Genomic DNA, 113,791 nt, shown 5'->3' on the forward strand with positions numbered 1-113,791 from the left:
CTGGAGAGTTCGCATCGCGGCTGGGGCAAGTCGGTGATCATCGGGGTTGCCGGCGCCGGCCAGGAGATCTCCACCCGCCCCTTCCAGCTGGTCACCGGCCGCAACTGGATGGGCACCGCCTTCGGCGGCGCCCGCGGCCGCACCGACGTGCCGAAGATCGTCGAGTGGTACATGGACGGCAAGATCCAGATCGACCCGATGATCACCCACACCATGCCGCTCGAGGACATCAACAGGGGTTTCGACCTGATGCATGCGGGCGAAAGCATCCGCAGCGTGGTGATCTACTGAGGCCTGCCAATCGTCGCGTCGGATCAGTGACTTTCAATATTTAAGGGAGGGATACGTGCTAATAGGGTCGCCTCAAGAGAGGCTGGAAGGAGAGGCGCGCGTCGCGATGACGCCTGACAGCGCCACACAGCTTCAGAAACTCGGATATCAATGTGCCATCGAAACTGGCGCCGGCAATCTTGCGGGCTTCTCCGACGATGCGTACCGGGCCGCCGGGGTGACGGTGGTCGACAGCGCCGAAACACTCTTTGCAAGAGCCGACGTGATCGCCAAGGTGCGTCCGCCGGAGCCAAGCGAAGTGGCGAGGCTCTCGAGCGGCAAAACGCTGATCTCGTTCTTCTATCCGGCACAGAACAAAGACCTCCTGGACCAGGCGAAAGCGAGCGGCGCCAACGTGATTGCCATGGATATGGTGCCGCGCATCTCGCGTGCACAGAATCGTCTCTTCCTGGGCGGGATGCCTTGCCGTCATAGCGGCTTCCCTGCCCATAGGAGCGCAACGTACGGATTGCCTGAGCCTGGCGGCGTCCCAATACCTCGAGCAGCAGAACCGTAACGAAGCAAAATGCCACGACTTTTGTTCAGAGTTCTGATGGATTCAAACGCCCGTCCGCTGCGACCTTTCACCGGGTCGTGCTTGGCCGGTTCAAACCTCGACGAGGAGGTTAGTTGCTGCCACTATCGTCGACGGCCAAAAAAAGCAAAACCAAATCATGGACGCCGGTGTTCTGCCCCCGAGGCCGAGGAACGATACATGCTGAACGTGCCAGCCATAGCCGCATAAAACTTAAACCAAACGGTCTCCGGCACCCCGGTGCGGTTCAGATCGCGAACTCGGAGATATACTCAATTCCGGCTCAAGTTCCCCGGCGAATTCCCGTTTGGAAATACACGAGTGCAAAGCCACTTGTGATAGGAACCAACCGGATGAAAGATGTCAGCGTAATGCTGTCACAAATCATTCAAGCGGGTGGCGCGCAGATTGGCGACATCACGGACTTTGGCGCGGCGGAGAAGCCATTTCTCATCGTCTATGGGACGCCATCCAGGGGGAAATGTACTGGAGCTTGAGCAGACCTGGATTGTCTGGTCGGTTACCTGGGCGACTTTTCAGACGCCCGGGACGTTCGCGTGTTCACGTGTCACAAGTTCAGTCTACAAGGAATTCTAGGGCGTGAACTCATAAAAACGCAGCGATAGTCGGATGGAGGCGACGGGGGTCCGCTCGCCAATGGTTGCATCTCCTGATAAGATCAGCATCACACTTCAGCTTGAGCCCCGATCTGGAGGCCTCGCATGCCTGGCAGCAGCGCGCTCGCTCCGTTCGCCATCGCCGCTGTCGTGGCTCTCGGTCCGCTGCCGGCTGGAGCGCAGACCAATGCTGCGCCACCGCCGGCGGCAATCTCCCATAAGGCCAAGCTTTGCCAGATGTGTCACGGTAGGAAAGGTCTGCCGACTGTTAAGAACACGCCGATCATCGCCGGCCAGCACGAGTCCTCTTTGCTGATAGCTTTGCAGAAATATCGCAATGGAGAGCGCACCGACGACCTCATGGGCCGGATCGCGAAGAATCTTTCCGACGACGACATGAAGGCGCTTGCGGCCTACTTCTCCGCACTGCCCTGGCCCGCCTACCGCGAGCCGGCCGACGCAGCGAGCATTACCCGCCTCCAAGAGCTCGACGCCGGGAAGAAGTGCACCTCGTGCCACCGGGAGGGTTTCGTCGGATACGCCAACACTCCGCGCGTCGCAAATCAGAAGCTGGACTACCTGATCAAAACCCTCTCCGACTTTCACGATAACAAGCGCCCGAACATGCCCCGCATGACGGCCTTGGTGCGCAATTTTTCGGCCGACGACATCGCTGCCATGGCTCACTATCTTGCCGGCCTCTGACGATCACTTCGGGGTTGGCGATGCACCGAATAGGGCCGCCGAAATAGCGATCACTGCGTTACGGCGATTGGCACCTCTTTGCCCACGAACTAAGCTATTCGTGCGCTGGCCGTTTATGGGTTCACGGCCTAGTCTTCGGGCGCAATTCCGATAACAATGCCACTGAGCGTCTCATCGAATGGTATCTGACAGGAAAGCCGGGAATTCTCCCGGCGATAGTCGGATCCCTCCAGCAGTTCGGTCTCATCGATCGAGGATACCGGTAGATTTGCACTCGAAGGAAGCTGCTCGACATAGACGTGGCAGGTGGCGCAGGACAGACAGCCGCCGCACATCGCCAAAAGTTCATCAAAGCCAGCGTTCCGTATATTCTCCATGAGCGAGGCGCCTATCCGTCCGTCGAAGCTATGGAGCTCTCCGTTGCGGGTCCTTACTGATATCGTAGCCATTTTTCCTCCACCTTCTCTAGGCCTTGAAAGGTCTCACGACATGACGAGGTCGATTTCCTTGAGTTGTCTTGATGTGTCCGCCAAAGCGGCCGGATCGATCCTCGCCGCGCTTTCGACAAGCTTTCGCCCCTGCACGTAATCGCGTGGCGAGTTGATGCAATCTAGCGCCAGAACCGCCCCCTTCTTCAGATACATGACACAGAAGCTTCGAGTGGCGGGATCGCCTCTCGTGACGACGCTGTCGAAGCCGTAATTGAGGCCGACCGTCTGCATTTTCAGGTCGTACTGATTGGACCAGAACCACGGCGTTGCGTCGTAAGCCTTGAACTCCCCGCAGATGGCTTTGGCCGCGGTGATCGCTTGATCGGTCGCGTTCTGCACAGATTCAATGCGGATGCCCGGACCATTTTCAAGGCGGGCGCAGTCGCCGATGCAATAGATGTCGGCCAAGGACGTACGGCAAACCGCGTCGATATCGATTCCGTTTGTGCTTTTGGCTCCAGCAGTGACCAGCGGCCCGACTGACGGGATAATGCCAATCCCTACGACGACGACGTCGGCTGCAATTGCGTCGCCGGTTTCAAGAACCACACGCGAAACGCGGCCGTTCACCCCTTGCAAAGAGGCGACATTGCTGTTGAGGCGGATATCGACGCCGCGCGCCCGGTGCTCTTTTTCGTAAAACCGCGATACTGGTTCCCCCGCCACGCGCGCCAGCACACGGTCGAGAGCCTCGACCAGGGTTACGTCCTTGCCGATCTCCCGGAACACTGCCGCCGCTTCCAGGCCGACGTAACCACCGCCGATGATCACGATCCTTCGCGCGCCCGGAAGCACATCGATCAGTGCGTCACAATCCGCCTTGCTGCGGATGTAGAATATGCCTGCCAGGTCGCTGCCGGGACAGGAGAGCTTGCGCGGATCGCCGCCGGCGGCCCAAACCAACTGGCCGTAGGAGAACTGTTCGCCACGATCGGTCATTACGGTGTGCGTGGTGGGATCGACCGTTCTTACATGCCGGCCAAGCAATAATTCCACCTCACGCGCGCCCCAGAAATCCTGGGGCCGCAGATGCATCCTGTCGAACGTCTTCTTGCCCGCCAGATAGTCCTTCGAGAGCGAAGGGCGGTCGTAAGGGATCTCCGGTTCTGCACCGATCAGCGCGATGCTTCCCGTAAAGCCGCACTGCCTGAGTGCGGCCGCCGTCTGCGAACCGCCGTGTCCGCCGCCGACGATCACGCAGTCGAAAGATTGGGTGAGGTTGCCCGGCTTCATCTCACGCCCCTCTTTCGGCGCCGATGAGAACGAAGCACATGGTGGCGGGCTTGTCGCCCTTGTTGCGCCAGGCGTGGCGGGTTCCGCCCTGGACCACGACATCGCCCTGCTTCAGCAAGGTTTCAGCGCCGTCGTCGAGTTCGAGCCAGATCTCGCCGTTGAGCACAATGTCGTAATCGACGGTGTCGGTGGTGTGCATGCCCGGCGCGCCAGGCTCGAATGCCTGGATCAGGCCGGGGATGTGTACTGCCTGCTCCTCAAAGGCGGAGGCGGGATCGACGGCCGCGAACACCGAATCCGGCGGGAAAACGACGATCATGAGTTTCGTCGCTCCCGGTTCAGGCGTGATCAGGATTTGCGGCGGCGCCTGCTCAGCCTGGTCCTGCGGTAGGACAGGTTTGGCGGCGGTTGCGTAAAGAACCGAAGTCAAATGTCCCGGCACCGACTCGTAGGCATGAGCGTTGGGTGTCGGGCCATCGCTGACGAAGACGGACCTGCCGTCCCTGATGCCCGTGACGACGCGGCGAGGAATACGCACTTCAGCAGCCCTATTCATAGATCAGGCCTTTCGCTTCGAGTTGCGGACGCATGTTGTTGATGTCGAGGCTGAGCTTGCCGGCCTCGTAGAGGCCGCGCTTTTCGTCTTCCATTTGTTGCCGCTTGAGGGCCTTCTCGAGCACCTGAGCCGCCTCGCCGCGCTTGACGACGCAGACCCCGTCGTCATCGGCTACGATCACGTCGCCCGGCTCGATATAGGCGCGGGCACAAACGACGGGCGACTGGACGTTTGCCAATGTCTCCTTGACGGTGCCCTGGGCCGATATGGCCGTTGCCCAGACTGGAAAGTTCATCGCACGAAGGTCGGCGACGTCACGGACGCCGGCGTCGATCACCAGGCCGAGGATGCCTCGCGCCTTGCAAGAGGTGGCGAGCAGGTCGCCGAAATATCCGTCGGTGCAGGGCGAGGTCGGTGCGACAACCAGGATGTCTCCCGGTTGCGCCATCTCGAGCGCCACATGGATCATCCAGTTGTCGCCGGGCGGAACCTCGCAGGTCAGCGCCGTGCCACCGATGCGAGCGCCGTCGATTACGGGACGCAGGTGTGAGGCCAGTAACCCTTTCCGCCCCTGAGATTCATGAACCGTGGCAACGCCGAGCTTGCCCAGTGCCTCACATATGTCGCGGTCCGTCCGCGGGGTCTTCGTCATTACTTTCATCGAAAATCTCCTGGCGCGTCTGTGGAACGCGCCTCAACAGATCGTTCAGGCGGATGCAGCTTCGAGGAAACCGCGATCGAACACGTCCCCCGCTACAGCTCTGGCGGCTTCGTCAAGCAGGGTGGCGCGGATCATAAGGTCGATGGTGGTGTCCATCGCTGCCTGCGGAATAAATAGATCAGCCGGCCACATACCCATGTCGCGCATATAGCTAAGGCCACGTGCAGCAAGATCGACGTCGTCCTTGGTCGTGATCCGCTGAAAAATTGGAAGCGTGACATCTTCCCGACCGGGGTCGTTGGTGATCGCGTAGGCATCGATAAGCGCCCGCAGGAATCGGACAACGACATCGCGGTTGCCGTCGAGCCAGTTCTTGCGACCGATGACGGCGGCGAAGACGATCTCGGGGATGACCTCGTTGATCTCGCCGATCAGGTTGAAGCCTTCGCGTTCGGCGAGGAAATTCCATGGCGCGGGCTGCGGCGCGCAGTCAATCTCTCCTGCCAGAAGCGCTTCCCAGCGCTTGGTGTGGATGCCGGCGAGCTCGAATTCATAGTCACCTGGATACTGCAAGCCTTCCTTGGAAAGCAGCATCTGCGTGTAGATCGCGGTGCCCTCGGTGAGCGACGACGTGCCGACCTTCTTGCCCTTGAGGTCCTTGATCGACTTGATCGAAGGCTGGGCGACGAGCGACATCGGCAGGCGATTGGAGTTCGAGGCGATCACACGCAGTTCACCGCCTTTGACGAAATTGGAGACCGCACCTTCCGGCGGCGTGATGGCGAGGTCTGCTTCACCCTCCAGTACGGCGATGGTCGCCTTGTCGACGGTGCCCATCTTCTTGTATTCGATTGTCAGTCCATGCCTGGCGAAAATTCCATGCTCTTCGGCGATGAAGACCGGAAGCCAGTTGAACCCTTGCGCCCCGCCTGCGAGGCTCAGATGTTGGCTCGAAGCCATTTGATTTCTCCCTGGTGATTGCGGGCCTTCAAAGGCCGCGCTTGCGTAGTCTCTTGTCCAGCAACGGGTAGACTCGCCGTGCGTTTCCTTCGAAGACCGCATGTCTCTGGTCGTCGTGAAGCGCGAGCTGGTCGATGTATCTCTTGGTGTCGTCGAACGGGTGCCCGGTCTCTGGATCGATCGCCTTGACCGCGCCGAGCAGCTCGGAGCCAAACAAAATGTTCTTGGCGTCGACGACGCGGAACAGCGTGTCGATACCTGCCTGATGGTAGACGCAGGTGTCGAAGAACAGGTTGTTCATCAGGTGCGTGTCGAGGCTCGGCTTTTCGAGCATGATCGACAGGCCTCGGTAACGGCCCCAATGATACGGCGCAGCCCCGCCGCCATGCGGTATGATCAGCTTGAGCTCGGAGTGGCGCTCGAAGAGATCCCCCTGGATGAGCTGCATGAAAACCGCGGTGTCCGCATTGATGTAGTGCGCACCCGTCATGTGAAGGCAGCGCTCGCAGGAGCTCGACACATGGATCATCGCGGGAACCTGGAGGGCGACCATCGCCTCCCACATCGGGTCCCACCATGGATCGTAGATCGGCGGCGCGCTCCAGCGTCCACCCGAGGGATCGGGATTGAGGTTGCAGCCGACGAAGCCGTTCTCGACGCAGCGCTGCAACTCGTCGATAACCGCAGAAAGATCGCCGTCGACCGTCTGCGGAAGCTGGCAGACGGCGGCGAAATTGTCGGGGAACATATCAACGATCCGGCCGACATTGTCGTTGGACAGCTGCGACCACTCGTTGGCAACTGCCAGACCTGGAACGTGGTGGCCCATGCCCGAGGCACGCGGGCTGAGCAGAGTCACATGCGAACCACGTTCGCGCTGTATCCTCAGTTGGTTCGTTTCAATGATGTCGTACAGTTGCTTGTCAGGGATTCCCGGATAGAAGGGTGGCTGGGAAGACTTCCCTTCCGCATAGGCGACCTGCGCCGTCCGGAAGGCGTGATGCTCCGGTGGTTCTGTCGTGAAGTGACCGTGGCAGTCGATAATGAGCGACATCACGCATTCCACTTCGCGGGGAGGTCGGATATGCCGCGAAACCGCCAGCCCTTGCCCTTGACCTCCCGCGACGCATCGAGACGAAGATCGGGCAACTGCCGGAACACCTCGGCAAGCGCAATCTCGCCCATCGCACGGGACAGGAAGTGGCCGGAACAGAAGTGCGGACGGAAACCGAACGAAAGGTGTTGCTTCTTTTTACGGAACATGTCGAAGCGGTCGGCGTCTTCGAAACGCGTCTCGTCGCGGTTGGCCGATCCCATGACGATGGCGACAGACGATCCCTCAGGAATGACTGTGCCGGCGATCTCGAAATCTTCCTTGGCGATGCGCGGCGTCACGCCGATCGGAGCGATCCAGCGAAGTCCCTCGTCGAAGGCGCGCATGGCGTTTTCCTGCGGCTGCTCCGCCATGATCTTCGCTTGATCGGGAGTTAAAAGAAGACCCGTGCAGGCGTTCGCCGCGGCATGGCCCGGTTCCTGTAGACCGCCGAGGATGATGACGCGCATGGTGGGCGAAATCTCCTCCCAGCTGCGAACGTCGCCCTTCGGCATGCCGCCATACATGACGTGGCTCAGAAGCGAGTGGTTGGGCTTTGACAGGCAGGCCTGGTAAAGTTCGCCCATCTGCCGGTCGATGTCGGCAAGCGCGTCGTCCAGTCGCCTCCATATGGCCGGGTCATTGCTGACGTTCTGCAGGCCGAGCGCCATCGCGTGAAACCACTCGACGAGGGTCTCGTTCGGTGTTTCCGTCAGGCCGATGACGTCGCCTATGCACCGCACCGAGATCGGCTCGAAGAGTTCCGTCGTCAGGTTGGCTTCACCATTCCTCTTGATGGAGTCGATATAACGCTGCACGACCGGGCGTGTCAGGCCCTCAACAAACGAGCGCACGCGTTCCTGGGTTAGATTCTCGTCGATACCCTGACGGAGGCACTGATGATCCTCGCCAGACATTGTCAGGACGTTTGGCATCCCCATAACCCGGGCTTCCGGGCGGTCTTCCGAGCCCGACGGGCCGAACACCTTGTCGTTGCCGCCGACGGTGCGGCAATCGTCGAACCGTGTGATGAAATATTCCTTCGTTCCCTCGAAGAAGGCTACGGGCTGTTCTGAGCGCAGACGCGCGTAAACGGGATACGGATCCCGGTAGAGGTTTTCGCCCGTCAGTTCGGTGTGTGATCCCGTCATTGCTTCCTCCCAGTACTCCCGGTTCAGGGAGTTGTCACCAATCTCGCTGTCACGTTCTCCTGCGTGACAGCATGCACCTCTGGACGTTTCGGGGAAGCAATCGACTGCGATTGATGCTTGACATACCGAAACGTCTTCGGATACGGATAGGTATCCAAAGCGGGGTTATCTGTCAACAACAGAAATAGACAGACCGAGGAGAAGCCGCTTCAGGAGGGAGGAATAAAGTGAACGACAGCAGCATCGAAGAGGTGCGCCCGGTGCTCCAGGCGCGGGATGTTTCCGTGCAGTTTGGCGGCGTGAAGGCGCTGACAGACGTGTCGCTTTTCGTAAGACCGGGTGAAATCTGTGGCCTCATCGGGCCGAACGGCGCCGGAAAATCGACCTTTCTCAACGCGGCAACCCGTCTCGTGAACTACGCAACTGGATCGATCATGCTCGACGGCCAGCCGCTCGAAGGCGTTGAAACGCGCGACATGATTGGAAGGGGCGTTGCACGGACATTTCAGAATCTGGGCATCTATGCATCGATGACGGTCCTCGAGAACGTCATGTTGGGCGCCCATCATCGGCTTGGCGGAAGTTTCGCAAAGGCGATCTTCGCACCGCTCCGCGCAAGAGCATTGGAGCGGTCTAACCGTGAAAAGGCAATGGCGGTACTCGAGGAGGTCGGCATGGCAAACCTTGCCGCCCGGGCAGCCGGATCGCTTGCCTATCCGTTGCAGAAGCGGATGGAAATCGCCCGGGCGCTTGCTGCGGAGCCAAAGATACTCCTGCTCGACGAACCCGCCGGCGGGCTGACCCACGGCGAGGTTCACGAATTCGGCGCGCTCGTCGATGGAATAAGGCGCAGACGCAATCTCTCCATCCTTCTTATCGAGCACCACATGGGTCTGGTGATGAGCCTTTGCGACCGGATCGTCGTCTTCCACCTCGGCCGCAACCTGGCCGAGGGAACTCCTGCCGAAATCAAGTCAAACGATGCGGTGATCGCCGCGTACCTCGGGAAAGCGGCATGACCCTTTTGGATATCAGAGATCTGTCAGTCTTTTACGGCAAGACGCAGGCACTGTTCGACTGTTCGTTCTCAGTGGGCGAAGGCGAATTCGTCGCCCTGCTCGGCTCCAACGGTGCCGGCAAGACGACGCTACTGCGCGCGGTCTCAGGGCTCTTGCCGTTCAAGGGCTCGGTTTTCTATGCCGGCAAAGCGCTCGACAAGATCTCCGCCCAGACGCGCCTTGCCCTTGGTGTTGCGCACATACCGCAAGGGCGCGGCACGTTTACCGAGTTCACTGTGGAAGAAAACTTGTCGCTCGGCGCGACGATCGTGGCCAGCCGCTCCCAGGTGAGGGAAGACAAGGAACGCTGGTACGAGACGTTTCCAAGGCTGCGGGAACGGCGCAACCAACTCGCCGGAAACTTGAGTGGCGGTGAACAACAGATGCTCGCCGTGGCTCGCGCGCTGATGTCCAGGCCGAAACTGCTGATGTGCGATGAGCCATCTCTCGGATTGGCTCCGTCGATCACTCAGGAAATCCTGGCGATTTTCAAGTCCTTGAACAAGGAGAACGGCATGACGTTGCTCGTGGTCGAACAGAATGTCGACATCACTCTTCAATACGCCGACAGGGCTTTTGTCATCGAGGCTGGCCAGATCGTCGCAAGCGGTACAGCAAGCGACCTGATCGGCAACGAAGACATCAAGAAATCATATCTGGGAGTCGCCGGATGAGCCTCTTCTTTCAGCTCGTCACCAGCGGCCTGGCCACGGGCGCGATCTACGCGGCGCTCGCATTGGCGCTCGTCCTCATCTTCAGGGCGACCAACGTCGTCAACTTTGGCCAAGGCGAGATGGCGACATTCTCGGCCTATTGCACCTGGCAACTGATGCAGTGGGGCGTGCCGCTCTGGCTCGCCGTCCTCGCGAGCCTTGTGGGGGCATTCGCCATCGGAATCGTGACATTCCGGCTGATCATCCGACCCATGATGGATGCCCCCGTGGAAGCGACTGTCGTCATCACGCTGGGCATCCTCGTCCTATTCCAGGCCGCCTGCATGTGGATCTGGGGGGCGGAACAGCTCTCTTTCCCAAGCCTTTTTCCAGGCGGCGGCTTCGGCATCGGCGAGGTCCGCGTGCTTGCCTCCGCCGTCGGGACACTGGCGATCCTGCTGGCGATAGCGCTGGCGATGGGCTTCATCTTCCGCTTCACCAAGCTCGGACTGTCGATGCGCGCTGCCGCCTTCGATCGCACACGCAGCGTTCTCGTTGGCGTCGATGTCGAGCGGATGCTGATGCTCGGCTGGGGCTTCGCCTCCGTCATCGGGGCACTGGCCGCGATCCTCATCGCGCCACGCCTGTTCCTTAGCCCGACGATGATGACGCCGATCCTGTTCTATGCCCTCGCGGCGGCAACGCTCGGCGGCTGGGACAGCCCGCTCGGCGCCATCGTCGGTGGTCTCGCGGTCGGCGTCACCGAAAGTCTGGGGGCAAGCTACCTGCCGTTTGTCGGAGCCGACATGCGTATCGCAGTCCCGATCGCGCTGACGTTGATCATCCTGCTCGTGAAGCCCGTCGGCCTGTTCGGTTCCTATAAGGTGACAAAACTATGAGAGACCTTTCCCTCTCAACCGCGATCAAACTCAGTCTATTCGCAATCGTCGCGGCATCGATCTCGGTCTTTGCCCCGGCCTACGCCCTCCAGCAGGTGGCCATCGCCATCGCCTATGCCATCGCTATCCTCGGTCTGAACCTGTTGATGGGATATGCGGGGCAGATTTGCCTTGCCCAGGGAACGCTGTTCGGCGTCGGCGCCTATGTCACCGCGATCCTTAACGCCACCTACGGCGTCTCCCCGCTGGCTACGTTACCGGTCGCGGCTGCGGTCTCGGCCGCAGTCGGGCTGCTGATCGGCCTGCCGGCGCTCAGACTGCAGGGTCTGCAGCTAGCCATCGTTACTTTCGGTATAGCGGCTGCCTTCCCGCAGTTGCTCCTAAAGCTGGGAAGCCTGACCGGCGGCGTATCCGGGCTTCCCGTCGACGCTCCCGAAACGCCGGGTTTCATGACGGATGTTCCGGAGCTTTGGCTTTACCTCATCGCGCTCGCCTGCGCCGGCATCGGTGCATTGCTCGTCTCCCGAGTGCTGTTCGGCGACGCCGGCCGCGCTCTCAGGGCTCAGCGCGACAACCCTCAGATTGCCCAGGCGCTCGGCGTGAACCTGACGCGCACCCGTCTCTGGGCGTTCGCGACAAGCTCGGCACTCGCGGGACTGGGCGGCGGTGTGTTCGCAATCGTCAGCGGCTTCATCAGCCCTGAATCCTTCCTGGCGATCCTGTCGATCAACATCGTGATCGGCAGCATCGTCGGCGGCGTCACCAGCATGGCGGGCGCGTTCGTCGGCGGCCTGTTCATGGTGTTCGTTCCGAGCTGGGCATCCGACATCAATCTCAGCCTCGGCAACCTGATTTACGGCCTCGCGCTGATCCTCATCATGATGGTCGCACGCAACGGGATCACTGGCTTCATCGAAAAATGGATTTCGATGATTTTTCGCAGGGCGGCCGGCTGAAATGCCCGCCATCGACATGGGAGGAACTAAAATGAGATTGGTCACTGTTCTAAGGGGATGCGCGATACAACTGGCCGCGGCCGCGTTGCTCGCAGCCTCCCACGCCAGCGCAGCGGAACCGTCGCCGGGCATCACCGACGACACGATCAAGATTGGCGTGACGGGACCACTCACGGGTCCGGTCGCAGTCGTCGGTGGCGTCGCCGAGGGCATCAGGGCGCGTGTCGAACAAGCCAACGGCGAAGGGGGCGTCAAGATGGGTGACGGCAAGACCCGCAAGATCGAACTTGTCATCGAGGACGACGGCCTTGATCCGCAGCGCACGCTGGCCAATGTCCGGAAAATGGTGGAGAAGGACAAGGTCTTCGCGCTGGTCGGCACAGCCGCCACACCGAACAATCTCGCGATCGGACGTTACATTAGCCAGAAGAAGGTTCCGAACGTCTTCATGTATTCCGGGGTTGTGGCCCTGAACGCTCCGGAGTGGGAGGTTGGCTTCGTGCCGTCATTCTCGACGGAGGCGGACGCGTTCGCCGAATATCTCAAAATCAATAGACCTGACGCCAGGGTGGCCTTCCTGTATCTGAACACGGAAACGGGCCAGACCTTCATGACGGCCTTCGACGGCGCGATCGAAGGTACGGCAATCAGGGTGCTCGAACGTCAACCTGTGACATCACAGGACCCTACTGTGGAGACCCAGCTCAATACGCTGAAGGCTTCAGGCGCCGACACCTTGGTCATCATCGCCGCGCCCCGCCAGGGCGGCGAGGCTATCCGCTTCCAATCCGAAAGCGGCTGGAAGCCGTTGACCTTGGTGACCAATCTCTCTTCGGCATATCCGGTGCTGCAATCCGTCGGACTGGAAAACGCCAAAGGCATCATCACCTCGGATTTCCTGAAGCCGATCGTCAGCGACCAGAAGTCCGGTGATGAGGGTGTCGATCGCTATCTCGATGCCATCAAGTCGGCGAATGTAAACTTCGTCTTCGCCAATACGATCGGCCAAACCGGCTACGCGATCGGCGACGCACTCATTCAGTCTCTTGAAAAGCTCAAGCAGCCGACTCGCGAGGAACTGATGAAAGTCGTCCACAACATGGACGGCTGGAAAAACCCGCTGTTCTTCGACGGCATCAGCATGAACACCAAGGAAGGATCTGACATCTATCCGGTCGAAGCCCTTCAGCTTTACCAGTTCGACGGCCAGAAATACATTCCAATAGGCGGCGTTTTGGAATTTGAAGGAACGACACACGAGTAAACTACGAACTTCGCTAAGGGTGCCGTTTAACCTCGGCGCCCTCTCTTTTCGCGATGATAAGCGAGGGGGGCACGCCGGCTGCGACGTGCCGAGAATCGTGGAAGCGCCAGCGTGAACGGCGTTCTCGAGCCGAATGAACTGTGCACGCGACATTCCTGATCCAGCTACCAGGCCCAACATTCTCACCGACCCGGTATGGTCTTTTCGAGCCAGTCCTTTCCGTTGAATCGGCCCGGAGCAGTTCACCGTCCAGTATTCTGCATTGCTCATCGGATCTGTTCGGGAGCCAGTACGCCCTGACTAGAGAAACCGGGGATCGGACGAATACACGGGGAAGCCCTCTCCTATGCCTTCTTCGGGCGCGTCGGCGGAAAACCTGCGGTTCCTCGATTACCTGATCTACGAGCCTGGCCGCACGGTGGTTCTCTTCCGTGAAGGCGTGCACTTCCTTGTCCCGGCTCCCGAACGGTATGCCGTCAATAAGCTCAGCCTGTCCTTTCGAAGGCTCACGGACATGCTAGGACGCATGAAGGCGGTCAAAGACCTATTCCCGGCCGCCTTGGTCTTCGAAGCCCTCGTTGAGACGCGCCATGGCGACGAGCTGGTCGATGCTTGGGAGGAAGCATGGGAACGAGAGGGTGCGTGGAAAGAGGGCATAGCCAGCGGCCTATCGAAACTGCCCAAGAACGGGGTAAAAGCTCTCGAAAAGCTTCTCGGCCCCGAGGTGGTGGAACGCCTGCTGAAAAAGTCGTGACCTCCGCCACTGGTTGAGGTTTGAAGCGCTGCGCTTGAACCATAAAAGTCGTTTTGTTAGCGCTCATTAGCTGCGGTTGAAGAGGTCCGCGAAGTCGGAAGCTGTGTTCGCCTTTTGCCGATTACGGATATACTGTCTGACGACCTGCACACAGTAGTCCGTCGTCGAGACCAAATAGGCACATCTGGCATCAAATGACCTTCTTCGATCTGGCAGCCTTTATGTCGAGCCAAGCCGACGTAAGAGTTCACCCGACGGAAGGTGTCAATCTCGCACGAGCGCGCTAGCGCAGCTCCCCTCGCGCCTTTCGTTGTGCCGAAAAGAGCGCGGAATCTGAAGATAATTGATTGCACATCCAAGTGGTACAAGGCTCCGGGCAAGCTGTGGAACAGCTCTCATACTTGTCAGACAGGTTGTTTTGTGTTTTCGTTATCCGGGGTAGAATGAGGCAACGGTTTTGAAGCAGATTCTGGCATTTGGCGACAGTTTGACATGGGGCGCGGATCCGGCGACGGGCGAGAGACATCCGATCGAGCAGCGTTGGCCGACATCTCTCGAAAAAGAACTGAATGGCATAGCGCATGTTATTCCAGAAGGCTTGGGGGGCCGGACAACCTGTTTCGACGATCATGCAGCGCCCAACGAGCGTAACGCAGTCAAGGCGCTGCCAATGCTTCTGGGCAGTCACTATCCCCTTGATCTGGTTATTATTATGCTCGGGACAAACGATCTGAAGCCCCAGCTGTGCGGCTACGCCAACGGTGCGCAGGGCGGAATGCGCCGTCTTATCCAGCAGGTCCAGCTCTATCCGTGGAAGACCGGCGTTCAGGTGCCAAAAGTCCTGATCGTTGCGCCGCCATCCTGCCGCCTTACCCGCGACAATCAGCCCCCGGCGCAAAACCGCTCCATCGCGGAGTCGCAGAAATTGTCTTCACTTTATGCAGCGTTGGCAAGCGAATTGGGTACGGGCTATTTCGATGCAGGAACGGTTGCCGAAGCGTCGGCCGAGGATGGCGTACATCTCAGCGCCGATACGACCAGAACATTGGGAATTGCACTCGCAAACCCCGTGCGAGAACTGCTCGCGATCTAACTTGTCCTACAATTGACAGATGCCTATCATATATGCTTAGATTTATCTAACCGAGCGCTGTGGAGGTGAACGGGTTATCTGGGAGGTATCATGAACAAGTTTCTTTCGACCGTTGCGACCGTCGCCCTTGGCGTTGGCATCTTTAGCATTCAACCGCTGCCGTCTCATGCCGAGACACCGGCTAATCAACTCGTCGTCGCGATGTCGATGGCCAACATTCTTACACTCGATCCTGCGGGCATCACCGGCCGCGATGCGGTGCTTGTGCTTTCGAGTGTCTACGACAGTCTTCTCGTTGCCGACCCGGCCGACCGGACAAAGTTCATCCCGCGCCTTGCCGAGAGTTGGGAAGTGTCGCCCGATGGCACGTCGATCACGTTCAAGCTGCGCCCCGACGTGAACTTCGCATCCGGAAACAAGTTGACCGCCGAGGACGTGGCTTATTCGTTCAAGCGCCTGATGACGCTCAACCTCGCGCAGGCCTCGTTTCTGAAGACGCGCGGCTTCAGTGCCGATAATGCAGATGCCTCTTTCGAGGTCGTGGACGAACAGACGTTCAAGCTTAACCTCCCCAAGGCCGATGATCCGAATTTCGTAATGATGACGATCTCGCAGGCGGGCCCAGGTTCGATAGTCGACAGTGCGCTCGTTAAGCAGAACGAGAAGGATGGCGATTGGGGCGCGGCTTGGCTGAAGACCAACTCGGCGGGTTCCGGCGCCTATAATCTGCGCGAATGGCGCTCAAACGAATACGTCCTGCTGGATCGCAACGATGAGTACTGGGGCGAAGCGCCCGCGATGCGCCGGGTCATGATCCGCCATCTGCCCGAATCGCAGTCCCAGCGTCTCCAGCTGGAGCGCGGAGACATCGACGTGGCCTACGCACTGCTTGCAGCCGATCTGCAGGCGCTTGAGACGACAAAGGACGTGAAGGTCGAAACGACCCCGGGCGCCGGCTTCTATTACCTCGCGGCGTCGATGAAGGACGAGCGTTTTGCCAACAACAAGGTACGCGAGGCGCTCCGCTATCTCATCGATTACGAAGGCATCAACAAGTCGATCATGCCCTACTACGGTGTATCGCATCAACGTCCGTTGAGCACCGGCGTCATGGGCCTGTTGCCCGATCCGGGATACAAGCTCGACGTTCCCCGCGCCAAGAAGCTGCTGGAGGAGGCAGGTTATAAGGATGGGATGACTGTAACGTTGCGCGCGCTGTCGGATCCACCCTTCATCACGATCGCAACCGCGATCCAGGCCACGCTTGCGCAGGCGGGGATCAAAGCACAGGTTATCACTGGCTCCGGCGACCAGATTTACGGCGCGATGCGTGAGAGAAAGTTTGAGCTGATCGTCGGTCGAGGCGGCGGCGGGCAGCACCTGCATCCTGATTCCAACCTGCGCGCCATCGCGTATAATCCCGACAATTCCGACGAGGCGGGCCTTGCGAACTATCAGGCTTGGCGGACGAGCTTCTTCGACGAAAAGCTCAACGCTCTCATCATCGATGCGCTGCTTGAAAAGGACAAGCAAAAGCAGATCAAGGACTATGAGAACATTCAGGTATACTATGAAAAGATGATCCCGGCCATCCAGCCTTTCTCTGAAGTGGTCGATACTGCGGCTTTCCGTGCCGACGTCAAAGGACTGATTGTCAACCCTTGGATCACGCGCTTCGAGACGGTGACCAAAGACAGATAAGAAAAAGGCGGGCTTCGAAACCCGCCTTTTCTCTTTGTTTCATGACGGTGCGGGATCCTCATCCGGCATTTTTTTGCAAATCGGCCGGGATGTTCCGATAGCTGAACGGCCGCAGGAACCGGCGAATGGACATGGTTCCGACTGGTCGCACCGAAGTTGGTCGAAGCCGGATAAGGCCCACCATGCACCGTCAAATCGACAACTTCCACCCCAGTCCGAAAGCCGCTTGCCCTACCTGCTGAGCCCGTAGTCGTGCCACACAAAAAGCTCCCATGCCTGCTCTGTCGGATTTCGAACATATCATACATGTTGCTAAATTATGGTCAATCTGCATGCTTTGACGCGGGAACTTGACTTATGACGCGCCCGCGCGTTGTCTAATCTGGTTGGAAAATAGAAAGACGCCCGTGACAGTGCAACTCGACGACAAAACCTCTCGCCCGTCAGGCAATCTCGTGCTGCGAGTAAGTAAAATCCTCCGCCAGTCGATTCAGTCTGGAGAATTCAAGCCCGGCGAAAGACTGCCCAGCGAAGCGAAGCTCACGCAGGAATATGGTGTCAGCCGCACTGTGGTGCGCGAAGCCATCGCAGCGCTCCGCTCAGACGGATTGGTGGAAGCCAGGCAGGGCGCAGGTGTTTTCGTGTTGGATGCGCCGCAGCCGGAAATCATGCCTTTTCAGAACCTTAACTATGAACGCATCTCGTCGGTCATCGAACTTCTGGAACTGAGAACCGGGGTGGAAGTCGAAGCCGCAGGCCTGGCTGCCCTACGCCACTCGCCGCAGCAGGAAGAAAAGATCATCGACTGTCATCAGCAGATCCTGGCGTGCCTTGAACGGGGAGAGCCCACCACCGCTGCGGATTTCGCGCTGCATCTGGCCATTGCTGATGCAGCCAACAATCCACGTTTCCGGGAGTTTCTATCGATGATCGGCAGCGGCGTCATTCCGCGCGCTGCCCTGCAGACCGGACAGGATGCGAGTTCTGGCGATTACATAGCCAAGCTGCACGAAGAACATGGCGCCATTATCGACGCCATCTCGAACGGCGATGAAGATGGTGCGCGCGAAGCTATGCGCCGGCATCTGAAGGGAAGTCAGGCCCGCTATCGTGCGATTTTACGGCGTTCGCAGCAAAACATATAATACAACTTGTTGACAGACATATGCTAAGTCCAATATACCATTCGGAACGCCCCCGGATGAGGTCAGCAACGTGAACCCTTCAGATATAAAGCAGCGGCTCGGATCGGGCCTTCTTTCTTTCCCAGTTACCCACTTTGACGCTGAGGGCCGTTTTGCGCCCGAAAGCTACAAGGCGCACGTCGAGTGGCTGTCCGGGTTCGAAGCCCCGGTCCTCTTCGCAGCCGGCGGCACAGGCGAATTCTTTTCGCTTTCACCGTCCGAAATTCCGGCAATCGTTTCCGCAGCCAAGGAGGCTGCAGGCGACACTGCAATCGTATCCGGTTGCGGCTATGGCACCGATGTTGCCATCGACATCGCCAAGTCGGCTGAAAAGGCCGGTGCCGATGGAATTCTGCTTCTGCCGCACTATTTGATCGATGCGCCGCAGGAAGGGCTTTATCAGCATGTAAGGCGCGTCTGTCAGGCGACAGGCGTTGGTGTAATGGTCTACAACCGTGACAACTCCGTACTGCATGCCGATACTCTCGCGCGCTTGTGTGACGAGTGCCCCAATCTGGTCGCTTTCAAGGATGGTACGGGTGATATCGGTCTCGTGCGCCAGATAACCGCAAAGATGGGCGATCGCCTGATGTATCTGGGCGGCATGCCGACAGCGGAACTGTTTGCCGAGGCTTATCTCGGCGCCGGGTTCACGACTTACTCTTCGGCTGTGTTCAACTTCGTCCCTGGTCTTGCCGTCGAATTCTACAAGGCTTTGCGTGCCGGTGAGCGCGCCACATGCGAACGGATCCTGATCGACTTCTTCTATCCGTTCATGGCGATACGTAACCGCAGCAAGGGTTATGCCGTATCGGCGGTCAAGGCAGGCGTTCGCCTTCAGGGTTTCAATGCCGGCAAGGTCCGCAGCCCGCTGACGGATCTGACACGCGAGGAAGAAGCCTTGCTCGACGCGCTGATCCAGCCTTATGGTCGCAAGCAGGCAGCCTGATGGAAATTTCTGACGCCGATCAACATCGCCGGTTCATGCAATGGATCGGCATCGAGCGTGTCGTCATCACGCAGCGGAACGCAAATCGGTTCGACAATCGCAATCTCGTCGCCTGCCTCAAGAAGTTGGGCGAGGTTGCGAAGGGCATTGCGGTCATCAAGGCGGATGAACTGTTTGGTTTTCCCGCCTTGTAATCTGCCGGTGCCTCAACACGAAAGACGATACGATGATCATCACTGACGTTTCGGTTAAAACCTTCCTGACTACAACGCGCCGGCATTCCGATAGCGCAGGCCATGCGCATCCCGGGCCTGCGCACCAGGTGCAACAGGCAATGCTGATCATTCGCACCGAGGACGGTCATGAGGGCTACAGCTTTACCGCCCCTGAAATCGTGCGCCCGCATCTGATCGACAAGTTCGTCAAAAAGGTGCTGATCGGTCAGGACCATCGTGATCGCGAACGGCTTTGGCAGGATCTGGCACACTGGCAGCGCGGTTCGGCGGCACAGCTCACCGACCGTACGCTCGCGGCGGTGGATGTGGCGCTATGGGATTTGGCGGGACGCACGCTTAATCAACCGGTCCACAAGCTGATCGGTGCTTATCGCGACAAGGTCCGCGCATATGGTTCCGTCATGTGCGGCGACGAGTTGGAAGGTGGGCTGGCAACGCCGGAAGACTATGGCCGATTTGCCGAAAAGCTGGTCAAGCGCGGCTACAAGGGTATCAAGCTGCACACCTGGATGCCGCCCGTCAGCTGGGCACCCGACGTCAAGATGGATATCAAAGCCTGCGCTGCAGTCCGCGAAGCTGTCGGCCCCGATATTCATCTCATGATCGACGCGTTCCACTGGTACAGCCGCGTAGACTCTCTTGAACTCGGTCGTGGGCTGGAGAAGCTTGGTTTCGACTGGATCGAGGAGAGCATGGACGAGCAGTCGATGTCCTCCTACAAATGGCTGGCTGACAACCTCGACATTCCGGTCCTCGGGCCTGAAAGCGCGGCTGGCAAGCACTGGCACCGCGCGGAATGGATCACGTCCGGCGCGGTCGACATCCTGCGCACCGGTGTGAACGACGTCGGCGGCATTACGCCGGCTCTCAAGACCATGCGTCTTGCCGAATCTTTCGGCATGGATTGCGAAGTTCACGGCAACACGGCGATGAATTTACATGTGGTGGCTTCAGCCAAGAACTGCCGCTGGTACGAGCGGGGCCTGCTGCACCCGTTCCTCGAATATGACGATGGCTTCGACTACCTGAATTCGCTTTCCGATCCGATGGACGAAGACGGCTTCGTGCATGTCCCGGACCGTCCGGGAATCGGCGAAGATATCAATTTCGATTTCATAGACAATAATCTCGTCAAGAAGCCTGCCTGAGAAACTGCAGCTGGACGGATGAATATCGGGAAAGCTCATCCGTCGGTGGAGGGATTGTGATCATAATCGTTGAGGAAGACATGCGCCGGGAGGAGGCCACGCCGCATGGCAAGATCGGCATGTCCACGGCATTCCGACTGACGGCGGACATCCCGAACCGGACGCTCGAATTCAGGAAGCGCATTCTTCATCCTGGTTCGGCAATCGGCGCGCATCTGATCGATCATGACGAGGTCTACTACGTCATCTCCGGCGAAGGCGAAGTGTTTTCCAACGAGCAGGCGCAGTCCCTGGGTCCTGGCATGATGGCCTATCTTTACCGCGGCGATGCGGTCGGCATTCGCCAGATCGGCGATGCGCCCCTTGAGATGATCATTTCGTATCCGCTTGAAAACCGGTAGTTGATTGACAATTCGCAGCAATATATGACAAATAGGTAAATATGTATGATGACTTTACTAGGGCAAGCATCATGCGGGAGGAGCGAATGTCCAAAAATTCCAAGACAGCTGGCTGGGGCTCTGCTCTCGCTGTAAGCCCTGCTAAGAAGATCAGGCGCCCGTTCAACTGGCGTTCGCTGATGTCGCAGCTTTTCACCGTCGCGGTAACGCTTTTCGGCCTCCTTGTGCTGACGTTTGTCATCGGACGCATGATGCCGTCGGACCCGGTGCGCGCCATCGTCGGCGAAGACGCCACGCGCGAAACCTACGAAATGGTCTTTCGCCAGCTTGGGCTCGACCGTCCGCTGTGGGAGCAGTTTTTCATCTATCTGCGTGACGTGCTAACCGGCAATTTCGGGGTGTCGATCCGCACTGGACAGCCCGTCATCACCGATATTCTTCACGTGCTGCCCGCGACCATCGAGCTTGCTACCTTCGCTATCCTGATCGGCGCGACGCTCGGCGTGAGCCTGGGTGTTCTTGCTGCCGTCAACAAGGATCGGTGGCCGGATCACGTCGTCCGTGTGTTCAGCCTGATGGGTCATTCGATGCCGATCTTCTGGACCGGCATGATCGGCCTTCTGGTTTTCTATGCCGCACTGGGTTGGGTCGGAGGCAGCGGTCGGATGGCGGATTTCTATATCGGTCTTGTCGACGAGCGCACAGGATTCCTGCTCATCGATTCCGCGCTGGCTCAGGACTGGGAGGTTTTTCGCTCGGCGCTCAACCATCTTATCCTGCCTGCGAGCATTCTCGGCTACTCGTCTTCGGCCTATATAACCCGCATGACGCGCAGTTTCATGCTCGATCAGATCAACCAGGAATATATCACGACCGCCCGCGTCAAAGGCTTGTCCCGCCGCCAGACGATCTGGCGCCACGCCTTCCTCAACATTCGTGTCCAGCTCGTCACAATCGTCGCGCTGGCATATGGCTCGCTGCTTGAAGGCGCCGTCTTGATCGAGACGGTTTTCGCTTGGCCGGGTTTCGGGCAATATCTGACCAACAACATGCTGATCGGCGACATGAATGCCGTGATGACATGCGTGCTGATCGTAGGAGTGATCTTCATCACCCTCAACCTGATTTCCGACATGCTCTATCGTATTTTTGACCCGAGGACGCGCTGATGACGACCCAGGCCACAAAACTTGCTGTTCCCGGTCCCCTTCTGGCACTTGGCAACATCCTGCGTTTCCTGATGAAAAGCCCGACCTCGGCTTTCGGACTTCTGGTGATCTCGGTGCTGATCGTCGTTGCCGTTTTCGCGCCTTGGATCGCCCCATATGGACCGTATGCCCAGGATCTCAATAATACGCTGGCCGCGCCCGGCGGAGCGCATGTGTTCGGCACGGATGAACTGGGCCGCGATATTTTCAGCCGTTTGGTTTACGGCACGCGTATCACGCTGACGATCATATTCCTCGTTTCCATCGTCGTCGGTCCTATCGGCCTATTTGTCGGAACGACAGCCGGCTATCTCGGCGGAAAATACGATACCGTCATGATGCGCATCACCGATATTTTTCTGTCCTTCCCAAGCCTGATCCTTTCGCTTGCCTTTGTCGCTGCCCTCGGTCCCAGTCTCAACAATGCGATCATAGCAATCGCACTGACGTCCTGGCCGCCGATCGCGCGTCTGGCGCGCGCCGAAACGCTGACCTTCCGCAGCGCCGACTACGTGGCTGCGGCCCGTTTGCAGGGTGCTTCCACGTCACGCATTGTCATAAAGTCGATCGTGCCGATGTGTCTTCCCTCGGTCCTCATCCGCCTCACCCTCAACATGGCGACCGTCATCCTCACCGCCGCAGGGTTGGGCTTCCTGGGCCTCGGCGCCCAGCCGCCGGTGCCGGAATGGGGTGCCATGATTGCAATGGGGCGTCGTTACATGATCGACAGCTGGTGGCTCGTCACCTTCCCCGGTTTTGCTATTCTTCTCGTTGGCCTTGCTTTCAACCTTCTTGGAGATGGGCTGCGCGACGCGCTCGATCCCAAACAGATGAACCGGAGATAGACCTATGACCGGTGAACAGATTCTCGACGTAAGAAGGCTCAGCGTCAGCTATCGCAGCGACGGCGGCTATGTCGATGCGGTACGCAATGTTTCCTTTAAGCTCGGTCGTGAAAAGCTTGGCATCGTCGGCGAGAGCGGCTCTGGTAAGTCGACGATAGGACGCGCGCTCCTGCGGCTTTTGCCGACGGCACGCATCACGGCAGAAAGCATTCGTTTCGAAGAGCTCGATCTCCTCAATATTTCCGAGCGCGAAATGCTCAAGGTTCGCGGACGGCGCATGTCGATGATACTGCAGGACCCGAAATTCTCGCTCAATCCGATCCGGCGCGTCGGCGACCAGATCTCGGAGGCCTACCTGACGCATTTCAAGTGCTCCAAGGCGGAAGCGCGGGCAAAGACTATCGACATGCTTCAGGCGGTCCAGATCAGAGACCCCGAACGCGTCTACGATCTCTATCCCCACGAGGTTTCGGGCGGTATGGGTCAGCGCATCATGATCGCCATGATGCTTCTAACCGATCCTGACGTCGTTATCGCGGACGAGCCCACATCCGCGCTCGACGTGACCGTCCGTCTGCAGGTTCTCAACATTCTGGACAGGCTGGTCAGCGATCGCGGCATCGGTCTGATCATGATCAGCCACGATCTCAATCTCGTTCGGAATTTCTGCGATCGCGTCCTGATCATGTATGCCGGACAGGTGGTTGAAAGCCTGAAGGCTTCGGAGCTTTCGAACGCCCAGCACCCTTACACTCAGGGTCTTCTTGCCGCGCAACCGCGTATCGGCGGCGGACGGACGCCGCTCAAGGTGCTCGACCGCCGGCCGGAGTGGAAGGAACCTCTGGAGGTGCAGGCATGAAATCGATCAATGTTAAGAACCTGACGATCACATTGGGAGATGGTCCAAAAGCCGTGACTATCCTGCCCAATGTATCTTTTTCGGTAGAGCCGGGTGAATGTTTCGGCCTGGTCGGCGAAAGCGGCTCAGGTAAATCGACCATTCTTCGCTGCATGTCGCTGCTTTTCAAACAATGGAAAGGCGAGATATGGCTCGGCAACCAGTCGGTGCGCGATATGCCGCTGATCGAACGTTGTCGCACCGTCCAGATGGTTTTCCAGGACCCTTACGGTTCGCTCCATCCGCGCCAGTCGGTTCGCACGGTGCTTTGGGAGCCTCTCCGTATCCATAAGCTTGATCGCCAGAAGGAGCGCATGGAACGGGCGATCACCGAAGTCGGCCTGCCGGTAGAATTCCTCGATCGCTACCCGCATCAGCTTTCCGGTGGCCAGCGTCAGCGCGTGGCGATTGCCCGCGCGCTGATCCTAGAGCCTTCGATCCTGCTTCTGGACGAGCCCACCTCTGCGCTCGACGTTTCGGTGCAGGCCGAAATCCTGAATCTGCTTGCCGATCTCCGCGCAAGGAAGGGCTTCACCTACCTCATGGTAAGCCACGATCTGGCGGTGGTGGATTACATGTGCGATCGTTTTGCGGTCATGCAGGCTGGTGATATTGTCGAGATCCTGGGCCGGGATGCGCTTGAGGACAACAAGGCGACCCATCTGTATGCACGGCAACTCATTGATGCCTCTCTGGAATATGACAGCGCCATCTGAAGGGCTTCTTCCATTTCTGGCAGAGAGGATCGCCACAAACCGCTATCCGCTCGCCATTCGCGAGCCCTTTGGCGAATGGCAGAAAGAGTTGCGCGGCATCTGGCGCGGGGGCCTGCCTCCATCGAGCGCCATTCGCTCTGAAGTCCTCGAAGATCAAGGCACCCTCCGTCGTCTGCGTTTCCATTATCCGACCGGCGATTGCGGTGAAGCCGTACTGATGCTGCCGCAGTGGCATGCCCCGCATGCTGCTGTTCTCCTCATGCACGACCATGGCGGCGTCTTCGACATAGGCTGGCGGAAGATGGTGTCCTGCGAGGCCGGAAAGGCTCATGCCGAACGACATTACGACGGCCGGTTTCTGGCAGATGACCTCGTCAGACAGGGCTACGCCGTCCTCATCTGCGATGCGCTCGGATGGGGCTCGCGTTTTGCGGGCGGTTACGAAGAGCAGCAGGCTCTTGCCGCGCAGGTCATGCAGGCCGGATGGAGCTTGGCCGGGCTGGTAGCCGCGGACGATCTTGCCGCCTTCGACTGGTTGGGCCGGCAGCCGGAGATAGATCCGACACGCGTCGGCACCCTGGGGTTCTCGTTCGGCGGCTTTCGTGCGTGGCAACTGGCCGCGCTCGAACAACGGGTTCGAGCGTGTGCGGCGCTCTCCTGGGCGGGAACCAAACAGGATCTACTTGCCGCGGGTGCAACACTCCTGAAAGGTCAGTCGGCCTTCTATACGCTTCATCCGCACCTGGCTGTCCTCGCCGACTTTCCGAACATGGCCGCTCTCGCGGCCGACCGCCCGCTCTTTATGCGGACCGGTTCCGACGATCGCCATTTCCAGGCGAAAAGCGCACAACATTTTTTTGCCGTAGTCGAGAAAGCAGCTGGAACAATTGGTATGCAGCCGGACTTAGGCATTTTCCTGGGTGCCCATTCGTTTCCGAAAGACACGCAGAGACTGATGGCGAATTTCTTTAAGCGACACCTCGCTTAAGCCGATATGTAAGCCAATAGTGGAGCCGTCTTTCTCTCTCCATTAACCGTCGCCTTGCATCTCCACTTGTACAGGCCACGATCAGGGGCAAGCCTTCGCACGTGCTGATGACCTATGACGAGTTCAAACGATTGTCCGGCAAGCGCCGCAGCTTGGTCGAGACCCTGTCCATGCCCGGGAGTTCGATTTCTCCCCGAGCGTGTCGAGATTGTTTCGCGCGCGGTTGATCTGTCTTGAGCTATCTGCTCGATACCAATGTTGTCTCCGAACTGCGCAAGATTAGCGAGGCCAAGGCCGACGCCAATCTGGTCGAATGGGTCGGACGGCAAGATGCCGCCTCATCCCTCCTCTCGGCCCTCACCATGCTGGAACTGGAGCGCGGTATCCTTGGCGTGGAGCGGCGCGATGCCCGCCAAGGCGCACGGCTGCGGACCTGGCTCGACTGTCCGCCCTGAATTTGCCGGCGGAATTTATCGACGATGTCCTAATTGCTGCGACCGCTCTCATTCACGGGCTGACGGTAGTCACCCGCAATGTCAAGGGCCTCGAGGGCACCGGCGCGATCATCATCGATCCCTGGCTTGGATGATTTCGCTGCGTGCGTTTAGAGGCGAGAATCCGCGGGGTTATGTGCCAGTCGTTCGGGATGATGAGCACCCATCCGGCGAGGACCGCCCTGCCGAAATGAAAATTCTCGCAGAGTGCTTTGCCTCTATTCAGCCTGGAGACAGCACTGCCTTGCTTCCACACGCGCCGGCTGAGGTGGTGCAATTCTGCATTGCCTGGAAGGGCTATTCGCAGCGGGCCGCTTCAAACCCTGATCTCTGGGAATCGCATTCGTTGGCAGCCCAGCGACGCGCTCGCTCACTCTGCCAATTGGCTCGCCGGATCAGCCATAGGTCCTATCATCAGATAGACTTTCGTCTGACGGTTTGCGGTATAGGTCGCATGCCGGTCTAAGCGGGAACCAAACCCGATTTTCCTGGTTTGAGGCCATGCCGCCTTCCCCGAAGCGGTACATGTGAATGCCCCTTCTCTTGGCCCGCTGCAATCCCGCAACGGGCCATCTTTTTGGGACGATTTAAGAGATCTTTCGAGAAATTTTACGGTTGTCGTTTTGCAGTCAATCGGCGTCTTCCTGACTTTGTGTGGTTGACAGACCGCTAGCGATGCCGCCGTGACAAACTGTTGGCCTCTTCAAAAAGCAAAAGCGTGCTATCGTTGATCGGTTCGACAAAGAGAGATTCAATATGATCGATAGGTGGGACTTAACTTTCAACGAATGGAACTGCCTTTTGCGGCTCTGCCGTCACGAGAGCGCCACTCTTACGGATGACATTGACCGGAAATTCCGGGAGCTTGGCTTGACTGATGGAACAGGTCTTACCGAAGCTGGAAGGCAACTTGTCGAGCACGAGCTTCTTATGGAACGAAGGAACCGGCTTCAACGATGAAGTCATAGACGACGCTCTCGCCGCCGTTTGATGGAGTTGTAACAGGGTGCGCAAATTACCCTGGCTCGGCTAAAGACCAGGCAATTGCAACTCATTGGCGCCGTAGCGTAGAAATGGAGGCGACAAACGGTCGTGTCCCCGGCTTACTGAAATATATTTCCCTTTTTACGCGCCGTAGACCGCCATTCCTTGCGGGGATCGGTCGGCAGAGATCATCGAGTAGCGCTGCGTCGAGCATCTGGCCGCCGACCACTGGGATGGTCGCTCCAGTTCTAAGCTGAATGATTGACTCCCATCTTTTGCGCGAAAGCGCATGATGTTCTGTCGTCGGCACCTCAGGGGCACACCGTCGCTTGCAAGATCATTGTGCTTTCGCCAAATCGGAGGCCAGAACTGTGTCCCGTTACACTGAAGCAATCGATGAGAGGTCAATAGCGATGATGAAACGGGTGCTGGTCGGCGAATGTGCTCGCCGAGTCATTAAACCCGAAAGCATCGAAGGCGAGGAGCTCGCTCTCGTTATCCTGCGCGACGGAATGACCGAAGAGTGCGAACTTACTGTGCTGTTGCGCAATCTGGTTGACTGAGCACGGTAATGCGAATGCTGTTTCAGATTTCCCGGGCCTGGGTGGCACGATGGCGAAGCGTCTGTCAAAATCAACTGCCGCACTTCCTGCCGCAGCGGAACCGCTTCTGCAAAGCCGACGGTGGGCACAGCTTGGCTGTCCCCGCCGGCACGGCAATTTTTCGCTTGGCCATTGAGGTTCTCTAATTGTGATTTATCGTTTTGACGGCGACGAGGTATTCTTGCGGGCGCTAACGAAGGAGCTCAGGAAGATGAAGACCCTTTTGATCATTGCCGCCGCGGTCGGTCTTTCAGCAACCGCCGCCGCCGCCGAGTGCGCATATCATAACAAGGTCAGCGCAGGAGCTGAAGTCGATCGTTCGATGACGACCGCCAGCATCGCAACGGACGAGAAAAAGACCAATGACGGTGTTCTGCTAAAGAAGGGCGAGAGGTTGCCCGAAAACGCTGCGAGAACGGAATAACGCGCCACTGATCTGACGTCGCCTGCCACGATGGACGGGTTCGCCGAATTCGCCCATTTGGAACGGTGTACGTTTCGAGAAATTCCGCGCCGAGCCGGGGGGGCAAACCTCTTGGCCTCGGCGCGACCAACGCGGACAGTCGGCGCTTGGGAGGTTTGGCTCGACTAGACGAGGTAGAAATACCTTTGAACCTCGTCCATCCAAAGTGCACGACGACGCCGGTGCCACGGGGCAGCGCATTGTCCCCCCCGGGCATTCCGGTCCGCCCCTAGGCAGCAAAGTATAGCGGTCGGAGCCGTTTCCGCGCGCCGGCCGTTTTGACATTGTGCTCATCACGTCCTTGGCGAAAATCCGCCTGCAATTGGTGAGCCACTATTGAACTGGGGCTGTTACTGGCCGGATGCCTACGCGAAAGCGGGGTAGTCCGTGTACCCTGCAGCGCCACCGCCATACAGCGTGGCCGGGTTCATCTGCGCCAAGGGCGCGCCGCTTTGCAGTCGTTCCACCAGATCGGGGTTGGCGATAAACGGCCGGCCGAAGGCAAACAGATCCGCCTTGCCCTCGGCAAGATGCGACGAGGCAAGTTCGAGATCATAGCCATTGTTGGCGATATAGGTCTTGCTGAAGCGACGGCGCAGCGATTCGAAGTCGAATCGCGCGATGTCGCGCGTGCCGCCTGTGGCGCCCTCGACGACATGAAGGTAGACGATACCAAGCGCGTCGAGTTGATCGACGATGTAGTTGAACTGCGCCTGGGGGTCACTGCTCGAGATGCCATTGGCGGGCGAGACAGGCGAGATCCGGATGCCGGTGCGTTCGGCGCCGATTTCCTCGACAACCGCAGCCGTGACTTCCAACATCAGTCGGGCGCGGTTTTCCACCGAGCCGCCATAGGCGTCTGTCCGAACATTGGAGCCGTCCCTGGCGAACTGGTCGAGCAGATAGCCGTTGGCGCCGTGAATCTCGACGCCGTCGAAACCGGCGTTAATGGCGTTGGCTGCCGCCTGCCGGAAGTCGTTGACGATCCCCGCAAGCTCGTTGAGGTCAAGCGCCCGGGGTTGCGAAACGTCGACGAAGGCATTGTTGACGAAGGTCTTGGTTTCCGCCCGGATCGCGGAGGGTGCAACCGGTGCTGCGCCGTTTGGCTGAAGATCGACATGGCTGACGCGGCCGACATGCCAGAGCTGCAGGAAGATGTGGCCACCCTTCTCGTGTATGGCAGTGGTGACCTTACGCCAGCCGTCGATCTGGGCCTGGGTATAGATGCCCGGCGTGTCCTGGTAGCCCTGCCCCTGCTGCGAGATCTGCGTGGCCTCTGAAATGATCAGCCCGGCCGAGGCGCGCTGGCCGTAATAGTCTGCAGTCAGGTCGCCGGCAACGAAGCCCGGGCCGGCGCGGTTGCGTGTCAGGGGCGCCATCACGATGCGATTGGCAAGGGTCAAGGAGCCGAGGCTATAGGGTTCAAAGAGCGTCTTCTTGGTCAAGGTTCACCTGTGGTGTTGCCGCCGCAGCGGCCTGTCTACGGTTTGTTGGATGGTGCTCAGGCGACGGGACGGTACCGTTCGGCAGGATGTGCGTTGCCAAAATTGGCAAGCATGGTCTTTCGCCCGGCCTCGAACGCGTCCCACTGGCCGGCATCAGGAAGCGGGGGAATAGTCACCGGCTCGCGGCGGTCGAAGCCGACCAGCGCCGCATCCACCAGGTCTCCGACCTCCATGACGTTGTTCAGTGCGTTGACGTCGGCGCCAACATGCTCCCAGATCTCGGTTCGGGTCGTGGCGGGAAGCACGGCCTGGACGTAGACGCCCTTCGGCCCGAGTTCGAGGCTGAGCCCCTGAGACAGGAACAGGACAAAGGCCTTGGTCGCGCCGTAGACCGTCATGCCGAACTCCGGCGCCAGGCCCACCACTGAGCCGATATTGACGATTGCCCCCTTCCCGCTCTTGGCAAGTCGCGGGGCAATCGCGCTGGCAAGTCGGACAGGTGCGGTCGCGTTGAGCGCAACAAGCCGGGACATCTCGTCCGTGCTCTGTTCGATGAAGGTTCCACCAATGGCCGTTCCGGCATTGTTGATGAGAATGCCGATGCTGTCATCGTCGTGCAATCTGGTCTCGACCTTGGCGAGATCAACCGGTTGCGTGAGATCTGCCTGCATGATGTCGATCGCCACGCCGGCTTCCCGACGCAGCCGGCTCGCCACGGCCTCGAGGCGCGCCACGTCGCGGGCGACCAGCACGAGATCGTGCCCGCGCCGCGCAAAACGATCGGCATAGGTGGCGCCGATGCCGGTCGAAGCGCCGGTAATGAGGACTGCAGGAATTGTACTCATAGGATTGCTCTTTTCCGTAACGGAACCTATATTCATGATCATCATCATGATTGCCGTAAATATGATAGCTATCATGTAAATGTCAACGATGGTTTGGGAGAATTTTAAGAATGAAGGTCAGCCGAGAACAAATGGCGGAGAACCGACGCCGGATCCTGGATGTTGCCAGCCGGCTGTTTCGCGACAAGGGGTTCGATGCCGTCAGCGTGGCGGAGGTCATGAAGGCGGCCGGTCTCACACATGGCGGCTTTTATGGACATTTCAGTTCAAAGGACGATCTGGTCGCACAGACCCTTGCCCATGCCCTTGCTGCAGACACCGTTGGGGGAGGCGATTTCCACGCTTATGTCGGCTCCTATCTTTCACCTCGCCATCGCGACAACGCCGCCGGTGGTTGCCCGACCGCCGGTCTCGCCGCGGCCATTCGCCACCAGACGCCAGCGGCACGCTCTGCCATGGCGGAAGGGCTGCGCGCTCAGATCGCCCGGATCGACAAGGCACTCCCGCAATCGGATCCGGCGCACCGGCGGCGCGCCGCAATCGGAAGCTGGGCAGCGATGGTGGGCGCGGTCATCCTCGCCCGGGCGATCGATGATCCTGAACTGTCGGACGAGGTCTTGGAGCAGACGCGCGCATGGATTGATAGCAGCGTGAATTAAGCCGCGAGGCTCTCCTAACGAAAACATTGAAAAATTGTGTGGAGCATAAAGTCGCTCACAGCCTTGTCTTCGTCGTGAACAAAACTGACCGCGAAGAGACGCATGTCCCGCAGGCAAAGCAGCATCCCCCTCGAAATGGCGTTCGATTGTCCGCCGAGTTGTCTCGCAGCCCTATTTAAGCCGCAACGGAGGCGCGGCAGGACGAAAGTACCTCGTCCCATTGGCGATCGGCCCCCTTTTTGCTGACACGGGTGAATCGCTCGTCGCCCGACGCTTTGCGGACCGCAGACACGATTCTTTGAAAATCGACATCATCTGTCGGCTCAAACCGAACTCCTAGCCGAGCGAGACGACCGTTTACAGCCCCGATAATTTCTGCAGAACCGTCCCAATCCTCCTTCACTGCGAGCACTCCGCTTATCGCTGCAATCGCGAGGTTCACTACCATTGGATAGTCATATCTCTCGCCGATGGCCAAGGCCTGGCCAGCGAGCGCTGCAGCGCTCCTCCAGTCACCGCTGTGCAGTCTAAAATGAGCAAGGTTTTGCAACAGGTGACCAGGCCAATAGGTGTCACCCAGTTCGTCGAGCAGTTTGAGGGCCTCAAGATAGTAGGCTTCAGCAGCAGCCTCGTCCCCCTCAGCGCGTGTCCCTTCCCCAATTGCAATCAGGGCAAGCACGGTTCCATAGTCATCGCCAATGAGCCTCGACAGGTCCAATGACTGCGCAATCAACATGCCCCCTGCCTCAGGATCGCCTGAGGTGGCTTTCGCGATGCCGGCAACAATTCCTGCAGTTGCGATGCCGGGCTTGTTCCCCAGCTCGCAGTAGATTCGGTGACTTTCAACACCATATTCACGGGCTGTTTCAGGATCACCGGACATGTATCGGATCAATGCGGCTGAGTTCAAAATTCCCGCCAGCGGCTCCGGCTCACCCGTGGTGCGCGCATGCTCCAAAGCCTTATCCGACCATGTTCTCGCTTCCGAAAACTGGCCTCTCGATATCCAAAGCCACTTCAGCGCCTCCATGAGCTTGGCGGATTGCAGGGCGCTGGATTGCCTCATGCACCAATCAAGCGCCACCCGAATGTTCCCGGCTTCCTGCATCAGGTGCTCGACAAAGTCGCGCTGATTAAACCTCATCACGTTTGGCGCGGCTGATAGAACAAGGTCGGTAAAATAATCCGCCTGACGCATCCGCATAGTGTTGTACTCGCCCGACTCTCGCAGTTTATCGAGCGCAAAATCGCGAACCGTATCCAGCATGTTGAGGCGCGGCTGACCCAGCGCCGTCTTTCTGAACAACAGGCTCTTGTCCAAAAGAGCTTCCACGGCGTCAACGACGTCGGCGTCGTGGTTGAACAGGGATTCGATGGCATGGAGATCGAACCCGCCATTTAACACAGCCGACGCGTAAAAAACCCGACGCTGACTTTCTGTCAGGAGACGGTCACTCCATCCGATCATCAGACGAAGGGTGCGGTGACGGGGGTCGATATCCCGCGCCTTGCTCCGAAGGTCTTGCGTTGAGGTTCGAAGCCGCTCCTCCAGCTCTGCTACACCCAGGAGCCCCACATGCGAGGCTGCCAGTTCAAGCGCCAGCGGTAGCCCGTCAAGTCTCCGGCATATCCTGGAGACCAAACCTGCTGTGTCATCTCCCAATCTGAAATCTGGCCGTTCGCGGTGCACGAAATACTCAAAGAGCTGCACGGATGGGTTCTTTTGAATCTGATCGAAGCCCGCCCCTTCATCGGGAGGGCTGAGGGGAGGTACGACAAATTCGACCTCGGAGCGCAATTTGAGCGGCTCACGGCTGGTGGTCACAATGGTGACAGCCGGGCAGCGCCTGAGGATGCTGTTTATGACAGGAGCACCTTCGACCAGGTGCTCGAAGGTGTCGAGTATTAACAACACCTCAGCACCGCCGAGCGCGTTGCACACCGTTTCTATGGCGGAGATGCCGGGTACCTCCTGCAAACCAACGGCCTTGCAGATCTCTGAACCGATTAAATCCGGACTGTCAATTTCTTGCAACTGCACGAAGAACACTCCCCGTGAAAAGGAGCTTAATGCTGATCTGCCAGCGTGGATCGCCAAGCTGGTCTTGCCCACACCCCCGGCACCCGTCAGCGTAACGAATCGGCTCTGTTTATCTGCAATGATTCGCTCGAGCCGTTCCATTTCAGAGCGTCGACCATGGAGAACTGACACATCGGACGGGAGGTTCGTGCGATTCGCGCCAATAGATGAGACGGGTGCAAAATCGCTTTGCAATCCCGGGATCACCAGATCGAACAGCGCTTCAGGATATCGAAGGTCCTTGAGCCGATGAAATCCGAGATCGCGTATTTCCACATTCGCCCCGATAGGGCCTTCTGCTATCGCATCGCGGACCACATGCGAAATGACGATCTGACCTCCGTGCGCCACGGACGCGATCCGAGCCGCACGATGCACCTCTATCCCGGTTATGGCAGTGTCGTGTCTTCTCACCTTTCCGGAATGCAGCCCCATCCGGACCAGAGGCTTGCATCCTTGAGCCCATTCCTCTTTCGTCAGCGCGTATTGCGCGTCAATCGCTGCCTGAACCCCTTGGGCGGAGGCAGGAAAGAGCGCGAACACAGAATCTCCAACCACGTTTATTTCCTCGCCACCGTAAGAGTAGATGGCGTTGCGCAAAAGCTCATTGTGCCGAAGGAGCATCTCATCGTAGAGATCGGGATAAGAATCCACCAGGTTTGTCGATCCCTCGATGTCAGTAAAAAGCATGCAAACGCTGTCGTCTGTTGGTTGAGGCCGGCTTTCTATTTGGGTTGCCACAACAACACCTCCCTCGGAGTTGTCGCCTGACCGGGTGCGAACAGAAAAGTCCGTCGAACACACTTGGTCAGAGCTAGTTGGGTGCGATGTATGCTTAGCCGTTCTGCGTACGACGGGTCGTTTGCTATGCTTATGAGGAGCTCATTCCACGAACCGACACCATGAGCGTTTACCAACTGGTGTTCAGCCTGCCGGAGATCCTCGATACTGGGCCGAAGGCCACATCGCCGAGCCTCGGAGATGGCCCTCTTGAAGACGTCGAACCTCATCAGTTCGGCCTCTAGCTCGCCCGAGCCGTCAAGAATATTCCAAACTGATGTGATCGGCGCCACCAATTCGCCGTTGCGCCCGGTAATTTCACTGTGCAACCATCTGTATGCCTTGCCGGAGCAGCAAAGCCATTCGATGAATTCAGGCTCAATCTGCTGCCGACCAGCACCACTCAGCGGGTCTGCAGGTCTCTCCCTGCCATCGCCTAAGAGTCCAAACAGCTGAGATGAACTGGATCGGCGGAGCGGCGCTTTACGGGCCTCTCGCATTTTCGAGACCCGCTTTGCAGCCAGAATAGCGTCGGCGCGCTTTGTGTCTATCTCGCTTAAGAAGTCGAGAACCTCGCTAGAGAGAGAACACCCGGCCCCCTGATAAGCGCGCGGCCAAGTCCGCAGAGTAAAATGAAGCGATTGCGCCGCCGAAATAATTTTCTCAGCCTCGAGCGCTCTCACGAGACCTTTCCTGGTCGCCCGTCGCAGAGCGATCCGCATGTTGATCAATGGTTCTGTAAGCGGCGGAAAGGGCAAGTCCTCGCGGAACAGGACTGCCACTTCGTCCTCGGCGGATATTGTCCGATCCTTGAAGAGTCGAAATATGATCCCAACGCCATGCACGCCCGCCGGAAAGCAATCCGCGGCTCGTAGCGCGCCCATGCTGGAGGCGCCAACCACAACCGCCCCATCCCGGACAACATCAACGACCTCGCGTGGCGAAATGGAAAGGACGTTGCCAAATGCGCCGTCGATGATCAAAAAGAATTGGTGCTTCAGGATACGATAAGCATAAAGGTCCCCTCGCCTCGCTGGAGGTCTTATGATCGCGTCAGGCAAAATGGACAGGATATCTGAAGCAGGGGCGCTTGGGCCCAAAAATACGACCGGCGGCATCCGCATCGTCGCGGTCATTACAACAGGTGCCTTGCACTTCGCCAGCCGACACGACAGTGGTCTATGGTAAAGAGCGAAAGACCGGGGACGCGCACTCTTACAACAGGCAGGCCCAAGGATTTCAGGCTCATGTCGATTACGATGACCTGCGTCAGCCCTAGGGACTTTAGTCTCTCTATTATGAATTGCAGTTCTGTCTCGAGGTCCGGCAAGTTTGTGTCAGGAATCGTCGAGAAGTCATGCTCCGCCCCAGAATTCCAAGACGTGTGTTCGGTAGCCCGCCGCGAGGCTGGTACCTGATTGTAAGAGTCACGGGCACCGTGAATAACCCCGAGCCGTGATTGGAAGGATTCGAGGATAGCATGTGTAACGGCGGCTCCGGCCAGAAGGTCGGCGCCCCAACCCTCAACGACGAGCGGCATAGGCCCAGCGGCACCACAGAAGAATGGATCTATCAGCGTGCTCGAGATGACTGGAACCTCAAGGTCGGTCGTCAGATCTTCCAGTATGAGTTTTAGGTTTGCTTTTTGGGCGCGCTCCGCGAGCGCCTTGGGTATGGGAGGAAGTGAGCCCAGATCAATCCTGCGTCGACCAGGCCCAGCGTCCCCTTCACGTCCATACCGTTGGAAGAAGTGATGCTGACTGACAGCATCACGTTCGACCACCTCCAGAATTGCGCTGCGCACCGCCCGGCCACGAGTGAACCCGGCAGCCAAGCCATTGGTATCGACCTGATCCAGTATGCTTTCCTTTCCAGGAGACCTCGCCAGGTCAGCCAGAACCCAAATCGGAAGCGCGCTGACCAGTTCCCAACCCTCGACCCAATCAAACGGCGAATCCGGACGATAGCTGGTCAGCGGTGGAAGATCGAAGGACAGGGGATCTGCAACCCTGGCACCCGCGGACGTCAGCTCGATATAAGTGGCATGCCGAGACTCGCTCTCCAGCTCCTCTGCAGACACCCTCTCGACGGCCTCCATCACGGCACTGACGCGAGCCGTTTCCTCGTTCAGCCCCTTGCCTAGATGAGTGGTCAAGTCTCTTGCCAAGGGTGTGACCGCCGCAAACACAGGAGTGCCCAGGATGTCGAGCGATGTGATATCGGCTATGCGCGTTACCGGGACTTGATCGATTGTTGTTTTGAGGAACAGCTTGCGTTTGGCCTCTTCCAAGGCGCTACGCCCCTCGTTGCGGCGGTCGTACAGCGGCCAGCGGTCCAGCAAGCTGGGCGACGCGTCAGAACCCACAGATGACCTGGTGGTTCTGGTTGAGATAAATATGGGACCCGGTTTTTTGACTAAGGTTTACAAGAACCGCGATTTCAGCATCGGTAAGGTTTTCGATCGCGTCATGCACTACCTTCGGGAGCATATTCTCGTCCACGTCGGGAATGACATTTGATTTTTTCAGCTGGTCGAAATTTGACTGGAAGCCCGGCATTGTGATCTCCTCAGGCTCTGAACAATTTTTCGATGCTTGCGAGATTGCCGTCAGCGATTTTGGAATCATGAACCGCTGGCCGTCAGTAATAATAGGATGGCGGCTCCATACCTGTCCAGTAATACTAAAGAGGTACGCGCCTGATAACTGGGCCGAATTTGAATAGTATCCACAATGAGCTAATATTTTCCGGTTTGGTTTGTTGCTAGCCGGTTGGTGTCTCTATGGATATGCTTGAAAGACAATCGAATAGTGACTTTGTGAGGGGCAGAATTGAGCTCTGCTTGCCAGCTCTTAAGGCGGCCTTCGGCGACCTTTGGCGAACCGAACCTCACCGGGAAATGACGATTGCTTTCTTGGTCTTGCTTCATCAAATCATGCGGGCGTCGGTTCCCCTTATGCAATGCGCAGCTGAGCGGGGCGATCAGCTCGAGGGAACCGATAAGTCTGCCGCTTTGCTGGGAGGATATTATCGGCATCATATTTCCGAGGAACTGCACCACGATACTTGGGCACTTGAGGACCTGAAGGCTGCCGGATGCGATCCTGGGCGAATTCTGTCCATCACCCCTTCAGTTGAAGTGGCACGATTGGTCGGCACCCAGTATTATTGGGTTCATCACCATCACCCTCTTATGCTACTCGGATACATCGCAGTTCTCGAAGCTTTTCCTCCTGCGGACAATAAAATCGATGAGATTCGGGACCGTTCGGGCCTGCCGGACTCAACGTTCAGGACTTTGAGAATTCATGGAGACCTTGATCCAACCCATAGTGCTGAGATCGATCAGACGTTTAATATGCTGCCGCTGGATCAGAAACACCTGGAAATGGTCGGCTTGAGCGTGCTCCATAGCTGCGATGCACTCGCGGCAAGCGTGCGAGCCCTGCGACCGCTCGACCTGTTTAGCGGATCGCCATTCGGCTGACGCCGCATGTTGCCGTCGTTTTATTGCTCTAGACTGAATCGGAGGCAGACCTGTCAGGAAAGAATTCCGGCAAGCTCCTCCCTGACCTCGAGCAGTGGCTGCAGATAATTCTCGACAACAACCCCCATAGGTTCAGGTGACGCGGACAAGCCGGTGTTGAGCGCTGCGATGACGATACCTCTGGCATTCCTGATTGGGACGGCTATCGAGCGCAGCCCAATCTCGACCTCCTGGTCGACGGCTGCATAACCTTGGATTCGAGCGCGTTCCAACTCAGCCATTATGGCCTCCAGATTCGTGAGAGTGTGGGGCGTTCTGGCGCTTAGCGGGCAGGTCTTCAGCAGTTCACGGGCCTGGTCTTCCGGCAAGGCGGCAAGCATGACCCTGCCCATTGAGGTACAATATGCTGGTAGTCGCGATCCGGGCATGAGGGCAATCGACATTACCTTCCGTTGGGCGGCGCGCGCCACATACACGATCTCACCCTCGTCCAGAATTGCGACTGACGTGCTCTGCCCGATCTGCTGTGCAAGCTGATCCAACCAGGGTTGAACGATGCGAGGCAGTGGCATGGATGCGAGGCAACCGGTCCCGAGTCTCAGAACACGCGGCGTCACCGTGAAGAACTTGCCATCGTATGCGCTGTAGCCATGCGCGGCGAGTGTAAGCAAGCATCGGCGAGTAGTCGCTCTATCAAGCCCGGTAATGGAAGCCGCGTCCGAGATACTCAGCCGGGGATTTTCGGCGGTAAAGGCTTCGATGACCCGCAAACCCTTTGCCAAGCCTCCCATCATGTCACTTTGCTTGATCTGTACCATCGTAAACCCGTCCATTTTGTGCGATATGATAACAAATAATCTATATCGCACAAATCTGTTGCGGTCGAGCCCTCGAGAAGTTACCTAGTGAGCATTGGATTTCATCTACGGACGGGTCTTGACCTTAGGAGGAAAACCGGATGAACAAGACGATCGGCAGCCTTGCGGAAGCAGTAAAGGACATCGGCGACGGGTCCATTGTCATGATCGGTGGATTTGGGGGGTCGGGCGCACCGATCGAACTCATCCATGCGCTGATAGACAAGCGGCCCATGAGCCTCACAGTGATCAACAACAATGCGGGCAACGGTCGCATCGGTATTGCCGCAATGATCGACGCCGGCATGGTGAAGAAGATGATCTGCTCTTTTCCGCGCTCTTCCGATCCGCGCGCGTTTACCGATCGTTATCTCGCAGGCGAAATCGAGCTTGAGCTGGTGCCGCAGGGAACGCTGGCCGAGCGGATTCGCGCCGGTGGCGCAGGCATTCCCGCCTTCTACACACCGACGTCATTCGGAACGGAACTAGCAGAAGGCAAGCCGATCGCTGAGTTCGAGGGCCGCCATTATGTGCAGGAGCGTTGGTTGAAGGCAGACTTCGCCATCGTGAAAGCGAATGTTGGCGATACCCACGGCAACCTGACCTACAACAAGGCCGGCCGCAACTTCAACCCGCTGATGTGCATGGCGGCTGCCAGGACGATCGCGCAGGTCTCACAGATCGTGCCTGCGGGCGGGATCGATCCGGAACAAGTTATCACACCCGGCATCTTCGTGACCGGCGTCGTCGAAGTCGCAAATCCGCGGCAGGAAGAAGAGCTCATTCGAGCCGGAGTGGCCTACGCATGACCATCGACACACGCGAAGACATCAAGCTGTCGAATGCGCAGATCGCCTGGCGGGCAGCCCAGGACATCGCCGATGGCGCCTATGTCAATCTGGGCATTGGGTTTCCGGAAATGGTGGCTCGCTATCAGCCACCCGCACGGCAGGCCGTCTTCCATACGGAAAACGGAATTCTCAACTTTGGCGAGCCGCCAGCTGCCGGTCACGAAGACTGGGACCTGATCAACGCTGGAAAGAAGGCAGTGACGCTCAAGCCGGGCGCGGCATTCTTTCATCACGCCGATAGCTTCGCGATGGTGCGTGGCGGACATCTCGATGTGGCGATCCTCGGCGCCTATCAGGTGGCGCAAAACGGCGATCTCGCCAACTGGCGGGTGGGCAACAAGGGTGTGCCAGCCGTCGGTGGCGCCATGGATCTCGTCCACGGCGCCAAGCAGGTCTTCGTCATAACGGAACACGTCACCAAGGACGGCAAACCGAAGCTGGTCGAGAAATGCACCTTCCCGCTGACGGGCGTCGGCTGCATCACTCGGGTCTATACGAGCCATGCGGTGATCGACATTGCCGACGGGCGGTTTGTCGTGCGCGAAAAGCTTGCCGCCATGACGATGAAAGAACTGCAGGCGATGACCGGAGGCGAACTCGTCACAGATGGCCCCGTCACCGATCTCATCGTGCCTGAGCTTTGAAGGGAAAACCAAGATGACGGAAGCCTTTATTTGCGACTTTATCCGCACACCGATTGGCCGTTTCGGCGGCGCGCTTGCAACTGTTCGCGCGGACGATCTGGGTGCTGTTCCATTGAAGGCCTTGATGGCCCGCAATCCAAGCGTCGATTGGGAAGCCGTCGATGATGTGATCTTCGGCTGCGCCAATCAGGCGGGTGAGGACAATCGTAACGTCGCGCGCATGTCGCTCTTGCTTGCTGGTCTGCCTGTCTCTGTCACCGGAACCACAATCAATCGCCTGTGCGGTTCGGGTATGGATGCCGTCATAGCCGCCGCGCGCGGAGTAAAATCAGGAGAAGCCGAACTGATGATAGCCGGCGGTGTCGAAAGCATGAGCCGCGCGCCTTTTGTTGTGCCCAAGGCAGAGACCGCTTTTTCACGCAATGCCGAGATCTACGATACTACTATCGGCTGGCGCTTCGTAAACCCGCTTATGAAGAAACAGTACGGCGTCGATTCCATGCCCGAGACCGGCGAGAACGTCGCAGAGGATTTCAAGATCAGCCGTGAAGATCAAGACGCCTTTGCTGTACGTAGCCAGAACAAAGCGGCGGCAGCGCAAGAAAACGGTCGGCTGGCAAAAGAAATCGTCCCCGTCTCGATAGCCCAGCGCAAAGGCGATCCAATAGTCGTTTCGGAGGATGAACATCCCCGTGCCACCACGATCGAAACGTTGGCAAAGCTTGCCACTCCGTTCAAGAAGGAGAATGGCACGGTGACCGCTGGCAATGCTTCCGGGGTAAATGACGGGGCGGCAGCGCTTATCATCGCCTCCGAAGCGGCGGTCAAGAAATATGGTCTGACCCCGATCGCCCGCATCTCCGGTGGCGCGACCGCCGGCGTTCCGCCACGCATCATGGGTTTTGCTCCGGCACCGGCTTCAAAGAAGCTACTAACCCGCCTTGGTTTGAAGCAGGAACAGCTGGACGTTATCGAGCTGAACGAAGCCTTCGCCTCCCAGGGCCTTGCGACATTACGGGACCTTGGCATTGCCGACGATGATGCTCGCGTGAACCGAAACGGCGGCGCAATTGCGCTTGGCCATCCGCTCGGCATGTCCGGTGCGCGGATCACCGGGACAGCCGCACTCGAATTGAGGGAAACCGGCGGTCGCTACGCACTGTCCACCATGTGCATCGGCGTCGGTCAGGGTATCGCGGTGATCATAGAGCGCACCTGAGCGCTAACGTGACTTAGGCGCCGTGGCACATTACCCCAGATCGAGGCCGCCCCGCATTCTTGACCAGTGTTCCTGCAAATCCTGTTCATTGTCACACCTCGATTCTCGCACACCAGCCGCTAAGACTCCGGACCTTACGAGATCGCGCCAGGCCCGGATTAAAGGGCTCACTGAGCAGTTGCCTCAAGATCAACCTTGTCGAGAATCAACATGGGGTTCTCCGAAGCTGCAACCAGGTCAAACACGCTCAGGCCGTGTTCGGCCTTGGATCTGACCGTCAAAGTGAAGGTCCGGGGCGCGGCAATGAAGTGCAAAAGCGCGTCGATTGCGCCCTCAAACTTCGGCTGAGCGACCGCAAGCTGTTGCAAAGCCTCGGTGGCCATCATCGTGACCATGGCGCGCGCCTGATCCTCCGTCATCTCGCTCTGCTCGGAATAGAGTTTGATCCCCTTGGCCATCAACCCTTGATCCTCGATCTTGAGCTTCACCTCCCGCGCTGTGAGCCCGAAAAGCGCCAACTGGGTCTTGGCTGTGTCTAGGGAGAAAAACTCCTCGGTGAACCCTCCCATCAGGCCGGAAAGGGAAAGACTGCCCATGTCCTTGCCGCTGAGCGAAATGTCCTTGATCAACAGGTTCTGATTGGGCTGGTCCCAGGCTGCCGCGAGGTTGTAGGAGAAGACCAGGTTTTCGAAGCCCAGTTTGCGCAGCTGGATATAGGCCTCGTCCTTCGAATCTGCCGGGACGGGAACGCTCAGCTCTTCCTGCCGGAGGCGGATATCCGTCGGAATACCGTTATGAGGCTTGGTTAGCGCCATCTCATAACTTTTGAGCGAAAAGCGGACCCTTTGCGGAACGAGTATAGTGGCAGGTTCGTTCACAGTAGCGGCGGATTCGACCGAGGGCTGATCCGCCCCTCTTTTCTGGCCGGCGCCCGGAATCGCTGCCTCAGACGACAGCGGATCGCTCGTGGGCTCGTCGGTTCCTTTGGCCTGAACTTGAACATCAGCGCTTTCCTTCTCGGTTGCGCTCACAGTCTCAGGATTGGCTACGTCGACTTCAATTCCCGCAACGCGGATCGTGCCAAGCTCCGGCATCAGCGTCGTGAATGCGAACGTCTCAAGCTGTTGCTCGTTAAGCCCGGCCATTTTCTTTAGTGCTTCAAGGGGGGAGTGCCAGGAAAAGCCAGTAATGCTCGCTTCGCCGATCTTGATGGTGTCAGTGCCCTCGGCTATCGACAACCCGTGCACGCCCGCGTCGAGCTTTCGGCCGTCCAGTTGAAGAGCCATTCGTTCGACGGCGATTTTGACCCTCTTGCCCGCGTCCTCACCCTCATTGTACGGCGCATCGACCTTGAAGCCAAACAACTGCATGTCTCCCTTGCCGATCATATCGACGACGGACAGAATCTGGTTAAAAAATGCCTGACGTTCCTCGGGACTGAGCGCCTCTGGATCCGTCACTGACTTCAGATTCTCCACCGTTTCGAGAAGCGGCTCGGCCGGCATGCGCATACTGAAACCGTTGATGCGCATCTCGTCATAAGCGAAGTTTACTTTGCCGTCCGAGAGGGTGATTGCCTTGACGGAAAGGGGGCCATAGAGCGGCTTTGCCTCCGTGTCTCCCGGACCGGCCTTTTCCGTGTAGAGCCGGGCCATATAGGCCGCGTCGAAATCCTCGCCCGCTATCGCTCCAGTCGAACCGAGCATGCGCTCTTTCCTCATCACCCCTTCGCCATCCGGAATATCCATGGCGATATCGAAGCTGGCGTTGCCGATGGAGTAGCGGCCAATGCGTCCATTGGCGATGTCGTCGAGCGCGACGTTCTTGTAAATTGTCTTCTGCTCGCGCCCGGCAATGGATTGAGTGAGCGTAACCTCAGACGCCGACATGCGCTTTGCCGCAAAGCGTTCGATTCGTTTCGACACTGGCGCAGCGCCCTTGCTGTTGAAGAGCTCCGTTAGCGCGTCGTCGTCGACATTGGCGCCTTCAATGCTTGCACGTGCGACAGAAATCTTGTCCGTCGCCACCTCGACATTGAGGCCGTTCATCTCGATCCCGCCACTCAGGAAGAGGTTCTTAAGCCGTCCATCAACCGCCGCGATACGAAGATTGGTGCCGTCGGCGAGCGGCAACGCCAGGTTACGCAGATGAATTCGTCCGAGAAAATCCACTTCGACGGAATCTGCCTTGCCGCCACTCTGGGCGACAAATTCTCTGACGTTCTGTTCGTGCACCATCTTGACGCCGATGACGCTTACGGCGGCGACAGCGAAGATCGCGACCGCTCCCCAAAGTGCCCTGCGCCCACCCTTGCCGTGTTCCTTGCCTGCCTGCTTCACGATGATCGTCCTTTCACGATGCGAAATTGAAGTTTGTATGCCTTTTATGCACGCGCAGATTGCTCCGCAAGGCTTTGCGACACGACCCAATGACGGGTCGAGTGCCCACGACCCGGCGCGCGCGACTATCGCGCTTCGCCACTTCGCGCAGCAGCAACGTAATTCCACTGCGTCGCTCCATGGGCGCGCAGCCGTACTGCTGCAAGAAAGTGCCGAAGGTGGTTTTGGGCTTAGCGCAACTCCAGCTTTTGAACTGTCCGGTCATGACGTTGTTGAGTGTGATGCCGACTTCATCGTAGGGCTGTCGGTGTTGCTGACATAGCGATACCAGCGCCACAAGAGGTGATCGTCAGCAGCAGTCAAACCAGCTTCTTCATGAACTTCCTTTAAATGCAGATGCCGCCGTGCAACTTCACGACATGCGTGCCATCCCGCTGACGAGTATTCCCGCAAACAGGAGCGTCGACAGGCTCTGTACCAGCGTAACTATTCCGAGCCAACGAGGCGGCTCGCCGAACCAGCAGTAGATACCGTTGCAGATGTTGGAGACCAGGTTTCCGGCACCGAGGACCAGTAGGCCCAGAATGGCTCCAAGGTTGGGAAAGAAGCCGCCGCCTGAAGGACTCACGATCAGGAAAGTGCCGAGCAAAATGCCGCCGCACGCCGCTAAGACTGAAAGGAAAGCACAAACAGCAAGCGCGAGACTTCTCATTGACCAGACGATCCACCGATTGAGAGGTTATGGGCGAGTCGATCATGGGGACGAGTGATGCGTTGGCTGGGCATCGCACACGTCAACGAAGTATCGATTCAATTTTAAGTTTTGCGATCAATTGGGTTGGAAGATCGCCGCTTATTGTGGGCGCGTCGGCTTTAGCAAAGGCCATTTCGCCTTCCTGCCACGCATCGTATTCCATATCGATGCGCATCCCCACGCGGTCGAGTGCTGCCCAGGAGAAATCTAGGCCGCCGCCTTTCCGCACCGACCAGCCTGCAGCTGCCAACGCTTCGATGACCGCTCGCCAACTTTCCTCCGACATTCCGGAAAGACAAATCCGATCAGACATTGCCATTCCTTCCATTTTGGTGACGAAATGATTTTTGACCGAGCGCGCAAGTCCTGGGCAATCCACTACGGACCGTCCCGCGGCGTCACCGCCATTTTCAGGGCGCGCATGAACAAGCGGGTATTATCTTCAAGGCCGGAACCACCAGACCACTGCGTGTGCTTGATCCCATCCATTGCAGCGACGATGATATTCGCTAGTTGAGCAGGCCGGGCCTGCAGTGGCGCAAGATCGATTTCCTTGCGCTCTATGGCGACAATCAATTTCTGTGTCAGCATGCTCAACAGCTTTTCCCGCGCGGCCAGCGTGATATCCGCAGCCAAGGCCATATTCGCCGCAAACAGCTCTTCGGCATCGGCACTGCCGCCAAAGGGCGCGATCAACTCCCGCTGAAAAACCCCGATAGCCGCTTCCACGCGATCTAGAACGCTACCCTGACCATCCAGCATCGCTGCAACGTTATCCAGTGTCAGGGCATGGGCTCGCATTGAACCGGCCCGAAACAACTCTTCCTTGCTTTTGAAGCTCAAATAGAGCGACGCGCGTGAGATTTTGGCCGCGCGCGCGATGTCCGCCATGGAAGTCTTGCGAAACCCAAAACGCACGAACACCGGCAAGGCGGCATCCAAAATCTGTCCGGTTTTTTGATCATTCCCAACCACTTGGTCAGCTTGACACTCTGTATCCACCATGTCAATTGGATCACTAGACAAATATCGTTTAAGTGTCTATCGTGGCCCGCCAGGCGCCCTATGAGGAGTTCCCGTGAGAATTGTCCCCGGCTACCCGAACGATGCCATGGTATTCTCACAGGCATCGGCGGCGCGGCCAGCGGCCAGCGGTTTTATCGGCGGGAAGTTTTTCTGGCTCAAGGATTTGGTGACGATTCTTGCACATTCCTTCCCCGACCATGCCTCCCGGCTTCCGTGCGGCGAAATCCCGGCGAGATCGTCAGGGCAACGGCGCCATCCGATCCCAATGCACGAACGATTGTCCACGAACTCAACCGCGATCGAAGTGCCAGTTCAGCAAAGGCGAAACGCCTGCTGAACTGGCGCTCCCGCCCAGAAGAAGAGTGCATCCGCGCCAGAGACCAAAGCCTCATCGACCTGGGATTGGTGGGCTTGGGGTACGACCTACCAATCCCGATTCACTGTGCCATCACCCCGGTGACGGCACATGGCCCCCCTTATCCCGCACTAAATTTGAGCGATCTCTTGCTTCTAGATGGAGAATCTACATGTCAACCCCAGCCACCGACGTAACGTCGCCAGCCAGTGAGGCTAATCTTCTTCGCGAAACGGAACGCGCCCGACTTCGCGCCCTGGTCAGCGCTGATGTTGTTCGGGCAGAACAGCTTCATGCTCCGGACTTCCAGCTGATCACGCCAATCGGTGCGGTTCTTTCAAAAGACGAATACCTGGGTGCGATCGCCTCCAGGCAAATCCGGTACCTGACGTGGGAGCCCGCCGACATTGCCGTGCGCCTATATGGCGGCGCTGCAGTCATTCGATATCGCGCACAGCTTGAAGTCGTCTTCACCGGGCACCAAGTTCCCCTCTGCGAATACTGGCACACGGACACCTATGAGCAACACGACGGACGCTGGTTGGTCGTCTGGTCGCAAGCCACTGCCATCAGGTAGCCAGTGTCTCGATGGTGGTAAGGATCCTGCCGCCCCATTCGGATCATTTGCGGTACTCGCTATTTAGGGCGCTTGCCGATCCTGAACTTTGAGAAGCTTGGCCGTCGCCCGAGTCAATCCCCCGTCGTTCTCGTCGGCCACATCGATCTCATCAATGAGATAGTCGCGGCTGCTCCAGCGAGCCCCGCCCGGAACCCTGCCCTTCGGTTTGTCTTCATTGCCCATGTCGGTCAGCGCGTACCCACCCTCGGCGGCCGCTGGCGATAGACGGTTCTGGTGACTATACCGTCCTTCTCCAGCTCCTCAGTTGCTGGATAAGCATCTTCTGGTTCACCGTTCGCAGCGCCTTTCGAGTTCGGAAAAGCGGGACCGGCTGGCCGTAGCGGTCGCTTGGAGATGACGACGCAGCGAAGCAGCTTGTATGGGGATGGTGAACGAGGTCGGATTCGATCCGGTTGATGGCGGCCCCCTCACCCACACACGTTATAGCTGAACTTGCAATCTGTCGAAATGGAAGTATTGTTGCGGACTGTGCTCGACCTGGGAACGGCAATGCGATCTATTGAGGGGAACCAAATACTTCGGATCGAAACTGACCCCTTGCCCTTTCTAAATCCCGATTGACTTGCTCGAAGAGGGCTTGGCCAATGCCTCGTCCTCGACGGCCGGCTCCCACCCGAATACGCTGCGACCGCCGAACAGCGCGGAGTTGTGGAACTCCCCGGCAACGATTTCCTTGAGGTCGGGACCCGTGACATATCGTTCCATTTGTCGGCATTGATCGTCCAGCCGCTTCAGCGCCTGCAACTCCTCGTCGCGTCCAAGCCGGCCCTTCCGCACCGCCGATTTCATGACATTGATCGTCTCGTCATAAACCTTCAACGGCACAGGAAACGGGTGGCGGTCCTTGCCGCCATGCGCCAGCGAGAAGCGCGCCGGATCGGAAAAACGGTAGGGCGCGCCATGCACGACCTCGGCCACCATGGCCAATGCCTTGACCGTCCTTGCGCCCACACCCGGCGTCAGCAGCAGGCTCTCGAAATCCACCGGTCCCCGGTCGGCTGCCGCTGCCAGGTTGCCGTACAGGCGGCGCATGTTCACATCGCCCTGGCGTACATCGTGATGGGCCGGCATGACGAGGTGCGGCAGCATCGGCTGCGCTTCGATCACCGACGCGCCCTTCGGCGCGAGCTCCGCCTCCAGCGCGCAAACCTCCCGGACGATCCTGTCCGGCCCCAGGGACGCGAGCAGGTCCAATTGCCCTTCGCGCGACTGGACGGCGCGGCGGTCGGCAAGATTGACGATCTGTCCCTGATCGCGGCCCTCGATCGCAGCGTGGGGAGAGTCGACGAAGCTCGTCAGCCCTTCGGAGAGCCAGTGATAGCGCCGAGCCTGCCGCAGCCCATCGTTCATTCCCTGCTGGACCACCACCCATTTGCCGTCATTGGTGACGATGAAACCATGCAGATAAAGGTCGAAGCCATCCTGGACGGCGGCGCTATCGACCTTTGCGACGAGCCGGCTCGTGGTCGCGAGCGCCAGGCCGTCGATGCCGACACGGTCGCCGATGGACGCCAGTTCATCCGGAGTTTTGCGCGATTGCGCCCCACGTCCACCGCAGACATGGATACCAAGCTCGCCGGACAGCGGTGTCAGGCCGCGCTTCAACGCGCCGATCACGCTGGTGGTAATGCCGGAAGAGTGCCAGTCCATCCCCATGACGGCGCCAAACGACTGGAACCAGAACGGGCTTGCCAGCCGGCGCAAAAACTCATCGCGTCCGTAATGCTGGACAATAGCCTCGGTGATCACTGCACCAAGACGTGTCATCCGGTCGCCGAGCCATTTCGGTACGCGTCCGCCATGCAATGGAAGATCAGCGCTGCCCGCCCGCTGTGTCAAAGAATCGTCTCCGATTGGCCTGCCGAGAGGTTTAACGGAATCAGCGTCAGGATCCATATCAATTCGCTGGCGCGAACTCCCAACATCATATGGACGTTAAGGCGACCGTTCACAGCTTCTTGCTTAAAAATGGCGAACCCTTAAGGCCAAAACGGCAGGGAACATCGGCCGCCTTTTCCGGCTGTGGGCAACCTTAGTCCGAATAATCTCCATGAAAGACTCCCGTCATCACCCTGCTTCCTTTACAGTTTGACCGCCATCTCGCGGCTCCAGAGACGGAGCCTGCGGCAGGACTGGATGAAGCTGGCTATCCCCTTGGGATTATCCAGACCTATCAGGCCTTCGTCTGCTTCCGGATCGACCCCCGCCTTCTGCAACAACGGGGCGGCGCCTGAGGTGAAGCCGATGAACTTGCAATGAGCGAAGGCGTCGGCGACGAAATCGCGCGCTGCGGCCTCGCCCGTCAGCCGCTCGGCTCCTTCTTCGGTCAGGATCAGTGCCACCGCATCGAACAGAACCGATGGCCCCCCGTCGATCATGTGCCTGGCCTCGACCCAGCTTCCGTCGGCCGCCTCGACGCCGCCGACCTTTGGCGCGACCACTTCCATCACGGCACCTTCCTTTTCTATCGTCGTCTGTAGTTTCTTCAGCAGCGCGGCATCGGCGCCCGGACTGACAAGCACGCCGACCTTGCGACCGGCGAAGCTGTCAGGACCGTTTTTGATAATGCTAAGCGCCGGCGAAGCCGGCAGGTCGTCGCGCGGTCTAACTGCCGCATCCGCAGGCTCGGGCAGCTGCTCGATCCCCAGCTTGTCCGCAACGGCTGCACCAAGGGTTTCATCGACGTTGAGGAGATGCGATACCATCCGCTCGCGGATGACCGGATTCTCGCACTTGCTGAGTTCGAAGGTCAGGGCCATCACAATGTGCCGCTGTTCCGTTGCCGTCTGGCTGATGAAGAACTGCCGCGCCTGGCTGTAATGGTCGGCAAAGCTCTCAGCACGCAACCGCGCCCTTTGGCCTTCCACCTGGTCCGCGAATGCCGGAAAGCCCTTTTGCGGGCTCTCCCTCGGACCTTCGTTCCATGAATTCGGCTGGTAGTTCACGCGGCCGACCGGATTGCGCATCGCCATATGGCCGTCCTGCTGGAAATGCGCGAACGGGCATTTTGGCGCATTGATCGGTATGTGCGTGAAATTCGGGCCGCCGAGCCGCTTCAGCTGCGTGTCGAGATAGGAGAAGTTGCGGCCCTGCAGCAGCGGATCGTTGGAGAAATCGATACCGGGCGGAACATTTTGCGTCATGAACGCAACCTGCTCGGTTTCGGCGAAGAAATTGTCCGGCATTCGGTCGAGCACAAGGCGACCGACCGCGACGGGTGGGAGGATCTCTTCCGGGATGATCTTGGTCGGGTCGAGGACGTCGAAGTCGAAGTTGTCGGCGAATTCCTGGTCGAAAAGTTGAAGGTTGAGCTCCCATTCCGGAAAGTCGCCCGACTGGATTGCGTTCCACAGGTCGCGACGATGGAAATCCGGATCGGCGCCGTTGATCTTGACGGCTTCGTTCCACACCACCGACTGCATACCGAGCTTCGGCTTCCAGATGAACTTGACGAAGGTGGATTCGTCCTTGGCGTTGACCAGCCGGAAGGTATGCACCCCGAAGCCCTGCATGAAGCGGAAGGAGCGTGGAATGGCCCGGTCGGACATGACCCACATGACCATGTGCATCGATTCCGGCGTCAAGCTTATGAAGTCCCAGAAATTGTCGTGCGCCGACTGAGCCTGGGGAAAGGCACGGTCCGGTTCGGGCTTCACGGAATGGATGACGTCGGGGAACTTGATTGCATCCTGGATGAAGAAGACCGGAATGTTGTTGCCGACCAGATCCCAGTTGCCTTCCTTGGTGTAAAACTTGACCGCAAAACCGCGCACGTCGCGAGCAAGATCGAACGAGCCTTTGGAGCCGGCTACGGTCGAAAAGCGTACGAAGACCGGCGTCCTCTCCCCCGCGCGCTGGAAGATATCGGCGCGAGTATAAGCAGCCAGTGAATCGTAAGTCTCGAAGAAGCCGTGTGCACCATACCCACGGGCGTGCACGACGCGCTCGGGGATGCGCTCATGGTCGAAATGGAATATCTTCTCGCGAAAATGAAAGTCATCGATGAGCGCGGGCCCGCGCTCGCCGATCTTCAACGTATTCTGGTCGTCGGCAACCGGCCCCCCTTGCGCCGTCGTCAGTACCGGCACATCCCCCTCTGCAATCTGGTGAAGCTCTCCGCCGCTGCCGCGAACCAGCTTCTGGTCGTGGATTGTCGCAAGCCTGTCTGACGTCTTTCCGGGGCGCCGGGCCATGTGCTTTCCCTCCATGAAGAGTGTGGGTCGAACCCCCACAACGTCATGATGGCCAAATCGTTCCTCAGCAATCTGGTTCGCAAATCACGTCCGTTAAGAAGCCATTTCGGCGCGTCTGCGATGTAATTGAAGAGCAGCGCTGCCTGCCCGCGGTGTCAAAGAATCGCCTCTGACTGGCGTGCTGAGAGGTTTAATGCCGAGTTGCCCACAGGGCTCATATCAATTCGCTGGGCGAACGCCCAACATTACACAGGACTTAAGGCGACCGTTTATAGCTTCTTGCTTAAAAATGGCGAACCCTTGAGGCCGAAACGCCAGGGAACATCGGCCGCCTTCGTGATGCCGATACGCGGTCCAGTGGTGACCGTCTGCGGCTCCACTGGAATGGTGAGACGAAGGGGGTCGTCAGCCAAAAAGCAACCGTTGAGATCACCGGTCACGGCGAGCGCCTGGCAGACACGTCCGGGGCCGGAACAGAGCAGAACCGGATTGTCCATGCCCCGCCTCAACCGCATCAGGTCCAATCCTGCCGTCGGCTCCAGCGCGCGGATCAGGACGGCGCTCCCCGCCCGGCAAACGAAATTCAGGCACCAGTGGATGCCATACGACCGGTAGACATAGAGGCTTGCCGGCGGACCGAACATCGCCCGATTTCGACGGGTTGGCCCCTTGTAGCTGTGGGACGCCGGGTCTTCATCCGAATAGGCTTCCGTTTCCACGATCAGACCGCCGACGCCGGCAACGCGGAATGCCGCTCCGATCAAGTCGACCGCGACAATGTGTGCCGGGCGATCGAAAAACGAATTCATCCAGTTTCGGTCGCGTTGCATTGATGGCAATCCGTATTGTCTGGCAACCGCACCAAGCCAAGTATAGCCCTTTGCCCTGCGAGGACCTTGACCGTCCGACTGAGCGATTTCAAGGCGATAATGCTGGCAAATACAGCGGCGGATTACGCGCGCGGCCGCGAGGCCAAGTTGCCGTTGCGCGCGCTTATCGGACGCATTGACCAAATTTCTTTTCCACGGTAGAAATATGGAAAAAGGTAGAATATCGGAGTCTCCTCGTGTCGCTGAACATCAAAAACCCGGCAACCGTCGCTCTCGCCGACGAACTCGCGCGCCGCCTGGGCATCAGCAAGACCGCGGCGATTCATCAGGCATTGAGCGAACGTCTGCATCGCCTGGGGTACGGCGATGTTGCCCAGGAGCGCCTGCTCGGCGAACTGCGTGCAATCCGGGAGCGGGTGAACCGACTGCCCGAACTGGACAACCGCAGCGATGAAGAGATCATCGGGTATGACGAGCATGGAATTCCCAACTGATGGTGATCGATACCTCCGCCATCGTGGCAATCCTGTGTAACGAGCCGCAAGCGGCCAAGCTCGAAAGAGCGCTCGTCGCCAGCCGGGTTCGCCTCGTCCCTGCGACATGTGTGCTTGAGGCGCGCATGGTGCTGGTCAGCCGGCGCGGCGAACATGCACTGGCGGAAGTCGATCTTTGGCTTAGCAAAATCGAGGCTGACATCATCCCGGTCGATGCTGATCTGGTCGATTTGGCGACTCGGGCCTGGCTGATCTACGACAAGGGCCGCCAGCCCGCGGCCTTGAATTTTGCCGACTGCTTTTCCTACGCTTTGGCAAAGCGTGCCGACGAACCGCTGCTCTTCATCGGCGGCGACTTTTCCCAGACCGATGTCGAGGCGGCGTAGGCCAATAACGACCTGGCTGAATTCGTCCCCTCCCCTGCTTTGCCCGCGCAATTGCAGGACCTTACCGATCGTGCCCCGCGTTTATGTCGAGGCGGCGAGCTCGCTAAGCGTCCGTCTCGGCTTCGATTCTCAGAAAATTGTCTCGCCTTCGCATCCTTCTGCTGCTTCGGGCGTTTACGGGCACCCACCAGGATATAAGAAATGCGCATCGACCAGTGGCTTTCCCTTCTCGTCATCGCCTTAATGATGGCCGCTTTTGTATGGGGACGCTATCGACACGACGTCGTCGCCGCTGGCTCGCTCCTCGTCGCAATAGTGATCGGGATAGTGCCTGCGAAGGAGGCTTTCTCGGGATTCGCGGACGATATCGTCATCATAGTTGCGAGCGCGCTGGTCGTCAGTGCGGCAATCTCGAGGTCCGGAATTATGGACATCGCACTCCGGCGGTTCTCTCCTGAGAAAAGCGGGCCTCGAGCTCGGCTGATCCTCCTCGTCGGGATTGTCGCGGTGCTATCCGCATTCATCAAGAACATCGGTGCGCTCGCGATCATGATCCCCGTGGCAATCCAGATGGCACGCAAGTCCCGCGTCTCGCCCTCGATGTTCTTGATGCCGATGGCCTTTGCCTCCCTGCTCGGCGGCCTGATGACGCAGATTGGCACGTCGCCCAACATCATTGTTTCCCGCGTCCGAGAGGAAATCACAGGGCAGCCGTTCACAATGTTCGACTATACGCCCGTGGGCGCGGCACTCGCGCTCGTCGGGGTCGTGTTTTTAGGCATCTTCTACAAACTCCTGCCCGAGCGGGTGCGTGAGGAAACCTCGATGGACGAGGCGGTGAAGATCAACAACTACACGACGGAAGCTCGGGTCGTCGCATCGTCCGCGGCGGTTGGAAAATCCATAAGCTGGCTTCAAAAACCTGCGGGCGGCGACGCGATGGTTACCGGCATCATTAGCGAGGGAGGCGCTAGGCGTACGCCGCTTCCTGACATGAGCCTCAAGGAAGGCGACCTTCTAATTATTGAAGGTGAACAGGCTGCATTGGACAGGATCGTGACCGAGGGCAGGCTCCGTCTCTCAGAACGCACGCACGACACCGAAAAAGGAAAAGTCATCAACGCCGTTGAAGCTATCGTAGGCGAGCATTCGCCTTTGATCGGGCTGAGTGCCAAGGAGGTCGCTCTCTTCGAGAGCACGGGGTTGAACCTTCTGGCGGTCAGCCGGCGCGACATGCGGTTCACTGAGCGTCTCGGCGAAATCAAGATCCGCAACGGCGATGTCGTTGTATTGCAAGGCGACTTGCAGAAACTGCCTGATCTTCTGCGCGAATGGGGCTGCCTGCCACTTGTGGCGCGCGATTTGAAACTCGGCAGAGCCCGCAACGGGCTCATTCCCATTCTCATCCTGGCGGCAACAATGGTCGCGACGGCGTCGGGGGGCGTGCCCGTCGCGACCGCGTTCTTCGCGGCCGCCTTTCTGATGGTCGTGACGGGATCGGTTCCCCTGCGCGAGGTCTATGGTAACCTCGATGCTCCCATTCTTATCATGCTCGCTGCCCTGATCCCGATCAGCGACTCCTTGAGGACAACCGGAACCACCGACATTATAGCCGACCTGCTTTCTCGGACGGCGGAGGTGCTGCCGCCCTACGGCGCGCTCGCACTCATCCTGGTGGCGGCAATGGCTGTCACACCATTCCTGAACAACGCTGCAACCGTGCTCGTCATGGCTCCGATAGCCGCCACTTTTGCAGAGAAGCTGGGGCTCCAGCCCGACGCATTCCTGATGGCCGTCGCCATCGGTGCGGGATGCGACTTCCTCACCCCGATCGGCCATCAGTGCAACACCCTGGTTATGGCCCCGGGCGGCTACCGCTTCGGCGACTACGCCCGTCTTGGTCTTCCGCTTTCGCTCATCGTGCTGCTCGTCAGCGTGCCGCTGCTCATACTGGTCTGGCCTATTTGAGCAGCAAACGCTCCTGTAGAACAGCTACTCGATTACGAGTGCCGTGGCTGCGACGAAAAATGTGGAGCCAAGCAAGATTACCGCGCCGATGGCGATGCTCTGCATCATGATCAGGCGCCTCGTACGCTTACCATCCCAGTCGTAGGTCATCATCGCGTCTCAATGAAGAGGGTCACTTGCCGGCGGGCAGTGGGGTGATCAGTTAACGGGAGTAGACAACACAAAATTGAAGCGGTCAAGCGGAGTGCCGCTCAGGTAGTCCTAGCAACATCGGCACAGTGGTTATGTCCTGGCCGTATGGGGATCGATAATCGCGAGGCTTACGAAATCCTGACGCAAGACATCATCGGCCGCCAGTTGGTCAGCAAGCGGCCGCGCGGCCAGGTTTGCCACTGGACGGGGGCTGGCCTTGCCCCTACGCCAGCGGTGACGGCGCTGGCGAGCGCTCGTAGGATTTGCGTAACTTAATGACCTTGAAAAGCCCGCAGGGAGCTGATGATAACCAATCGACCAGCTCAACGCACGGCTGTCTGTCGATCCACCCCAAGAGACGCTGAGATCGAAAGGCCGCGCTCCACCCGATCGCCTCGACAAAAGGCGCCATGATCCGCTCGGCAAGACCGACGACCCCGGCCCCGTCACCGATCTTGCCGGCAATTACGATCGTTCCCTCCGGCTTCACGACGCGAAGGCATTCGTCGAGCGCGGCCTCCGGATCAGGCAAAAGGGTGAGAACGAAGGGCAGGATCACGACATCGAAGCTATTCGGCGGGAATTCCAGGCATTGGGCGTTGCCGACGCGCAAGTCGACCTGATCAAGGCCCTGAGCGGCAATCTTTTCTCTGGCTCTCGCCATCATCTCATCGGAAATGTCTATGCCCGTGACGTGGCATTTCCTGGAGTATTTGGGGAGCAATAGCCCTGTTCCGACCCCGATCTCCAATACGCGCCCGCTTTCCGCCGAGGCCAATTCAATGATCTTGCCATGAGCATCCGCCAGGATGCCGGCATAGAGGCGGTCATAGACCGGAGCCCAGATCCGGTAAGCGCGTCGCTGCCGCTCGATCAGATTGTCTTGGCTGCGGGAACGAGCTGCGCCGGTCACGGGTAGCATCCTCCGAATGATCCTTGGAGAGCGGTAGCCATGGCGGGTCTCGCCGCACAGCGACCCTCGGGGCTGCGTCGATCATCGTTCAATGAACTTGTTGAAGCGGCTGGTCTCACCGTCTTTCGTTTTGTCCTGGTAGAGGAAGGCCAGCTTGTTTTCGTCGAAGATCTTGAAGAACTCCTCCCAGCTGATTTCGTCGAGGTCTTCTTCCTTTTCGCCAAAGTCGATGCGAAGGACACCGCCCTTTCCTCTCGTGCGGATTACGGAGGGCCGACCGCCCCGCGATTCCGCCCACGCCCGGATTGTCTTGTGGTTCGTTGTTTCGGAACTGCTCATCGGTTACTCCTAGAGATGATGGCGCCCACGCGGTTGCGCGAGGCAGCCGTTACAACAGAAGATTCCTCTTCTTCCAGTCGCGATAAGGTGCAAGTAGCTGGCCGGGAAAGCGTCGTTCTATCTCGACTTCGATCAATGCTATTCGTGCAACAATCTCGGCTTGGTCAGCGCCTTCAGTGTCCTCACTCACCGCCTCCAGTGTGCTCATCGCGGTAAAAACCTCGTCATCCGTCATTGCTTCAAGTCGGGAAGCGAGTTCTGAAACCGGATCATTCAGCAGGTTATCTGCGGCCATCGGCGTTTCCCGTCTGCGAAACCTACCAACTTTCGAATGACGGTTTAAGTTCCACGTCCGGAGTCAGGCTTGCTGCTTTCGCAACGCAAGGCATCGTCATTCGGAACCGGCGCTTCGTCCCGTGCTCGCCGATTGGGACTCGATCAGCTGGAAACGTCACGGTGGCACAAGGACAGCCGCTCGCGATTCCTGGCGATCAGCTTAGGCCTCGGCGTCAAGCCATGAATGCCTCCGAAGGCTGAGCTGGGCGTTGAACGGGAACACGACCAGACCGTGCTCCTCGGAAAGCTCTGGCTGTGGATCGAGCTCAAGAGCGCATTGAGGACGCAAGAACCCGGTCAGAGATCCCGATACGCTCCTTGGCGTCGCACAGTGAGCGAAACAGCTTTCCACTTGTCGACCCCACCTTCGCTTGGACCAGGCGCGCGTCCGGCAAGACCTGCAGGCGTGACGTCGTCCTGCAGCCTCCGTCGCGTTGAATTGCCACGCGCAGAATGTGCAAATCCCCGTGTCTTTCGCGAGCATTGCAAAGCAGCATCAGACCTGACGCACCTTCGGCTCGAGGACAGCCCCGTTAACTTTTTGTTAACCGTGAATCATCTAAATATCGAGAACGAAAAATTAACGAAGATTACCGAAGTGTTAACAGAAGCTCGTTCGATTCGAATCAAGGGCCGCTCATTCTTGGCTCTAATGCTTTCTCCGGAAAACCCTCTCGACGAATGGCTCGGTCGGCTTGACGATCTCGCAGGACGTTCGGCGGGATTCTTCCTGGAACGACCCATCGTGCTCGACGTTGCCGAACTGGAGATCGACCGGCCGCAACTCAAGGATCTGCTCGGCGCGCTCGCAAAACGCAATGTGAGGGTCATGGGCATCGAGGGCGGCCGGCCGTCACACTTCGAACCTGGCATGCCGCCGGCGATGAGGGGCGGGCGACCGGCACCGGATATCGAGGTTCCGACGGACAAGCCCGGCGCTGCGACTGAATCGACGATCGTCGTTCGCCCCGAAGCACAGATCGTTAGAGCCCCGGCGTCGATGATCGTCAGGGAACCCGTGCGTTCCGGACAATCGGTGATCTTTCCCGAAGGTGACGTCACGGTCATCGGCTCAGTCGCGTCCGGCGCGGAGATTATCGCGGGCGGGTCCGTACACATCTACGGCGCACTCAGAGGGCGGGCGTTGGCCGGCTCCGTTGGTAACCCCGAAGCACGCATTTTCTGCCGGAGGCTTGAAGCGGAACTTCTGGCGATTGATGGAGTGTACAAGACCGCCGATGACATGGCGCCTGAGCTTCGCGGGCAGGCGGTGCAGCTCTGGCTAGACAGCGATTCGATCATGGCGGAGAGACTAAACTGAGCCGGCTGCCGGCCAGCAACAGGAGCGGGAATATGGCGAAAGTAGTTGTTGTTACATCAGGCAAGGGCGGCGTCGGAAAGACGACCTCAAGCGCGGCTCTCGGGGCAGCGTTGGCACAGCGCAACGAGAAGACCGTCGTAGTCGATTTCGACGTCGGCCTTCGCAATCTGGATCTCGTGATGGGGGCCGAGCGCCGGGTCGTCTACGACTTGGTCAACGTGATCCAAGGCGACGCGAAACTTCCCCAGGCCCTGATAAGGGACAAACGCCTCGATACGCTCTTCCTGCTACCCGCATCGCAAACCCGCGACAAGGACAGCTTGACGCCGGAGGGCGTTGAACGCGTAATGAACGACCTGAAGAAGCACTTCGATTGGGTCATCTGCGACAGCCCGGCCGGAATCGAGCGCGGCGCGACACTAGCCATGCGCCATGCGGACGTTGCTGTCGTTGTCACCAACCCCGAAGTTTCGTCGGTGCGCGATTCTGACCGCATAATTGGACTCCTCGACGCCAAGACAGAGAAGGCCGAGCGCGGTGAGCGGATCGAGAAGCACCTGCTACTCACCCGCTATGACGCCGTCCGTGCCGAGCGGGGCGACATGTTGAAGGTCGACGATGTCCTCGAGATCCTGTCGATCCCATTGCTCGGCATCGTTCCCGAAAGCATGGATGTGCTCAGGGCATCGAATATCGGTGCACCGGTCACGCTGGCCGATAGCCGCTCCGCTCCGGCGCTCGCCTATCTCGATGCAGCCCGTCGGCTTGCGGGCGAGACCGTGCCGATGACCATCCCTGGTGAAAAGCGCGGCCTCTTGGGTAAAATTTTTGGACGGAGGGCAGCATGAGCATTTTTCGTTTCTTCCGTAAGCAGAGTTCCGCCCCGACGGCGCGAGAACGCTTACAGGTCCTTTTGGCTCACGAGCGCGCTTCGGTCGGTCAATCGGACCTGGTGGCGATTCTCAGAGAGGAGATTCTCGCCGTGATTGCAAAGCATGTCGAGATAGACGATGAGAGGGTGATCGTAAAAATGGAACGTGGCGAGACCGTCACTACCCTTGAAGTTGATATCGAGATTCCAATAGCAGCCGACGTTCGCGCGGCTTGAAAAGCCTGAGCATGGGTCGAGGCTGCCAGTCAAAACGACCGCTGCCGGAACTGTCATAAATAACCACGGTTTCGGCAGCGCAGTGTCCGAGCGATCAGGACAAGAAATCCCGGCGATCAAGCTGGCTATGGTCACGGTCAGGATGGTGATCGTGAAGCCGTTCAGGCCATCAATGATGGCGACTGTTATTTGGCCGCCTCATTCGGGCCGACAGGACCTTAGAGCCGAGCTGCGCCTGTTTCGACGCTGTTCATCGTTTGTGCGGCACCAGTCGATCGAGGTGACAAGATATGGTTATCGGGAGCACGTTTAACAAAGCTTCCGCTTACGCTTGAATGGTGGACCTTTGCCAGCAATCATAGCACACCGCGGCTATTCGGCCGCTTATCGTGAGAATTCCCCTGCGGCGTGGCAGGGTGCCATCGAAGCGGACGCCGATGTCATAGAGATCGATGTCAGGCGGTCAACAGATGGCATTTTCGTTTGCTGCCATGATGCCGATCTCAAAATCGCGGGATATTCTGGTCTAATCAAACATATGACCGTTGCTTAGATTTCGGAGTTCTCGGCGGGAGGGCATCCCGCGGCGCCACGTCTCGACGAGGCATTTTCCGTTATATAACCAGCGACGGCGATATTGTTCGACGTGAAGGATGAGAGCCACATCGCATTGTTGGAACTTCACGAATATAGGCATTTATTCTCCGAGCACCGTCTGATCTTCGGTCTTCATAGCCTGGAAGCGGTTAGAACTCTTCGTTCCTTAGGTGACGCTGAAATCTTGGGGCTATTGAATGGCGAAGAGGCTGAGGATGAGGTCTTCTTTGATGCTGGGGGAAATATCCTGCGACTGTGGGAAAACATGACCACAGACAAGCGCGCTTGCAACCTTCAAGACCGAGGTCACGAATTGTGGATGACCGCGGGGGGATGGGGGACAGGCCGAGAGGTCGGCGAGTTCGACGCGGGTAACATACGCAGTTATCTTGACGCCGGCATTAGTGGCTTTCTTGTAAATGATCCGAAAGTTGCTCGAGTTGCTCTTGGTCCCTGCGACCCTGGGTAGGCAAAATAGAAACCCGTCCCGTGGCACTTGGTTCGATGAATTGCCCGCGTAGGTAGCGAGCTTCTAGCGCTCACCAACCTTGTGGCATCTGCAACAAAATTCGGCTGATCTCCTTGATCCGGTCGGTCAATGCCGTTTCCAAGCGCCGTCGAGACCGCTGGGAAATATTTCGCGGTTTTTTTTGGCGTTTTGGCAGGCTTGAGTGCAAAGGGTTTTGCGACTGCCATTGCGATCTTTTCGTAAAGGTTTTGAATATCGCTGAAGCATCGGTCCCACTCCCCGCCCCCAACCAGCCGTCTGCGGCCTCCGTGCAAGTCGGTGATCAAGGACGCTGGGCAGACTCCACGTCGCGTGCAAAAACAATACTGGCGTCACTAACAGTGGCGACATGGGCGTAAGCTGCGCGACTTGCGTTAACTGCATCTGCCCGCAAGATTGCTATGACGATGGCGTCGTGCTCTTCATAGGACCGTAGAAGGCGTCCGGGGAGGCGGAATTGAGCTCGGCGAAACGGGGCAAGGCGGGCGCGGGTTTGCGTCACCAATTCGAACACATGATCGTTGTGCGCGCCTCGATAGAGACGGGTGTGGAACTCAATGTTGTGAGCCTCATACTCGTCTTGCGCGCCGCGATGGACAAGCCGCGCCGACGCCTTGTGTTCGGATTCCAGCATTCTGCGTTCGTCCACCGTCATGCGTTCCGCCGAAAGGCGCGCGCAGATACCTTCAAGTTCCGCCATCGCCTCGAACATCGAAGCGAGGTGCTGTTGTGTAACATTGGTGACGACGGCGCTCTTGTTGGGTTCACGCCCGACGAGACCGATGGCGCAAAGTTGCCCGAGAGCTTCGCGCACGGGCGTTCGCGATACCTCGAAACGATTGGCCAGCGAAACCTCGTCGAGCCGCTCGCCAGGCTGCATAGTCCCGGTGATGATCAGATCGGCGATCGCTCGAACCATCTGCTCGACGGTTGTTCCGGACCGGATGACTTCTTTTTTTCTGGCGAGTTTCACGAGTCGAATCTGGTTCAATTTACACTGCATACAGATGCAACGCATGGGCATTATTGTCAATGCGCGCATTAAGCGCTTGAATATTCATGATTGTTTACGCGAATTTTGCCTGCCATTCGGCATTTTCGGTTTCGGGTGATGCTCAGGTTTTTCCTTTGCTTAAAATTAAATCAGTTTTCTATTATATTGCATACACTTTACGCGGAAAGGATCCTTGACAACAATCAACTCATTAAAAAGCAATATCTTATAGATTGGCACGCGCATTGCATGCAGTTTCCTGTGACCTTTTTTGAACCCGGCACCACGCCGCAAGGAGCCTGCCATGACCAAACTCCTTCCCATGAACCGCCGCAGCTTCCTGCAAACGACCGCGTCGGGCGCTGCCGCCCTCGGTCTTGCGCCGTCACTCTTTTCGACACCGGCCGCCGCCCAGGCTGCCCTGACTGTCGGCTTCATCTATGTCGGCCCCAAGGACGACTACGGCTACAACCAGGCGCACGCCGAGGGTGCTGCCGTGATCAAGGCGATGTCCGGCGTTACCGTGGTTGAGGAGGAAAATGTGCCGGAAACCGTCGACGTCCAGAAGACGATGGAATCGATGATCAACCTCGACGGCGCGAGCCTCGTCTTCCCCACCTCCTTCGGCTACTTCGATCCCCACATGCTCGAAATGGCCAAGAAATACCCCGACGTTCAGTTCCGCCATTGCGGCGGCCTCTGGAAAGAGGGCGTCAACCCAATGAATACCGGCTCCTATTTCGGCTACATTGGTCAGGGCCAGTATCTGAATGGCATCACCGCCGGCTATGCCTCCAAGAGCAAGAAGATCGGGTTCGTCGCTGCCAAGCCGATTCCGCAGGTTCTGCAGAACATCAACTCCTTCCTGCTTGGTGCCCGCTCGGTCGATCCGGCCATTACCTGCCAGGTCATCTTCACCGGCGAATGGTCACTGGCCGTCAAGGAGGCCGAGGCCACCAACGCGCTCGTCGACCAGGGTGCCGACGTCATCACCTGCCATGTCGATAGCCCGAAGGTGGTTGTTGAGACGGCCGCCGGCCGCGGCGCATTTGTCTGTGGCTACCATGCCAATCAGAGCCCGTTGGCGCCTGAGAAGTATCTCACCGGCTCCGAATGGGCCTGGGGCAATGTCTATACCGATTTCGTCAAAAAGGCGCAGGCCGGCGAGAAGCTTGGCAACTTCGTCCGCGGCGGCCTGAAGGACGGCTTCGTCAAGATGAGCCCGCTCGGTCCGGGCGTCTCGGAGGAAGCCCGCAAGAAATTCGATGCAACGCTCACCGAGATGATGGCCGGCAGCTTCTCCGTCTTCAAGGGGCCGATCAAAGACAACAAGGGAGGCGATGCCGTCACCGCCGGCCAGACCTTTGCGGAGGACGCGATCGAGCTGGAAAGCATGGCCTATCTTGTCGAGGGCGTCGTCGGCTCGACATCCTGAGAAATGGGAGAGCGCCATGACGATCGGAGTGAACACATCAACGCTTTCTCCATTATCCACCGATGCTCGCGGCCCCTCGCCTCTGCTTGAATGGCTAGCGCGACGGGCGGAACCGCTCGCGATCTCGCTTGGCGCGATCCTTGCCGGCCTGGCGCTCTTCTCTCTCTTCATACTGGTGGTCGGCAAATCGCCGGCCGACCTCTTCAGGCTGATGTATACCGGTGGCTTCGGTAGCTGGTTTTCCATCCAGAACAGCCTCAGCCGCGCGGCGCCCCTGCTGCTCACCGCGCTCTGCGTCGCGCTGCCCGCGCGGCTCGGCCTTGTCGTCATCGGGGGCGAAGGGGCGGTGGTGCTCGGCGGCGTCGCTGCAGCGGCCATCGCCCTGCCGCTGACGGCGTCCGTCCCGCCGATCGTCGTCGTCCCCCTAATGGCTTTTGCCGGTATGATTGCCGGTGGTATCTGGATCGGCCTTGCCGGTGTCCTGCGTCATTATCGCGGCGTCAACGAAACCATCGCCTCGCTGCTCCTCGCCTATATCGCAATTGCGCTGATGAACCATCTGATCGAGGGGCCGCTGCGCGATCCCGCCAGCCTCAACAAGCCCTCGACCGCACCGCTTCCAGCCGAATACATGCTTGGCAATATCCCCGGCATGGATGTCAACTGGGGCTTGGTGATCGGCATCGGCGCCTGCATGATCGCCTGGGTGCTGATTGAAGCGACAAGCTTCGGCTTTGCCGCCCGCATCGCCGGCGGCAATGTTCGCGCCGCCCAGATTCAAGGCTTGCCGGTCGGCCGGCTGATCGTCGGCTTTACGGCGCTTGCCGGAAGTTTTGCCGGATTGGCCGGCATGGTCGAGGTAGCCGCCGTTCAGGGCAGCGCCAATGCCTCGCTTGTCGCCGGCTACGGCTATACTGGTATCCTCGTCGCCTTCCTCGCCCGCCATAATCCGCTGGCGATCATCCCCGTCGCCATCCTGCTCGGCGGCATCGATGCCTCGGGCGGCCTGATCCAGCGCCGCATGGGTCTGCCGGATGCCACGGTACTCGTCCTTCAGGGCACATTGTTCGTGGTGATCCTGCTGTGCGAAACCCTCTATGGCCGCTTCAGGATCTTCAATCCCGACCTCTGGAAAATGCCTACCCTCAAAGCAAGGACCGCCTGATGGAAGACACCGGCATCGGCCTGTGGGGCGTGCCCCTCGCCATCTTCGCAGGCGCCATCCGCGTCTCGACACCCTTCATCTTCGTCAGCCTGGGGGAATCGATTACCGAGCGCTCCGGCCGCATCAATCTGGGGCTCGAGGGCACGCTCGTCTTCGGTGCGATGGCGGCCTACGCCATCGCCGTCATGAGCAACTCGCCCTGGCTCGGCGTTCTCGCCGCCATGGCGACGGGCGCGGTCTTCGGCCTCGTCCACGGCTGGATCTGCAAATTCCCGAGGGTCAACGACATTGCCATCGGCATCGCCATGATGCAGTTTGGCCTCGGCCTCGCCTTCTTTCTCGGCAAGCCCTTCATCCAGCCTGTCGCGCCACATCTCCCGTCCATTCCGCTCGGCGGCTGGTCGGATCTGCCGCAGATCCAGTCGGCGCTCAACATCAACGTGCTCTTCATCCTCGGCGCGCTTCTGTCGATGGTATTCTGGTGGGCCTTCAAGAACACCCGCGTCGGCCTCATCCTGCGCGTCGTCGGCGACAGCTCCGACGCAGCGCGCGCCATGGGTCTCAATCCGGATACCGTGCGGCTTCTGGCAACAGCCGTCGGCGGCTCGCTGGCAGCGGTCGGCGGCGCCTATCTCACGCTGTTTTATCCCGGCTCCTGGAACGAAGGCATCTCCTCGGGCCAAGGTCTGATGGCAGTGGCGCTGGTCATCTTCGCCCGGTGGAACCCGATCGGGTGCTTCCTCGCCGCCCTGCTCTTCGGCGGCGCCGGTGCTCTCGGTCCCGCCCTGCAATCGGTCGGCGTTACGCAGGGCTACTACCTGTTCTATGCCGCCCCTTACGTGCTCACCCTCGCCATCCTCGTCGCCACTTCCTCGCCCACCCGCTCGCTCGCAGGGGCACCCGGCGCCCTGTCGATCACGAAATAGGATATCCGGCCATGACCTCTCTTGCCGCAACTGCAATCCCTACCGGCGAAAACCTGAGCTACATCGACGCCGATCCCTATCCGTGGCCTTATAACGGCGCACTGCGTCCGGACAACACAGCGCTGATCATCATCGACATGCAGACGGATTTCTGCGGTCCCGGCGGCTATGTCGATCATATGGGCTACAGCCTCTCGCTCGTGCGTGCGCCGATCGAGCCGATCAGACAAGTCCTCGCCGCCATGCGCGCCAAGGGCTACCACATCATCCACACGCGCGAAGGCCACCGGCCCGACCTCGCCGATCTGCCCGCCAACAAACGCTGGCGCTCGCGGCGGATCAATGCGGGCATCGGCGATTTCGGGCCCTGCGGGCGCATCCTCGTTCGCGGCGAGCCCGGCTGGGACATCATTGACGAACTTTACCCGATCGAAGGCGAAACGATCATCGACAAGCCCGGCAAGGGCTCGTTCTGCGCCACCGACCTGGAACTGATCCTCAGCCAGAAGCGCATCGAAAACATCATCCTCACCGGCATCACCACCGATGTGTGCGTCCACACCACCATGCGCGAGGCAAACGACCGCGGCTTCGAATGCCTGCTGCTCGAAGACTGCTGCGGCGCCACCGACTACGGCAACCATCTGGCAGCGATCAAGATGGTGAAAATGCAGGGCGGCGTCTTCGGCTCTGTATCCAACTCCGAAAGTCTCGTGAGGCAATTGCCATGATCCAGATCCGCGACACACCGCTGCCCAGGGCTGGCAAGGCCGTGGGCATCCAGACGATCGGCATGACCATGCGCTTCGGCAGCTTCACGGCGCTCGACAATGTCTCGATCGACGTTCCTGCCGGCACGTTCCACGCGCTGCTCGGCGAGAATGGTGCGGGCAAATCGACGCTCGTCAAATGCATCATGGGCTTCTACCACCAGACCTCCGGCTCGCTGTCGGTCGATGGCCACGAGGTGTCTGTTCAGTCGCCAAAGGATGCCGCGACCTATGGGCTTGGGATGGTCTACCAGAATTTCACGCTGGTGCCGTCGCTGACTGGCGCCGAAAATCTGGTCATCAACCGCGCGCATGTGCCTGCCGTCATCAACTGGGCGAAGGAGCGCAAGGAGCTCGCCGCCTTCATGGAGCGCATGCCGTTCAAGATCCCGCTCGACCGGCCGGTCAGAGAGCTTGCGGCAGGCGAGAAGCAGAAGCTCGAAATCGTCAAGCAGCTCTATCTCGGCCGCAGCTTCCTCATTCTCGACGAACCGACATCGGTGCTGACGCCGGCCGAAGCCGACGAGATGCTCGGCCTGGTGCGCGGGATGACCGAGCGCGGCGAACTGACCGTACTCATGATCAGCCACAAGTTCCACGAAGTCACCAGGTTCACCGACGCGGTGACGGTTCTGCGACGCGGGAACATGGCGGGCAGCGGACTGGTCAAAGATCTCACCACCAAGGACATGGCAGCGATGATGATCGGCGACGTCAAGCTCGCCGAACTTGACACGCGCCTGCCGGTAGCAGGCGATGCCACGCCGATCCTCGTCGTCAGGGACGTCAAGGCCCCGGACCGTACCGGCCTGAAGATGATCGACATCGGTAACCTGACGGTGCGTGCCGGCGAGATCGTCGGCATCGCCGGTATTTCAGGCAACGGTCAGAAGGAGCTAACCGAAGTTCTGGCGGGCCAGCGCCCGCCGGAAGCCGGCAGCATCACCGTGAAAGGCTCGCTTTATGGCGCGACGCGGCGCGAAACACGCATCAACAATGTTCGCTTCATTCCGGAAGAGCCACTGAACAACGCCTGCGCGCCGAAAATGACCGTGACGGAAAACCTCGCTTTCCGCACCTTTGACGTGAAGAGAGAGGGCGGTGATGCGCTCTGGCTCGACATGAAATCGATGCGCAAGCGCGCAGCCTCGCTGATCTCGGATTTCAAGGTGAAGACGGCGTCGCATTCCTCGCCAATCGCGTCGCTCTCCGGCGGCAACGTCCAGCGCGCCGTGCTTGCCCGCGAACTGACCGGTGACGTCGACCTGCTGATCGTCTCCAATCCCTGCTTCGGCCTTGATTTCTCGGCCGTGGCCGAAATCCGGGCCCGCATCATGAAGGCGCGCAATTCCGGCACTGCCGTTCTGCTTCTCTCGGAGGATCTCGACGAACTGCTGGAAATGTCGGACCGGATCATGGTGATGTCGGACGGCAGGCTGGTCTATGAAACGCCGGCGCTCTCGGCCGACATATCCGTAATCGGCGCCCATATGGCGGGGCATCACTGATGGCGGAGATCAAGGCCGAACCGTTTGCCTTTCCCTTGAGGCGCGACAAGCTCGCACTGATCGTCATCGACATGCAGCGCGATTTCGCCGAACCCGGCGGCTTCGGCGAAAGCCTCGGCAACGATGTCAGCCGGATCATCAGGATCGTGCCGGATGTGAAGCGGCTGATCGCGGGATTTCGCAAGGCAGGTCTGCCGGTCGTCCACACCATGGAATGCCATCGCCCCGACCTCTCCGATCTGCCCCCCGCCAAGCGCAACCGCGGCAACCCGGCCTTGAAGATTGGCGACGAAGGGCCGATGGGCCGAGTACTGATATCAGGCGAACCCGGAACCGCGATCCTTTCCGAACTGGCGCCTGTCGAGGGCGAAATCGTTATCGAGAAACCCGGCAAGGGCGCCTTCTACGCAACTCCGCTTGGCGATCTCCTGAAGGCGCGCGGCATAGAGCAACTCGTCTTTGCCGGCGTAACCACCGAAGTCTGTGTTCAGACGACAATGCGCGAGGCCAATGATCGCGGCTATGAATGCCTGCTCGCCGAGGAGGCCACGGAAAGCTATTTTTCCGGGTTCAAGCAAGCCGCCATTGCGATGATCGTCGCCCAGGGTGCCATCGTCGGCTGGGTCGCCTCGATAGACGCCATAATGGAGGGGATAAGTCATGCCTGAAACGACACGCGAGAGCCTGACGGCCGGGGGATGGCGGACACTCCACTTCGAACCCTTCCGCGACGAGGTGACTATTCACTGGATCCAACGTTTCGAGGGCGACCAGCCGGGCGTGGCGCTGTTGAAGTACGAGGCCGGCGCATCCGTCCCGCGCCATCTGCATAGGGGGCTCGAAACGATCGTCGTGCTCGAAGGCACGCAATCGGACGAGGCCGGCGACTACGGCCCCGGCAGCCTTGTCATCAACAAGGAAGGCACCGAGCATTCCGTCTGGAGCGACACCGGATGCGTCGTGCTGATCCAATGGGACCGGCCGGTTAAAATCCTGCAAGAGGAGCTTGCTTGACGACGAACATGCATTCGATATCGGGCTTCCTGTACGCCGCTCGCGAGTAGCCAACCGCTCGGCACGCTCCTTCGTGCCGGCGCACCAGCTTTCGCTCCATTATCTGCCGGGCGAGTGCCAGCCACAACACAGTGGTTAGCCACCCGGCGTCCTCTTGCACAGGTCAGCGCCCTGCCGACTATACTCAGCTCTTTGGACCGGCCATGCTTTCCCGCAGAATAAGCTTGCTTCGGATAACGGTGCGCGTAGCGGGGCCGTTTTCCATCTGGCCAGTGGCGCCGAGCAGGATCGCCACTGCTGCCTGCCCCATCTCGTCCACCGGCTGTTCGATCGTCGAGAGAGAGGGAGAGCAGAATTCGCAGACTGGAGAGCCATCGAATGAGACGACGGACAGATCTTCTGGGATGCTCAATCCGGTCCGCTGTACACAACTGACAAACGATATGGCCATATCATCGCTTGTGGCGATCACCGCTGTCGGCTTATCAGTCAGCCGAGCAAAATCACTTGCGGCTTGGACGCCTATTTCGAACCCGTGCTGGTAGTCGAGATTGCCTCCGGAGCGCCGGACCGCTTCCGCAGTCAGCCCCGCCTGGTCCAAAGCCTCGACCACGCCGCCATAGCGCTCCACATCGTGATAATTGCCCTCGGGACCGGCGATGTAGAGAAACCGCCGATGCCCCAGCCGGATCAGTTCCGCCGTCGCGTCACGCACCGCCTCCCGGTCGTTTGTCACGACGCTCGGGAATCCTGCGTCACTCATGTCGAGCAGCATTGAGACGATCGGAAACCCGGCATTCGCAAGAGATCGCCCGTCGACTTCCGGAAGTTTCGAGGACAGGATGATGGCTCCACGAACCGTGCCGCCGAAGGCAAGATCTAGAATGTGCCGTTCAGAAACCTCGTCGCGGTCGAGGTTGGCGATCATCAGATTATGACCACCCTGGATCAGCGACCGGTTGATGCTCTGCAGTACCTGCGGGATGATCTGGGAGGCTCCATAATGCAGCGAGCCTGGCAGGATGATCATGATGATGTTGGATTTTCCGATCCTCAGGCCGCGCGCCATGGCGTTCGGAGTGTAGCCTAACTGCTTGGCTGCCGCGTCGATCTTGGCACGCGTCTTCGCGTTAACCCGTCCGGGATTGGCAAGCGCCCGGCTGACCGTGGAGATCGCAACGCCGGCAAGCCGCGCCACATCTGCCATCAACGGCCCTGATTGCTCCTCCCCGAGCATGTCTTGGTTTTTTCTCACGCTTCTTTTGTTCCTTCCGAATATGTCGCATGGAATTCTAGGCTAGCGGCCGCGCTATAGCAAACGATTGCCAAAAATCGCTTGCATAAAAAAACAGCTTGACTATCATTCAGCCACGGCAAACGTTTGCCAAAATGTATTGTATTGAAATTTCACGGTTTATTCGATGCAAGGCGATGCTTTGCAAGCGGCTGGGCCATGCCTTTCAGGAAAGGGGTTCGCTATGGCCAAGGGCGATAGGCTCTGCTTCGGCGTCGATCTCGTGACGTTCTTTCATCCCGGTTTCTTTGGCCTCCAAAGCCATGACGCAATCATCGAACATGCGCGCGCCGAACCGCATGCCTTTTGGGACAAGATTCTCGACGGCGCCGAGGCTTCCGGCGTGACCGGTGTCGAACTGACTTTCTCTCCCTTCAACTGGCAGGACGCGATCAAGACCTATGGTTCCGTCGACCGTTTCGGGGCAGAGCTGACGAAACGCGGCCTGACGCTGTGCAGTGGCTTCTTCGCGGAACTGGAAGCTGCGGGCGACTTCACGCAACAAGAGGCCCAGCGTGCTATCATCGACAAGGCGGAAAGATACGCTGACTTCCTGAAGGCTTGCAGCAGCGACATCATGGTGATCGGCGCACCGCTGCGTCAGACCCTCGGAGCTCAGCCGGCCATATTCCACGACTTCGACCGCGCCAAGGTGATCGCCGATTTCCTCAACCGGCTCGGCGCGATCCTTTATGCCCGGGGCGTCCGGCTCGCGCTCCACACCGAGGCCCATTCCATCTTTGCCGCAGCGCGCGACGTCGACCTGATGATGATGCTGACCGACCCCGCCTATGTGCACATGTGCCCGGATACCGCCCATATCATCGTCGCCGGCTCCGACCCGGTGCAGCTCGTCGATCGCCATCACGAACGCATGATCATCGCACATTGGAAGGATGCGATCGGTCAGATGCCCGCCGATACGCAGATCGACGAGCACATCCACGATCGTCATCAGGCCTATTTCTGTGGCTTCGGCCTTGGACGGGTTGACTGGCCCGCCTGGATCCGGCTGCTGCGCGACCGGGCCTATGCAGGCTGGGCAATTCTCGAACTCGATGCCGCGCCCGATCCGGTCCGCGACATTGCCAACGGGCTCACGCTCGTCCGTCAGGCGCTCCTGCCGGTCTATCGCTGAGGTTTACTCCCAAGAGCACCAATGCCCCGCCAAGAGGGCATTTTTTTCAAGAGGTGGAACAATGAAAAGCATGATGAAACTGTTACTAACCGGGGCCGTATTCGCTGGTATGTTTGCCCCGGCCCTCGCCGATGATAAGCCGACGATCGAGATCATGTCGTCCTGGACGTCGGGCGGCGAAGCGGCGGCGCTCGATATCATCAAGACCGAATTCGAGAAGCGCGGCGGCGTCTGGAAGGACTCCTCGATCGCCGGTTTCGGCGCCGCCGATGCCGCCTTCCAGAACCGTATCGTCGCCGGAGACCCACCTGGGGCCAAGCAGGGCGTCATCGGCCTTGCCGCCGCCGATTTCGTAGGCCAAGGCTTGTTCAATCCGATCGACGACGTGGCCGCCGCCGGCAAATGGGCGGATGCCCTGCCAAAATCGATCTACGACCTCATTTCCTACGACGGCAAGGTCTATCTTGCGCCAACCGGCGCCCATGGCGAAAGCTGGTTGTTCTATTCGAAGGAAGCCTTCGCAAGGGCTGGTATTGTGGAAGAGCCAAAGACCTGGGACGAATTCTTTGCCGGCCTAGACAAGCTGAAGGCTGCCGGCATCGTTCCGGTCGCGTGGGGCGGTCAGCCCTGGCAGCAGACAAAGGTCTTCAACATGATCCTGCTCTCTCAGGTCGGGATCGACGGCTTTCTGAAGATTTACGTCGACAAGGACAAGAGCGAGGCTTCCATCGAAGGCATCAAGAAGACCCTCGATATCTTCGGCAAGTTGCGCGGCTATGTAGATGACGGCGCGGCCGGCCGCAACTGGAACGACGCGACCGCCATGCTGATCACGGCCAAGGCCGGCGTGCAGTTCATGGGCGACTGGGCCAAAGGCGAATTCACAGTCGCCGGCAAGGAAGCGGGCAAGGACTATGGCTGTATGATCGTTCCGGAATCGCCGGGCATGGTCTATATCGCCGACTCCCTCTGGTTCCCCAAGACCGGGGATGCCGGGGCCGACAAGGCCCAGAAGCTGCTGGCAGAAGTTGTCATGGACCCGGCCATCCAGGTCGAATTCTCGCTCAAGAAGGGTTCCGTTCCGATGCGCGCCGACGTGGACAAGTCGAAGCTGGACGTTTGCGCGCAGAAGGGCCTCGAACTAATGACCGCCGACAATGTCGTACCGGATCAGGCGATCCTGCTGACGCCCCAGCAGGTCGGTCTACTCGACGACTTCGTCGACGAATATTGGAGCGGTGGTTCGAATGATATGGCGTCTGCGGCCGAAAACTTCTTCGCCATCTTCGAGTAAGATTGCGCCGGTGGCGTCGGCCTGGTCGCGACGCCACCGGCCGTCGCCTTGCGCGGCGGCGCGAGCCCTGCTTTCCATCCCTCAAAGAGCCGGCCAATGCCCATCAAACGCAAGCCTCATCTTTCCGCGACCTTCGCGCTGCTGCCGACATGGTTCGTCGCGGTCGTGGTGTTCATCGGCACCATGGCCTGGTCGATCCGTCTGTCGTTCACCAATTCCACGCTGTTCCCATCATCGACTTATGTCGGCTTTACCCAGTATGTGAAGCTCTTCTATTCCGCCAAGTGGCTCGCTTCACTGCAAAACGTCCTGATCTTCGGCGTTCTTTATGTGGCTGGCTGTCTCCTGCTCGGGTTTTTGCTGGCGGCTGCCCTCGATCGCAAGATCCGTTTCGAAAGCGCCTTCAGGACCATCTTCCTCTACCCCTATGCCATGTCGTTCGTGGTGACGGGTCTGATCTGGCAGTGGATGCTCAATCCGACGCTCGGCATTCAGGCGAGTGTGCGGTCGCTCGGCTGGGAAACCTTTGTCCTCGACTGGGTGGTCAATCGCGACATGGCGATCTATGCGCTGGTGCTGGCAGGCGTATGGCAGGGCGCAGGCCTTGTCATGGTCATTGCACTTGCCGGCATGCGCGGCATCGAGGCCGAGCAATGGAAGGCAGCGCGAATTGACGGCATCCCTGTCTGGCGGATTTATGTCTCGATCATACTGCCCCAACTCGGTCCGGCCCTGGCCGCCGCCGGCATGCTGCTCGCCATGGGCGTAATCAAGACCTACGACATCGTCGTTGCCATGACCAATGGCGGCCCGGGCAATTCGACGGAGGTGCCTGCGAAATTCATCATGGACAACCTTTTCGGGCGCCAGAACCTCGGCCTCGCCACGGCCGGTGCGACAGTGCTCGTCCTCGGCGTGATCACTGCGGTCGCCCCGTTCCGCTACGCGATCTACATGCGCAACAGAGCAAAGGGAGCAGCGTGATGGCACGTCTTCATCCGAACGGCCCGAGGCCGACGCAGATCACCGCTGGTCGCATCGGCCTCTATGCCTTCCTTTTTATCGCCGCACTTTTCTTCCTGCTGCCGCTCTACACAATGGTCGTCACCTCGCTGAAGACAATGAGCGAAATCCGGCTCGGACAGATCTTTTCCCTGCCGCAAACGCTTGACTTCTCTGCTTGGGCCACCGCCTGGTCGGGGGCCTGCATGGGAACCACCTGCGTCGGTATCCGCACCGGCTTCTGGAATTCGGTGGCGATCACCGTTCCGTCGGTCGCGCTCTCGGTCTTCGTCGGCGCTGTCAACGGCTACGCGTTGTCGCTCTGGCGGCCGCGCTGGGCAAACGTGCTCTTCGGTCTGCTGATGGCCGGCGGCCTCATCCCCTACCAGATCTTCCTTTATCCGATGGTCCGGGCGATGGCGAATGTCAGCCTCTACAATTCGCTCGCCGGTATCATCCTCGTTCATGTCATCTTTGGCCTGCCGCTGGTGACACTGCTCTTCCGCAACTACTTCGTCAGCGTGCCGGAAGAGCTCTGCAAGGCAGCCCGCGTCGATGGCGCCGGCTTCTGGCGCATCTTTTTCGAGATCATGCTGCCCATTGCCGTGCCGATGGTTGTCGTGGTCTCCATGCTCCAGTTCACGGGCATCTGGAACGATTTTCTGCTCGGTCTCGTCTTCGCCGGGCGCGACAACCTGCCGATGACTGTCCAGCTCAACAACATCGTCAACACCACCATGGGGGAGCGAAATTACAATGTGAACATGGCAGCGACCATTCTGACCGCCATCGTTCCGCTCGCCATATATTTCCTGTCCGGCCGCTGGTTCGTACGCGGCATCGCCGCCGGCGCAGTCAAGGGGTAACACTTCCATGCAATCCGCTGTTTCCATCAAGGATCTGAAAATCGCCTATGGCGATCATCCGGTGATCGAAAAGATGTCGATCGACATCGCGCCCCGGGAGTTCCTGGTCCTTCTTGGCCCTTCCGGCTGCGGCAAGTCGACGCTTCTGAACGCTATCGCCGGCCTTCAGGACATCACCGCCGGCGAGATCTGGATCTCCGGCAAGAACGTCAGCTGGGAGGAGCCGAAAGACCGCGGCATCGGCATGGTCTTCCAATCCTACGCGCTCTACCCGCGCATGTCGATCCGCAAGAACCTCTCCTTCGGTCTTCGCGTCGCGGGGCTGCCGAAAACCGAGATCGAGGCACGTGTCGCCCGCACCGCCGCCCTCCTCCATCTCGACAAGCTGCTGGACCGACGTCCTGCAGAGTTGTCGGGCGGCCAGCGCCAACGCGTGGCCATCGGCCGGGCGCTGGTGCGGGAAGTGGATGTCTTCCTCTTCGACGAGCCGCTGTCCAACCTCGATGCCAAGCTGCGCAACGAACTCCGTGTGGAGATCAAGAAGTTGCACCAGAACCTCGGCAACACCATGATCTACGTGACGCACGACCAGGTCGAGGCCCTGACGCTCGCCGACCGCATCGCCATCATGCGCGACGGCGTGATCCAGCAGCTCGCATCGCCGGCCGAGATCTATCACCGCCCGGCCAATCTCTTCGTCGCCGGTTTCATCGGTGCTCCGGCCATGAACTTCATCGAGGGACGGATTGAGCGTGGCGACGGGCGGCCGGTTTTCGTCAGCAAGGGTCTTGCCGTCGATCTCTCAGGCTATTGCTTCCAGGTGGCCACGTCAGATGGACCAGCGACTCTCGGCTTCCGCCCGGACCATCTTGTGCTTGATGGCGCCGCAAGCGGTCTGCCGACGATCGCCGGCCGCATTTCCGTTGTCGAGCCGATGGGGTCGGAGGCCGTTCTCTGGTTCGATTGGGCTGGCCAAAGCCTCTCGCTGCGGCTGATGGGAGACGTTTCGCTAAAGCCCGGCGACGCCTTGGCTCCCGGGCTCGACATTCGCAAGGCGTCGCTCTTCGATGCCGATGGATCGCGCCTGTGACGCGCACTCCTTTTGTTTTTCCTGCAATTTTCAACTGGCGCCGCGCCTTTTTAGGAAATTGCACCAGGACAGGATTCGAAAAGTAAATGACGGAAATCATCTATGATGCGCTGGTGATCGGCTCCGGCGCGGCGGGATCGTTTGCGGTAAAGGAGCTGACCGCACAGGGTTTGTCGGTCCTTCTTCTGGAAGCCGGCCCGGCCGTCGGCCCCAAGGATTTCGATCCCGCACGCAAGAAGGCGCCTGCCAGCAGCATCAATATCTGGGAGAGGGCGCGCGCCACGGTAAAGGGCCAGCCGATCCAGGCCCGGGCCGCCTTCTTCAGCGAACGTTTCAGCCACTTCTTTGTCAATGATCGCAAAAACCCCTACACGACGCCGAGGGAAGCGCCTTTCCTCTGGATCCGCGGCCGCCAGGGCGGCGGGCGTCTCCACAGTTTCGGCCGGGTGCTGCTGCGCTGGACCGACGAGGATTTCAAGATCCGGTCGCGGACCGGCAAAGGTGTGGACTGGCCGGTATCCTACGATGATTTGGTACCCTTCTATGACGAGGTCGAGTCCTATCTCGGGCTCTACGGAAACAAGGACAATGTACCGACCCTGCCGGATGGCATCTACGCAAGGCCCGCGAGCCTAACGCCGGCAGAACAGGTCTTCAAGCAGGCGGTCGAAAGCCGCTGGCCGGACCGGCACGTTGTCTCCTGGCGCTACATCGCGCCTGACGCCGAGCGCATGCCGCTGCCGCTCAGGGAGGCTCAGGCCACCAACCGGCTGACGGTCCGGTACAACGCCGTCGTTCGCCGCATCACCACCGACGCGCAAACGGGTCGGGCCACCGGCGCGGAATTGATCGACCGCAATACCGGAAAGACTTCGATCGCCCACGCGGCAATGGTGGTGCTCTCGGCTTCTCCGATCGAGAGCGTGCGACTGCTCCTGAATTCGGCCTCGGCGAAACATCCAGCTGGGCTCGGCAACAGCTCCGGGGCGTTGGGTCGCTACTTCATGGACCAGCTTCCCTGCCTTGCCTTCGGCTCTTTTTCCGGGGCAAAGGGCTGGGCGCTCGACGAATCCGCCCCCGTGGACCCGTTTTACAATCCCTCGGGCGGGATTTTCATTCCCCGCTTTGGTGACGCTGACGTCGCGCGCGGTGATTTCAACTACCAGGGCAGCGCCGGCCGGGCACCCGTCGCGAAGGACGCGGATGCGCGCCTCGCCTTCTTCGGCTTTGGCCGTATGCTTCCTTATGCCGACAATCGGATCACGCTAGATGCGCGGCGCAAGGACGCCTGGAACATTGCTGTCCCGCACATCCGTTGCGTCATGCATGAGGAGGAGCAGGCGCTGCTTCGCCTGCAGGAAGAAACGCTGATCGAAATGATCGAGGAAGTCGGCGGCAGCCTGGAGTTTATCGGCTCGCCCACAGGTCTTAAGGAGATGGGCAAGGGCGCCTTCCCCGAAGCAGGCGCATTCAGCCGCTTCATGTTTCGCAAGTGGTTCCGCAAGACCATGTGTATGGGCGCGGCGATTCACGAGACAGGTGGCGCGCGGATGGGTGAAACCCCGAAAACGTCAGTGCTCAATCCCTATAACCAGCTCTGGGACGCCCCGAACCTCATCGTCACCGACGCCAGCGCCTTTCCCGGCAGCGGCATCGCCGGTACGACACTCACCGTCATGGCCCTGACGATCCGCGCCTGCCGCAACCTCGTCGACGATTATCGGGCAGGACAGCTGTGAGCACGTTTCGACGGCTCCCAGGCCGACAGCAAAAACCGCACAGCCTGGTTATCGCGTAGACTGCTGGGCAACTGCGCTGTCTGCTGCCAAATGCCCCTTTCTGCAACGGCGGGCTCACCGGCGCGACGATCAAATATGGAGCCGGAACAGCGCGCCGTCCTCGTTTTGATAATCACCCTTCCGCAAGTTCATGCAGGCGCTATGCTGTGGACCCAAGAAACCAAATCGTGAGATCTTTCATGACGCAGCGAGGTCAGGGTCACATCCGGGAACGGATGACAATTCTCGGCGATCTTGATGCTGCCTCCTTCCTCCCCTGGATCGAGCGCCATGCCGCCAAGCTTGGGCTTTCCCAGGCCACATCGCACATCAGTTCCGCGCGGATCGAACTCGAGGTCGCGGGACCAGAAGAGCTGATCGACATGATGGAGATAGGGTGTTCTCTGGGGCCCATCGACGTCTGGGTTGAGACGATACAACGCACGCCGATCAACGACCAAGCCGACGAGGGACAGGGCAGCTCTTTTCGCTGCCCGCAACATCCTTTGCCCCATATTTAACCAATATTGCCAATGCGAAATAATTATGCAAACGTGAGGATGCTGGACCGCGGACATCGGCTGATGACTTGGCGGCAAAGGCCAGCAAGACGTTGATATTGTGCAGAAAGTTCAGTCATGCTACCCGATACGACCGGCTTCTGGACGCCAGTCGCCCTCTCCGCGGATCTGCCGGCGGGTACCGTGATGCCGGCACGGACGCCAGCCGGGTCAATTGCTCTCTGGCGGAGCGATTCGGGGCGCACTGCGGCATCGGCGGATCGCTGTCCCCATCGCGGGATGCGCCTGTCTCATGGCTTCGTGCGCGGCGAAGCGCTGTCCTGCATCTACCACGGCTGGAGTTATGCTCAGGCCGGAAACTGTCTGCGCATCCCGGCCCATCCGGGGCTGGCGCCGCCAGAAACAATCCGGGTGGCAACGCAGCGGGTCGAAGAGACCGACGGGCTCATCTGGGTTGCCGTTGGAGAACCCACGGGCCACCCCCCGCGGATGGAAGGCCTCGTTCCCCTTCGCTCCCTGATGGCACATGCCAGCGTTTCGGCCCTCGAAATTGCGGCGGGCGCGACGGCCGACCCTGTGGGTATTGTCTGGAAGATCGAACCTTCGCAAACGATCCGACTGCTGCTCGCCCTGCAGGAGGACGATCAGACGCTGATCCATGTCATGCTGAGCGACAAATGCAGTCCTGCCCAGCGCATCGCCGCGTCACGGGCCGCCGAGTCGCTGCGGCGGGCGGCCGAAGCTCTCCAGGCCAAGGGGATCGCGCCATGACGCACGATGCGATGATCGACGAGTGGTATCCGGTCGGCCTTTTCAGCAAGCTCGACGCCGGCGGACGCAAGACCGCTTTGATGGGCGAGCCGATCGACGTGGCGCGCGACGCCGAAGGCAATGCGAGAGTGACCGGCGGAAATGGACGCCCCTTACCCGTATGCGTCCGCTACGGCCACGTCTGGTCGTCCCTCGGCGCGCCGCAGAAGGCGCTTTTCGCGATCCCTGAGGCTGACCAGGCCGGCCGCCGGTTTGTCGATGTCGGCGTCGTTCGCGTGCGCTGCTCGCCGCTGCGTGCAGTGGAGAATTTTCTCGACATCGCCCATTTTCCCTTTGTGCACACCGATATCCTGGGTGCGGAGCCACACACGGAAGTCCAGAATTACAAGGTCGAAATCCGGGAAGACGAAGTCTGGGCTACGCAGGTGAAGTTCTACCAGCCTCAGGCTGCCAAATCGGCAAGCGGCGGCATCACGACGGAATATATGTACCGCGTGCCGGCGCCGACATGCGCTGTTCTCTACAAGACTTGCCCGCCCCGCCCAGGTGAATGGGATGTCATTACGCTCTTCGTCCAGCCGCTTGCCGAGGATCTGTGCGACGTCTGGCCTTGGATGGCTTTGTACGACGACACCACAACGCTGACTGACCTCATTCACTTTCAGCAGACGATCTTCCTGCAGGACCGGTCGATCCTCGAAAACCAGATCCCTCGGCTCCTGCCGCTTGATCCGGGCATGGAAATTCCAACGCGGGCCGACCTCACCTCGGTTGCCTACAGACGCTGGCTGAAACGCCACGATTACACATACGGCGCACAACTGGTGGCGCAATGAAGCTCTACGATTACATCCTCTCGCCCAGCTGCTACAAAGTGCGCCTGATGGCCGCGCTGACCGACGTAAAACTGGACATCCGCCCGGTGGATTTCCACCCCGGTGCCGAGCATCGCGGCGCGGCGCTCATGGATCTCAATCCCGCAGGCTCCATCCCTATCCTCGAGGACGGAGACCTGATCCTGACCGAATCCTCCGCCATGCTCGTCTATCTCGCGGCCAGGGCCGCACCGGAGTGGTTGGGTAGCGGTACAACGGAGGAAACGGCGCGGGTCCAGCAGTGGCTCTCCTTCTCCAACCGGCTGACCACGAGCCTCGGCGCTGCCCGGCTTCACGAAATGCTCCTGCGTCCGGGTGACATCACAGAACTCCAGATGCATGGCATCGCGGCGCTTCGCGAGGTCGAAGCAGGCCTGGTCGAGCAGGGTGTTCGCGGCATGCGCTTCCTCGCCTCGGACCGACCGACAGTCGCCGACATTGCCTGCTTCCCTTACGTGGCGCTCGCGCCGGACGGCGGCGTCTCGCTTGACCCCTATCCGGCGATCCGGCTTTGGTCGCGCGCATTGCGCAGCCTCGAAAACTTCATCGAGATGCCAGGCATCCACCGGCTGCATGAATTAAAGCCCGCCCCCTATATCGAACCGGGCGGAGCGTGACATGGCCGGCCACCTTCTGAAGAACTGCGCGGCAGTCCTCGTCGACGAGGGCAAGGGGGCGTTCGTCCATCGCAACGTCGACCTTCTGACGAACGGCCCGGCGATCCAGGCGATCGGCGAAAATCTAGGCGCGGGCGAGTTACCCGCGGGCACGATCGTGCAGGATGCCACCGGCTGGTTCGTCTATCCCGGCCTAGTCAACACGCACCACCATTTCTTTCAGTGTTTCGTGCGCAACCGCGCGGCCCTCGACTGGACGAAGCTGTCAGTCATCGAATGGCTCGACCGCATCTATCCGATTTTTTCGCGGCTGACCGAGGATTGCTTTTACCACTCCTCGGTCACGGCCATGGCCGAGATGATCAAGCATGGCTGCACAACGGCCTTCGACCACCAGTATAATTTTCCTCGGCATGCCGGAAAGCGGCTGATCGACCGCCAGTTCGAGGCGGCCGATCTCTTCGGCATGCGCTTCCATGCCGGACGCGGCGGTAACACGCTGCCGAAGTCGGAAGGCTCCACTATCCCCGACGCAATGTTGGAAACGACGGACGAGTTCATTGCCGACTGCGCCCGCCTCATCGACACCTATCACGACAAGAGCCGCTACAGCATGCGCCAGGTCGTCGTCGCGCCGTGCCAGCCGGTCAACTGCTATCGCGAGACCTTCGTGGAATCGGTGGCGCTGGCGCGGGATCGCGGAGTGCTGATGCACACGCATGTGGGCGAAGGTGAAAGCCCGGTCATCAGGGTCCGTCATGGCATGCGGACGGTGGATTACTGTGAGGAGCTCGGTTTTGCCGGGCCCGATACCTTTTACGCCCATTGCTGGGAGCTCAGCCATGAAGAGCTCAGGAAGATGGCCGCAAGCGGCACCGGCGTCGCGCATTGCCCGCAACCGGTCTATCTGGTCGGCGCCGAGGTCACTGATATTCCGGCGATGTCGGCCTTCGGGCTGCGCGTCGGTCTCGGCTGCGACGGAGCGGCATCGAATGACAATTCGAACTTGATGCACTGCATCCACTCCGCATACATGCTGCAGTGCCTTATGGCCGGGACCCGTGCGCATCCGGTGCCGCCCCCGGGCGACTTCCTGCGCTATGCCACGACCGGCGGCGCAAGCCTGCTTGGTCGCCGCGACATAGGCCGGCTCGCCCCCGGCATGGCTGCCGACCTCTTTGCAATCGACACCCGGCGCATGGACTATGTCGGCACGCGGCATGACCCGCTGAGCCTGATTGCCAAGGTGGGCATCGGAATGCCCACTGACATGACCATGATCAATGGCCGCATCGTCTGGCAGATGGGCGAGTTTATCGGGCTTGACGAGGCGCGGCTGTTCGCAGAGGCCGAGGCCGCTCTCGCAACGGTAGAATTCTAGAACAACCAAAAAAAGGGGAACTGAAATGCTGAAGAATTTGACCCGCAGAACATTGATGAAAGGCGTTGCCGTTTCCAGCCTCGCCAGCGCACTGGGCGGCCGGTCCGCCCTTGCGGCCGACGATCCGCTCGGCATCACCCTCGTGCTCCCCTCACCGGTTGGCGACGTCGGCTGGGGCCACGCGCTTGCCGCCGGTCTCGAGCCGGTAAAGGCAGCTTATGGCGACAAGGTGAAGGTTACTGTTCTTGAAAACATTGCGGAAGGTCCGGATGCCGATCGCATCATGAACAAGACTGTCGCCGACGGGAACAAGTTCCTGGTTGCCGGCTCCTTCGGCTACCAGAACGGCGCCCTGCAGATCGCCCGCCGCGATCCGAGCGTCACCGTTCTGCATGCCTCCGGCTTTCAGGTTGCTCCGAACTTCTCGCCCTTCGCGGCCAAGTATTTCCAGGGCACTTACCTTCTCGGCATGGCTGCCGCTGCACTTTCCAAAACCGGTAAGCTGGGCTCGGTCTCCGCCTTCGCTATTCCCGAGTTGATCACCTCCATCAACGCCTTCACGCTGGGCGCCCAGACTGTCAAGCCCGACATCGAGGTGTCGGTCGTCTGGGTAAACTCCTGGTTCGACCCTGCCAAGGAACAGGAGGCTGCCAAGGCCCTGATGGCGCAGGGCTGCGACGTGATCTTCTCAAACGCGCAGGACACGCCGTCCGTCATCGCGGCATGCGAGGAAGCGGGCGTCTATGCCTTCAACCTGAATTCGTCGATGAAGAAATACGCTCCGAAAACCTACCTCGGCTGCGTCGCGACGGATTGGTCGCCCTTCTTCAAGGCGTCGGTCGATGCCCATTTCGCCGGCACATTCAAGGGGGCCAATACCTTCCTCGGCGTCGCCGACAAGGTCGTCGAGGTGGTCGACTGGAACCCGGACATCCCGGCAGAGATGATGACGAAGATCAAGGAGATCGAGGCGAAGATCGCCGACGGCAGCTTCTCTCCGTTCACCGGGCAGATCACCAAGGCCGACGGCAGCGAAGGGGTAGCCGCTGGCGCGACGCTCGCCGATGGCGAGATCGTCGCCATGGACTGGCATGTCAAGGGCGTCGCCACGCCGCTGCCGAAGTAATCCATGACCGACCCGCTCCTGTCGCTCCGCGGCATTTCCAAAAGCTACGGCCAGATCCATGCCAATCAGGGTATCGACCTGGACGTGGCCCCGCGGTCGATCCATGCGATCCTCGGAGAAAACGGGGCGGGCAAGTCGACCTTGATGAAGCTGATCTACGGCGTCGAGCAGCCCGACGACGGCACCGCCATCTGGGAAGGCGAGCCTCTCAGCCTCGCCTCCCCCGCACAGGCGCGGCGCAAGGGGATCGGCATGGTCTTCCAGCACTTCTCGCTTTTCGAGACCCTGACGGTGGTGGAGAACATTCGCCTGGTCGTCAAGGGCCGCACGGCCGACCTCACCGAACGCATCCGCACGCTTGGCCGCGACTTCGGCCTGGAAGTCGATCCGCTCGCCCCTGTCCACGCCCTTTCCGTCGGCGAGCGACAGCGGGTGGAGATCATCCGATGCCTGATGACCAATCCAAAGCTGCTGATCCTTGACGAGCCGACCTCCGTGCTGCCACCGCAATCGGTGGACAAGCTCTTCGACACCTTGCGGCGCCTGCGCGACGGTGGCGTTTCCATCCTGTTCATTTCCCACAAGCTTGAGGAAATTCGTGCGATCTGCGATCACGCGACGATCCTGCGCGGCGGACGTGTCACCGGCAATGTGGACCCTCGCGATCATGATGCCCATGACCTTGCCTGCATGATGATTGGCCGCGACATGCCGGACCCTATGCCCGCACTTCCGCTGTCTGGCGGTGAGAAGCGGCTGGAAATCATCGGCCTCGACCATCAGCCCGATGATCCCTTTGCCGTCCGGCTCTCCAACATCAGCCTGTCTGTGCGTGCCGGCGAAATCCTCGGTATTGCCGGGATTTCGGGCAACGGGCAAAGCGAGCTTGCCTCGCTGATCTCCGGCGAGGCGGTGCTGCCGCGAGAACAACGGGACAGGATTTATATGATGGGAAAGGACGTGGGCACGCTCGGTGCCGCTGCCCGCCGGCAGCGTGGCTTTGCCTTCGTTCCCGAAGACCGGCTCGGACGCGGCGCGGTCCCGGAAATGTCGCTCGTCCTCAACAGCCTGCTGACGGCACATCCTCTCGGTCTTCTGCGGCACGGTCTCGTGGACAGGGCAAGCGCACGCGCGCTCACCAACGAGTGCATCCGCCAGTACGATGTCCGAACGTCCGGCCCCGAAGCGGAAGCCGGCGCCCTTTCCGGCGGCAATCTGCAGAAATTCATCGTCGGCCGCGAGATCATGCTGTCTCCAAAGCTTCTGTTCGTGGCGCAGCCGACCTGGGGAGTCGACATCGGCGCCGCAACCGCCATTCGCAGGCGCCTGATCACGCTACGCAATGAAGGCATGGCCATCCTCGTCATTTCCGAGGAACTCGAGGAGCTTTTCGAACTCTGCGACGCCATCCAGGTGCTGCACCACGGCCGGCTGAGCCCGCCACTCGCCACGCGCGACACCCGACCCGAGGAAATAGGCCGGTATATGATGGGGGCACATTCATCTCCCGAAAAGGCCGTGGCATGAGCGTCTTGCCTGCGGCCTTCCTTCCCACCCTGGTCCGCCGGGAACGCGCCTCGCTTGCCGCAACTCTGCTTGCGCCTCCGATCGCGCTGGCGGTGGCCACCATTCTCAATCTCGGCCTTTACGTGTTGCTCGGCCGCGATCCGATCGCTGTCGTCCATGCCATGCTTCTCGAACCGTTTCTCTCCTGGACTTCGTTCTCGGAGGTGCTGCTGAAGGCGGCCCCGCTGCTCCTCATCGCACAGGGCCTGGCGATCGGCTTTCGCGCCAAAGTCTTCAACATCGGCGCCGAGGGCCAGTTCATTCTCGGCGCGATATTTGCCTCCGCCATCCCGGTATGGTTTCCGCAAGCGACGGGCCAGTGGATCTGGCCGCTGATGCTGCTGCTTGGTGCCCTCGGCGGCGGCCTGTGGGCTTCGCTGACCGCCTTCTGGCGCGTCAGGCTCAATGCCAACGAGATCCTCGTTTCCCTGATGCTGAGCCTTGTTGCCGCGCAGCTCCTCAACTACCTGCTGCTCGGCCCCTGGAAAGACCCGAACGGTTTCAACTTCCCCCAGTCCGTGATGTTCCAGTATGACGCGATGGTGCCGATCCTGATCTCCGGCACCCGTGTCAATGTTTCACTGCTTCTAACGCTGGCCTTTTCAGCGGCAGCATGGGTCTTCATGCAGAAGAGCTTCACCGGCTACAAGCTGCAGGTCGGCGGTCTTGCGCCGCGTGCCGCCGGCTATGCTGGCTTCAACGAGGGGTGGGCGATCTGGCTTTCGCTGCTGATCGGCGGTTTTGCCGCCGGCCTGGCCGGCGCAGCCGAGGTCGCCGGGCCGCTCGGCCAGCTGCAGCGCTCGATTTCGACCGGCTACGGCTACGCTGCCATCATCGTCGCCTACCTCGGTGGCCTCCACCCGCTCGGCATCGTTTTCTCTGCATTGCTCATGGCGGTCCTCTACATCGGGGGGGACAATGCCATGGTATCGGCAAACCTGCCGATAGCTGCGGTCCGCGTCTTCCAGGGCAGCCTGCTGCTCGCCTACCTCATCGCTGTCGCTTTCGTGCGGCACCGTCTCGAATGGCCCCGAGCGGCCGTCCGGAGCCAGTCATGAACGCTATCGACTTCATTCTTGCCGGCATGCTTGGCGCTGCCACGCCGTTTCTTCTTGCCGCTCTCGGTGAACTGGTGGCCGAGCGCGCCGGAGTCCTCAATCTCGGGGTAGAGGGATTGATGGCGTTTGGCGCAGTGCTCGCCTTCATCATCGTCTATCATGGCGGAGGGCATTTCCTGGGCTTCGTTGCCGCTGGCCTCGGCAGCGCCGTCCTATCCCTCGTCTTTGCCGTGGTTGCACTGGGCTTTCGGGCAAACCAGGTGGCAACAGGCCTTGCGATCGGCATCCTTGGTCAGGGCCTCTCGGCGCTTTTCGGCAAGACCTATGAAAGCCTCACGGTCAAGGGGCTTCCAAAGCTTGCCTTCCCATGGCTTTCCGAAATACCGGTCCTCGGCAGCCTTTTCATCCAGGATATCGTCGTCTGGCTATCGCTTGCCGCGACCTTGGCGCTATGGGGAATGTTTGCCTATACGAAGACCGGTCTCGTGGTGCGGGCCGTCGGCGAGAATCCCAAGGCTGCGCACGCCATTGGTTATTCTGTCACCTCAGTCCGCGTCTTCGCCATCGCATTCGGCGGCGCCATGGCTGGTTTTGCCGGAGCTTATGCTGCGGTGGTCTACACACCACTCTGGGCCGATGGGATGATCGCCGGGCGTGGCTGGATCGCGATCGCACTCGTCGTTTTTGGCACGTGGCTTACCGGCCGAATCTTCCTGGGGGCCTGCCTCTTCGGCGCTGTCTCCCTGATGGGGCTCGCAGCCCAGGCGACCGGGCTGGACGTTCCCTCGCAACTGCTTTCGAGCCTGCCCTATCTCGTCACCATCATCGTGCTTGGCATCATTTCGGCGGATCGTCGCCTGCTCAAGCTAAACGGCGTCGCCTCGCTCGGTGAACCCTTCGAACGCTAGTCGCAACGACCGCAACAAGATGCATGGATCCGGTCCTGTCGTCGACCGAGTTGGGACCTTCGAAAGCGCGCCATGGCTTTCACGCGCCATCACTCATGTTTGATCATCGCTTCACTTGGCGGCCAATTCCTGAGACATATGTGCGAAGGTGGCTTGTGCCCTTGAGAGACTTGCGTTTTTGGGATTTGGCAGGGAGGGGATGCGAGATGCGCGCGCCAACAGGTTCCGTTGCAGGCCTTTGCTCTGCCTCCGCCACGATGTTCGCAGTTGGGATGGCGTTCCTCGGTTACTGGGGCGTGTATGAGCCCGTCGGCTGGCGTGGCTCCGATTTTGTGGTGGTAATACTGGCCCTTATTGGATTCGCAGCGCTTGGCTCGGTGCCCTGGATTGTGACGACACCGGTCACAGAAGAGGGCGCAGAGAAGGTCGAAAGCGCCAGGCGTGCGTTGGCGCTGGGCGTCGCTTTGATCTGGCTGTCCGTTCTCATCGCGGTATTTTCCTAGACCATCAACGAACGCCGGGCGAAGAGACTTGGCTCGTCGGCAAGTGGCGCTCTACCGGCGAGCGCAAATTTTCTGTTCAACCTCGAGGCCGCGACGGCATTGAAACGCTCGAGGCCATTATCCGGTCACCCACCCTGTCTAAGCTTGTGGGAAAGCGGCTGCGCTAGCCTCGCCTGGGGAGGAGCGACGTTTCCAAGGAAGGGGAATGTTATTCCTCGATGGTCCGGCGCGCCGAGTCCGCGTCGCGGATGCGCGCGCCGACCACGTTCATTCTGAAGTCGACGACGAAAGCCGTCAGGGGTCTCCTGCCGACGAGATACGCAGCGGTCGGATTGAGCGAGATTGTGCCCCCGGCCTACCCTTCCTACCCCAAGAGATGAAGTTAAAGGCCGAGCTGAAGGGAAGCACGACTGCGGACCAGCGCCACTGGCAGACACGGTTCGCAAGTAAATCCTGGACGATCGAGCATACCCTGTTGAGCGGCGGTCGCGACGGCCACGGCCCGGCCACGGTCAGTTGAGAACGCGCCGTCCATCGAGCCGATCGACATGCCGGCGCCGGCGAAGGGCTCGGCCACGCTGGTTGACAGCCACCTTACCGAAGGACGCCGGTTATCCTGCACACTTCCGCTAACCCCAACGGGGAATCCGCGGCCAGCTGATGAAGGAGCAATAGAACTTAACCGCCACGTACCTGCGTCGCCGTTGAAGAATGGCGGCGGTCGCTTCATTCCCTCGCATTTGTGCGGACAAGCGAGACATGGTTCGACAACCACGGGCCGTTGGGTGAGGCAATGAGCAAGTTGCAACAAGTCAGAATGTAAATGGCTCCGGTCGCCAGCGAGCGATGCCGGAGGTAGGGTTCTCCGGCAGCCCACTTGCGAAAGCGACGATCAATAAAGCGTCGCCTCAACCAATCCATTAGCCAAATGAAGGCCGCAGTCGATCTTAGCCCGATGAATGACCTCACGGCAGGTATAATGGCGTCCTAGGCAGTCCGCCACAGTCCTTAACCGAGGATGCCCTGTCACTCAGACAGGGTCCTCGGCAGCGCTACGAGCGAATTCTCTATCGGTGGTGGCGAGCACGCCCTCAGCTCAGATCGTGAAGATCGGCTGGGCCGATCGAAAATTCGGAGAAATTGACGATCAGTCCGCTGCGCTCCGGCGTGCGGCGGTCGGGCCGACGTCATAAACCGAAGCAACCCGAAAGGCGCAAGGCGCAGCAAAGGCCAGAACTTGCCGTCGCACGAGGCTGGATTGGCAATGACGCACCATCCGCATGTGCACATGATCGTTCCGGGCGGCGGCATCACGCCAGACGGAAGGCGATGGATATCATCGCGCCCGGCCGTCTGAGGTAACATGTTTGAATGTCCATGTCCGAAGGCCAGAATGGACCGAAGCGATCCAGAACCGCTGAGCCAACCGGTATCGCTCCCACCCCATCCGGGTTACGATGCGTAGCTGAGAACGGGCGCGAGCGCTCGCGTCGGACCACCTACGTCAGGAGGGTAGTGTGAAATCACCAACAGTGAGAGTTATGGCCGCCTCCGAGGAAGATCTGGCGGTCGAAACGGTCATGCTGGCGTTTGCAGCGGATCCTATGGCGCGATGGACCTGGCCGCATGCGCACCAGTACCTTGCGGCCATGCCGCGAATGATCCGGGCGTTCGGGAGCAGCGCATTCTCTAACGGAAGCGCCTTTTGCACCGACGGCTACGCCGGGACGGCGCTGTGGCTATCGCCCGGGGTCCATTCCGACGAGGAAGGGCTTGGTGCGGTGCTCGAGAGCACGGTTGCGCGTTCTCTTGCCCCCGAAACCACGGCCATATTCGAGCAGATGGCGACGTATCACCCGACCGAACCACATTGGTACCTGCCCCTGATCGGCGTCGACCCGGCGCATCAAGGCGAAGGTCACGGCGGCGCCTTGATGGCGTACGCACCCGCACGGTGCGATCGCGATCACGCGCCAGCCTATTTGGAATCCTCGAACCCGCGCAACATTCCGTTCTACCGACGCTACGGCTTCGAACCGCTCGGCGCGATCCAGGTCGGTTCGTCGCCGACGCTCGTCCCGATGCTGCGGCGGCCCTGTTGAGCTTCCAGCTAGTTTGAGGCATACAGGCGCCGAGCGCGCGGCACAGCCGCGAAATGAAGATGGACGGACCGGCGCGACCGTTTGTCGGCGGCCTAGTCGGCTTATAGGCGATGTCCGCTTTTAGAAGTCGGACGATGTAGCTTTGGCGACCGACATGCAGGCGCAAGGGTCATAGTCCGTTTGCGCGGGCACTACTGCGAACAAGCAGCGGAATGGGTCGGACGCGCGTCAGTGGCGCTGCGGCGGGAAAGCTGGGGCGTCGCGCGAGCCATAGTCTCACGAGGCGTGATCTGTGGTATCATAGGCCCGTAAGGCCCGTAAGGCCCGTAAGGCCCGTAAGGCCCGTAAGGCCCGTAAGGCCCGTAAGGCCCGTAAGGCCGGTAAGGCCGGTAAGGCCGGTAAGGCCTGCCTCTGACCCGCGGCTTGCGAGTCGTGAATCTTTATTGAGGCTCAACATGGAGCGGAAGCTCGCTGCCATCCTTGCCATCGATGTTGTCGGGTACTCGGCGCTCATGGAGGCGGATGAAGCGGGCACCTTCGACCGCCTGAAACGTGGCCGCAAAGAGCTGTTCGAGCCGGAAATCGCGACGCGACATGGGCGAATCTTCAAGCTGATGGGAGACGGCCTGCTGGCGGAGTTCGGCAGCGTGGTGGATGCGGTCGAATGCGCGGTCACGCTTCAGCGCGGCATGGCGGAGCGTAACGCGAGCGTCGCCGAAGACCAGCGCTTCGAAGTCCGGATCGGAATCAACCTTGGAGAAGTGATCGTCGAAGGGGACGATCGTTATGGCGAGGGCGTGAACGTGGCGTCGCGTCTCCAACAACTCGCCGAGGCCGGTGGCATTTGCGTTTCGGAGAAGGTGTCAAAGGAGGTCAGGCAGAAGATGACGTTTGCGTTCGAGCCCATGGGCGAGCAGCGGGTGAAGAATATAGCCGAGCCGATATACTGCTATCGCGTGAACCTGCACGTTCCGAGAGCCGCTCCGGTCAGCCGACTGGCATCGCTCGAATTGCCCGACAAGCCCTCGATCGCGGTCTTGCCTTTCACCAACATGAGCAACGATCCGGAACAGGAAACCTTTGTCGACGGCTTGACCGAAGACCTGATCACCGACCTGTCTCGCTCAGGCGGCCTCTTCGTCATCGCGCGCAACTCAACCTTTGCTTATAAGGGGCGGTCGGTCGATGTGCGTTTGATCGCGCGTGATCTTGGGGTGCGCTATGTGGTTGAAGGCAGCGCCCGGCGCGCCGCGGCGCGTGTGCGCATCAATGCGCAGCTGATCGACGCGATCGGCGGCGATCATATCTGGGCCGAGCGCTATGACAGCAGCCTCGAGGACATCTTCGCAGTGCAGGACGAGGTCACGGCCAAGATCGTCGAAGCCCTTGTCGGCCGATTGGCCGGACAGCCGGCGCGCAAACGGCCGACGAGTCTCGAAGCCTATGACCTTTGCGTGCGAGCCCGCGGCGTCAGTTTTCAGACCGGATTAGGCGCGCGGGAAGCGCGCATGCTCCTGGAAAAGGCGATCAGACTCGATCCCGACTATGCCGAGGCACATAGCTTGTTGGCCCTCAATCTTTGGCTCGGCTGGCTATTCTGGAACGAGCCGAAGGAAACCAACCAGCCTCGCGCGCTGGCCGAAGCGCAGCGGGCTGTGGCACTCGACCCTAACGATGCGGGGAACCGCTGGGGGTTGGGCATCATACTTGGTCATGAACGGCGTTACGCGGAATCGGATGCCGAGTTCGAGGCAACCTTCAAGCTCGATCCTAATCATGCCGATGCCTGGGCGATACGCTCGGATCTCATCACCCTGAGGGGCGACGCGGTCAAGGGCGTCGAATTCGTGAAGCGGGCGTTGCGTCTCAATCCGCGCCCACCGGGATGGTACTATTGGATGGCAGGCCAAGCCTATTATGCGCTCGGCGACTATCAATCCGCGGTTGAGGCTTTGCGCAAGCCGGAAACCTACCGCACCACGTCGCGGCGCCTGCTTGCGGCAGCCCTCGCGCAACTCGGGCGCCTGGATGAAGCCCGTCAGGAGGCGGAATTCTTCATGATGAACGATCCCCATTTCAGCATCAGGCACTGGGCAACATCGCAGCCATTCGACAACGAGGAAGTGCTCCAGCGCTTCGTCGAGGGCTACCGCAAGGCTGGCCTTCCCGACTAAAGAGCGCGTCATTTTGGATCGCGGGCTCGCTCTGGTCAGGACATAGGCTCTCTTTTGGCTGTGAGGGCAAAGCCCCTGGGTTCCATCGATCAATGTCCGTTGATGGCGCGCGAGTACGACGTTGGTGATGGATCCTGCAATGTCCGCTTTCGAGAAGCCGGAAAAGCAGCTTTTGTGACCAGAGATGACGGCGCTATTGCAGCCGTTCCACGTGCCAGCGGTGGGTGACTGCTCAGGGCGACGGGTGTAAGCTGCATATCCTCGAACCGTGGGAAAACGCCTCAGAGAAATCCGAATTCGACCATGTCAGAGGATGCTAGGTCATGCCCGACATCGGAGACTGGCTCGCCAGCATCAGGCTTGAGCGGTATCGCCAAACCTTCTTGAAGAACGGTATCGATCTCGATGTCGTCGACGATCTCACCGATGCCGACCTCAAGGAGCTCGGACTGTCCCTTGGTGACCGCAGACGTTTTCTCAGGTCGGCTGCGGCTCTGGCTCAGCAGTCGCCGCCGCCCACGGCGGCACTACGTGCTTCCGTGTCACCGGTCCACAGCGAGGCGGAACGGCGACAGCTTACGGTGATGTTCTGCGATCTCGTTGGATCGACAGCACTCTCCGCCCGCCTTGATCCAGAAGACCTACGGCAGTCGATCGTTGCATACCGTGCGTGCGCCACCGAGATCGTCGGCCGGTACGACGGTTTTATTGCCAAGTATATGGGCGACGGCGTCCTCGTATACTTCGGCTATCCCCAGGCCCACGAGGAAGATGCCGAGCGGGCCGTGAGGGCCGGCCTCGCGGTCGTTGAGGCCGTGGACCGGCTGGATGCGGCCGGCGAGCACTTGGCTGTTCGGATCGGAATCGCCACTGGCCTGGTCGTGGTGGGTGACATCATCGGCACCGGCCAGGCCGAAGAATGCAGCGTCGTAGGTGAAACGCCGAACCTGGCGGCCCGCCTACAGGAGTTGGCCGGATCCGGCACAGTGGTCATTGCCGAAGCAACACGCGCACTGCTGCGGGGCCAGTTCAAGCTCGAAAGCATCGGACTGCGGCCGATCAAAGGTTTTTCCGGGGCGGCTGAAGCATTTCGGGTGCTCGGCGAAGTGCGTAGCGACGACCGATTCGAGGCGGGTCACGCGACCGTGCTGCCGTTGGTCGGCCGTGACCCGGAACTCGCAATGTTGGTCGATCGCTGGACTCAGGCCAAGGCCGACGAAGGTCAGGTAGTCCTGCTCGAGGGCGAGGCCGGAATCGGCAAGTCGCGTCTCGCGCTAGCACTTCGCGAGCGCCTCTTTCGAGAACCTCATCTGTTACGCCGCTACTTCGCCTCACCCTACCACGTCAACAGCGCGCTTCGTCCGGTAATTGCCCAGCTCGAACAGGAAGCGGGATTTGAACGCGATGATTCATCGAACGTCAAGCTCGCCAAACTCCAAGGACTGCTCGCCGAACAGGTGGATAACGTGAGCGAAGCGATCCCATTGTTGGCCGAGCTTCTCGGAATTCCAGGCGCTGGCCGCTGTCCAATACTGGATCTCGCGCCCCAACAGCGTAAGAACCGAACCTTCGACGTGCTCATCGCCCAGCTTGGCAGACTGGCTGCGAAGCAGCCGGTACTCCTGGTGCTTGAGGACGCTCACTGGCTGGACGCGAGTAGCCTTGAGCTGTTCGGTTTGTTCGTGAACCAAATCCGGCAGCTCCCCGTGCTCCTGGTCATTACCCACAGGCCCGAGTTCGTCCCGCCTTGGCGTAGTTACCGGCACGTGACAAAGGTGGTCCTGGATCGCCTTGACCGGGTGCACGCTCAATCGCTGGTCGAACGGCTGACCGGCGGAAAGGCACTGCCTGCCGGAGTGCTCGATTACATCCTGCTCAACACCGATGGCGTACCGCTGTACCTTGAGGAGTTGACCAAAACCATGCTCGAATCTGGTCTCCTGGGAGTGGCCGGCGATCAGTTTGGACTGGCTGCACATATGCCGCTGCCGGCAATCCCGGTAACGCTATACGACTCGCTGATGGCCCGCCTCGATCGCCTCGGTAGGGCCAAGGTGGTGGCCCAGATCGGCGCCTGCATTGGGCGCGAGTTCTCCTATGAACTCATTGCGGCGTTAGCGGTGCTCGATGAGCATGAGCTGCAGAGGAGCCTTGATCAACTGGTTGCTACTGAGCTAGTTTTTCGGCGCGGAAGCCGCCCTAACGCGATCTACAGCTTCAAGCACGCGCTCATCCGAGATACCGCATATCAGTCGCTGCTCAAGAGCCGCCGCCGGGAACTACATCGCCGTATTGCGCAGGTCTTCGAAGAACTCGCCCCGCATGTCGTGTCCGCTCAGCCGGAGCTCCTGGCCCATCATCTGACGGAGGCAGGAGAGCTGCCGCAAGCCGTCGTGTTCTGGCACCGGGCCGCCGAGCACGCAAACGAGCGGGCGGCGAATGCCGAGGCCGTCGGTCATTTGGCCAAGGCACTCGACCTGCTCGCCCAGATGTCCGAGAATCCGGAGCAACTCGAGCTTGAGCTGACGTTGTTGATCACCATGGGACGAGTGCTTACCGCCGCGAAAGGCTATGGCCACCCGGAGGTCGAGCGCGTCTACAACCGTGCTCTCAACCTGGCGGAGCGGATCCAGGAAACGCCCAGGCTGTTCCCGGTGCTCCTCGGTCTCACCATTCATCACGCGGTGCGGTCCGAGCTTTCCGCGGCGCGGGACCTTGGTGAACGGCTTCTGAGGTTGTCGCAGCAGATCTCGGATCCTGTGCTCGTGGTGGAAGCGTCCTATGCTTTGGGCATTACCTGCTCCTGGCGTGGCGAATTCGCCTCGGCATGGAAGCACTTCGAGCACGGGATCAGCCAATACGACATCGCCCAGCACCGGGCCCATCTAGCGCTCTATGGACAGGATGGAGGACCGATCTGCCTGTGCCGTGGCGGCATGGCGCTGTGGTATCTCGGCCACGATGACCGGGCGCTGGAGCTGATGGACGAGGCGCTCGCCATGACCGCGAGCCTCAGGCATTTGTTCAGCCGTGCCTATGTACTGACATGGGCGGCGATTTTGCAGGTGCATCGACGCGACATCGCCAAGGCGCAAGAGGCGGCGGAGTTGGCGTTGGCGTTCGCGGCCGAACACGAATTTCCATTCTGGCACACCCAGGGAGTCTTCCTGCAGGGGTGGGTGCTGGCGGAGCGGGGCCTGAGCGCGGAAGGCGTCGAGCGGTTGCGAGCCGGGTTGGCAGGGATGCAGGCGATCGGGTCAGGAATGACGGCGCCTTGGGCGATGGGCTTACTCGCGGAGGCGCATGGAAAGGCTGATCGTTTTGCCGAGGGTAGCACCTTGATTGACGAGGCGCTTACCATTGTCGCACGCACTGGCAACCGCTGGTGCGAGGCGGAGTTGCATCGGCTCAAAGGCGAATTAATATCATCGAGCTCAGAGTGCGATCCTGCCGAAATCGAGGCGTGCTTCCGCCGTGCGCTCGACGTCGCCCGCATGCAGGATGCGAAGATGTGGGAACTGCGCTCGGCGGTGAGTTTGGCCCGCCTTTGGCGAGCACAGGGCCTTGGGGCGCAGGCCTGCGAGCTGCTCATGCCATTCCTCGGCGGTCTCTCTAACGGCCACGGGACGCTCGATCTTCAGGATGCTCAAGCGGTCCTTGAGAGCTGCGGAGGTAGTAAATTGAGCACCTGAACACTTGCTCCGTTGCAACGACTTTGTCGTAACTCCCGATGGAGCGATGATTCTGACTTGACATTTGCATGCCTCCCCAAAAGCTCGAATGTAGCTTACCAGAAACGCCCACTGCTGTCGTCTCGTGAATGACCGCAATTCGCGCGTTCCGGACGTGACAAATAGCAGGCTGACTGCTTCCAGGAACTAAAAGCGCGTGGTGTGGACGACCGGCATGAGGGCGCAAGGCGGCCGTTCGGGAAGCTCTTGAATGGATAGGAACCGGGGTCGACACCTTAAATTTATTCAAGTCTATGATAAACCAGGGGCCATCAAGCTTTGTCAAACGGGCCTAGTTCCTGAGCCTGCGAAAGAGTCGCGCGAAGCGGCGAAACTCGACCTCCTCACCCTCGAACCAGGCGTCCAGTCCACAGTAGGCCACCGCGGTCGCCGCATCGCTGCCATAAAGCGCGTGTGCCTCGGCGATAATGGCCTCATCGGCCACCCTGTCGTGATCCGCAGGTCGAGGGCTTGTTTGCTGCGTTTACTGGACCGGTTTGGATTACGCGACACCATCGTCTCCCCCGCTTTGAAAAAATTTTGAAGTGATCGCCGGCTTTTGCCGGACGCTTGCGCTGCACCGCAGCAAGAAGCGATGGGTGGCCTGAGCAGCGAGCGGGCGATATCGATGATATCGTCCCGCACAACCGCCGGATCTTCCGTGTTCCAGGCAACCCGCATGCCGATCCGGAAGTCCCCTCCCCTCATCTTGCGAAGCTGAAAATTGCCGTTGGTGAAATCCTCGTCCCTTGCGGCGCAAAGCCGATGCCAAGACCGGCCGACACCAGCGAGACCAGCGCAAACGTGTCGTCGCAGCTATAGCCGGTTGCGGGCCAGATCATGCTCGGCGAAGTAGCTCTCGGTGTAGGACAGGTTCTGGCGGCAAGCCGGCTGTCCCTGGCGACGGCCAGCAGATACTCGTCATTGGCCATCGAGAAGAGCGGCAACGAGCCAATGTTTTCCACCGGCCGGATAAAGTGGAGGTTGATCTGGCCGCTTTCGAGATTGCGGATGATGTCGCCGGTGAGCCGCTCTGGACCTGCAGCTGGATGTCGGGATACTTGCGGGCGATCTTCGACAGGAATGCTGACAGTACACCGATCGCGGGATAGGTTGTCCCGATCCTGATCTTTCTCGCCGTTTTGCCGGCAATCGAGCGTGTCACCTCGGCACTGACATCGATGTCGCTCAAGATCCGCACAGATCTATCGTAGGAGTTCTCGCCTGCCATGGTCAGTTCGACCCGCCGCGTGGAGCGGGCAAACAGCTGGACGCCGAGCTCACGCTCGAGCGCCTGGATCTGCGTCGACAAGGCCGGCTGGGCAATATGCGCCCGTGCCGCTACCCTGCCGAAATGGAGCTTTTCGGCGACCGCAACGAAGTAGGTGAGTTGGCGCAGTTCCATGCGAATGACATGCCTGGAGAATGAGTGACTTGAAGATCAGCGGCGAGGCTGGCCTTGAGCAATGTTTTCGCGCGATCGCGGTCAGCGGATGAATATCGAGTAAACCTCGTTGAGCGGTTTACTCTCATTTTACGTCCACAACCGCACTGCACGTCGATGTTAAAAAACGAACGATAATTATGCAGCGGTATGGCCATATTGAAAATACGCCACGATTCCCCGGACGCCGAATGGACAAGCTGGCGATCACGGCTTGCGGTCCGCCAACGCACACTGCATCGGCTGGATCGAAGCTTAGCCCTAAACTAAGGCTTTGCAAGCTGGCCGATTGAACTGCGCGTCCCGCTGCCGCTCCCCACGTTCGCGAGCGGCATGCTTGAGGAATGTCTCAAACAAGCACGGGCGTTCTCTCCAAACTCCTCTGTAACAGACGTTGGTCGGCATGGTCCGAGATCGATCAGCCGCGGCAGGTGATACGGCGGGCAATGTTTTCCCAGAAACCGCACTCCACGAGGCCAAGGCCTAAGCGCGAAAGCGATGATCATGACGCTATCTTCGTCTCAGCGCGGTGCGCCCGCATCAGTGCCATCAGCATTGGCCCCAGAGAGAACTCCCCTCGTCTGGCTTTCGCGGTCAAGTCCCGCAGATAGCCGCCTGCCGAGTTGATGTGTCCTGCCCTTTCAAGGATGCAAGCCATGGCTACCGCAGCGTTTTCAGCACCCATGACCTCGCATGCGTCCTGGTAGGCTGATGGTGTGACGCCAAGCATGGTTCGGACGACGACGGCTGCCGACATGAGAGCTCGCCAATCGGGGACGGTGCCTCCAGGGGCATAGTCTGCAATATCGGGGCAGGCCTGGAGCACCATGACTAGCGGAAACGCTTTTATTTGGGGTCGCGTCGGACGGAGAGTCTCGATGGCTGTTGCTTTCAGGTCTTCTCGATAGCTGGGTTCAAGTTCATTGATGGATTCGGTATGTGAATTCTGTATGTGGCGGTCAAAACGGACATCATCGGTGTCTATTTTTTCGGATTTAATCTGCATTTCCAGCGCGTTGATGATCGTCTCGCGGAGACTTTGCATCTCCTTGAGAGTGTCGGTTACTTCGCTGGTGGTCGGCGATCGAGGGATGCGAGCCAGGAGAGCAAGAAAGTGTTCCTCGATCGTGGCCCAATTGCCCGCCGCCCCTTCCTCGACCGCAGCGGCGATCAGTTTTCGGATATCACGCCGGCATAGCGAAAGTGCTTCCTTTGCCAATCGGAGGTTTTTGCGTTCTGCCGCAACCTGTTGAGCCATTGCCGCCAGTTCTTCGGCGCGGGCGAGCATGGGAGCGAGGTTGAACCCGAACGCCTGCTCGAGCTCGCCGGATCGTCCGCGCCGAGCATAGCGCTTGCCGTTTGGGCTGTCTTTGCGGATGATGAGACCGGCGGCCACCAAGGCAGCCAAATGCCGTCGCAGCGTCGTTCCTGTGATCCCGTGTGCCCGCAGTGACAACTGTGCGTTCGAGGGAAACACGACAAGGCCGCGCTCCTGCGACAGTTCATTTTCTGGGTAGAATGTCAGCAAGGCGTCTAGAACCGCAAGCGCGCGATCCTGAATCCCAAGGATTGTCCTTGCCTCGCAGGCGTCGCGGAAGACTTTCCATTTGTCTGCGGTCTTGCCTGCCTTCATCTCGGCCGTATCGAGTTGTCTTTTCATCAAGGCAAGCGTCATCGGTCGCCGCCCAACGGGCGTCGTTACACTTTGTGTCTGCATTTTCCTTCACCTTTCAAAAGGCAAAAGAAATCCGCTCACCAAAACGGTGCCAAAAACTCTTGACTGCGATTCGGGGAAATGCGATTCTCTAGGTGCGAACTATGAGAGAGGCTTCCACGACGGCGACGTTTGGGGGCCTTTTTCTTTTGCGGTTCAGTCTCCTTTTCCAGCCCTGTCTGACTGCATGAACTCGTCATAAAGCGCGCTCAGCCTCGCCTCGACAAAGGATCCGAACTCGGGTTCGATTGACTTGTCGAAGGCGAGATTTAATTTCGCCTCGGTTTCCGAAATCCTGACGAGCTTGCCGCCTTTTGAGGTTTTCCAGACCGCCGTTCTGGCCTTGTCCTTGACCTTGCGAAGGTCGTCGTAGACGGCTTGGAAGCGTTCGTCCGACGTCATCGTTTGAAAGTCCGGAGCTTGGACGAGCTTGATGGCCTTGGCTCTTTTTCCGGTCTCCTCCAGGAGGTCGGCAATCTCGGCCCATCTTGTGCGGCCAAAGCCAGGTGCAGCACCAATTGCCTCGATCAGTTCGCCAGGAAGACGGTTGACGAGCGCAATCATGCGCGACAGCGCGGCTTTATCGACGCCGAGCGCGGACATGATGATGTCGCGGTTGAACTGGCGCGCTTCGAGCCGAAACGCAAAGAAAGAACGCTCGATGAACGTCAGATCGGTGCGAGCGTTGTTCTCCTGCCCCTGGCTGACGACGAGTTGTTCGTCGCTGAGATCACGCACAACGGCCTTGATGGCGCCGCCGATCTGCTTGATGGCCGCCAAGCGGCGATGCCCGTATGCCACCTGGAAGCGACCGGGCATTTCTGGGTGCGGACGAACAAGAATAGGCACTTGCTGTCCATGCTCTCTGATCTGGGCAACCAGCGTCTCCTGGTCCTCCGTGTTGACGCTCAAGCGGTCCATGACGAATGAGCTGTCGATCAGCAAGGGATCAAGTTCAACGACGGTCTGGCCTTTGGCGAGCTGCTTTTCCAGTTCGTCGGCGCGCTGTGCCTTTTCGTTGATTCCACCCAGCGACTGCGATATCGCGCCAACCGGCGTTGCACGCCGAAGCGGTTTGTCAAACCCCGCAAGCGGCCTCGTATTGACGAGGGAATGGTCAATTTCCCCTGTTGTTGCCGGGTCGGTTTCTGCAAGCCCGAAAATGTTCTTGCGAGCCATGGGTTACTTCCTCCCCCAAGTCTGCTTGATGAGGTCTTCGATTTCAGAGTTCACCGCTGTAAGCGAGTCGAGAGCGCGGTCATACGTGCCTCGCGTGAACTGGCTGCGGTCAACTTCGTAAAGGGTCTGCTTGGTCAGGCCGGCGTCGGAAATGGCGGTTGATTTCACCATCGCATTCTCCAGGAGCCGATTGCCAAAAATTGATTTCATGAAGCCCGACATCTGCGACTGCGGGCCATCGTTGGGTTCAAAGCGCGTGACGAGATAGCGCATCCAGTCGTAATCCATCGTCCCGCCGGCATTTTCGACCACGCGCAGCAGGTCGCCGGTCATATGCAAGAACTGGCTCATCGACATGACGTCGAGCATTTGCGGATGCACGGTTATGAGAACGGCCGTTGCCGCGCAGAGGGCCGACAGAGTGAGGAAGCCCAGTTGTGGCGGGCAGTCGACGACAACGATATCGTACGCACTCTCGATTTCGGCCAGGCACTCGCCGATCCTTGCGAAGAACATCGAATCCGTACTTTGGCGCGCCGCAAGTGCTTTGGGCGTCTCGTGCTCAAACTCCATGAGTTCGAGATTGCCCGGTATGACGTGCAGGTTTGGCGTGTAGGTTGCTCTGACGATCTCGGTGATGTCCCGCCTCGCTTCGTCATAGCGGATTGCACCGTAAATGGTCTCGTTCTCGCCGACATCCAGCTCGGGTTGGTGACCGAAGAGCGCCGAGAGGGACGCCTGGGGATCCAGATCCACGGCCAGAACGCGGTATCCTCTTAAGGCGAGAAACTGGGCAAGATGTGCCGATGTCGTCGTCTTGCCGGATCCCCCCTTGAAGTTCATGACGGAGACGACTTGCAACTTTTCTCCGTCGCGGCGGTGGCGAACGTATTTTCGAGGTCCCTTTCCGCCGTCATCGAGGATTTGGCGCAAATTCTCGATATCCTGAACGGAATACATTCGTCGCCCATTGGCCAATGGCTCCGGGCCGTGGCCGTCGGCGACGATCTGGCGAAGGTAGCCCTGATGGATGCCGATGAAGTCAGCCGCTTCGGCAGGCGTGAACTGACGGATGGTCTTGAGGGCCGTCGGAGGGAATGTGCGGTGCTGGTGGGCCTGGAGCTGGCGCGACAGCTCATCCGCGTCAGACGAAATGAGGGAGCGCAGGTTGCTGCTCTTTTGGTTGTTTGCCATGTTCAACATCGTTGCCTCGGGGATGAAATCTGCGCATATTACCGGCGAAGCGCTCAAAAAGCGCTGATGGCAATAGACCCGATTCTAAATCGCGTGGCAAAGAGTTTTTCATTAACAGGCGGTTAATCATTTTGCCTGGAAAAGCGGCGCCCACACCTGCGTTGTACATGTACAACTGAGACTCTTGAGAGGACCTATCCGATTCCCGCGCCGTGGTGGAGTCGGCTCCATCGTTTTACACAGCCCCGGCGTTTCCGTCTCCCGCCTCTTGTCGGTCCTACGTGTCCGGCTGACAAGGCGATGGCCGCCCGCGCCGCTGAAGACCTGCGCCCTGACCGCGGCGATCTTGTGTTAAGTGTGGTCGCAATGCCCCTGGCGATGCGCTTTGACGAGGTCCGTTGAGGATGTTCCGTGCAGCGTTTCCACGCATTTCGCCCTCTTCCGTTTTCCGGCTGTCGGCGTTTACGTCTTGGTGTTCTTCCGAAATGCGCCTGCCCAAGACCCGCACGCAATAACTCTCGGCGAAGCTTGCTGTTTTCTGCCCGTCAGCCTGGACCGGATAGGGCGGCTTGCAAGGGAGGGGCAACAGATGCACAGCCTTGTCCGTGGTTGCCGGCATCAGGCAGCGGAAGCAAGCGGCGCCACAATGCCGAGCTCGCCGGAGGATGGGGTCGCACATCGGCCCCTCCCCCATGAAGGGCTCATGGGCAATCGGCGTCGATGGTGTTTCGATCCTGTCCTAGTTACCGGCCGCCGTAAATTTGGGAGCGTCATCGTGTTCGCAGCCCGGCTCGCCCAGGTCCGGCAGGAGGCGGAACCTTCGCTCCGGTCCGAGCGAGATCTTACGGCTCTGTCGCTGCGGCTGGTCCGCCTGGCTTGGGTTGTGTTGCGGATACTGGCTTTTCACGCGACTTGACGGGCAAGGGCCGGATGGTCCTACGCCTTACCGTCATCAATGTCGGTCAGGGAAGGGAGGCTGGCGCGTAACGAATGCCCGGAGAATTTCCGTGCTCGTTCGTGCTCGGCAAGATCGCCGCGCATGCCGGCGGCCAGGGCCGTCCGTTTGACGAGGCGGGCCACCTCCTGATCGTTCAGCCGTCGGGATCCCGCCAACTTGCCTTGACCGGTCACGCGCCGGAAGATTGGGCCGTGGTTGATCTTGGCGAACTTGAGCCACATCTCCAGTGCGGCGACCGGGCAGGTGGCATCCGATGGACCACGGGTGATCTCGATAGAGCGAGAGCGGTTCTTCCCGCGAACTGTGACCAGCAGTCCCTTGTCGAGAATCTCTATCCAACCCCGACCGTCGTGTGTCTGATCCTTGTCGACGTCAAGGCCAACGATTTCGGAGCGCCGCAGACGACCGGCAAAGCCGATCAGCAGTATGGCTCGGTCCCGGATGCCCCTTAGGCTCCCCCGATCGAGGGTCTCGAGCATAGCGATGATGTCCTCCTGCTTTACCGCTTCTTTCCGGGCAGGCGGCTTTGCACGGGTGTTGCGGATCCTGGCCATGACGGTGGTGATCTGGAGATCTTTACGATCCAGCGGCTGGCCTCGCTGGGCGTAACTCCAACTGAGCGAAGAGAGGCGGCGCTCAATCGTCGAGGTCGAGTTGGGCTTCTTGTCTCCCGTCACGTTTCCCAACGCGCAGGCGGTGAGGTACAGGCTGACGATCTTGGGATCCGGAGGCAGGATGGCTAAGCTCTGGCGTCGACACCAGGCAGCATAATGCTTCCAGTCACCGGCATAAGCGCGCCGCGTGTTGTCCGACGAGGATGTGCGGACAGAGTTCCGGGCGCCCGCGAGATCCGCAGGGGTGCTTGAGATGTCAGAGGCTTGAGCGGGCTGCTGGGTGCTTTCTCCTGGAACTGATCGCGCTACTGGCAACATGTGGTCCTGGTCCGCTTTATATTCTTCATCTCGGCTTTCACGCACGCAACCACGGCATCTGTTGTACAACAGTCGGGACCGGATGGGGAGGCAAGGCCCGAGCAACGCAATCGGGTTCCGACGAGCCCCCCGTAGATACCGATGGCTCCATTCCGGCCGGTCCCAGCTCCGTCGATGCGTAGCAAGCTCTCGCGTCCGGCCGATTGCGCAAGAGCATAGGCATCTCCCCCCAATTCAGCAAGGAGCTTGACCCTGCCGGGGGAGCTCGGCAAGACCCGCTAAGTTCGAACCGTGCGCACAAACGTCAAGAGGGGAGCCGGACCGCTCTCGCATTTGGCATTATGGCGGAAGAAGCGCTTTCGTACCCAATCGCCCAGCCCGTTAACGCACTACCCGAACTGGCTTCTTGAAAGGAACGGCACCACCTTCCCCGTAAATATCGACGCACCGTATTGCGGACGCATCCAAATTCCTTTGAGTGGCACTTGGCACCAAGGTCGTGGAGCCGCATCGAACGACTTCATCAGCCTGAAGCATTTTCCCGCCCCGCATCGTTCGCGATCATTCAGGATGCGCTGATATCTCGATTCCCATCGATCTCTCCTCGTTTGGCACAAGGCGGCAGTGCTTCAGCAGTTTGGCGTGTCGCCCAAGGGTCAATTCCTCGCTTGGCTTGATACCTCTCACCGCAAATAATGTACGGATCGACCGCTAACTTTCCCGACCAGGGTGGCGGCCACAGGATCGGGTGCTGCCGGGTGTTATGCGTCACCCCCGCGCGAACGAACCAGTCCCAAACGACGTGCGTCGTCCAACAGGGCTCTGACGGAGGAAGGTTGCCATTTGCGACCACCGCGCGGTGGGCGCTCGTGCATCTGTTCCAGCTGGGCTGCAATCCCACGCAAGGAGAGATCAGGATCGGCAATCGCGATTCCAGCGACGAGTCTCATCAGGCGATCTTCGGGCGGGCGCCGTGGAGAGCGCTTGATCAACTCCGGCTCGGCGAGACGCTCGCGCACCATGCGATGCACCGCACGCCGCAATCGTTCGACGGTCCAGTCGAGCCCCTTGCGCTTGAGAATGCGGACGACATCCTCCCAGCTGTGCTGGGGCCGTAGATCCCGGACAGTCGGCAGCCACACTTGCGCTGATGAGGTCAATTCGTCGAGATAGGCGCGGTCACGTGCCGCCGCGACCGCTCGCACAGCGTCCGGTCTGCGTTCCCGCAGACCGGGATTTCCCGCAAGTCGCCCCCGGGCCTTGGCGGCCTTCATGCCGGCCTTTGTCCGCTCCGCGATAAGCGAGCGCTCTAAGCGAGCGACAGTTTCGAGGACCTGGACAGCCAGCTTGCCCTGTGGCGTTGCGGTGTCGATCGGATCGCGGAGGGCGCGGAAATCCACGCCACGCTTTTCAAGGTCTCCGATGACGTCAAGTAGGTGGCTCACCGACAGTGCCAGCCGATCCAGGCGGACGACGACAAGAACATCGCCAGGAACGAGGTCCCGCAGCAGCCTCGCAAGAACAGGTCTTGCGCCTCCTGCGCCGGGGCCATGCTCCTGGTGGACACGGTGGCAACCGACCGCCCGCAATTCATCCACTTGGCAATCACTGGACTGATCTTCGATCGAGAGGCGGGCATATCCGATCAGCCTTCTGGGCAGGGCAGGGGGGAGGTGGCCGGCTTGGGTCATTTTGGCGTCCTGGTGACCGAGGTCTTTTGTACAAACACGAAGTGCGTCAAAAATCCATCCATTGCAGGTAGTTTTTATACTCAAAATAAAGCGCCGTACAGCGCGAAACGGCCTGCAAGGTGAAGGATGTACTGGCGACACCCTCCATGTCGCGCCAGCGGCCCTTCCAGAGCCGAAATGCACGTGAGAGTTCGGGTGGGGCAGGGGGCAAACCCCGGCCCCGTCGGCTTGACTGCCAAACGTGTGTCTGGGAACCTTCGGGGCAGACGGAATTGTCGCGCCATGCTAAAAGCCGATCGAGGAAACCGCGCCCATTTGCGAAATGACAAGCCCTTAAGGCTGGCCGGGCACCGCTCCCTCATGTCAGGGAGAGCGCCAGCAGCGGGCTTTCGCAATTATCGTTCGTTTTGTAAGTACCACGGGCGGTGCGGTTATGCTCGTCTTCAAAGCTCAAAGCGCTCACATCGGCTATCATGCCGGTTGGGCGGATCAACGACTCGGCGAGCGTTCGAATTCGAAAATGTTCTGCGTGGCGAGTGCGGCAGCGCCCCGTGCCCATGAACCCGGAACCCAATCGGGGATGAGTTCCGGGTTGTTGAAGAAGGCGAATTCCTCCATCGTCCTGCGAATCGGAGCGAGAAGCGCATCACCGAATTCCACGGCTTCACCGCCGACGACGATGATCTCCGGGTCGAACAAGTTGACCACGTCGGCCAGGTGGCGACCGATCCGCGAACCGCAGTCCGATAGTATAGAAAGAGCCATCTCTTGTGTTCGACAGAGGCGGCAAACGCAGCGCGGCTTGTCGCGGAGCCTGTCCGGTTTTCCATTCGTCCAACATGTAGGGTTCGGCTGCATGCGCCATCCCATTTGGAACTGAGGTGATATCCTGTCTTGCCAGCGGCGCAATGGCTTCCGTGGTGGATCTCACCTTTGCTCACAAGCGACAGCCGAAACCCGCACCTATTGCAAGGGCTGTGAAGTTGGGGTGATCCCGGCCGACGCCGGACAGTTTCTGTGCCACAGCGAAGGCGTTCGCATCGTCATCGATCCACACCGGAAGGTGGACGCGTTCGGCCAGCATCTCGGCAAATGGCAGGTTCTTCCAGCCGAAGCGCGGACTTTGCATGCAGATACCGCTGGCGGGATCGATTTCACCCGGGATAGAGACGCCGATACCACGGATTTCACTCTCCTGCAGATTGACTGGGAGAGCAGGTGAGGGATCGTCGCGGCGATCGTCTCGATCATGCCTTCAGGGATCGTGTCCGCCACGCTTGACTCGGCCGCGGCGAGCGGTGATGTCGCCAGATCGGTCAGCGCGCACTCGATATTGTAGGCGATTGGGCTTGAAGCCCAGCGCCAGGTGGGCCTCGTAATTGAGGTCCTACAGGGACGGGCCGTCGGCCGCCCGAGGTGCCGCCGATGATCGGCGAGTCGACCGCGTCCGTGTGCGGAACCCCCGTCCGAGGGCTTGTGGCGAAGCAGAGGGAAGGCGCAGCGGCCCGTTCCTCCGCGGGGCACGGCTAATTCGGTTCCGAGCGTTTCGCTTCAAGCTGACCAAGCTGCGGGGTCCGCAGTTCCGATCCACACTTTCATTCAGCGGCTACTAGAAACAAACTGTTCTGTGAGGACGAAGCGAGCGCGTGCACCTTGGCCTCCGCCTTGGCGATGAGCTGATAGAATTCGTCCTGCGCCTCGATATCGAGCTGTATGACGGCGTTCACATCATCCGGCGTATCGCAAATGCAGGCAACTGCTGAAATTGGACAGACGCCGCCGGGATAGCGCTTCCCGGTACCGGTATAGGCGCGGCGTCCCCAACGTTCGGAATAAACCGTCTCCTCACGGTCGATATGCAGTATTGTTCCCTTGCAAGCGGTAACGATTCCAGCCTTGCCATAGGCAAACCAGTGGTAGTTCAGCTTCCGTAAAATATATTTGCCCGTAATGTCCTGGCCGGCCAGTTCGGCGGGGTCTTCAATCATTCTGATCATGACGGTTCCCTCAAGTTGGAGCAAATATCCGACAAGTCTCTTTCCGCGGCAAGCTGAAAACTGTAGTTTTTAAAGCCACTTAGTCACAAACTGTTTCCAATTCTTACACAGTTTCAGGATATTCGTCGCCCACTACCAGTCATTGGTGTGGCTGACATTTTGGTCTTCCAGCAGCCAAGAATGCCGCGATTGACGCCTGATTTTGCGACCGGCACGACCCTGCTTTTGAGCTTCGGCTTTCCATCAAGACACCGATCGAACCCGCGCTCGTAACACGCAGTGAAGGCACCGAGATCACCCTTGGCTGGACCGGCACACGGAACTCATCGACCAATAGTCATGGCTGGATGTCACAGCGGCAGCAGCGTCCTGGGCCGTTGAAACGTAAAAACCCAGAACCGATCGGTTCAAAGACCCCGATGTCTCCACCGGGCTCAGGGTTTTTCGATAGCACAGCGCGTGACGGTCTTGCTTCCTTGATCATTCGCCTTCCGTTACAATCTCCTTTGAAGACAAAGGAGTTCCGCCATGAGCGAAGACGGCTTCAACATGTCGATCCGCAAGTTCCTCAAGGAAGTGGGCGTGACTTCGCAACGCAAGATCGAAGAGACGGTGCGCGAAGGCCGGGCTGACGGCAAGATGCTGAAGGTGCGCATGACGCTGACGGCGGAAGGCACTGGCCTCAACCACGTAGTGGACGGCGAGATCGAACTTCCATAGCCCGAGGAAGCGACTCAACACACCCAGGGCGCGCGGCTGTGCGCAGCCCTCGGGCCCCACCCTGTCGATGTCAATACCGGGCCCTCCCGGCGCGCTCCAAGATGCGCAGTAGTGGATCGTGAGGTTGAGGACTTTCTTGAAGGCTAAGGCCGGATTATCCCGGGTGGATCTCGCAAACGACGAATGAGCTTTGTCGAAAATCGGCATCGTTCCGCAAATTCTTCTCGAGGTTCGAAGGGGACAGGAACGGCCGCTCCCGGGGCGTGTAGGTCCAACAGCGCGATGGCCGCCATTATTTCCTTCTGATGTCTTCTGAACGCCCACTTGTTCTCGATCGTGTCGTCTTGGCATCGGTGGAGACGTCATTTACATTAAATCCGAACGCGTTGACGCGAAGGTCCGCGTAGTGGACTGGCGTCACATAACCGATGCGATCGTCATTGCCCTGACCGAGGCGAGGGGGAAAGATCCTGGAGGATCTCTCCGGTCCAGTCGTTGTCGTATGCGTCGAGGATAAAAAATCGGAAATCGCATGTCAGAAAACAGCAATTCGCAATTCTCGTTTCACGGTTCATCGTTCGACAGCATGATCGAAACGCTCGGTACCGCGTTTGGCACATTTGATGCTTCCCCTGTCAATCAAATCCAGAACTTCCGTTGGGGGATCGATCTTTCGACAGCTGAAAGTGCCGTATTGATCACTGGTTATCATCAGGCCGATTTTCAGTTCCAAATTGAGCCTACTCCCGATACGGCAGAATATCTGTCAATTGTTGTGCCTCGAAGCGGCGGGATGGGCGTGACCTATGGATCTCGCAGGTCCGAGGCGGGCCACGGGAAATTACTTCTTTATAACAATTTCGAGCCCGACAGCGTCATAATGCACGGGGAACCAAACCTGGTAGATGAGCTTCTGATCAACTGGTCCGTCATCCGGCAGGCAGTCGGCCAGACTTTTGAGATACCTGTTGACGGGCCGCTCGACTTTCTGCCTGAGTTGGACTTGTCTACAGCGGCTGGCAAGACCATCGGCAGTCTCACGGAAACCATCATTGGCGGCATGCGCAACAATGGCCCCTTGCTGCAATCGCCAATTGCCATGGCGCACATGACCCAGGCGCTGGCCGACCTGGTGGTGCGTCTGGTGCCCCACCGGCTATCGCATTTGCTGGACAAGAAGCCGTGCTCGATCACTCCGCGACATATCCGCCGAGCGATCGAGTTCATGCAGGCCAATATCAGTCAACCGATCACCATGCCAATGGTGGCTGAAGCAGCCGGGGTATCCGTCCGGTCACTTGTGACCGGCTTTCGTACTTTCAAGGATACCTCACCTGCCGCTTATCTTCACACGCTGCGCCTGCGCGCAGTGAGACAGGACCTGCTTGATCCCCAGAATAGTCAGACAATGAAGGAAATCTGTCTGAAATGGGGCTTCTTTCATTTCGGGCGGTTTGCCACTGCCTACCGAACGACCTACCATGAATACCCTTCGGACACCAGAAAGCGTATGCGCGGGTTCTAGTTGAATACTCCGGAGCCATAACGCGCCTTAAACTACGGCGTGACATATGCACCTTCGTCGCCCGGCTGGCTGGTCACGGTGGGACACTGCTACATGGCGTTTAAATCCCCATAGGGCGGGTCAGTTTCCCTTGCTCTTTCGAAGGAAGGTGGATCCGAAGTGGTAGGTCTTCGCTGGTTCAAGGGTGTGGAGAATCTCGCCCGACAATGCGCCTGCGTGATCAGGTTCTTCTGTCAGCCATCGGTCCGAGGACCCACCAGGATTGATCCCCGCGTGATCGACGGCGTGCGCCCGGCAGACCTCCAGCAGAAGGATCTCGACATGATTGGCGATCGGCGCAACGATGCGCCGAAGCGTGCCCTGATAGGAGATAGCTGAAGTCCTGTTGTACTTGCTGTCCCTCCGACGCTACGCGAAGCGGAAATCAGCCTCCGCCGGCGATCATCGCCGCCGCCTTCTCCGCGATCATGATGACCGGCGAGTTGGTGTTGCCCGAAACGATCGCCGGCATGATCGACGCGTCGACCACCCGCAGGTTCCCAATCCCGTGAACGCGCAACTGCGGATCGACGACCGCCCTCGTATCGCTGCCCATCTTGCAGGTGCCGACGGGATGAAAGATCGTCGTCGCGATATCGCCTGCCCGCCGGATGAGCTCCTCGTCGCTCTGGAACTCCGTGCCCGGCAGCATCTCCTGCGGCCGGTATTTCTCGATCGCTTTCGCCGCCATCAACCGGCGGGCCTGACGGATCGCTTTTGTCACGACGATCCGGTCGCCGGCAGTCGACAGGTAATTGGGCCGGATTTCCGGCGGTGCCGACACGTCCGGGCCGGTGATGTGTACCGTTCCCCGGCTTTCCGGCCGCAGGTTGCAGACGGAAACGGTGACGGCCGGGTAACGGTGTAGCGGCTCGCCGAGGCGATCGGTGCTGAGCGGCTGCACGTGATATTCGAGATCGGCGGTCGCCACGGCGGGATCGCTCCTGGCGAAGATGCCGAGCTGGCTCGGTGCCATCGACAGTGGCCCGGAGCGCCTGAACGCATATTCCAGCCCCATGCCGGCCCGGGTGAAGAGGTTGTGATAGAGCTGGTTCAGCGTCTTAGCGCCTTCGATGCGAAACACGGTGCGAATCTGCAGGTGATCCTGCAGGTTTTCGCCGACGCCGGGCAGTTCATGGCCGACATCGATGCCGGTATTTGACAAAACGTCCGGGCGACCGATCCCCGAAAGCTCCAGGACCTTCGGCGAATTGATCGCGCCTGCCGAGAGGATCACTTCCCGATTGGCATACGCGATATGCGGCTGGCCGTTCACCCGGAAGCGAACGCCCGTTGCCCGTCTGCGATCGAGTTCCAGCCGCTCGGTTTCGGCGCCGGTCAGAACACGCAGGTTGGGCCGCTTCATCGCCGGGCGCAGAAAAGCTTTCGTCGTGTTCCAGCGCAACCCGCCGCGCTGGTTCACCTCGAAGTAACCCGATCCTTCGTTGTCGCCCGCGTTGAAATCCTCCGTCTTTGCGATGCCGAGTTCCTCGGCCGCATCGCGGAAGGCGTCGAGGATCGGCCAGGAGAGCCGCTGCTTCTCAACCCGCCATTCGCCGCCGGCCCCATGGATCCGGGATTTGCCGCGATAGTTGTCCTCCGATTTGAGGAAATAGGGCAAGACATCGTCCCAGCCCCAGCCGGTGTTGCCCGCCTGCCGCCAGCCGTCATAGTCGGCCGCCTGCCCCCGCATGTAGATCATGCCGTTGATCGACGAGCAGCCTCCGAGCACCTTCCCGCGCGGGTAGGGCAGGGAGCGGCCGTTCAGCCCTTCTTCCGCCGCCGTCGTCATCATCCAGTCGGTGCGTGGATTGCCCATGCAGTAGAGATAGCCGATCGGTATATGCACCCAGTGATAGCGGTCGCTTCCGCCGGCCTCCAGGAGCAAAATCCGCGTCCCCGGATCGGCCGACAACCGGTTTGCCAGCACACAGCCGGCGGAACCCGCGCCGACGATGATGAAATCGTAAGAGCCCGCATCAACGGCGGTTTCATTCGCATGCCCGTTCACGCAACTTCTCCTGATACCGTAGCCCCGAACGCCGTCAACCGCCGCCACAGCGGCGCCATGGCATCGGCGATGTCCCGATAGAGGTCGTATCGCCGGGCATAATGCGCCTCAAGCGCGACGTTCGGACGATAGAACCGCTCGGTGCGCACCATTGTAGCGGCACCATCGGCGAAATCGGAAAAGATTTCCACGCCAGTCCCGGCCGCAATCGCAGCCCCCAACGCGCCGGTTTCCCTCGATTGCGCCACGGAAACGGGAACTCCAAGCACATCGGCAAAGATCTGCGGCCAGAGCAGGCTGCGCGAACCGCCGCCAGACAGCACTGCCTCGTTGAAGACGGCGCCCGCCTTGCGCATCGTCTCGACATGCTGGCGGTGGCCGAAAGCGACGCCCTCGAGGAGGGCGCGAACCAAGTGGCCCTGCGTATGCCAGCCAGCTACGCCATAGAAGCCTGCGCGCGCGTTTCCGTCCTGTTGGGCCCCGTAGAGAAAGGGATGGTAGAGCGGGTCGTCCCCCGCCGGTTCGATGGCCGATGCGAGATCGCAACAGACATCGAAAGGCGAGCGGCCGGTCGTTTCGATATCCGCGAAGAATGCGCGCACCAGCCACTCAAGGTTCGCCGCCGATGTCGCGCTCGATTCGATCGCCAAGTATCGGTGCCGGTCGAAGGTTGACGACATGAACACCGGACCATCGAGTTCCGGCCGGTCGACAATCACCTGATTGATGCTCCAGGTACCGGCGATGATGGAGGCGGCGCCGGTACGCGTTACCCCGGAACCGACGGCCGAGGCGACGACGTCGAACAGACCGCCAACGACGGGCGTGCCAGGCGCAAGGCCGGTCCGCGCTGCCGCCGCCTCGGTTACATGCCCGGCGATATCGGCACTCTCGATCAGTGGCGGCAAAAGTCCCAAGCATTCACCCAGGCCATAGGCATCCATCAGGTCGCGATCGTAACGACGCGCCGCGACATTGAGTAGGCCGCAGCCGGTCATGTCGGAAACCTCGCTGACGCGCTGCTCCGTCAAGCGGTTGACGATGAAGTCCTTGCAGAGAAAGACGGTACCGATCTGAGCAAAAATGTCGGGCCGGTGGCGCTTTAGCCAAGCAAGCAGCGTCGGCGTCTGCGACGGCCATGGCCTTTGCTGTCCGATTGGATAGGTCCGATCCCCAACACCTTGAGCTTTCCATTCCTCCACCAGCCCTGCCGCCCGCGTGTCGAGCGACTGGATCCCGAGAAGCGGCTGGCCATCATGATCCAGCGCATAAAGACCATTGCCGTGCCCTGCACATCCGATCGCGGCGATTTCGCCTGGCCGGATCCCTGCTTGTTCGATGCAGGCCCGGATCACCTGCCGCGCGTTGTCCCAGAGTTCGTCCAGCCCGCGCTCGACATGACCGGAACACGGCATAACGCTATGCCCCTCCGCCGACGCTGTTGCGATTTCGTTCCCCTGCCGGTCGAAAATCACCGCCTTGATGACGGTGTTGCCGGCATCAAGCCCCAACAGATACTCTCCCATGAAGAACTCCTCCTAACCCTGCCGGTAGAGAGCGAATGCCTCTTCGCCGCCTGCATCCTTATGCACAATCGCCATCAGGCCGCGCACGACGGCGCTCGGATTGGCGTGCTGGTAGATGTTACGCCCGTAGACCATGCCCATTGCGCCCTGCCGCATCAAGGCCGCGGACTTGTCGAACACCGCGCGAAGATCCTCCTTGCCGCCGCCACGCACCAGAACCGGGCATCGCGCCGCCTCGACCACCCTGTGGAACTCTTCAGGATCGGCCGTCGGATCGGCCTTGACGATATCTGCCCCCATCTCGCGGGCAAGCCGCGTCAGCGTCACGATCTTGTCGGCATCGCCATCGACCATATACCCGCCTTTTTCGGTGACCGGCTGCATGACCAGTGGTTCGATCATCAGTGGCATGCCGTACCGGTCGCAATCGGCCCTGACGCGGGAGATATTCCCAACGCATTGGCGGAACAGATCCGGCTCGTCCGGGAGCATGAAGAGATTGACGACCACGCACGCAGCATCCATTTCGAGCGCACCGATCAGCGGTTCGGTCTCGTTTTGCAGCACGGCCCACATGTCGCGGTGGCGGATACGGTTATACGGATTGCCCATGTCGATGCGCATGACCAACGCCGGCTTGTCCTTGCCGGATATGTCCTGCAGGAGATCGGCCTGGCCGTAGTTCATTTGGATCGCGTCGGGCGCGGCGTCGACCAGTGTCTTAACGACAGTGGGCATGTCCTCGAGCCCGTTCAGGAAGGATGGTTCGTTGCAGACGCCATGATCGATCGCCACGTCGAGGCAACGGCCCCCGCCGAACAGACGGTTCATCCGGACCTTGCGGTTGTGTCGCATTCTTTGCTCCTTTTTTGGTTTCTTGCGGCAAGCATGCCTTCGTTGAGGCCATGACGGTCGCGAAGCTGTGTGAGAAAACGGGTTCGTTCGAAGGCGCGCTGCGTGGGAACCCACTGCTTTTCCATGGCAAGCAGATCGAGCGCCGTGTCGGTCATCTCCAAGGAGAGTTCGCCAGTGACCGCCAAATCTGTCCTGCGCAGGAGCAGATCGTCGAGATGTTCGACGGCTTCGTTGCGGATCAGGAAAAGGAGTTCGCGCTCGGAATAGCTGGATTGCGGCACCGGCGCGTCCGGTTCGGCGGCGATGAAGCTGGCTACGATCTCGGCCTGTGTGCCATAGCGAGAGAACAGCTGGGCTGAACGCTCGGGGGCAACCCCGGTTCTGGCTGCCAGCTTGGATAGCCACGCCGCGACGTCTGTGGGAAACCCGCGCCCGCCGCCGATGCGACGCTCGGTTGTCTCAACTTGACGGGAACGCCCCAGCCTATCCAGCGCCATATCGGCTGCGAGCGCGCCAAAGGACCGGAACGTCGTCCATTTGCCGCCGATCATGCAGAGCACCGGCGGACTTCCCGCGGCGGCCTCAACAAGAGAGCAGAAATGGTCACGCGGGATTCGCCCAGTAACGCTGTCGCTGCTGGCCGGCAGGGGTCGAACGCCGGCGAACTGGAAAACGATGTCCTGGGGCCCGATTTCGACATGCGGCAGCACGAAGGCGAGCGATTGAAGAATGTAATCCCGCTCGTCGGCCTCGCAGCGCACGCTTTCCGGATCGTCGGTACGAATATCGGTGGAGCCGACCAGCACCTTGCCGAGATAGGGAAACAGGATGCAAATACGCCCGTCCTCGTTCTCGTAGTAGATCATGTGACCGGCCAAAGCCTCGCGGAGTTCGGCATTGTCGATGATCAGATGGGAACCCTTGGTGCCACCCATCAGTGGACCCGGTGGGGTTTCCGGCGAAAACAGAAGCTTGTTGGTGATATCGATCCAGCCGCCTGTCGCATTGATCACAAGGCCTGGCTCGACATTAACAGCGGTTCCGCCGACCCGGTCCGTCACCCAATAGCCGCCATCCTCGTCACGCCGGATATCCGCATAGTTCAGCGCCCGGGCTCCCGGATGCTCCGTGAGACCATCCTGCAGCAATTCAATACCCAGGCGTTCCGGATGGCTGACCCAGGCATCGAAATAGGTGGCAGAACTCTTGATATTTGGATTGAGCGCTGGCCATTTTTCGAGCGTTGTGCGGCGTCCGCGAAATTGATGTCGTGGCATCAGGGCGCGCTTGCGGGTCAGGAAGTCGTAGATGCCCAAGCCGGCCTTGATGACGAGCGCTCCGCGACGGCTCGGCCGACGAGTTAAGCCGAGGAACCGTGCGATGCCGTTTCCAAGACCGGAGAAAATATCGAAGACTGGCACTGTCGTCGGCAGCGGTGCAACGTAATGCGGCGCGTTGCGCAGCAGTCGGTCGCGCTCGACAAGCGATTCCTGCACGAGCCTGAACTCTCCGTTTTCGAGGTAGCGCAACCCGCCATGCACCATGCGCGACAGCGCGGCGCTGGCGCCGGAGCAATAGTCGTGCTTCTCCACGAGCAGCACGCTTAATCCCTGCAGCGCCAATTCCCGAAAGACGCTGATGCCGTTGATGCCGCCACCGACGACGCACACGTCCACCTTCGGGCTTCGGCGGAGCCCGTTCAATGTTTCTTCCCGTTTCATGATGGCGACTCGCTACCTGTCCATGGTCGTCAGTTTGGCCGATATGGCCGCGTCGACGACCGAAAGGTCGTCCTTATCGAGCCTGATGGTTCCGGCCCGGGCATTGTCGAGCGCCTGGTTCGCATTGCGCGCGCCGCAGAGGGCAAAGGTCACGCCGGGCTGCGCAAGCGTCCAGGCGATCACCGTTTGTGCGATACTTGCGCCATGCTTCTCTGCAATGGGCCGGATCGCTGCCGCGAAGGCTGCTGCCTTTTCGCGGTTGGAAACCGAAAAGCGCGAATTGTCCTTGCGCTGGTCGTCACCGGCAAAGATGCGGTCGGGACCGATCGTGCCGGAGAGCAGACCGAGCGCCAGCGAGGAATAGCTGAGCGTTGCAATGCGGTTCGCCCTCGCCAGCGGTACGAGATGGGTCTCGATCTCGCGATCAATCATGCTGAAACGCTCCTGTATCGCATCGAGCCCGCCGAGCGCGACATAGGTCTCCAGGTCTGCCCGGCTGACATTGCTCGCTCCGATCGCCCGGATCTTGCCGGACGCACGCAGCTCCTCGAGCGCTCGCAACGTCTCCTCGAGCGGCGTCGTCGAGTCCTGCCAATGCGTGATGTAGAGATCGATATAGTCGGTGCCGAGTCTTGTCAGACTGCTCTCGACCTCATGTAGGATTGCGTCGCGGCCAAGGTACCGGTGCACCGGCTTTCCGTCCTGATCGAAGAAGTGCTCACCCTTTTGCGTATGCCAGACCAGACCGCATTTCGTCGCGATCACCGCCTTGTCGCGGCGACCGGAAAGCGCCTTGCCGACGATTTCTTCGGAGCGGCCGAGCCCATAGGCCGGTGCCGTGTCGATCAGCGTCACGCCGGCATCGAGCGATGCCTGGATCGCGGCAATCGATTCCTTCTCGTCCGTGCCGCCCCACATCCAGCCGCCGATCGCCCACGTGCCCAGCCCCACTGCCGAGGCCAAGACGCCGGACTTTCCGATCTCGCGCATCACCTGCTCGCCGCTCATGCCCATTTCCCTTCGCTATTTGCGAGTGACAGGACGCGCGCACCTGTCGCTTCGTCCGTCACCAGTGTATCGAGGTGGTTGCCGCGCAGAACGCTGAGGATCGGACCCGCCTTGTTCGGCCCGCTCGCCACTCCGATCTTCGTCGGGATTGACGCAAACTCGGGAAGCGTCAGCGACACCAGTGCACGGTTGAGGCTGTAGTCGCAGACCTGGCCCTGATCGTCCAGAAGATGCGCGAGCAATTCGCATGAGGCGCCGGAGCGCTCGATCGCCGCGCGGTCGGTGCTCGACGACGGATGCAGGTCGTAGTAGCTGGAGTCGTCCGACAGGATCGAACCGATGCCCACCACCGCCACCTTGGCCTCGCGTGCCCGTTTGAAGACATCGGCGACGGAGCGCATGTTGATCAGCATTGTCCGCTCGGCAGCGTCGTCGGCAAAAAGCGGCGCGTGAATCTGGAACGATCGGCCGCCAAGCCGATCGGCCATCAGCGTCGAGACGTGGTTGACGTCGGTATAGTGCTTGCCCTGGACACAGCCTGTCGCCGGGATCACCTCGACATCGAAGCGCCGGGGCGGTTGCAGGCCAGCGACAACGGCGCTGACGCCCTTGCCGCCCGTGATGCAGATCGTGTCACCATCGGCGATCTCCTCCAACAGCAGCCGGGCGGCCGCCTCG

At 59.7% G+C, this 113,791-nt stretch carries 106 protein-coding genes and 14 pseudogenes (1 of these 120 cut by a window edge); 69 read left to right on the forward strand and 51 right to left on the reverse strand.

The window, feature by feature from the left end; genetic code table 11:
- The 4 genes and pseudogenes from A3AY_RS35205 to A3AY_RS0112890 all read left to right on the forward strand — a co-directional run.
- A pseudogene (locus A3AY_RS35205) lies at positions 1–291 on the forward strand (S-(hydroxymethyl)glutathione dehydrogenase); the annotation flags it as partial.
- Positions 292–346: 55 nt separating this feature from the next.
- Positions 347–751, forward strand: a pseudogene (locus tag A3AY_RS0112880) (Re/Si-specific NAD(P)(+) transhydrogenase subunit alpha); the annotation flags it as partial.
- Between the two features lie 467 nt (positions 752–1,218).
- Positions 1,219–1,362 (forward strand): hypothetical protein, encoded by a 144-nt coding sequence (locus tag A3AY_RS39150; RefSeq protein ID WP_018326075.1) that lies wholly within the window; start codon positions 1,219–1,221, stop codon positions 1,360–1,362.
- A gap of 225 nt (positions 1,363–1,587) precedes the next feature.
- Positions 1,588–2,187 (forward strand): c-type cytochrome, encoded by a 600-nt coding sequence (locus tag A3AY_RS0112890; RefSeq protein WP_018326076.1) that lies wholly within the window; start codon positions 1,588–1,590, stop codon positions 2,185–2,187.
- Between the two features lie 128 nt (positions 2,188–2,315).
- On the opposite strand, the gene A3AY_RS0112895 is transcribed toward A3AY_RS0112890, so the two are convergent.
- The 7 genes from A3AY_RS0112895 to A3AY_RS0112925 are packed head-to-tail and all read right to left on the reverse strand — an operon-like array spanning position 2,316 to position 8,332.
- Positions 2,316–2,636 carry a 2Fe-2S iron-sulfur cluster-binding protein gene (locus A3AY_RS0112895; protein WP_026203389.1) on the reverse strand — a complete coding sequence of 107 codons (321 nt, stop codon included), beginning with the start codon at positions 2,634–2,636 and terminating at the stop codon, positions 2,316–2,318.
- 33 nt (positions 2,637–2,669) lie between these two features.
- A complete protein-coding gene (locus A3AY_RS0112900; RefSeq protein WP_018326078.1) occupies positions 2,670–3,911 on the reverse strand; it encodes an NAD(P)/FAD-dependent oxidoreductase in 1,242 nt (413 codons plus the stop codon).
- 1 nt (position 3,912) lies between these two features.
- On the reverse strand, positions 3,913–4,467 hold the full coding sequence (locus A3AY_RS0112905; protein ID WP_018326079.1) for a cupin domain-containing protein: 555 nt from the start codon (positions 4,465–4,467) through the stop codon (positions 3,913–3,915).
- A complete protein-coding gene (locus tag A3AY_RS0112910; RefSeq protein ID WP_018326080.1) occupies positions 4,460–5,128 on the reverse strand; it encodes a 4-carboxy-4-hydroxy-2-oxoadipate aldolase/oxaloacetate decarboxylase in 669 nt (222 codons plus the stop codon). The genes A3AY_RS0112905 and A3AY_RS0112910 overlap by 8 nt, the downstream gene beginning before the upstream one ends.
- A 45-nt stretch (positions 5,129–5,173) precedes the next feature.
- A complete protein-coding gene (locus A3AY_RS0112915) occupies positions 5,174–6,088 on the reverse strand; it encodes an ABC transporter substrate-binding protein (protein WP_018326081.1) in 915 nt (304 codons plus the stop codon).
- 28 nt (positions 6,089–6,116) lie between these two features.
- Positions 6,117–7,142: an amidohydrolase family protein gene (locus A3AY_RS0112920; RefSeq protein WP_018326082.1), complete on the reverse strand. Its 1,026-nt coding sequence runs from the start codon at positions 7,140–7,142 to the stop codon at positions 6,117–6,119.
- Positions 7,142–8,332 (reverse strand): cytochrome P450, encoded by a 1,191-nt coding sequence (locus A3AY_RS0112925; RefSeq protein ID WP_018326083.1) that lies wholly within the window; start codon positions 8,330–8,332, stop codon positions 7,142–7,144. The genes A3AY_RS0112920 and A3AY_RS0112925 overlap by 1 nt, the downstream gene beginning before the upstream one ends.
- 227 nt (positions 8,333–8,559) lie before the next feature.
- Here A3AY_RS0112925 and A3AY_RS0112930 point away from each other — a divergent pair, with 227 nt between their 5' ends.
- The 6 genes and pseudogenes from A3AY_RS0112930 to A3AY_RS35215 all read left to right on the forward strand — a co-directional run.
- Positions 8,560–9,351: an ABC transporter ATP-binding protein gene (locus A3AY_RS0112930; protein WP_018326084.1), complete on the forward strand. Its 792-nt coding sequence runs from the start codon at positions 8,560–8,562 to the stop codon at positions 9,349–9,351.
- On the forward strand, positions 9,348–10,064 hold the full coding sequence (locus tag A3AY_RS0112935) for an ABC transporter ATP-binding protein (protein ID WP_018326085.1): 717 nt from the start codon (positions 9,348–9,350) through the stop codon (positions 10,062–10,064). The genes A3AY_RS0112930 and A3AY_RS0112935 overlap by 4 nt, the downstream gene beginning before the upstream one ends.
- Positions 10,061–10,942 carry a branched-chain amino acid ABC transporter permease gene (locus A3AY_RS0112940; RefSeq protein ID WP_018326086.1) on the forward strand — a complete coding sequence of 294 codons (882 nt, stop codon included), beginning with the start codon at positions 10,061–10,063 and terminating at the stop codon, positions 10,940–10,942. The genes A3AY_RS0112935 and A3AY_RS0112940 overlap by 4 nt, the downstream gene beginning before the upstream one ends.
- Positions 10,939–11,898: a branched-chain amino acid ABC transporter permease gene (locus A3AY_RS0112945; protein ID WP_018326087.1), complete on the forward strand. Its 960-nt coding sequence runs from the start codon at positions 10,939–10,941 to the stop codon at positions 11,896–11,898. The genes A3AY_RS0112940 and A3AY_RS0112945 overlap by 4 nt, the downstream gene beginning before the upstream one ends.
- Before the next feature lie 31 nt (positions 11,899–11,929).
- Positions 11,930–13,162 (forward strand): ABC transporter substrate-binding protein, encoded by a 1,233-nt coding sequence (locus tag A3AY_RS0112950; RefSeq protein ID WP_026203390.1) that lies wholly within the window; start codon positions 11,930–11,932, stop codon positions 13,160–13,162.
- Positions 13,163–13,469: 307 nt separating this feature from the next.
- Positions 13,470–13,916, forward strand: a pseudogene (locus A3AY_RS35215) (GSU2403 family nucleotidyltransferase fold protein); the annotation flags it as partial.
- Between the two features lie 66 nt (positions 13,917–13,982).
- Here A3AY_RS35215 and A3AY_RS41455 read toward each other — a convergent pair.
- Together A3AY_RS41455 and A3AY_RS41460 are read right to left on the reverse strand one after the other, a co-directional pair.
- A pseudogene (locus A3AY_RS41455) lies at positions 13,983–14,093 on the reverse strand (IS200/IS605 family transposase); the annotation flags it as partial.
- A gap of 5 nt (positions 14,094–14,098) precedes the next feature.
- Positions 14,099–14,168, reverse strand: a pseudogene (locus A3AY_RS41460) (IS200/IS605 family transposase); the annotation flags it as partial.
- Between the two features lie 205 nt (positions 14,169–14,373).
- Between A3AY_RS41460 and A3AY_RS0112960 the strand changes: the two are divergent.
- From A3AY_RS0112960 to A3AY_RS0113035, 16 genes and pseudogenes are all read left to right on the forward strand, one after another.
- The gene (locus A3AY_RS0112960) at positions 14,374–15,009 is read left to right on the forward strand and encodes an SGNH/GDSL hydrolase family protein (protein ID WP_018326090.1); all 636 of its coding nucleotides are present in this window, start codon (positions 14,374–14,376) and stop codon (positions 15,007–15,009) included.
- 90 nt (positions 15,010–15,099) lie between these two features.
- The gene (locus tag A3AY_RS0112965; RefSeq protein ID WP_018326091.1) at positions 15,100–16,710 is read left to right on the forward strand and encodes an ABC transporter substrate-binding protein; all 1,611 of its coding nucleotides are present in this window, start codon (positions 15,100–15,102) and stop codon (positions 16,708–16,710) included.
- A 407-nt stretch (positions 16,711–17,117) separates the two neighbouring features.
- A complete protein-coding gene (locus A3AY_RS0112970) occupies positions 17,118–17,855 on the forward strand; it encodes a FadR/GntR family transcriptional regulator (protein ID WP_112864708.1) in 738 nt (245 codons plus the stop codon).
- 70 nt (positions 17,856–17,925) lie between these two features.
- Entirely contained in the window at positions 17,926–18,843 is a 918-nt protein-coding gene (gene kdgD, locus A3AY_RS0112975; RefSeq protein WP_018326093.1) for a 5-dehydro-4-deoxyglucarate dehydratase, read from the forward strand.
- Positions 18,843–19,037 carry a hypothetical protein gene (locus A3AY_RS0112980; RefSeq protein WP_018326094.1) on the forward strand — a complete coding sequence of 65 codons (195 nt, stop codon included), beginning with the start codon at positions 18,843–18,845 and terminating at the stop codon, positions 19,035–19,037. Before kdgD ends, A3AY_RS0112980 begins: the two co-directional genes overlap by 1 nt.
- A gap of 32 nt (positions 19,038–19,069) precedes the next feature.
- Positions 19,070–20,227 (forward strand): mandelate racemase family protein, encoded by a 1,158-nt coding sequence (locus tag A3AY_RS0112985; protein WP_018326095.1) that lies wholly within the window; start codon positions 19,070–19,072, stop codon positions 20,225–20,227.
- A gap of 56 nt (positions 20,228–20,283) precedes the next feature.
- The gene (locus A3AY_RS0112990) at positions 20,284–20,628 is read left to right on the forward strand and encodes a cupin domain-containing protein (protein ID WP_018326096.1); all 345 of its coding nucleotides are present in this window, start codon (positions 20,284–20,286) and stop codon (positions 20,626–20,628) included.
- A 179-nt stretch (positions 20,629–20,807) separates the two neighbouring features.
- On the forward strand, positions 20,808–21,797 hold the full coding sequence (locus A3AY_RS0112995; protein ID WP_040668682.1) for an ABC transporter permease: 990 nt from the start codon (positions 20,808–20,810) through the stop codon (positions 21,795–21,797).
- Positions 21,797–22,681: an ABC transporter permease gene (locus tag A3AY_RS0113000; protein ID WP_018326098.1), complete on the forward strand. Its 885-nt coding sequence runs from the start codon at positions 21,797–21,799 to the stop codon at positions 22,679–22,681. Before A3AY_RS0112995 ends, A3AY_RS0113000 begins: the two co-directional genes overlap by 1 nt.
- Before the next feature lie 4 nt (positions 22,682–22,685).
- Positions 22,686–23,540 (forward strand): ABC transporter ATP-binding protein, encoded by an 855-nt coding sequence (locus A3AY_RS0113005; RefSeq protein WP_018326099.1) that lies wholly within the window; start codon positions 22,686–22,688, stop codon positions 23,538–23,540.
- Positions 23,537–24,295 (forward strand): ABC transporter ATP-binding protein, encoded by a 759-nt coding sequence (locus A3AY_RS0113010; protein WP_018326100.1) that lies wholly within the window; start codon positions 23,537–23,539, stop codon positions 24,293–24,295. Before A3AY_RS0113005 ends, A3AY_RS0113010 begins: the two co-directional genes overlap by 4 nt.
- Positions 24,246–25,283 (forward strand): dienelactone hydrolase family protein, encoded by a 1,038-nt coding sequence (locus A3AY_RS35220; protein ID WP_162709219.1) that lies wholly within the window; start codon positions 24,246–24,248, stop codon positions 25,281–25,283. The genes A3AY_RS0113010 and A3AY_RS35220 overlap by 50 nt, the downstream gene beginning before the upstream one ends.
- Before the next feature lie 77 nt (positions 25,284–25,360).
- Positions 25,361–25,520 (forward strand): annotated as a pseudogene (locus A3AY_RS40525) (prevent-host-death protein); the annotation flags it as partial.
- Positions 25,517–25,872 (forward strand): annotated as a pseudogene (locus tag A3AY_RS35225) (PIN domain-containing protein). The pseudogenes A3AY_RS40525 and A3AY_RS35225, both read left to right, overlap by 4 nt.
- Positions 25,873–27,174: 1,302 nt before the next feature.
- Positions 27,175–27,324 carry a hypothetical protein gene (locus tag A3AY_RS39155; protein WP_018326103.1) on the forward strand — a complete coding sequence of 50 codons (150 nt, stop codon included), beginning with the start codon at positions 27,175–27,177 and terminating at the stop codon, positions 27,322–27,324.
- A 262-nt stretch (positions 27,325–27,586) separates the two neighbouring features.
- On the forward strand, positions 27,587–27,787 hold the full coding sequence (locus A3AY_RS0113035; RefSeq protein WP_234913201.1) for a hypothetical protein: 201 nt from the start codon (positions 27,587–27,589) through the stop codon (positions 27,785–27,787).
- 404 nt (positions 27,788–28,191) lie between these two features.
- Here the strand turns inward: A3AY_RS0113035 and A3AY_RS0113040 are convergent, their stop codons facing one another.
- Together A3AY_RS0113040 and A3AY_RS0113045 are read right to left on the reverse strand one after the other, a co-directional pair.
- Entirely contained in the window at positions 28,192–29,271 is a 1,080-nt protein-coding gene (locus A3AY_RS0113040; RefSeq protein ID WP_018326105.1) for an alkene reductase, read from the reverse strand.
- Between the two features lie 56 nt (positions 29,272–29,327).
- Positions 29,328–30,116 carry an SDR family NAD(P)-dependent oxidoreductase gene (locus A3AY_RS0113045; RefSeq protein ID WP_026203393.1) on the reverse strand — a complete coding sequence of 263 codons (789 nt, stop codon included), beginning with the start codon at positions 30,114–30,116 and terminating at the stop codon, positions 29,328–29,330.
- 110 nt (positions 30,117–30,226) lie between these two features.
- Between A3AY_RS0113045 and A3AY_RS0113050 the strand changes: the two genes are divergently transcribed.
- A complete protein-coding gene (locus A3AY_RS0113050; RefSeq protein ID WP_018326107.1) occupies positions 30,227–30,775 on the forward strand; it encodes a TetR/AcrR family transcriptional regulator in 549 nt (182 codons plus the stop codon).
- Positions 30,776–30,950: 175 nt separating this feature from the next.
- Here A3AY_RS0113050 and A3AY_RS0113055 read toward each other — a convergent pair whose 3' ends face one another.
- The 4 genes from A3AY_RS0113055 to A3AY_RS0113070 all read right to left on the reverse strand — a co-directional run bounded on the left by A3AY_RS0113055 (position 30,951) and on the right by A3AY_RS0113070 (position 36,193).
- Positions 30,951–33,596, reverse strand: a complete 2,646-nt coding sequence (locus tag A3AY_RS0113055) for an ATP-binding protein (RefSeq protein WP_040668670.1) — start codon at positions 33,594–33,596, stop codon at positions 30,951–30,953.
- Positions 33,581–34,771 (reverse strand): TfuA-like protein, encoded by a 1,191-nt coding sequence (locus A3AY_RS0113060; RefSeq protein WP_018326109.1) that lies wholly within the window; start codon positions 34,769–34,771, stop codon positions 33,581–33,583. Before A3AY_RS0113060 ends, A3AY_RS0113055 begins: the two co-directional genes overlap by 16 nt.
- A complete protein-coding gene (locus A3AY_RS0113065; RefSeq protein ID WP_018326110.1) occupies positions 34,771–35,925 on the reverse strand; it encodes a YcaO-like family protein in 1,155 nt (384 codons plus the stop codon). The genes A3AY_RS0113060 and A3AY_RS0113065 overlap by 1 nt, the downstream gene beginning before the upstream one ends.
- A gap of 64 nt (positions 35,926–35,989) precedes the next feature.
- The gene (locus tag A3AY_RS0113070; protein WP_018326111.1) at positions 35,990–36,193 is read right to left on the reverse strand and encodes a hypothetical protein; all 204 of its coding nucleotides are present in this window, start codon (positions 36,191–36,193) and stop codon (positions 35,990–35,992) included.
- 224 nt (positions 36,194–36,417) lie between these two features.
- Here A3AY_RS0113070 and A3AY_RS0113075 point away from each other — a divergent pair, with 224 nt between their 5' ends.
- On the forward strand, positions 36,418–37,122 hold the full coding sequence (locus A3AY_RS0113075; RefSeq protein ID WP_026203394.1) for an iron-containing redox enzyme family protein: 705 nt from the start codon (positions 36,418–36,420) through the stop codon (positions 37,120–37,122).
- A 53-nt stretch (positions 37,123–37,175) separates the two neighbouring features.
- Here A3AY_RS0113075 and A3AY_RS0113080 read toward each other — a convergent pair whose 3' ends face one another.
- Positions 37,176–37,940, reverse strand: a complete 765-nt coding sequence (locus A3AY_RS0113080) for an IclR family transcriptional regulator domain-containing protein (protein WP_040668687.1) — start codon at positions 37,938–37,940, stop codon at positions 37,176–37,178.
- A gap of 140 nt (positions 37,941–38,080) precedes the next feature.
- Here A3AY_RS0113080 and A3AY_RS0113085 point away from each other — a divergent pair, with 140 nt between their 5' ends.
- The 3 genes from A3AY_RS0113085 to pcaF are packed head-to-tail and all read left to right on the forward strand — an operon-like array spanning position 38,081 to position 40,693.
- Positions 38,081–38,788 carry a 3-oxoacid CoA-transferase subunit A gene (locus A3AY_RS0113085; RefSeq protein ID WP_018326114.1) on the forward strand — a complete coding sequence of 236 codons (708 nt, stop codon included), beginning with the start codon at positions 38,081–38,083 and terminating at the stop codon, positions 38,786–38,788.
- Positions 38,785–39,474, forward strand: coding sequence for a 3-oxoacid CoA-transferase subunit B (locus A3AY_RS0113090; RefSeq protein WP_018326115.1), 690 nt, complete (start codon positions 38,785–38,787; stop codon positions 39,472–39,474). The genes A3AY_RS0113085 and A3AY_RS0113090 overlap by 4 nt, the downstream gene beginning before the upstream one ends.
- 13 nt (positions 39,475–39,487) lie before the next feature.
- Positions 39,488–40,693, forward strand: coding sequence for a 3-oxoadipyl-CoA thiolase (gene pcaF / locus A3AY_RS0113095; protein ID WP_018326116.1), 1,206 nt, complete (start codon positions 39,488–39,490; stop codon positions 40,691–40,693).
- Positions 40,694–40,860: 167 nt separating this feature from the next.
- Here the strand turns inward: pcaF and A3AY_RS0113100 are convergent, their stop codons facing one another.
- From A3AY_RS0113100 to A3AY_RS0113120, 5 genes and pseudogenes are all read right to left on the reverse strand, one after another.
- On the reverse strand, positions 40,861–43,032 hold the full coding sequence (locus tag A3AY_RS0113100) for a hypothetical protein (RefSeq protein ID WP_018326117.1): 2,172 nt from the start codon (positions 43,030–43,032) through the stop codon (positions 40,861–40,863).
- 125 nt (positions 43,033–43,157) lie between these two features.
- A pseudogene (locus A3AY_RS41465) lies at positions 43,158–43,428 on the reverse strand (hypothetical protein).
- A 16-nt stretch (positions 43,429–43,444) separates the two neighbouring features.
- Entirely contained in the window at positions 43,445–43,744 is a 300-nt protein-coding gene (locus A3AY_RS0113110) for a hypothetical protein (RefSeq protein ID WP_018326119.1), read from the reverse strand.
- Positions 43,745–43,826: 82 nt separating this feature from the next.
- Positions 43,827–44,099 (reverse strand): SPRY domain-containing protein, encoded by a 273-nt coding sequence (locus A3AY_RS0113115; RefSeq protein ID WP_154663290.1) that lies wholly within the window; start codon positions 44,097–44,099, stop codon positions 43,827–43,829.
- A 65-nt stretch (positions 44,100–44,164) separates the two neighbouring features.
- Positions 44,165–44,791 (reverse strand): TetR/AcrR family transcriptional regulator, encoded by a 627-nt coding sequence (locus tag A3AY_RS0113120; RefSeq protein WP_083925963.1) that lies wholly within the window; start codon positions 44,789–44,791, stop codon positions 44,165–44,167.
- Positions 44,792–45,339: 548 nt separating this feature from the next.
- On the opposite strand from A3AY_RS0113120, the gene A3AY_RS0113125 reads away from it, so the two are divergent.
- On the forward strand, positions 45,340–45,744 hold the full coding sequence (locus A3AY_RS0113125) for a nuclear transport factor 2 family protein (RefSeq protein ID WP_018326122.1): 405 nt from the start codon (positions 45,340–45,342) through the stop codon (positions 45,742–45,744).
- Between the two features lie 63 nt (positions 45,745–45,807).
- On the opposite strand, the gene A3AY_RS39160 is transcribed toward A3AY_RS0113125, so the two are convergent.
- The 5 genes and pseudogenes from A3AY_RS39160 to A3AY_RS0113145 all read right to left on the reverse strand — a co-directional run bounded on the left by A3AY_RS39160 (position 45,808) and on the right by A3AY_RS0113145 (position 50,830).
- Positions 45,808–45,969, reverse strand: a complete 162-nt coding sequence (locus A3AY_RS39160) for a hypothetical protein (protein WP_018326123.1) — start codon at positions 45,967–45,969, stop codon at positions 45,808–45,810.
- A pseudogene (locus A3AY_RS41470) lies at positions 45,964–46,167 on the reverse strand (winged helix-turn-helix transcriptional regulator); the annotation flags it as partial. The gene A3AY_RS39160 and the pseudogene A3AY_RS41470, both read right to left, overlap by 6 nt.
- A 186-nt stretch (positions 46,168–46,353) precedes the next feature.
- Entirely contained in the window at positions 46,354–47,646 is a 1,293-nt protein-coding gene (locus A3AY_RS0113135) for a DUF763 domain-containing protein (RefSeq protein WP_018326124.1), read from the reverse strand.
- Between the two features lie 242 nt (positions 47,647–47,888).
- Complete coding sequence (gene katE / locus A3AY_RS0113140) at positions 47,889–50,000, reverse strand: catalase (RefSeq protein ID WP_018326125.1); 2,112 nt, start codon at positions 49,998–50,000, stop codon at positions 47,889–47,891.
- Between the two features lie 269 nt (positions 50,001–50,269).
- Positions 50,270–50,830, reverse strand: a complete 561-nt coding sequence (locus tag A3AY_RS0113145; protein ID WP_051108348.1) for a DNA-3-methyladenine glycosylase — start codon at positions 50,828–50,830, stop codon at positions 50,270–50,272.
- A 236-nt stretch (positions 50,831–51,066) separates the two neighbouring features.
- On the opposite strand from A3AY_RS0113145, the gene A3AY_RS0113150 reads away from it, so the two are divergent.
- The 3 genes from A3AY_RS0113150 to A3AY_RS0113160 all read left to right on the forward strand — a co-directional run bounded on the left by A3AY_RS0113150 (position 51,067) and on the right by A3AY_RS0113160 (position 53,678).
- Entirely contained in the window at positions 51,067–51,324 is a 258-nt protein-coding gene (locus A3AY_RS0113150; protein WP_018326127.1) for a type II toxin-antitoxin system VapB family antitoxin, read from the forward strand.
- On the forward strand, positions 51,324–51,710 hold the full coding sequence (locus tag A3AY_RS0113155) for a type II toxin-antitoxin system VapC family toxin (RefSeq protein ID WP_018326128.1): 387 nt from the start codon (positions 51,324–51,326) through the stop codon (positions 51,708–51,710). The genes A3AY_RS0113150 and A3AY_RS0113155 overlap by 1 nt, the downstream gene beginning before the upstream one ends.
- Positions 51,711–51,911: 201 nt before the next feature.
- The gene (locus A3AY_RS0113160; RefSeq protein WP_018326129.1) at positions 51,912–53,678 is read left to right on the forward strand and encodes an SLC13 family permease; all 1,767 of its coding nucleotides are present in this window, start codon (positions 51,912–51,914) and stop codon (positions 53,676–53,678) included.
- Between the two features lie 24 nt (positions 53,679–53,702).
- Here the strand turns inward: A3AY_RS0113160 and A3AY_RS41065 are convergent, their stop codons facing one another.
- From A3AY_RS41065 to A3AY_RS41475, 5 genes and pseudogenes are all read right to left on the reverse strand, one after another.
- Positions 53,703–53,831, reverse strand: a complete 129-nt coding sequence (locus tag A3AY_RS41065) for a hypothetical protein (RefSeq protein WP_018326130.1) — start codon at positions 53,829–53,831, stop codon at positions 53,703–53,705.
- Positions 53,832–54,093: 262 nt separating this feature from the next.
- Positions 54,094–54,792 (reverse strand): class I SAM-dependent methyltransferase, encoded by a 699-nt coding sequence (locus A3AY_RS0113170; protein ID WP_018326131.1) that lies wholly within the window; start codon positions 54,790–54,792, stop codon positions 54,094–54,096.
- A gap of 72 nt (positions 54,793–54,864) precedes the next feature.
- Positions 54,865–55,122, reverse strand: coding sequence for a hypothetical protein (locus A3AY_RS0113175; protein ID WP_018326132.1), 258 nt, complete (start codon positions 55,120–55,122; stop codon positions 54,865–54,867).
- Between the two features lie 49 nt (positions 55,123–55,171).
- Entirely contained in the window at positions 55,172–55,417 is a 246-nt protein-coding gene (locus A3AY_RS0113180) for a hypothetical protein (protein ID WP_018326133.1), read from the reverse strand.
- A 210-nt stretch (positions 55,418–55,627) separates the two neighbouring features.
- Positions 55,628–55,881, reverse strand: a pseudogene (locus A3AY_RS41475) (helix-turn-helix domain-containing protein); the annotation flags it as partial.
- A gap of 166 nt (positions 55,882–56,047) precedes the next feature.
- Here A3AY_RS41475 and minC point away from each other — a divergent pair.
- From minC to A3AY_RS37050, 5 genes are all read left to right on the forward strand, one after another.
- Positions 56,048–56,779: a septum site-determining protein MinC gene (gene minC, locus A3AY_RS0113185; RefSeq protein ID WP_026203396.1), complete on the forward strand. Its 732-nt coding sequence runs from the start codon at positions 56,048–56,050 to the stop codon at positions 56,777–56,779.
- A gap of 32 nt (positions 56,780–56,811) precedes the next feature.
- A complete protein-coding gene (minD, locus tag A3AY_RS0113190; RefSeq protein WP_026203397.1) occupies positions 56,812–57,627 on the forward strand; it encodes a septum site-determining protein MinD in 816 nt (271 codons plus the stop codon).
- Entirely contained in the window at positions 57,624–57,887 is a 264-nt protein-coding gene (gene minE, locus A3AY_RS0113195; RefSeq protein WP_018326136.1) for a cell division topological specificity factor MinE, read from the forward strand. The genes minD and minE overlap by 4 nt, the downstream gene beginning before the upstream one ends.
- Positions 57,888–58,233: 346 nt before the next feature.
- A complete protein-coding gene (locus A3AY_RS41480; RefSeq protein WP_162709220.1) occupies positions 58,234–58,440 on the forward strand; it encodes a glycerophosphodiester phosphodiesterase in 207 nt (68 codons plus the stop codon).
- Between the two features lie 84 nt (positions 58,441–58,524).
- Positions 58,525–58,953 (forward strand): hypothetical protein, encoded by a 429-nt coding sequence (locus A3AY_RS37050; RefSeq protein ID WP_018326137.1) that lies wholly within the window; start codon positions 58,525–58,527, stop codon positions 58,951–58,953.
- 322 nt (positions 58,954–59,275) lie between these two features.
- On the opposite strand, the gene A3AY_RS0113210 is transcribed toward A3AY_RS37050, so the two are convergent.
- Complete coding sequence (locus tag A3AY_RS0113210; RefSeq protein WP_040668691.1) at positions 59,276–59,995, reverse strand: GntR family transcriptional regulator; 720 nt, start codon at positions 59,993–59,995, stop codon at positions 59,276–59,278.
- Positions 59,996–60,290: 295 nt separating this feature from the next.
- On the opposite strand from A3AY_RS0113210, the gene A3AY_RS0113215 reads away from it, so the two are divergent.
- The 7 genes from A3AY_RS0113215 to A3AY_RS0113245 are packed head-to-tail and all read left to right on the forward strand — an operon-like array spanning position 60,291 to position 66,804.
- Positions 60,291–61,421, forward strand: coding sequence for a BMP family ABC transporter substrate-binding protein (locus tag A3AY_RS0113215; protein WP_018326141.1), 1,131 nt, complete (start codon positions 60,291–60,293; stop codon positions 61,419–61,421).
- Positions 61,422–61,437: 16 nt separating this feature from the next.
- Positions 61,438–62,586, forward strand: a complete 1,149-nt coding sequence (locus A3AY_RS0113220; RefSeq protein WP_018326142.1) for an ABC transporter permease — start codon at positions 61,438–61,440, stop codon at positions 62,584–62,586.
- Positions 62,586–63,512 (forward strand): ABC transporter permease, encoded by a 927-nt coding sequence (locus A3AY_RS0113225; protein WP_018326143.1) that lies wholly within the window; start codon positions 62,586–62,588, stop codon positions 63,510–63,512. Before A3AY_RS0113220 ends, A3AY_RS0113225 begins: the two co-directional genes overlap by 1 nt.
- Positions 63,513–63,523: 11 nt before the next feature.
- Positions 63,524–64,243, forward strand: a complete 720-nt coding sequence (gene biuH, locus A3AY_RS0113230) for a biuret amidohydrolase (protein ID WP_018326144.1) — start codon at positions 63,524–63,526, stop codon at positions 64,241–64,243.
- A complete protein-coding gene (locus A3AY_RS0113235) occupies positions 64,240–65,790 on the forward strand; it encodes an ABC transporter ATP-binding protein (protein ID WP_018326145.1) in 1,551 nt (516 codons plus the stop codon). The genes biuH and A3AY_RS0113235 overlap by 4 nt, the downstream gene beginning before the upstream one ends.
- Positions 65,790–66,458 (forward strand): cysteine hydrolase family protein, encoded by a 669-nt coding sequence (locus A3AY_RS0113240; RefSeq protein WP_018326146.1) that lies wholly within the window; start codon positions 65,790–65,792, stop codon positions 66,456–66,458. The genes A3AY_RS0113235 and A3AY_RS0113240 overlap by 1 nt, the downstream gene beginning before the upstream one ends.
- Positions 66,451–66,804, forward strand: coding sequence for a cupin domain-containing protein (locus tag A3AY_RS0113245; RefSeq protein ID WP_018326147.1), 354 nt, complete (start codon positions 66,451–66,453; stop codon positions 66,802–66,804). Before A3AY_RS0113240 ends, A3AY_RS0113245 begins: the two co-directional genes overlap by 8 nt.
- 184 nt (positions 66,805–66,988) lie before the next feature.
- Here A3AY_RS0113245 and A3AY_RS0113250 read toward each other — a convergent pair whose 3' ends face one another.
- Entirely contained in the window at positions 66,989–68,059 is a 1,071-nt protein-coding gene (locus A3AY_RS0113250; protein WP_040668671.1) for a LacI family DNA-binding transcriptional regulator, read from the reverse strand.
- Positions 68,060–68,282: 223 nt separating this feature from the next.
- Here A3AY_RS0113250 and A3AY_RS0113255 point away from each other — a divergent pair, with 223 nt between their 5' ends.
- The 16 genes from A3AY_RS0113255 to A3AY_RS0113330 all read left to right on the forward strand — a co-directional run bounded on the left by A3AY_RS0113255 (position 68,283) and on the right by A3AY_RS0113330 (position 84,592).
- Positions 68,283–69,236 (forward strand): sugar phosphate isomerase/epimerase family protein, encoded by a 954-nt coding sequence (locus tag A3AY_RS0113255; protein WP_018326149.1) that lies wholly within the window; start codon positions 68,283–68,285, stop codon positions 69,234–69,236.
- 61 nt (positions 69,237–69,297) lie between these two features.
- Positions 69,298–70,530: an ABC transporter substrate-binding protein gene (locus A3AY_RS0113260; protein ID WP_026203399.1), complete on the forward strand. Its 1,233-nt coding sequence runs from the start codon at positions 69,298–69,300 to the stop codon at positions 70,528–70,530.
- Positions 70,531–70,626: 96 nt separating this feature from the next.
- A complete protein-coding gene (locus A3AY_RS0113265) occupies positions 70,627–71,514 on the forward strand; it encodes a carbohydrate ABC transporter permease (protein WP_018326151.1) in 888 nt (295 codons plus the stop codon).
- The gene (locus A3AY_RS0113270; RefSeq protein WP_018326152.1) at positions 71,514–72,398 is read left to right on the forward strand and encodes a carbohydrate ABC transporter permease; all 885 of its coding nucleotides are present in this window, start codon (positions 71,514–71,516) and stop codon (positions 72,396–72,398) included. Before A3AY_RS0113265 ends, A3AY_RS0113270 begins: the two co-directional genes overlap by 1 nt.
- 7 nt (positions 72,399–72,405) lie before the next feature.
- Positions 72,406–73,488, forward strand: a complete 1,083-nt coding sequence (locus A3AY_RS0113275; RefSeq protein WP_018326153.1) for an ABC transporter ATP-binding protein — start codon at positions 72,406–72,408, stop codon at positions 73,486–73,488.
- Between the two features lie 86 nt (positions 73,489–73,574).
- A complete protein-coding gene (locus A3AY_RS0113280) occupies positions 73,575–75,227 on the forward strand; it encodes a GMC oxidoreductase (RefSeq protein ID WP_018326154.1) in 1,653 nt (550 codons plus the stop codon).
- A gap of 239 nt (positions 75,228–75,466) precedes the next feature.
- Complete coding sequence (locus A3AY_RS35235) at positions 75,467–75,787, forward strand: acylphosphatase (protein ID WP_018326155.1); 321 nt, start codon at positions 75,467–75,469, stop codon at positions 75,785–75,787.
- A gap of 117 nt (positions 75,788–75,904) precedes the next feature.
- Positions 75,905–76,558 (forward strand): Rieske 2Fe-2S domain-containing protein, encoded by a 654-nt coding sequence (locus tag A3AY_RS0113290; protein WP_026203400.1) that lies wholly within the window; start codon positions 75,905–75,907, stop codon positions 76,556–76,558.
- Complete coding sequence (locus A3AY_RS0113295; protein WP_018326157.1) at positions 76,555–77,394, forward strand: aromatic ring-hydroxylating oxygenase subunit alpha; 840 nt, start codon at positions 76,555–76,557, stop codon at positions 77,392–77,394. The genes A3AY_RS0113290 and A3AY_RS0113295 overlap by 4 nt, the downstream gene beginning before the upstream one ends.
- On the forward strand, positions 77,391–78,050 hold the full coding sequence (locus tag A3AY_RS0113300) for a glutathione S-transferase family protein (RefSeq protein WP_018326158.1): 660 nt from the start codon (positions 77,391–77,393) through the stop codon (positions 78,048–78,050). Before A3AY_RS0113295 ends, A3AY_RS0113300 begins: the two co-directional genes overlap by 4 nt.
- 1 nt (position 78,051) lies before the next feature.
- Entirely contained in the window at positions 78,052–79,431 is a 1,380-nt protein-coding gene (locus A3AY_RS0113305) for an amidohydrolase (RefSeq protein WP_018326159.1), read from the forward strand.
- A gap of 28 nt (positions 79,432–79,459) precedes the next feature.
- The gene (locus A3AY_RS0113310) at positions 79,460–80,557 is read left to right on the forward strand and encodes a BMP family ABC transporter substrate-binding protein (protein WP_174371924.1); all 1,098 of its coding nucleotides are present in this window, start codon (positions 79,460–79,462) and stop codon (positions 80,555–80,557) included.
- 3 nt (positions 80,558–80,560) lie between these two features.
- Positions 80,561–82,084, forward strand: coding sequence for an ABC transporter ATP-binding protein (locus tag A3AY_RS0113315; protein ID WP_018326161.1), 1,524 nt, complete (start codon positions 80,561–80,563; stop codon positions 82,082–82,084).
- On the forward strand, positions 82,081–83,181 hold the full coding sequence (locus A3AY_RS0113320; RefSeq protein ID WP_018326162.1) for an ABC transporter permease: 1,101 nt from the start codon (positions 82,081–82,083) through the stop codon (positions 83,179–83,181). The genes A3AY_RS0113315 and A3AY_RS0113320 overlap by 4 nt, the downstream gene beginning before the upstream one ends.
- Positions 83,178–84,089: an ABC transporter permease gene (locus tag A3AY_RS0113325; RefSeq protein ID WP_018326163.1), complete on the forward strand. Its 912-nt coding sequence runs from the start codon at positions 83,178–83,180 to the stop codon at positions 84,087–84,089. The genes A3AY_RS0113320 and A3AY_RS0113325 overlap by 4 nt, the downstream gene beginning before the upstream one ends.
- 206 nt (positions 84,090–84,295) lie before the next feature.
- Positions 84,296–84,592, forward strand: coding sequence for a hypothetical protein (locus A3AY_RS0113330; RefSeq protein ID WP_018326164.1), 297 nt, complete (start codon positions 84,296–84,298; stop codon positions 84,590–84,592).
- Positions 84,593–85,683: 1,091 nt separating this feature from the next.
- Here the strand turns inward: A3AY_RS0113330 and A3AY_RS40535 are convergent.
- Positions 85,684–85,846: pseudogene (locus tag A3AY_RS40535) on the reverse strand (DUF1349 domain-containing protein); the annotation flags it as partial.
- Between A3AY_RS40535 and A3AY_RS37830 the strand changes: the two are divergent.
- The 4 genes and pseudogenes from A3AY_RS37830 to A3AY_RS0113350 form a co-directional block, all read left to right on the forward strand.
- Positions 85,845–85,940: pseudogene (locus A3AY_RS37830) on the forward strand (transposase); the annotation flags it as partial. The pseudogenes A3AY_RS40535 and A3AY_RS37830 overlap by 2 nt on opposite strands.
- Before the next feature lie 193 nt (positions 85,941–86,133).
- Positions 86,134–86,694 carry a GNAT family N-acetyltransferase gene (locus tag A3AY_RS0113340; RefSeq protein ID WP_018326166.1) on the forward strand — a complete coding sequence of 187 codons (561 nt, stop codon included), beginning with the start codon at positions 86,134–86,136 and terminating at the stop codon, positions 86,692–86,694.
- Between the two features lie 455 nt (positions 86,695–87,149).
- On the forward strand, positions 87,150–88,868 hold the full coding sequence (locus A3AY_RS0113345; protein ID WP_018326167.1) for an adenylate/guanylate cyclase domain-containing protein: 1,719 nt from the start codon (positions 87,150–87,152) through the stop codon (positions 88,866–88,868).
- 323 nt (positions 88,869–89,191) lie between these two features.
- Positions 89,192–92,560: an AAA family ATPase gene (locus tag A3AY_RS0113350; RefSeq protein WP_018326168.1), complete on the forward strand. Its 3,369-nt coding sequence runs from the start codon at positions 89,192–89,194 to the stop codon at positions 92,558–92,560.
- Between the two features lie 331 nt (positions 92,561–92,891).
- Here the strand turns inward: A3AY_RS0113350 and A3AY_RS37835 are convergent, their stop codons facing one another.
- From A3AY_RS37835 to A3AY_RS0113410, 11 genes and pseudogenes are all read right to left on the reverse strand, one after another.
- Positions 92,892–93,044: a hypothetical protein gene (locus A3AY_RS37835; protein WP_018326169.1), complete on the reverse strand. Its 153-nt coding sequence runs from the start codon at positions 93,042–93,044 to the stop codon at positions 92,892–92,894.
- Positions 93,045–93,199: 155 nt separating this feature from the next.
- Positions 93,200–94,004, reverse strand: a pseudogene (locus tag A3AY_RS41070) (LysR family transcriptional regulator); the annotation flags it as partial.
- A 541-nt stretch (positions 94,005–94,545) separates the two neighbouring features.
- Positions 94,546–95,760: a plasmid replication protein RepC gene (repC, locus tag A3AY_RS0113370; protein ID WP_026203403.1), complete on the reverse strand. Its 1,215-nt coding sequence runs from the start codon at positions 95,758–95,760 to the stop codon at positions 94,546–94,548.
- Positions 95,761–95,913: 153 nt separating this feature from the next.
- Entirely contained in the window at positions 95,914–96,936 is a 1,023-nt protein-coding gene (gene repB / locus A3AY_RS0113375) for a plasmid partitioning protein RepB (protein ID WP_018326172.1), read from the reverse strand.
- 3 nt (positions 96,937–96,939) lie between these two features.
- Positions 96,940–98,139 carry a plasmid partitioning protein RepA gene (gene repA / locus A3AY_RS0113380; protein ID WP_018326173.1) on the reverse strand — a complete coding sequence of 400 codons (1,200 nt, stop codon included), beginning with the start codon at positions 98,137–98,139 and terminating at the stop codon, positions 96,940–96,942.
- 927 nt (positions 98,140–99,066) lie between these two features.
- On the reverse strand, positions 99,067–100,020 hold the full coding sequence (locus tag A3AY_RS0113390; protein ID WP_018326175.1) for a tyrosine-type recombinase/integrase: 954 nt from the start codon (positions 100,018–100,020) through the stop codon (positions 99,067–99,069).
- A gap of 326 nt (positions 100,021–100,346) precedes the next feature.
- A pseudogene (locus A3AY_RS40545) lies at positions 100,347–100,572 on the reverse strand (IS21 family transposase); the annotation flags it as partial.
- A 209-nt stretch (positions 100,573–100,781) separates the two neighbouring features.
- Positions 100,782–101,711, reverse strand: a complete 930-nt coding sequence (locus tag A3AY_RS0113395; protein WP_026203404.1) for a recombinase family protein — start codon at positions 101,709–101,711, stop codon at positions 100,782–100,784.
- Positions 101,712–102,200: 489 nt separating this feature from the next.
- Positions 102,201–102,476, reverse strand: coding sequence for an ROK family protein (locus tag A3AY_RS37055; protein WP_026203405.1), 276 nt, complete (start codon positions 102,474–102,476; stop codon positions 102,201–102,203).
- Positions 102,477–102,648: 172 nt separating this feature from the next.
- Positions 102,649–102,912 (reverse strand): ROK family protein, encoded by a 264-nt coding sequence (locus A3AY_RS41485; RefSeq protein ID WP_083925965.1) that lies wholly within the window; start codon positions 102,910–102,912, stop codon positions 102,649–102,651.
- A 394-nt stretch (positions 102,913–103,306) separates the two neighbouring features.
- A complete protein-coding gene (locus A3AY_RS0113410) occupies positions 103,307–103,708 on the reverse strand; it encodes a hypothetical protein (protein WP_018326177.1) in 402 nt (133 codons plus the stop codon).
- A gap of 528 nt (positions 103,709–104,236) precedes the next feature.
- On the opposite strand from A3AY_RS0113410, the gene A3AY_RS0113415 reads away from it, so the two are divergent.
- Positions 104,237–104,428 carry a DUF6494 family protein gene (locus A3AY_RS0113415; protein ID WP_018326178.1) on the forward strand — a complete coding sequence of 64 codons (192 nt, stop codon included), beginning with the start codon at positions 104,237–104,239 and terminating at the stop codon, positions 104,426–104,428.
- 532 nt (positions 104,429–104,960) lie between these two features.
- Positions 104,961–105,953 carry an AraC family transcriptional regulator gene (locus A3AY_RS0113420; RefSeq protein WP_018326179.1) on the forward strand — a complete coding sequence of 331 codons (993 nt, stop codon included), beginning with the start codon at positions 104,961–104,963 and terminating at the stop codon, positions 105,951–105,953.
- 424 nt (positions 105,954–106,377) lie between these two features.
- On the opposite strand, the gene A3AY_RS0113430 is transcribed toward A3AY_RS0113420, so the two are convergent.
- The 6 genes in view from A3AY_RS0113430 to A3AY_RS0113455 are tightly spaced (at most 12 nt apart) and all read right to left on the reverse strand, a layout consistent with a single transcriptional unit that may run on beyond the window.
- The gene (locus tag A3AY_RS0113430) at positions 106,378–108,003 is read right to left on the reverse strand and encodes a GMC family oxidoreductase (protein WP_018326181.1); all 1,626 of its coding nucleotides are present in this window, start codon (positions 108,001–108,003) and stop codon (positions 106,378–106,380) included.
- A complete protein-coding gene (locus tag A3AY_RS0113435) occupies positions 108,000–109,529 on the reverse strand; it encodes an FGGY-family carbohydrate kinase (protein ID WP_018326182.1) in 1,530 nt (509 codons plus the stop codon). Before A3AY_RS0113435 ends, A3AY_RS0113430 begins: the two co-directional genes overlap by 4 nt.
- Positions 109,530–109,541: 12 nt before the next feature.
- The gene (locus A3AY_RS0113440; RefSeq protein ID WP_018326183.1) at positions 109,542–110,384 is read right to left on the reverse strand and encodes a class I fructose-bisphosphate aldolase; all 843 of its coding nucleotides are present in this window, start codon (positions 110,382–110,384) and stop codon (positions 109,542–109,544) included.
- Entirely contained in the window at positions 110,357–112,105 is a 1,749-nt protein-coding gene (locus tag A3AY_RS0113445; RefSeq protein WP_026203407.1) for a glycerol-3-phosphate dehydrogenase/oxidase, read from the reverse strand. Before A3AY_RS0113445 ends, A3AY_RS0113440 begins: the two co-directional genes overlap by 28 nt.
- Positions 112,106–112,117: 12 nt before the next feature.
- Positions 112,118–113,113 carry an aldo/keto reductase gene (locus A3AY_RS0113450; RefSeq protein ID WP_018326185.1) on the reverse strand — a complete coding sequence of 332 codons (996 nt, stop codon included), beginning with the start codon at positions 113,111–113,113 and terminating at the stop codon, positions 112,118–112,120.
- Positions 113,110–113,791 carry the 3' portion of a sugar-binding transcriptional regulator gene (locus A3AY_RS0113455; protein ID WP_018326186.1) on the reverse strand. 329 nt of this gene lie beyond the right edge of the window, so only the last 682 of its 1,011 coding nucleotides appear in the window; its start codon lies off the right edge, out of view; the stop codon is at positions 113,110–113,112. The genes A3AY_RS0113450 and A3AY_RS0113455 overlap by 4 nt, the downstream gene beginning before the upstream one ends.

Origin of the sequence: Rhizobium giardinii bv. giardinii H152, assembly GCF_000379605.1 — a bacterium.
In the GTDB taxonomy this organism is placed as follows: Bacteria; Pseudomonadota; Alphaproteobacteria; order Rhizobiales; family Rhizobiaceae; genus Pararhizobium; species Pararhizobium giardinii.

Excerpts from the sequence above, each read along its gene's own strand:
- A3AY_RS39150 (WP_018326075.1), top strand. The coding sequence starts at position 1,219 with ATGAAAGATGTCAGCGTAATGCTGTCACAAATCATTCAAGCGGGTGGC.
- A3AY_RS0112890 (WP_018326076.1), top strand. The coding sequence starts at position 1,588 with ATGCCTGGCAGCAGCGCGCTCGCTCCGTTCGCCATCGCCGCTGTCGTG.
- A3AY_RS0112895 (WP_026203389.1), bottom strand. The coding sequence starts at position 2,636 with ATGGCTACGATATCAGTAAGGACCCGCAACGGAGAGCTCCATAGCTTC.
- A3AY_RS0112900 (WP_018326078.1), bottom strand. The coding sequence starts at position 3,911 with ATGAAGCCGGGCAACCTCACCCAATCTTTCGACTGCGTGATCGTCGGC.
- A3AY_RS0112905 (WP_018326079.1), bottom strand. The coding sequence starts at position 4,467 with ATGAATAGGGCTGCTGAAGTGCGTATTCCTCGCCGCGTCGTCACGGGC.
- A3AY_RS0112910 (WP_018326080.1), bottom strand. The coding sequence starts at position 5,128 with ATGAAAGTAATGACGAAGACCCCGCGGACGGACCGCGACATATGTGAG.
- A3AY_RS0112915 (WP_018326081.1), bottom strand. The coding sequence starts at position 6,088 with ATGGCTTCGAGCCAACATCTGAGCCTCGCAGGCGGGGCGCAAGGGTTC.
- A3AY_RS0112920 (WP_018326082.1), bottom strand. The coding sequence starts at position 7,142 with ATGTCGCTCATTATCGACTGCCACGGTCACTTCACGACAGAACCACCG.
- A3AY_RS0112925 (WP_018326083.1), bottom strand. The coding sequence starts at position 8,332 with ATGACGGGATCACACACCGAACTGACGGGCGAAAACCTCTACCGGGAT.
- A3AY_RS0112935 (WP_018326085.1), top strand. The coding sequence starts at position 9,348 with ATGACCCTTTTGGATATCAGAGATCTGTCAGTCTTTTACGGCAAGACG.
- A3AY_RS0112940 (WP_018326086.1), top strand. The coding sequence starts at position 10,061 with ATGAGCCTCTTCTTTCAGCTCGTCACCAGCGGCCTGGCCACGGGCGCG.
- A3AY_RS0112945 (WP_018326087.1), top strand. The coding sequence starts at position 10,939 with ATGAGAGACCTTTCCCTCTCAACCGCGATCAAACTCAGTCTATTCGCA.
- A3AY_RS0112950 (WP_026203390.1), top strand. The coding sequence starts at position 11,930 with ATGAGATTGGTCACTGTTCTAAGGGGATGCGCGATACAACTGGCCGCG.
- A3AY_RS0112965 (WP_018326091.1), top strand. The coding sequence starts at position 15,100 with ATGAACAAGTTTCTTTCGACCGTTGCGACCGTCGCCCTTGGCGTTGGC.
- A3AY_RS0112980 (WP_018326094.1), top strand. The coding sequence starts at position 18,843 with ATGGAAATTTCTGACGCCGATCAACATCGCCGGTTCATGCAATGGATC.
- A3AY_RS0112985 (WP_018326095.1), top strand. The coding sequence starts at position 19,070 with ATGATCATCACTGACGTTTCGGTTAAAACCTTCCTGACTACAACGCGC.
- A3AY_RS0112995 (WP_040668682.1), top strand. The coding sequence starts at position 20,808 with ATGTCGCAGCTTTTCACCGTCGCGGTAACGCTTTTCGGCCTCCTTGTG.
- A3AY_RS0113000 (WP_018326098.1), top strand. The coding sequence starts at position 21,797 with ATGACGACCCAGGCCACAAAACTTGCTGTTCCCGGTCCCCTTCTGGCA.
- A3AY_RS0113005 (WP_018326099.1), top strand. The coding sequence starts at position 22,686 with ATGACCGGTGAACAGATTCTCGACGTAAGAAGGCTCAGCGTCAGCTAT.
- A3AY_RS0113010 (WP_018326100.1), top strand. The coding sequence starts at position 23,537 with ATGAAATCGATCAATGTTAAGAACCTGACGATCACATTGGGAGATGGT.
- A3AY_RS35220 (WP_162709219.1), top strand. The coding sequence starts at position 24,246 with ATGCACGGCAACTCATTGATGCCTCTCTGGAATATGACAGCGCCATCT.
- A3AY_RS39155 (WP_018326103.1), top strand. The coding sequence starts at position 27,175 with ATGATGAAACGGGTGCTGGTCGGCGAATGTGCTCGCCGAGTCATTAAA.
- A3AY_RS0113045 (WP_026203393.1), bottom strand. The coding sequence starts at position 30,116 with ATGAGTACAATTCCTGCAGTCCTCATTACCGGCGCTTCGACCGGCATC.
- A3AY_RS0113050 (WP_018326107.1), top strand. The coding sequence starts at position 30,227 with ATGAAGGTCAGCCGAGAACAAATGGCGGAGAACCGACGCCGGATCCTG.
- A3AY_RS0113060 (WP_018326109.1), bottom strand. The coding sequence starts at position 34,771 with ATGACCGCGACGATGCGGATGCCGCCGGTCGTATTTTTGGGCCCAAGC.
- A3AY_RS0113070 (WP_018326111.1), bottom strand. The coding sequence starts at position 36,193 with ATGCCGGGCTTCCAGTCAAATTTCGACCAGCTGAAAAAATCAAATGTC.
- A3AY_RS0113075 (WP_026203394.1), top strand. The coding sequence starts at position 36,418 with ATGGATATGCTTGAAAGACAATCGAATAGTGACTTTGTGAGGGGCAGA.
- A3AY_RS0113080 (WP_040668687.1), bottom strand. The coding sequence starts at position 37,940 with ATGGTACAGATCAAGCAAAGTGACATGATGGGAGGCTTGGCAAAGGGT.
- A3AY_RS0113085 (WP_018326114.1), top strand. The coding sequence starts at position 38,081 with ATGAACAAGACGATCGGCAGCCTTGCGGAAGCAGTAAAGGACATCGGC.
- A3AY_RS0113090 (WP_018326115.1), top strand. The coding sequence starts at position 38,785 with ATGACCATCGACACACGCGAAGACATCAAGCTGTCGAATGCGCAGATC.
- pcaF (WP_018326116.1), top strand. The coding sequence starts at position 39,488 with ATGACGGAAGCCTTTATTTGCGACTTTATCCGCACACCGATTGGCCGT.
- A3AY_RS0113110 (WP_018326119.1), bottom strand. The coding sequence starts at position 43,744 with ATGAGAAGTCTCGCGCTTGCTGTTTGTGCTTTCCTTTCAGTCTTAGCG.
- A3AY_RS0113115 (WP_154663290.1), bottom strand. The coding sequence starts at position 44,099 with ATGTCTGATCGGATTTGTCTTTCCGGAATGTCGGAGGAAAGTTGGCGA.
- A3AY_RS0113120 (WP_083925963.1), bottom strand. The coding sequence starts at position 44,791 with ATGGTGGATACAGAGTGTCAAGCTGACCAAGTGGTTGGGAATGATCAA.
- A3AY_RS0113125 (WP_018326122.1), top strand. The coding sequence starts at position 45,340 with ATGTCAACCCCAGCCACCGACGTAACGTCGCCAGCCAGTGAGGCTAAT.
- A3AY_RS39160 (WP_018326123.1), bottom strand. The coding sequence starts at position 45,969 with ATGGGCAATGAAGACAAACCGAAGGGCAGGGTTCCGGGCGGGGCTCGC.
- katE (WP_018326125.1), bottom strand. The coding sequence starts at position 50,000 with ATGGCCCGGCGCCCCGGAAAGACGTCAGACAGGCTTGCGACAATCCAC.
- A3AY_RS0113145 (WP_051108348.1), bottom strand. The coding sequence starts at position 50,830 with ATGCAACGCGACCGAAACTGGATGAATTCGTTTTTCGATCGCCCGGCA.
- A3AY_RS0113155 (WP_018326128.1), top strand. The coding sequence starts at position 51,324 with ATGGTGATCGATACCTCCGCCATCGTGGCAATCCTGTGTAACGAGCCG.
- A3AY_RS0113160 (WP_018326129.1), top strand. The coding sequence starts at position 51,912 with ATGCGCATCGACCAGTGGCTTTCCCTTCTCGTCATCGCCTTAATGATG.
- A3AY_RS41065 (WP_018326130.1), bottom strand. The coding sequence starts at position 53,831 with ATGATGACCTACGACTGGGATGGTAAGCGTACGAGGCGCCTGATCATG.
- A3AY_RS0113170 (WP_018326131.1), bottom strand. The coding sequence starts at position 54,792 with ATGCTACCCGTGACCGGCGCAGCTCGTTCCCGCAGCCAAGACAATCTG.
- A3AY_RS0113175 (WP_018326132.1), bottom strand. The coding sequence starts at position 55,122 with ATGAGCAGTTCCGAAACAACGAACCACAAGACAATCCGGGCGTGGGCG.
- A3AY_RS0113180 (WP_018326133.1), bottom strand. The coding sequence starts at position 55,417 with ATGGCCGCAGATAACCTGCTGAATGATCCGGTTTCAGAACTCGCTTCC.
- minD (WP_026203397.1), top strand. The coding sequence starts at position 56,812 with ATGGCGAAAGTAGTTGTTGTTACATCAGGCAAGGGCGGCGTCGGAAAG.
- minE (WP_018326136.1), top strand. The coding sequence starts at position 57,624 with ATGAGCATTTTTCGTTTCTTCCGTAAGCAGAGTTCCGCCCCGACGGCG.
- A3AY_RS0113210 (WP_040668691.1), bottom strand. The coding sequence starts at position 59,995 with ATGCAGTGTAAATTGAACCAGATTCGACTCGTGAAACTCGCCAGAAAA.
- A3AY_RS0113215 (WP_018326141.1), top strand. The coding sequence starts at position 60,291 with ATGACCAAACTCCTTCCCATGAACCGCCGCAGCTTCCTGCAAACGACC.
- A3AY_RS0113220 (WP_018326142.1), top strand. The coding sequence starts at position 61,438 with ATGACGATCGGAGTGAACACATCAACGCTTTCTCCATTATCCACCGAT.
- A3AY_RS0113225 (WP_018326143.1), top strand. The coding sequence starts at position 62,586 with ATGGAAGACACCGGCATCGGCCTGTGGGGCGTGCCCCTCGCCATCTTC.
- biuH (WP_018326144.1), top strand. The coding sequence starts at position 63,524 with ATGACCTCTCTTGCCGCAACTGCAATCCCTACCGGCGAAAACCTGAGC.
- A3AY_RS0113235 (WP_018326145.1), top strand. The coding sequence starts at position 64,240 with ATGATCCAGATCCGCGACACACCGCTGCCCAGGGCTGGCAAGGCCGTG.
- A3AY_RS0113240 (WP_018326146.1), top strand. The coding sequence starts at position 65,790 with ATGGCGGAGATCAAGGCCGAACCGTTTGCCTTTCCCTTGAGGCGCGAC.
- A3AY_RS0113245 (WP_018326147.1), top strand. The coding sequence starts at position 66,451 with ATGCCTGAAACGACACGCGAGAGCCTGACGGCCGGGGGATGGCGGACA.
- A3AY_RS0113255 (WP_018326149.1), top strand. The coding sequence starts at position 68,283 with ATGGCCAAGGGCGATAGGCTCTGCTTCGGCGTCGATCTCGTGACGTTC.
- A3AY_RS0113260 (WP_026203399.1), top strand. The coding sequence starts at position 69,298 with ATGAAAAGCATGATGAAACTGTTACTAACCGGGGCCGTATTCGCTGGT.
- A3AY_RS0113265 (WP_018326151.1), top strand. The coding sequence starts at position 70,627 with ATGCCCATCAAACGCAAGCCTCATCTTTCCGCGACCTTCGCGCTGCTG.
- A3AY_RS0113270 (WP_018326152.1), top strand. The coding sequence starts at position 71,514 with ATGGCACGTCTTCATCCGAACGGCCCGAGGCCGACGCAGATCACCGCT.
- A3AY_RS0113275 (WP_018326153.1), top strand. The coding sequence starts at position 72,406 with ATGCAATCCGCTGTTTCCATCAAGGATCTGAAAATCGCCTATGGCGAT.
- A3AY_RS0113280 (WP_018326154.1), top strand. The coding sequence starts at position 73,575 with ATGACGGAAATCATCTATGATGCGCTGGTGATCGGCTCCGGCGCGGCG.
- A3AY_RS35235 (WP_018326155.1), top strand. The coding sequence starts at position 75,467 with ATGACGCAGCGAGGTCAGGGTCACATCCGGGAACGGATGACAATTCTC.
- A3AY_RS0113290 (WP_026203400.1), top strand. The coding sequence starts at position 75,905 with ATGCTACCCGATACGACCGGCTTCTGGACGCCAGTCGCCCTCTCCGCG.
- A3AY_RS0113295 (WP_018326157.1), top strand. The coding sequence starts at position 76,555 with ATGACGCACGATGCGATGATCGACGAGTGGTATCCGGTCGGCCTTTTC.
- A3AY_RS0113300 (WP_018326158.1), top strand. The coding sequence starts at position 77,391 with ATGAAGCTCTACGATTACATCCTCTCGCCCAGCTGCTACAAAGTGCGC.
- A3AY_RS0113305 (WP_018326159.1), top strand. The coding sequence starts at position 78,052 with ATGGCCGGCCACCTTCTGAAGAACTGCGCGGCAGTCCTCGTCGACGAG.
- A3AY_RS0113315 (WP_018326161.1), top strand. The coding sequence starts at position 80,561 with ATGACCGACCCGCTCCTGTCGCTCCGCGGCATTTCCAAAAGCTACGGC.
- A3AY_RS0113320 (WP_018326162.1), top strand. The coding sequence starts at position 82,081 with ATGAGCGTCTTGCCTGCGGCCTTCCTTCCCACCCTGGTCCGCCGGGAA.
- A3AY_RS0113325 (WP_018326163.1), top strand. The coding sequence starts at position 83,178 with ATGAACGCTATCGACTTCATTCTTGCCGGCATGCTTGGCGCTGCCACG.
- A3AY_RS0113330 (WP_018326164.1), top strand. The coding sequence starts at position 84,296 with ATGCGCGCGCCAACAGGTTCCGTTGCAGGCCTTTGCTCTGCCTCCGCC.
- A3AY_RS0113340 (WP_018326166.1), top strand. The coding sequence starts at position 86,134 with ATGGCCGCCTCCGAGGAAGATCTGGCGGTCGAAACGGTCATGCTGGCG.
- A3AY_RS0113345 (WP_018326167.1), top strand. The coding sequence starts at position 87,150 with ATGGAGCGGAAGCTCGCTGCCATCCTTGCCATCGATGTTGTCGGGTAC.
- A3AY_RS0113350 (WP_018326168.1), top strand. The coding sequence starts at position 89,192 with ATGCCCGACATCGGAGACTGGCTCGCCAGCATCAGGCTTGAGCGGTAT.
- repC (WP_026203403.1), bottom strand. The coding sequence starts at position 95,760 with ATGCAGACACAAAGTGTAACGACGCCCGTTGGGCGGCGACCGATGACG.
- repB (WP_018326172.1), bottom strand. The coding sequence starts at position 96,936 with ATGGCTCGCAAGAACATTTTCGGGCTTGCAGAAACCGACCCGGCAACA.
- repA (WP_018326173.1), bottom strand. The coding sequence starts at position 98,139 with ATGTTGAACATGGCAAACAACCAAAAGAGCAGCAACCTGCGCTCCCTC.
- A3AY_RS0113390 (WP_018326175.1), bottom strand. The coding sequence starts at position 100,020 with ATGTTGCCAGTAGCGCGATCAGTTCCAGGAGAAAGCACCCAGCAGCCC.
- A3AY_RS0113395 (WP_026203404.1), bottom strand. The coding sequence starts at position 101,711 with ATGACCCAAGCCGGCCACCTCCCCCCTGCCCTGCCCAGAAGGCTGATC.
- A3AY_RS37055 (WP_026203405.1), bottom strand. The coding sequence starts at position 102,476 with ATGGCTCTTTCTATACTATCGGACTGCGGTTCGCGGATCGGTCGCCAC.
- A3AY_RS0113410 (WP_018326177.1), bottom strand. The coding sequence starts at position 103,708 with ATGATCAGAATGATTGAAGACCCCGCCGAACTGGCCGGCCAGGACATT.
- A3AY_RS0113415 (WP_018326178.1), top strand. The coding sequence starts at position 104,237 with ATGAGCGAAGACGGCTTCAACATGTCGATCCGCAAGTTCCTCAAGGAA.
- A3AY_RS0113420 (WP_018326179.1), top strand. The coding sequence starts at position 104,961 with ATGTCAGAAAACAGCAATTCGCAATTCTCGTTTCACGGTTCATCGTTC.
- A3AY_RS0113435 (WP_018326182.1), bottom strand. The coding sequence starts at position 109,529 with ATGGGAGAGTATCTGTTGGGGCTTGATGCCGGCAACACCGTCATCAAG.
- A3AY_RS0113440 (WP_018326183.1), bottom strand. The coding sequence starts at position 110,384 with ATGCGACACAACCGCAAGGTCCGGATGAACCGTCTGTTCGGCGGGGGC.
- A3AY_RS0113445 (WP_026203407.1), bottom strand. The coding sequence starts at position 112,105 with ATGAAACGGGAAGAAACATTGAACGGGCTCCGCCGAAGCCCGAAGGTG.
- A3AY_RS0113450 (WP_018326185.1), bottom strand. The coding sequence starts at position 113,113 with ATGAGCGGCGAGCAGGTGATGCGCGAGATCGGAAAGTCCGGCGTCTTG.